Origin of the sequence: Caulobacter sp. 17J80-11, from assembly GCF_014349105.1 — a bacterium.
Lineage (GTDB): Bacteria > Pseudomonadota > Alphaproteobacteria > Caulobacterales > Caulobacteraceae > 17J80-11.
Genome location: NZ_JACSJI010000014.1, coordinates 1 through 102,905 on the forward strand (window position 1 = coordinate 1; position 102,905 = coordinate 102,905).

Below are 102,905 nucleotides of genomic sequence, written 5' to 3' on the forward strand. Positions count from 1 at the left end.
GCCCCAGCCCGCGCCCGTGTCCGCGCCGACCCCCGCGCCCGTGGTGGTTTCGCCGGCGGTCGGCCCCGCCGCGCCGCCGCAGGCGGACCTGTCGCGCACCGGCGCCATGATCTTCGACAACTCTGCGCCGCCCGCGCCGAGCGCGCCGGCGTCGGCGGGGCAGGGAACGGCCGCCTCGGGCCTGAGCGCCGACGAACAGTTCGCCCTGCGGACGGGCGGCGACGGCGTGCCGGTCGCCCGCGCCTCGGTCCTGCCGCGCCCGGACTGGACCGTGGTGCAGGGCGCGGTCATTCCGGCCGTGCTGGAGACGGCGCTGAATTCCGACACCTCGGGCTACGCCCGGGCCATCGTCAGCCGCGACGTGCGCAGCTTCGACGGCTCGCGGGTGCTCGTACCGCGCGGCAGCCGCCTGATCGGCCAGTACCGCAGCGGCCTCAGCGCCGGCCAGTCGCGCGCCTTCGTGATCTGGAACCGCCTTGTGCGGCCGGACGGGAGCTCGATCCAGCTGGGTTCGCCGGCCATGGACGCCGAGAGCGCCGGCGGCCTCGCCGGGCAGGTCGACCGGCACTACGCCCAGCGCTACGGCGCGGCGGTCCTGCTGTCGCTGGTCTCCGGCCTGACGTCCGGCCTCGGCCGCTCGGGAGACACGGTGGTGGTCGGCGCGGGCGGGGCCCAGAGCGCCGCCGCCGAAGCGCTGCGCGCCGACGCCGCGATCCCGCCCACCGTGCGGGTGCCGCTGGGCACGCCGATCCAGGTGTTCGTCGCCCGCGACCTCGACTTCTCGCCGCAATGAGCCAGGTCGCGCCGCTGGAGGGCGTCTATCTGCGCAGCTACCTGCGGCCGTTCGCGCCGTGGCTGGAGCGGGACGACGTCACCGAGATCCTGGTCAACGCGCCGGGCGAGATCTGGGTCGAGATCGCCGGCCAGGGCGGCATGCGCCGCGTCGAGGCGCCCGAGGTGGACGACCGCCTGCTGGAGCGGCTGGCGGCCCAGGTCGCGCGCTACACCCACCAGGGCGTCAATCGCGAGAACCCGCTGCTGGCCGCCGTCCTGCCGGGCGGGGAGCGGGTCCAGATGGTCGGGCCGCCCGCCACCCGCGCCGGCTGGGCGCTGGCCATCCGCCGCCACGTGGCCGCCGAGGTGCCGTTGGAGGCGTTCGAACCGCCGGCCGACGCCGCAGGCGGCGACGGGCTCCCGGCGGACGTCGATCCGCGGAGCGCGCCGCTGGCCTGGCTGCGGGCGGCCGTGCGGGCGCGCAAGACCGTGCTGATCTCCGGCGGCACCTCCTCCGGCAAGACCACCTTCCTGAACAGCCTGCTGAGGCTGGTGCCGGCGGAAGAGCGGGTGGTGCTGGTCGAGGACACGCCGGAGATCGCCGTGGGCCAGCCGAACGCGGTGGGGCTGGTCGCGGTCAAGGGCGAGCTGGGCGAGGCGCGCGTCGGAGTCGAGGACCTGCTGCAGGCGGCGCTGCGGCTGCGGCCCGACCGGATCATCGTGGGCGAAATCCGCGGGCGCGAGGCCGCCACCTTCCTGCGCGCCATCAACACCGGCCACTCAGGCTCGTTCACCACCGTCCACGCCAACTCGCCCGAGGGCGCTCTGGAGCAGATCGCGCTGATGGTCATGCAGTCGGGGCTGGCGCTCGGCCGGGCCGACACCATCGCCTACGTCACCTCGCTGGTGGACGTGATCGTCCAGCTCCGCCGCGACGGCGGCCGCCGTTACGTCAGCGACCTGCGCGTCCTGCGGGGGTGAGGGTCAGACGGCCAGGCCCGGATCGCCTTCGAGGATTTCCTGCCTGAGTTGGGGGCGCTCGCCCGCCTTCCACAGCGATACGCGATGCGCCACGCGATAGCGCAGGGGGCCGCCGTCGTCCGTTGCGCTGCGTTCGAGCGGGATAGGGATGCAGACGAACTCGGTCTCGAGCTCATCTGGCGACGCCCGCACCGTCGTATAGCCGTGACCGGCGTGATCCACGAACTTGAGGTGCGGCGCCAGTTCCGGGTTACGCGCCGCGCGCGCCTGGTCGGCGTTCCCGGTTTCCTGGAGCAAGAGCGCGGACTTCACGCCGTGCATCAGGGTCATGCCCAGGCTGCACTCCATCGAGCCGTCCGGCTTGTCGTGGATGTAGAGGGCCCGCAGCGGCCGATCCTTAGGCATGGTGAGCTGCTGCACCTCGGCCGCGCCCTGGGCCGAGATCGAGCCGGTGATGAACTCGACGCCGACAGGATCGAAGGCGCGGGGAGGCAGGGTCTTGCTGGGGTAGCCGGCCCAGAAGGAATGCTTGTCGCCGGCCACGACGGTGAAGCCCGTGATCCCTTCCTGCCGGATCATGTCGAAGATCTCGGCGTGCTCGACGCCATAGGCGCCGCTCAGCACGCCGTATCCCGCGCCGGCCGGCCACTGGTCAGCGAACGCCGCCGGCAGGTTCTGGGGGTCGGTGCGCTGGGTGAGCGTGCCGAACGAATGGCCCCAGATCTTCCAGGGGGCCTTCGCGGCGCGCAGACGCTCCTTGAACCAGGCCATCTGCTCGAGGCCGAGATAGGCCTCGGGCGGCGCCTTCACATGCGGATTGGGGAACTCGAGCTCGCCGACGCGGATGGTGGCGGGGGGAGAGCCGCCCGCGTAGGCGCTGGCCTGATCCAGGATCTCCAGCATCGCCTCGGGCATGGCCCCGAACTTGATCTGCGGAAGCCCGCTGTAGTCGCCGCCGGGCGACATGAACGAGCGGTTGTCGGTCAGGATCATGTCGACGTTCCGGCCGTACCGGAACGCCCGCTTGATCTGCAGCGCGTTGATGGCGGCCAGGTTGTCCGGGTCCTGCCCGAGGCCGCGCGCGTCCAGCGTCCCGAGCGGCTTGTTGGCCACGCTCGGCGCCTCGAAGGCGTCGCCGCTGCCGGGCTTGCGGACCCGGGCCGGCTGATACTCGTACCAGGCCTGACTGGCCGCGACCTTGAGCTTCTGGGCCGAGCGGACCTCGGCGCCCACAGGTTGCTGGGTCTGGAAGGCGCGCCAGCTGAATTCGTGGTTGTCCCAGACGGGCACGAACGGCCACTGGGCGCGGGCCTCCTGCAGGTCCGGGTCGAGCAGATAGCCGCGATAGGCGGTGCGGTAGTCGTCCAGGTCGGTCGGGATGTGGAAGGCGCCGACCTTCTCGCCGTTCGGATAGCGCACGATGTCGCGCAGGCGCCGGCCCCGCTCCATGCCGCCCGGCCGCTCCTCGGGATACCAGACCAGCTCGTAGATGAAGTCGCCCAGGTGCAGGACGAAGCCCAGCTGCTCCTCGCGCGGCCGGCGGGCGTCCTCGTGCAGCATGCGCCGGTAGGCGTTCATGGCGCCCTGGGTGACGTCCTGGCAGCTGACGAAGGCGAAGCGGACCGGCCGGTCGTCGCCGTCGGCCGGCGCCGTCAGGGTGCGGCCGACCCGGCTGGTGTTCCCCGCCTCGTCGACGAAGCGATACCAGTATTCCCGCGCGGGCTTCAGCCCGGCCGCCAGAAAGCGGCAGGTCCAGTCCGTCGCCGCGGTGACCGCGACCTGGCCGCGCGCGACCGGTTTGCGGAACTGCGGATCGCTCGCGACCTCGACCGTCAGCCGGTGCGCGGCGACGCCGTCGTCCGGGGCGCGCCGCGTCCACAGGATCACGCTGTCCGGACGCGGATCGCCCGAGGCGACGCCCTGCGGATAGAGGTCGCGACGCTCGGCGCGCGCCACGACCTTCGCCTGGGCGGAGGTCCCCCCGAACGCCAGCGCCGCGCCCAGCGCCGCGGCCTGGGCGGCGAAGGCTCGCCGCGACAGTCCACTCTTATCCATGGTCGCCCCCGCCCGGACACACCGCTTCCTGTCGAGCGGTCGCTCCATCGTTCCCGACTTTCGCCCCCGGGCCGCAAGTTAACTTTCGTTCAGGCGGGCGGCGGGCTGCGAACCATCCGGGTTCGGATCGAAGGGAGGCGATGGGGGTGTGGAGCACTCGCCGGAATCCTGAGTGGCTTCAGCTCTCTGGTCCACGCAGTGCGGGGCTGGCCTTGGGGCGGTCCGACACGATCGCCTACGTCACCTCGCTCGTGGAGGTGATCGTCCAGTTCCGCCCCGACCGTGGCCGCCGCCAGCTCAGCAAGTTGCGGGTGCGGGGTGAGCGTGGGGGGCGCTTCCGCGGGGCCTTTAGGGATTGCGCTTCTCGCTCTGGGCGATCAATTGGTCGAACTCCTTGATGTGCCGTTTGAGCATGACGATTGCGCCTGCGCTGACGTTCTCGCCGTCCGAGTGCATTTGCATGCTCCCGGCTTCGAAGCGGTCGAGCTGGGTGATCAGCAGGTCCCGCAAATAGCGCCAGCGTTCGCGGATTTCGGCCGGAGTTTCCATGCCTCGATGATATGGGCTCGCGCGCTTAGGCGCCATGCTTGTCGACGGCCGCGTACTTCAAACTGAAACCCTACCCACCTGTACATTGCGTAATCGGCGGCCGTCGCGCCTTGCGTTTGCCCCGTGTGCGCGCGCATCGCAGCCGCTAAAGGGGCGCACTTTCAACGTTGAATTGTGCGTATTTCAGGCTTGCAAAAGATTTTCCTCGCGCTCGCCGGCCCGTTATGAGATTATCCTGTTATCGAATGTCGTTTTTGGTTCGGTTGCTCTTCACGCTTGTTCTTCGGATCGAGCCCGGGCCTACCTATCCCTCTCCGAAAATTTGATCTCTCGCGCCGTATATGGCGCGCGAAAACTCACACCTAAAAGGTATTCCTATGACGACCGGTACTGTGAAGTGGTTCAACTCCACCAAGGGCTTCGGCTTCATTCAACCTGACCAGGGCGGCGCGGACGTGTTCGTGCACATCAGCGCCGTGGAACGCGCGGGCCTCGGCTCGCTGCATGACGGTCAGAAGATCGGCTACGAAGTCGAACGTGATCAGCGCAGCGGCAAGATGTCCGCTGGCCAGCTGCAAGCGGCATAAGGGTTTAGGGCGCCGGGGAAGGGGAGCTCCCTTCCCTGGCTCCCCCCCACCATGACCCTTTCGACCATCGAACGTGCTTTTGAGCTGGCGCGCTCTGGCCAGGTCGCAAACCTGCCCAGCCTGAAGCGCCGGTTGAAGTTTGACGGCTATCGCGCCGTGGACGCCTTGCTTGCGCCACGCGCGCTCAGCGGCCACCTGGAAGCCATTTGCTCAGCCACGTTCAAGGCTCGCTAGTCTCCATTTCTCGTCAAGTCGACCAACTAAGAGCGCTAAGCAGCGCTCGGTTAGGCTGGAGCAAAATGTCGTTCACCACTGTCATTCGACCCCGCCGGCGCACCTTCGCCAACGCGCCCAGCAAACCTTCTGTCGAACCCAGCGGCAGAGCCGTGGTGCGTCCGATCCTGCATCTCAAGCCGGTGTCTGGCGCGTAGCACTCGCAACGAGTCACGCTGACCCAGGGGGCGCCAGCCATTGCGCATCGAATGGCTCGCGCTGGTGCAGCAGTAGGCGACTCCTAGGCTGAACCCGCGCCAGCGCCCCGGCGATGAGCGCGATCTCGGTCCAGCTGCGTTGCGGGTCAGGACCGCGGTAGCGGACCTGATCCGGGACGCCCTGAGGCGGCCGGGCCGGCAGTTGGGCGCACGGCAGAGCCTTCGCCGTCGCCCCGCTCAGGCCGCCGGTCCGAGCAATCCGGCGACCGCCGCCAGCAGAACGTCCATCGAGGGCGTTGTCAGGGGAATTCCGTTCTGCTGCCCGCAGGTGGCAGCGGCGCCACTCGAGACCCGTTACGGGTCTGAGTGGCGGTGAGAGAGTCCGTCGAACTAGCGTCCGTGGTGATCCGCAGGGGTCAATAAGTCGCTTGTAAACAAGGCCATTGCGCCGAACTGTCCATATCTGTCCGCATCGATCTGCGGCAAGCGCCCTAAATCTCTTAGGGCAAATTTTAGGGCGTTCGGGCTTGAGTGGGTGTTCCGGACGGGCGTAAAGCTTGGCCATGCGCGCCATCAATCGCCTTACTGCTCGGACAGTAGCCACGATCACGAAGAAGGGGCTGCACGCTGACGGTCTCGGCCTCTACCTGCGGGTCGATTCCGGGAAGCGCTGGGTCTTCATCTTCCAGTGGGAGGGGGCGCGGAAGGAGATGGGGCTAGGCTCCGCAGCGACCGTTTCCCTCGCAGAAGCCCGACAGTTGGCGCGGGACGCGCACGAACTGCGGAAGGCGGGAAAGAATCCCATCGAGGAGCGGCGCAAGGAGAAGGTTGCCCCGAAGACGTTCGGGGAGGTGGCGGAAGCGTTGCTGGACGACATTGAAGGCGGGTGGCGGAATGCGAAGCACCGCCAGCAGTGGCGCAATACCCTTCGCACCTACGCCACGACGTTCTGGAACGTGCCTGTGGACGCAGTCACCACCGATCAAGTGCTAAGGGCGTTGAAGCCTCTCTGGACTGAAAAGGCGGAAACGGCTCAGCGGTTTCGAGGCCGGGTGGAGCGGGTGCTGGATGCTGCCAAAGCTCAAGGGCTGCGCAGCGGGGAGAACCCGGCCCGATGGCGCGGCCACTTGTCGTTGCTTCTGCCCAAGCCTTCGCGGGTGAGCAGGCCCCACCACGCGGCCCTTCCGTTCGAAGAGATTCAGAGCTTCTTGGGGCGGCTTGGCGCTTTGAGTGCTGTCTCCGCGCGTGCGCTGGAATTCACGATCCTAACCGCAGCGCGTTCGGGCGAAACGCTTGGGGCGAAGTGGTCCGAAATCGATCTAGAGAAGCGGGTCTGGACCGTTCCCGCGGAACGCATGAAGGCTGGTGTTCAGCATCGTGTGCCCCTGACCGACAAGGCTGTGGCGCTGTTGGAAAGCGTTGCTGGGTTGGGCGAGGTGTATGTTTTTCCGGGCTCTAGGCCGGGGAAGCCGCTCTCCAATATGGCGATGGAGATGCTGCTTCGGCGCATGAAGGTAGCCGTGACGGTGCACGGCTTCCGCTCCACGTTCCGCGATTGGGCGGGCGAAACTACTGACTTTCCGAGAGAGACCGCGGAAGCCGCCTTGGCTCACAAGGTGGGTGACGAAGTCGAGCGCGCTTATCGGCGGGGTGACGCCCTAGAGAAGCGTCGCAAGCTAATGGATGCGTGGGCGTCGTATTGCTATGGCGCACAGGAGGCTCCCCTATTGGCTGCCCAGTAGGGCTTCGAGGTCTTCACAGGGAATGAGAGCGCGGCCTGCGACCTTCACGATCCGGAGTTTTCCCTCGTTCCGAAGCTCGTAGAGGGTGGAGCGGCTTAGGCCGATAGCCTTGGCCGCGTCGTTCACCCGATATGCGAGGGGGCGGGGCGACCCGCTCATGTGATGCAGCTTCTCCATCGAGCGCCCCTTACTTCTTCAGCTCGAAGCGGAAAGCCATGACGGTGCCGTCCTCGTAGAATGCCGCCTCGTCAGGGCGGCTGTTCCAGCCTCGGGCTTCGAACTCCATGCTGGTTTTGATCGCGCCTTGGATGGTCTCGATGTAGGCGCGCTTTTGAAGGTGCTTGTCATTGTAGGCGCGGGCGAACGCTTCGGTTTGCTTCCGCACTTCCGAGGGTTTCTTTCCCTCGCCGGTTAGGCGTCGAACCATGATGGCCACGACGTATTGCGCCGTCCATGACGCGCATTCGGCGGGGATCAGGCACAGCGGCTCCAGAGTGGCCGGGTCAAAGTAGCACTCGGCCCAGCCTAGCTTTCGCTCGACGGTCGGGTGGTAGGGGTAGGGGTTCGCTCTGGTTCGTTTGGTGTTTTTCGGCGGCATTGCCTTGCTCCTGAAATGCAAAAAGCCAAGGGAGTTATCCCTCGGCCCGCGGTCGTTAGTAGTTTTGTCCAGTTTCTGATTAGTAGTTTTCTTTGATCTTTTACGTCATCACTTGTATTCCGTCGCGCTCCCGGCCCGTGTCGGCCGCGTCGGTGAATTGGCGCATGACGGGCCTGCTGTCAACTCGGCCGCGACTGCTTTGCGCAGATAAGTTTTATTAGTCGTTTGTATTCTTCGGGCCGCGTTTGGGGTGGCGCAGCATCTGCGGCTCTGGCGGGTGGTTTTGCTGGTCATTTGCGCTAAGCTCGGCGTGTCGGAGGGGGCTCATGCAGCGCACTTGGCTATTTCAGGGAAACCCGGAGCGGTTCGATCTGACGGGCTTCTTTGCGTCTAAGCCCGCTGAAACCGACTGGTCGGTGAGCCGCTACAAGGACGAGATTGCAGTCGGGGATCGCGTGTTCATTTGGCGCTCGGGGAACAGCAAAGCCGAGCCCGGTGGCGTGATCGCGGAGGCGGTCGTGTTGGAGGGGCCGCGGTTGAAGGCGGACTCCGGTCCTGCGCAATGGTGGCGCAGCCCGACAGAGGGCGACGACGTCAAGTTGCGCGCGCGCCTTGGCATTCGGCGGATCGTCGGAAAGAAGACGATGATCAAGCGCGACTGGCTGAAGGGCGATCCGGCTTTCCATGATCACCTGATCATGCAGATGCCGAACCACACGACGTTCAAGGTCGAGGGGGCGCATCTAGAGCGGTTGGATCGGCTCTGGGCGAATGTCGGAAGTGATTGGACCTATGCCGAATGCGTCGCGGGGCTCTGGGCCTACGTCGAGACGCATGGTGGTCCTATCTCCGAGCTTCCGGGCTCCACCGTTGCAAACGTTGCAATGCTCATCGGGCGTCCGGTGTCGGGGGTCTACAACAGGGTGATGAACTACCGCTCCCTTGATCCCCGTGATGCGCGCAAGGGGTTCGACGGTGGAGGCGATCAAGCTGAATTCGTCTGGGACGAGTTCTATGACGTTGCCGGGGCCGAGCTACGCGCCGCCGCCGTGAGGGCCGAGTTCGCCCGTCTGTGGGGTTCTGCCGATCCTGTCCCGGTGGACGAGGGCCTGCTTCGGAAGCGGGTCGAGGAAGAGGCGGAGGAGCTGGCCGTCAGTCTTTCGCTTGAGGACCTTTTGAACCGCTACGGTGCTTCTAAGGGTAAGCGCGGCAGGAAGCCCGCTAGTCGAACTGCGAAGACGCGCTCTTATGAGCGAGACCCCCTAGTCGGTGCGATTGCGCGGCGTCGGTCCGGCTTCACCTGCGAGGTTTCGGGTTGCTCAATCCCGCTATTTATCGGAACCGATGGCGTGCCCTACGTTGAGGTGCACCACATTCGGACCTTGGCCGATGGAGGCGAGGACACGCCTGAAAACGTCGCCTGCCTCTGTCCTGCGCACCACCGGGAAATCCATTTTGGGAAGGCTGCTGCGGTTCTGACGGCGGCTTTGAGAAAGCTGCGTGGCTTGCCGGACGAGTGCCCTGAAATGGCGGCCTGACCTGCCCCTATTGCAAACGTTGCATCCTGCGGGGATGCGAGGGGAATGGTGGGGTAAAGTTGGCCTGAGCGAGATTACCTTTGCCCCTCTCGGGGGAGGGCTCAACCCCTTTATCCGTAAGGGTTTGTTCTGGATTATGGGTGTCTCTTTCCAGTGATATTTCGTTCGCCAGTCTGTCGAAGATTTCTCGACTATGCGCTGACTATGCGGGGCGGCTGAGCTTCGGTTTTCTGGAAATGCGTAGCCATCACGGCTCAAGAATGAGCCGCGACGGTATGTGCGTTCGTAATGCAATGGTCTCGGGATCGGTCCGTTTCGGGATTCTACAGTGCGGTCGAGTGCCGAGGCCGGTTCTCGCGCTAGCGCGAGGTTGGCTCGATTGAGCGGAGCGGGATGAATTCGTGGCTCCAGACGACGTTCTCACCGCTCGTCAGGTCCGTTTCCTTTGAGCAGTAGCGGACCCAGCCTTCAGCGTCGTGAAGGGGATCGATCCTCAGGGAGCCGTTCTCAATCAGCCTCCCAAATTCGGCCTGATACTCCCGCACAACCCCATCGAAGCCCCACCGGGCGATGTCGTCTTCTGGGAGGCGGATGAGGCCATGATAGTGCGGGTGCCCGTCTCGAAACTTCTCAGGGGCGACCTGAAGGTGAAGGCGGCTCTCTGGGGGCTTTTGATAAAACCGACCGCCTAGTCGGCGTTGATCGATGCGGCGGGCGAGTTCTCGAATTGTGTCGCGGGACGCTTGGGGGCTGATGTAATTTCTATTGAATACGATAGATATTGCTGCGGGATTGGGTGTGAACCACTCCACGAAGCCCGAAGTGAGGCTCTGTTTATTCAGTGTTGTAACTCATAATGTATCTTTGACTCGCGGTTTACGCGCGAGGTTTACTGGTCAATTTTTCGCATTTGACCACGTATTCGCGAAAATGTCAATATCTCCGCCGCGGTTTGCTAGAATTCGCGGTGCAAATACTGCAAGATTTTTGATCGCGTTTAGACCTTCCCCAGAAAAGGGGGGTGGGGCCGAGATTGCTGGGGTTCGGCTGTCGCGCAGCGCGGTGAAGGGCTGGTTGCCGCCGTACACGGCGAAGGGCATCAAGGCTCTCGCAAGGATTGAGAGGCGACATGCCCAAGCCAACGAAGGCCGTCCAGTCGGCGACGCTTCCGCAGTACCAAATGTCGCCTGCATTCATGGAGCGCTTCATTGATGCTGCCCATTCGGAAAACGCCGAAATCGAGCGCTCGCAAAACGCAAAAGGCATAAAGTTGGTTGATGGGTCGGAGATTTCCGCCGACTCTCTTGACTATTTCTTGGATAAAAAGGCCGAAATGGAGGCCGAGTTTTTATCTGATCTAACAGATGAGATTGGCTCTACCAAGGCTGTGTGGTTTTGCGACGTTATCGCGAAGGACTGGTACGACGGAAAAGGGTTGCGAAATGGACCCAGAGTTCTTGATGTAAAGCTCAGTGTCCGCGAATGGCTTGTTAGCCGTTTGCGGAGCGGTGCGTCTCTCGGTGACGTTGTCGTACATCCAGAGATAAACTGTAGCGCCAATCCAACATTATCTTCTGATGAGGTGGATAAAATCCTTTATGTGAATCACCGCATGTTGATCAAGCATGTGGAGGCATGGAAAGATGTTCATGAGAATGCCCAGTTTATCAGCGACGACGATATATTCTTGCGTCGCGGTCTTTGCCTCACAGGTCCGATTGACACCAGCCTCCCGTATAAGGAGTGGGACTACGTCAATTCGTACTCAATCGCCTTTAGCGCGCCAGAGAAATTCGCGCAGATGACCCGGGGCGGTACTCCTGCAATCGTGAACGGTGATCTTCACCTTTTCGACCACCGGGTGCTCTTCTTCTCCCCATTCGTTCCGGGCATGGCTGTGGGGCAGTTGGAGTTCGGTGTGATCCCGGGGCGGTCGCCGGAGCCAATCAAGCACCAAGGCGAACACGGGGGAATTCAGGAGTACGTCATTGGTGAGCGGCCCGACTGACCCCGCGCTCGAAGGTGGGGTGAAGGTGGTGGGGGCTCGTGGCCGCGCGTTCCCTTGAGTTGAAGTGGGGCCGGTCCTACCGTCACGGTTGGGCGTGAGTCGCCTGCTACCTCTTCCTCTCAACGCGAGAGCGGCACATGTCCGGCAAGCGCATTGGCGTCACGTTCGCTGATCAGTTTGGGATTCCAGAAGACTGGCTGAAACAGAAGGGCGTTTTCAATCCGACCTTGGATTTTGACGCTCCCCTCTACATTGACCCCTTTTTGCTCCCGGACAGCAGGCAGAAAGAGTTTTCATCCTGCGCTTTTGAGGCATACGAGGCCCACTTCGCCGAAATCCACCGGCTTCTGATGCTCTCGGTTCAGCCCGGCGATAAGGCGTGGGCTGCCGCGCTGAAGCGATTTCGCTTTCGGGAATCCGCGGGGATGGGCGGCACCTGCCTCGGATATACGAAGCACGGCACGAAGGGGCGCGGGTGGGGGCCTGTGCTTTCGGGGCGGGCGCTCCATTGGGCGAAGGGCGTAATCGACCTAGGCGTCAAAGACCCGGAAATGTTCTCGTCAATGTCGCTGTTTGAGGACGGGGTTGGCCCTGACTTGATCAGCGATATGGTCACGAATATCGCGCTCGAATGCATTTTGAAATTCAATGACCGCATATATCGCGAGCTTGAGGCTGAGCTTGGGATTTCAATTGGCAGGGATGCCTATCAGCTAAATTCGTTCTCTGCCGAACTTCCAAAGAACCCATTCTCCAATACGGGTGATCCTGTCATCCTAGTCGCGGATGATGTGCTCAAGTTCCTTCCACTAATGGAAGACCCTCGCCAACTCCCAAAGTTGATCCAGCACAACGAACAACTTCGCGATAGGGTCAACAATCATATCGGCGAAATATTCAAAATTCGCACCAAGAGGGAGCGTGATGCGATCCGGCGGAGGGCAATGGTCGACGCAAATGCGTTTCAGACCTTGCTTGATCTGCTGAAAATCTTGGAAAAAGCCCCTTACGACATATACAAGGACCCGCAGGGCCTTGTGCAGTGGAGTTCGATTGCAAAGGACTATGCCTCGGTCTTCGACTTGAAGATCGACGACGATCAGGCGTTGCCGCGAATTGAGCGCATTGATCGCGTGTGCGGAGCCATCATCCAGCAATTTACCGAGTTGGTTGAGGATCGACGGCTGTGGCGCGTGTTCTATGTTGATGGCAAGCCGCGCCACGAGCGGTTTGCCCAGCTTCTGTTCCTCGCAATTGCTGTTTCTTATTGCGATGCGAATGGGCTGGACATTTCTCCAGAGTCCGATGCCGGTGCGGGGCCGGTGGATTTCAAATTCTCGGTCGGTTCAGAGAGGGTGTTGGTTGAGATAAAGCTCTCAACAAATAGCAGCGTTGTGTCGGGATATACAAAACAACTTGACGCATACAACAAAGCGGAGCGTGCGAAGCGCGGTCACTACGTGCTTATCGATGTTGGTGAGATTGGGGAAAAATGGGATCGGCTCCGGGAAATAGCGGCTGCAAATCCCGATTTTGCGAAGTACCGAAAGCTGCATCTTGTTGATGGAACGGTCCGGGAGTCCGCAAGTAAGCTAAAGTAACGTTGCCTTACCGATAGATGGTTGGAGCCGGTTATGCCTCGGGAGGTGCATTGGGTCGCCCGGCACGACGGTGATGCCGTCGTCTGGGTGGACATGGCGAAATTCGAGCAGGCTTGGAGCGGGGTGGCGGCGCAGTACGTTGGCAAAGGTGGGCGTGGCCCCACATCCGACAGCTTTTCGAAGTATCGAAAGTTCGGGCAATGGTTCGCCGCTACCGCCCGCCCTGTCGAAATGGCGGAAGTGTTCCTGAATGGCGGGTTTCCGGAGTTTTCAAATGGCCGCCATCGGGTCGCGTGGCTAAGGGATCACGGCCTCCGTGCTTTCCCGCTGGCGACCAATCCTGACCTAGCGGCGGAGTTCACCGAACGCTTTGGCACGGCTATCCGCTCTTCGGTTCTGCTGTAAGAGCAGGGTTCGATTAGGTGGTCCTAGACGGGGATGGTGCGTGGACGAGACGGCGGAGCGGGTGCGGACCCAAGGCCATCGCTCGCTTGAAGAGCGACTTGCTCGTATCGAGGCGCAGACGAAGGAATTCCTCCAATCGGCAAAGGTGCTGATGGAGGAGAGTCCGTCAATTTACAGCACTGACTTCTTTGTGCTTGGTGCGCTTAGGCGGTTGCTTGCTGTTTCGGCGGGATTTCAGTCGCTTATCCGATCGCGCAATTTTCTCTGCGCGGCACCGCTTCTCAGGATGCAGATCGATACGGGCATGCGTGTTTATGCGTTGTCGCTCGTTGAGCGCCCGGACCGCGTTTGCGACGCGATATTCGATGGTAAGCCGCTGAATAAGGTAAAGGACCGGGAGGGCGTCTTCCTCAGTGACGCCTATCTCGTTAGGCGTCTGGGTAAGCAATATCCTTGGATTGTTGAGGTGTACAAACAGGCGTCTGGATTTGTACACTTATCTGAGCGCCATTTTTACGCTGCAATACACTCGACTAACGATGTCGAGCGCGAGGTTCGATTCCGTATTTCGGAAACTGATGGTGATAGACATGAGTCGGAGTACTATGATGTCGTGGACGCATTCTTCGCGGCCACGAAAGTCTCCGGGATGGTGATCTGCACCTATCTTGCTTCTAAGGCGCGCCCTGCCGAGGTCTCGGCTCCGTAGCGAACCAATTTTCTAGGCGAGCGTACCTCTGTCATCTCGGCTTCGCGTGTGACCTTGCCATCATCTCGCAAAGGTAGTGATGTGCAGCTTCCGGTTTCGCTTGCTCGGGGAGGGCGCGCATGTGGAAGCTTGGAGTTCTCGTCGGTGTCCTGCTGCTAGGCGTACCGGCTGCACCAGCCGTAGCGCATCCGGGTGGCCTCAACAGCGAGGGCTGCCACAACAACAGGAAGACCGGTGACTACCATTGTCACCGTAAGCCTGCGGCGCAGCCTGCTTCGTCGTCCTCGCAATCGTCCTCTAGCCGCTCTGGGGGTGGAAGCCGCCCTTACGCGAACTGTGCGGCTGCTAGGGCTGCTGGCGCTGCTCCTGTCTATCGCGGCGATCCGGGCTACGGGCCGCACCTTGATCGGGACAATGACGGCATCGGGTGCGAGTGAGGGGAGGTAGGCTATGCGTGTGGTGGCTCTTGTGTTGAGCGTGCTGGCTTTGGGATGCGCTTCGGTGCCTTCAGCAGCGCAGGTCGGGAACGTCCCGACAGACGAGCAGCTACTTGCCGCGTGGGACTCCGCCAACTCCAAGTGTCGGGGCTCGTCTGACCCGAAGGTGTATGAACGCGCTTGCGAGCAACGCGAGGATTTGTCCGCCAAGCTGGCTAAGCGGGGGTTCTGCTACGGCAAGAAGACGGACAAAGGGGGCTATGAGGCCAACTGGCACCGCTGCACGCCTGAATCCTGTGGGATCGTCGATTGTTGAGGCGGGTCGCTAGCCTAACGGCGCTCCTGAGCCTCGCCGTCTGCGGCGCGGCGTCTGCTGATCCATGCGCGGCAAAGTTGCCGCCTGCGGGAACCACCGCTCATGGCGAGGTTCGCTATGTCGGCGATGGGGACAGTCTTTGCATCGGGCGCACGTCCAATCCCGCGGAATGGGTCGAGATTCGCTTGGCGGACTTCAACGCCCCGGAGCTAAGCGAGTCGGGGGGCTCGGAGGCCAAGGCTACGCTGGTGCGGCTCGTGATGGGCCGTGATGCGGTCTGTCGAGTCGTGGGCCGTAGCTATGATCGTGCTGTTGCTCAATGCAGCGTAAATGGGCAGCCGGTGGGGGCTCTCATGCGGAGCGCCGGGGTTGCCGAAGGCGGGCGCTGAGCTACGGCGGAGCCGCCGAATGGGGATCACAGAGCGGGGGCGAAAGTGCAATTCACCACTATCGAGCTAATTGAGATTGGTTTGGTCACCACGATGATCGTGGGCGTTGCGGGGCTCGTGCTGAACCGTGTCCTTACCGGTAAGGGTATCGGGGTCCGGAATATTCAATTCGTGGCGGTCGCCACGATAGTGCCGGGCCTCATTTTGCTGACGATGATGGGTAAAATCGGCGGCGAGACCACGGCAGCGATTTTCAGCGCCACAGTCGGCTATCTCTTTGCGCAGATAGCGAAGTTTGATGAGCGCGAGTAGGTGTTCCGGCCTAGCGCAGGCAGCGAGGGTTTGGTGTGGAGCATCTGATCCAGAAGCTTAGGCAGTTTCGCGACGAGCGTAACTGGCAGCAGTTCCATACGTCGAAGGACTTGGCCGTTTCGGTGAGTATCGAAGCGGCGGAGCTGTTGGAGCTGTTTCAGTGGCGCTCCGAAGCCGAGCCTGACACGCCTGATCTGATTGAACGCGCTCGCGGGGAGGCGGCTGACGTTTTCCTGTACCTCCTCCTGCTTTGCGACGGGCTCGGGATCGACCTTGAGGCTGCCGCTGTGGCGAAGATCGCGAAGAACGAGGAGCGGTTCCCAGTCAGCAAGTCGTTTGGTGTCGCGAAGCCGGGAAACGAGCTGTGATGATCGCCGCCGAAGACTTCGCCGTGCTCGTGAAGTGGAAGAACGCGCCATCATATGCCTTTGGGCGGGTGGGCGAAGTTGGCGTCGTTTCAGACGACGAGAAAGAAGCGTTCTGGCGGGTCTATAGCGCGCTTATGGCCGCTGCGGAGCATGCCAAAGATATTCACGGCGATGCCGCGCGCCTTTCCGTGAAGCGGATGAATTACTCGCGCGTGCGCGGGTCTCGGGGGCATCGTCCTAAGGACCTCTGGGCGTCGATTTGCGCCGAAGGTGCAGAGGTCTTCGAGGGCAAGCCTCAAGTCTATGCGATCGCGTCGCACCGGGGGCTTGAGGTCGGATTTGCGGCCTCGATTAGCGAAGACGACTACTTTGATGACGCCTCCAAGGAGCGAAATAGGGCTGTAATCCCCTTCATCAACGCGAAGCTCCCGTCGCCCACCGAGTCGTTGACCGCAGCTCTTGATGCGCGGCTGACGGCTGATGGTGACTGGCACTTCAACAGCAAGACCCGGTTGGTTCCGGGGCAAGCTGGCTTTGGCGAGTTCTCTTCCGCCGCACAGCTATTCGCGCATTTGAAGGCGAAGGGTGATGAGGCTGGCGGAGGCGTGATTTGCCGCTTCTATCCGGCCACCGATCTCCATGACCTTGACCTCAAGGCTCAGTTCGCTGCAGCTCTGGATGTGTTCGCCCCATTGCTGGCCCGTTGCGCCCCCACTCCGTGGGACATTCAGGTGCGGCAAGAGCAGGCAGGCGTCAGCGCCGCAGGCGACGCCATCATTGTCGAGCCGGATAGCGAAGAGGACGGGCGAAAGAGGGTGCTCGCGGAGATCGCTCGTCGGCAGGGGCAAAAGGCGTTCCGAAACGGCTTGATTGACGCTTATGGGGGAGCGTGCGCGATCTCAGGGACGGCTGTGCTTGATGTCCTTCAGGCCGCCCATATCAGCCCGTATAACGGGCCGAAGACCAACCATGTCAGCAACGGGCTTCTTCTCCGGGCTGACTTGCACACGCTCTTCGACCTGAAGCTGCTCACGATCAATCCCAACACCATGCGGGTCTCAGTTTCGCCGCTACTGCACGGAACGCCTTACGGGGAGTTCCACGACTTGGCGCTCCGGACCCCTGACAACGCTGGTCAAAAGCCCAGCACCGCTGCGCTGACCAAGCACTTTGCAACGGCTGTTGGTGGCAAGTGACCTATCGTTGAGCGGCAGTTGCCTTTGAGCGCGGAAAGCGAAATTTGAACCCGCGGCCATGTGCTTCTTCGTGGCAATCGAAGCATAGCGTTACGCCGTTGTTGAGGTCGTAGCGAAGTTCAGGGTGCTCTTTCCAACGCTTGATGTGATGTGCATGCAGGTGGGTCTGCGAGCCGCATTTCACACAACGCCAACCGTCTCGGCTTTTTACCGCGCGGACCCATGCTTTTGCGCGATAGCGATTCCGATCTGGATCAACCGTAGGCTGGCCACCCTTCCAGTTCGGATTGTCCGCTCCAAGAAAGCGGTCCTTTTTCGCTGTCGACATTTTTTGGCGGGCGTCGTCCGTCGCTCGGGTGTGGCCTTTTTCCGAGCCGCGTGACCGGCGCTCGATGCCGTGGCGTTCAAGCCAAGTGCACACAATGCGAGGAGAGCATCCGATCAGTGCTGCGATCTCAGGCGTGCTCTTGCGTTCGGTGATGTAGCGAGCCTTCAGCCACTCAACGTCATCGAGCAATGGGTTGTGCGGTTCCCCCGTGCCGCGCAGTGTGACGCCAGCGTTGTGCAGATACCGGAGCAGCGTGCGGTAGGGCACGTTGAGCCGCTGTCCAATTTGGCGCGAGGTCAGTCCCTCCACCGTGTAGAGGCGGACGAGTTCGGCGATATCGACGTTGTGGCGCATCGGTAGCGGTTGTGGCTCAGGGGGCCTATTCAACCTGCACAACGCGAATGGGTTTCGAGTCGCCTAGAGCGGATTGAGAAGGGGCTTCCCGAGAGGGCTCGCGCCACCGCTTTGGATCGCTCTTTCGAGCGCGAATGCGGAACTTGGTGAAGGGCAGGCGGCCCATCTAAAGCCAAGCTCCTCCCGGACGTAGTTTCGGGTCTCTCGATCTAGCGACAGTTTGCCTTCAGCGACTTCCCCCAGTCGGTTTCCTAGGCGAGGCAGCACCAGTCGGTCACAGACATAGATGCAGAATTGGTCGCCCGAACGTGCGCCCGAGGCGTGGGACTCCAATCGTCCGTAAGGCCCCTTGGAGGCAGGCGAGGGCGAGAGGCTTCGTCCTGCCATGCCGACGTATAGGAACGCTCCATCCCGACGCCAGACAGTATAGACGAGCGACCCGGTCCTAGGGACGGTCGGGTGTGGCCAATCCGAAAACCAATGGATCGGGCCTTCAAAGAGGTCGCCAAAGGCGGCTTCCCGACTGTTTGGCAAGGAGGGCGGCGCGGCGTCCATACCGCTACGCTAACGGGCTTTCCCTCGAAAGAGGAGGTCGGTCAGGAAATGTCGATCGCGCGCATGCTTTAGGGCGAAATTTAGGGCGCTAGCGCGACCGTTCGCCGTTTTCCCCGCTAAAACAATCGGTTCAGCTCGGGGAATGGCGGTGAGAGAGGGATTCGAACCCTCGATAGAGTTTCCCCTATACACGCGTTCCAGGCGTGCGCCTTCAACCACTCGGCCACCTCACCCCACGTCGCGGCGGAGCTGAGCCCGGCGGCGCGAAGGTCGCGCAATATACTCATGGCGAGGCCGGGGACAAGCCGTGCTTTAGACGAACTTCGCCCACTGGCGCCGGACGGCGCAGGGCCTATGTTCTGCGGCGAATTTCGTCCGTTCCGGAGACCCCGCCATGGCCGCCGACAAGCTGCTCGACATGCCGACCCGCGAGAGCGCCCTGCCGGGCCGCGCCGAGCCGATCCGCACCGACGAGGTGCACTACGTCAACGGCCGGCCGCTGAAAGGCCCGTATCCGGAAGGCTTCGAGACGGCGCTGTTCGGCATGGGCTGCTTCTGGGGCGTGGAGCGGGTGTTCTGGAAGCTGCCCGGGGTGTGGGTGACGGCCGTCGGCTACGCCGGCGGCTTCACGCCCAACCCGACCTACGAGGAGGTCTGCACCGGCCGCACCGGCCACAACGAGGTGGTCGAGGTGGTCTTCAATCCGCACGAGATCACCTACCAGGACCTGCTGAAGGTGTTCTGGGAGAACCACGACCCGACCCAGGGCATGCGCCAGGGCGGCGACGTCGGCACCCAGTACCGCTCGGGAATCTACTACGCGGATGAAGCCCAGAAGGCGGCGGCCGAGGCGTCGAAGGCGGCCTACGAAGAGGCGCTGCAGGCCAAGGGCCTGGGCCCGATCACCACCGAGGTCTTGCCGGCGCCCGAGTTCTACTACGCCGAGGACTACCACCAGGGCTACCTGGCCAAGAACCCGGGCGGCTACTGCGGCATCGGCGGCACCGGCGTGACCTGCCCGATCGGGGTGGGCGTGGAGGCTTAAGTGCGGGTCAGCGCGGTGCGCAGCAGGTCCACCGCCACCGCGCCCTGCTCGCCGTAGACCTTGTCCGGCCAGTCCGGGTCGAGGCGGTCGAGCGTCAGGAACAGGCCCAGGCCCATTTCCTGGGACCACCATTTGCGCCCGCCGCGCATCAGGTCCATCGCCGCCTCGCGTGACATGCTCGCGCCCTTCGGGTCGGACAGCCAGGCGTAGCCGGCCCAGTTGCCGGCGCCCTCGAAGGTCAGGAATACGTCCTCGACCTCGGCGAAGTCGGCGCTCTCGCCGGTGAAGCTGCGGGCGCGGCGGGCGTCGATGGAGGCCAGGGCCTCGGCCGCCAGCCGGCGGGTTTCGGCGAGGTCCCGCGCGGCGGCGGCGCGGTAGAACAGGTCGGTCTCGCGCGCGACGGCGGCGCTGAAGGCCGGATCGCCTCCGAAGCGCTTCTGCACGATGTCGTCGTCGGCGTCCGGCGGCAGCACGCCCTGGGCGGTCAGGGCGTCGAGCCGGCGGCCCAGCGCCGCGACCTGCCGGACGTGGCTGATCTCGTGCACGAAGACGGCATTCAGCAGGGCCGGCGGTCGGCCCCGCAGGGTCTGGGCCCAGACCTGCGGCAGGCCCATGACGAAGAACACCCGCCCGGTGGTGTTCTGGGCCGCGAAGGCCAGCGGCCTGGCGCGCACGGTCTTGCCGTCGGGCAGGCCGACCTCGCCGGAATGCGGCGCGCTCCAGACCTTCAGCTCGCCCTCGCTGGTGCGCACCACGGCGTCCAGCGGCCGGTAGCCGTCAGGCGCGGCCGAGCCCGCCGCCGACAGCCGGTAGGCGCAGGCCGCGTCGAACAGCACGATCTCGGGCGGCGCGGCCGGGGGCAGGTTCAGCCGGGTGTCGCGCACGAGGTCCCAGGCGGCGAGCGCGCCGCGGGTCCAGGCGGCGGTCTCGCCCTCGAACGGGCAGGCGGGCTGGGCCTCGGTCCCGCAGGCGGCCAGCAGGGCGGCGAAGCCGGCCGCGGCGAAGATCAGGGGGCGCGATCGGTCCATCTCCCCTCAACGGTTTCGGACCGCGAACGTGCGAGCTACAAGCACGAGACCCTAGGGGAGGGGATCACAGTGACCTTCGACGAGTTCGACGCCGCCGCCAAAGCCCTGCCTGGCGTCACCTTCGACATCAAGTGGGGAAAGGACCGGGTCTATTCGGTCGGCGACAAGATGTTCGCCGTGGCCGGGCAGCTGGGCGAAGAGGCCCCGCGCTGGTGCATGAAGGTCTCCGACGCCTCGTTCGAGCAGCTGTGCGAGGAAGGCGTGGCCGAGCCGGCGCCCTACCTGGCCCGCAACAAGTGGGTGCTGTTCAGATCTGCGGACGCGATCCCGGCCGATCAGCTGAAAGCCTACCTGGTGAACGCCCACGCCCTGATCGCGGCCAAGCTGTCGAAGAAAGCTCGGCGCGAGCTGGGGATGCTCTGACGAGACCTCCCTTCTCCCCTTGCGGGAGAAGGTGTCCGGCGGAGCCGGACGGATGAGGGGTGTCTGCGCCGAGACTTCAGGACTATGGCGCTTGGTATCGGTCAACGTCAGACGTCGCGCCGGCACCCCTCATCCGACGCGCTCCGCGCGCCACCTTCTCCCGCAAGGGGAGAAGGGGCGTTAAGCCCGCACGGCCTTGGCCGCGTAACACCCGCGCTTGGCGTAGTGCAGGTGGACGTAGGCCGTGTCCGGCCGGGCCAGCATCGGCTCCAGCACCCGCTCCAGCTCCGCGCCGTCGACCAGGTCGGCGTCGACCATCAGGTGCCCGGCGTCGAAGGCGCGCACCGACAGCGGGCGGCGGCGAAGCGCGGCGGGCACGACCCCGACCGCGTCGAAGGCCGCTCCGGTCCCCTCACGCACGAAGATGGCGTGGCGCGAACGGTAGGGCGTGTCGGCCGGCTGGTGCTCGTAGTTCAGCAGCAGGACCGTTTCGCCGGGAGCGGCGTCGTCCAGGGTGATCCGGCACGGGGCGGCGTTCGGCGCGACGACGGCCACGCGGCTGACGCCGAGCGCGGCCAGTTCGGCGTCCGGGCGGCCGATCAGGTGGGCGAAGTCTGCGGCCGGCAGGCCGGTGATGCGGAAGGTCATGGGGAGGCTCCTTTTCGAGGAGCCTCGCGCCAAGCGGGCCGCGCCGCGACCCGGATCTTGTGATCAGCTCAGAGTGACGGAGCGGGTCTTGCCGCCGCGGGCCTCGACCCGCTGCATGATCACCCGGCCCTCGGCCTCGCCGGCGACCGGCTTGACCGGGGCGATCACGAACCAGGCGCCGTCGGGCAGGCCCTGGAAGGCGAAGCCGCCCTTGGCGTCGCAGCGGACCGAGCGGACATAGCGGCTGTAGTCGGCGCCGGCCTCGCCCACCTGGCGGCTGCGCACCTCGCTGACCGTGCGCACGGCCTTGTCCGGCGAGCCGTAGAGGCGCGCCATGCGGGCGCGCGAGTAGGGGGTGTCCGGCGTCAGGCCGACGGCGGCGCCGGCGCAGGTCCAGGCCTTGCCGTCCAGCTGGTAGGCCACCTTGCCCAGGATCACGTTCGAGCCGGCCCCGACCGACCAGGCGAAGTCGTCCGCCTTGAAGGTGTTGGCCGCGGTCGGCGGCGGCGGCGGCGCGGGCGTCACGGTGGCGCAGGCCGACAGGGTCGCGGCGGAGACGGCGAGGAGCAGGAGGCGTTTCATAGCTTAGCCTTAGCAAGTCCCCTCGCGGCTGAAAACGCCTGCGCCGCCGGCCGGTTGCCGCAGGCGGGCGCTTTGGTGAAGGCTGGTCCGCGCTGCGGATATCTGTCACGAGTAGCCCCAAAGCCAAGCTCGCATTCGCAGGCGCAACGTGACCCAGCACAGCTCAGCTCCGCCCCGTACGGAACTCACCCTCCGAGGCCTGATCCTCGGCGCCCTCATCACCGTGGTGTTCACCGCGGCCAACGTCTTCCTCGGCCTGAAGGTCGGCCTGACCTTCGCCTCGTCGATCCCGGCGGCCGTGATCTCCATGGCCATCCTGCGCGGGTTCAAGAACTCGACCATCCAGGAAAACAACATCGTCCAGACCGTCGCTTCGGCGGCGGGCACCCTCTCGTCGGTGATCTTCGTCCTGCCGGGCCTGGTCATCGTCGGCTGGTGGTCGGGCTTCCCGTTCTGGCAGGCCTTCGGGGTCTGCGCGCTGGGCGGCATCCTGGGCGTGATGTACTCGATCCCGCTGCGCCGGGCGCTGGTGACCAATTCCGACCTGCCCTATCCGGAAGGCGTCGCCGCCGCCGAAGTTCTGCAGGTGGGCGCCGGTGAAAAGGCGACCGATCCGGCGTCCGTGGCCGAAAGCAAGGCCGGGGTGAAGGTGATCACCGCCGGCGCGATCGCCGCCGCCGGCGTCGCCCTGACCAAGGCCATGCGCCTGCTGGTCGACGAACCGGCCCGCTTCTTCACCGCGCCGTGGGGCGGGGTGACGGGGGTGCGTCCGGGCTTCTCGCTGGCCCTGATGGGCGTCGGCCACCTGGTCGGCGTGTCGGTCGGCTTCGCCATGCTGGTCGGCCTGGGAGTCGCCTGGCTCTGGGGCGTGCCGCACTACTCCTCGCTCGGCCCGATCACCGACATGGCGGCGGCCGGCGGCGCGGCCTTCCGGGAACACGTGCGCTACGTCGGCGCCGGCGTGATCGGCACGGCCGCGGTGTGGACCCTGCTCAAGCTGGTGAAGCCGGTGGCCGGCGGCCTGGCCTCGGCCATCACCGCCCAGAAGCGCCGCGGCTCCGGCGAGACCCTGGAGCGCACCGAGCAGGACATCCCGATCGGCATCGTCGGCCTGATCAGCCTGCTCAGCCTGATCCCGATCAGCGTGCTGCTGACCGGTTTCGTCCAGGGCGGCGCGCTGGCCTCGATGACCGTGCCGCTGGTGGCCGCCGCCCTGGCCTACATCGTGGTCATCGGCCTGCTGGTCGCCGCCGTGGTCGGCTACATGGCCGGCCTGATCGGTTCGTCCAACAGCCCCCTGTCGGGCATCGGCATCCTGGCCGTGGTCGGCGCCGCCGGCCTGCTGGCCGTCTTCGTCAAGCCGCTGGTCGGCGAGGCCGCCAGCCTGACCCTGATCGCCTTCGCCCTGTTCACCACCGCGGTGGTGTTCACCGTCGGCACCATCGCCAACGACAACCTGCAGGACCTGAAGACCGGCCAGCTGGTCGACGCCACGCCGTGGAAGCAGCAGGTCGCCCTGATCTTCGGCGTGCTGGCCGGCGCGGTGGTGATCCCGCCGGTGCTGGTCGTGCTGGGCCAGGCCTACGGCTACGCCGGGGTGGCGGGGGCGGGCGCCCACGCCCTGCCGGCCCCGCAGGCCAACCTGATCGCCGACCTGGCGCGCGGCATCCTGCGCGGCGACCTGCCGGAGGTGGAGATGCTGACCGGCGTCGCCATCGGCGCCTTCATCATCCTGGTCGACGAGCTGCTGGGTAAGGCCAAGCTGATGCGCCTGCCGCCGCTGGCCGTGGGCCTGGGCGTCTACCTGCCGATGTCCTCGACCCTGTTCGTGGTGATCGGCGCGGTGATCGGCCGGGTGTTCGAAGGCCTGGTCGGCAATAAGCCGTCCGGCGAGATCTCCAAGCGGCTGGGCGTGCTGCTGGCCTCGGGCCTGATCGTCGGCGAGAGCCTGTTCGGCGTGTTCAACGCCGGCATCGTCGCCGCCGCCCAGACCGGCCTGCTGGCGGGCCTGGGCCTGGCCAAGGACGACCCGCGCGCCGAGGCCCCGCTGGCCCCGGCCTTCACCGCGTCGTGGGTGGAGAGCGACCAGGCCATGTACCTGACCACCGGCCTGTTCATCCTGCTGGTGTTCGGCCTCTACGCCTGGACCGCCGCCCAGGGACGCAAGGCGGCCAAGGCCGCCTGACGCCGGTCGGAGCGTAAACGAAGAAGGCCGGGCGGCTCGCGTCGCCCGGCCTTTTTCTTTGCCGTCACGGTCCGAACGGCGCGCCGCGCACGGCGTCATAGGCGGCGTCGAAGGCCGAGAGCGTCTTCCGATCGGGCAGGTCGCAGGGCGCCGGCCGGTCCTCGAAGCACAGGCTGGCGGCGCCGTCGAAGGGCGCCCAGGCCGGCAGGCCCGGGCCGTTGGGATCGCCGGTGCGGGCGAAGTTCACCCAGTAGCCGGCCATGGCGTCGGCTAAGGCCCGGTCGGCCGGGCTCCAGGCCCACGGCTCCTGGTCCAGGTGATCGAACATGTACCAGAGCTCGGCGAAGTGGCTCGCGCCCCAGTCCGCGCGCACCGAGCCGGCCGGGAAGGGCGGGCGGCGGTCGAAGCGGTAGAGCCAGACCGGCGCGCGGCCCTGCTGCAGCCGCGCCCAGGCCCACATGTCCCAGCCGAAGCGCAGGTCGCGCTCCAGATCGACGCGGGCGCGCCGCGCCTCCTCGTCGGTCGTGAACGGATAGGCCTGCGTGATCTGGGGCGGCAGCGGGCCCCAGGCGCGGGTCAGCTTGTCGCCGAAATTGGCGGCGGTGATCTGCGTCACGTCGGTGAGCGCGCGCGCCTCCTCGGCGTTGTAGCCGACCAGCACCGGCACCCGGGCCTGCCGGCCGGCGACGTAGGCGTCGTAGGGCGACAGCGGCAGCACCCGGGGCTCCACCACCGGATGGCTGATCTGGCGCGCCTTTCCCTGCAGCAGCCGCGCGGCGGGCAGGGCGCGCAATTCGGCGAGCGAACCGGCCCCGACCGAGGCGGCGTAGGCTTCTCCTTCCTTCTCGGCCTGGGCCAGCATGTACTGCGGCGCCAGGTTCAGCGGCTCGAACAGGCCGCCGCTCTGGCCGATGGCGCGATGGAACAGGCCCCGGGCGGCGGGCGAGGCGGTCAGCACGGACACCGACATGGCCCCGGCCGATTGGCCGAAGATGGTCACCTGACCCGGGTCGCCGCCGAACGCGGCGATGTTCCTGCGCACCCACTGCAGGGCGGCGACCTGGTCCATCAGGCCATAATTGCCCGAGGCGCCCACGCCGGACTCGCGGCTGAGCTCCGGGTGGGCCAGGAAGCCCAACGGTCCCAGCCGGTAGTTGACGCTGACCACCACCACGCCGCGCGCCGCCAGCCGGTCGCCCCAGTAGAGCGGCAGCGCCGTGGCGCCGTTCGTCCAGCCCCCGCCGTGGATGAACACCATCACCGGCGCGCGCCGGGCGCCGTGCGCCGGCGCCCAGACGTTCAGGTAGAGGCAGTCCTCGTCGACCTTGGGGGCCGGCTCGCCGGGCATGGAGACGCCCTCCTGCAGGCAGGCCGGCGCGAAGGCTCGAGCGTTCCGCACGCTGGTCCAGCGCCGCGCCGGCTGCGGCGGGCGCCAGCGCAGTTCGCCCAGCGGCGGCGCGGCGTAGGGCACGCCAAGCCACGAGGCGATCCCGTCGGCTTCGACGCCGCGCACGCGCCCGGACTCGGTGCGCACGGTCGTCGCCGCCAGCGCCGGGGCAGCGGCCAGCAGCAGGGTCGCGACGACCCCCCAAATCCAATTTCTCATCGAACACGCCTCCCGGACCAAGGCGCCGAGGGTGCCCGGGGCCGGCGCCGCCCGGGAGTGCGCTCCGTCCCAGCCCGGCCGCAGTTCGTCACATACCGGCCGCCACCGTGGACACGCTCGTGCGCGGACGCATACTTGCCGGCCATGAGCGCGTCCGCCGCCGCCCTTCCTCCGCCTGTCCGCCGGTCGCCGTCCGACCGGCGCTGGATCGCGCTCGCCTTCCTCTACTGGCTGGTGGCGGTGACCATGCTGGAGCCCGGCAACGTCGCCGCCGCGCTCGCGGCCGGGCAGCCGCCGGACTGGACGCGCGAAGCGCTGCGCATCGTCTGCGCCGGCCTGCTGGGCGCGTCCGCCACCCCTGTGCTGCTGGTCCTGACCCGCCGGTTCGAGGCCGCGGGGACGGCGCTGAGCGTCGCGCTTCAGGCGGCGGCCGTGCTGGCCCTCGCCTTCGGCCTGGTGGTCGTCTCCTGCCTGCTGGAGGCCTGGGTGCTGGAAGGCCGGGCCCTGCCCTCGATGGCGGGGATCGGGCGCGAGCTGTCGGCCAACTGGCTGCTGGTGACGGTGCTGCTGGGCGGCTTCCTCGGCCTGATCCAGGCGGCCCGCCGCCGGGCGCCCGCGCCGCAGGCCGAAGCCCCGGACTGGCCCACCCACCTGCGGATCAAGGACCGCGCGCGGCTGATCCTGGTGGACCTGGCCGAGGTCGACTGGATCGAGACCCAGGGCAACTACCAGGCGCTGCACGCGGGCGAGGCCGTCCACCTCCTGCGCGACACCTCCGCCGGCCTGCAGGCGCGGCTCGACCCGGCCCGCTTCGTGCGCATCCACCGCCGGGCCGTCGTCGCGATCGACCGCGTGGCCGAGGTGCGCGCAGGGGCCGACGGCGACGCCCTGGTGCGCCTCACCACCGGCGCCGAACTGCGCCTGGCCCGCAGCCGGCGCGAGGAACTGCGCGCGCGGCTGGAGGCGCGGGCGTTCCAATCATGACGTCACCCTCGGGCTTGTCCCGAGGGCCCAGGGTGCAGTTGCCCCAGCCGCTTCAGAGTGTGCGCGACCGCCGACGCTTCGGGGTTCCGGAAGGCTGGGCCCTCGGGACAAGCCCGAGGGTGACGAACCTTGGGGATCAGGGCTTGGCCGGGGCCGCCGCCGGGGCCGTCGACACGAAGGCGCCGGCGTCGCCCGGGAACACCACCGGGCTCTCGTAGCCGTCGGCCGAGACCGCCGAGACGCCGAAGAACCAGTCGTCGATGTTGACGCCCGGCAGGGTCAGGGTGGTCGCGGTCCCGGCCTCGCGGCTGTAGCGCCACTGCGGCTCGGTGGTGCCGCGCCACCAGACCTTGTAGCCGGCCGCGCCGGGCACGGCGGCCCAGCTGACCTTGGTGTCGGGCGTGACCGCGCCCTCGATCTTGACCTGCGACGGCGGGGTCGGGGCCTTGGCCAGCGAGGCCAGGGTCACCGCGTTCAGGCGCGTGACCTGGGCCAGGTAGGGGAAGTCCACGCCGTCGACCGTGTCGCCGTAGGCGATGCCGTTCTCGGTGCGCAGGTTCTGGTGCTGGCGGGTGTAGTTCTCCTGGGCCTCCGTGACCCGCACGGCCGGGAAGCCGGCCTTGAGGAACTCCACCTGGTCGCCGCCGCGGCCGAACCGGTCGGTGCGGTAGACCATCACCACGTCGAAGTTGGTCAGGTACTGGTCGGCCAGGCCGTCCATGTAGCGGGCGATGTTGCGCGAGGGGCTGTCGACCTCGCCGCCGTTGTAGCGGCGCTTGTTCGCCTGCTCGGCCGTCTCCACCGCCTTGGTGCCTTCCGAGAACACCCGCACGTGGGTGTTGTCGGTCACCCCGCTCTGGCCGTGGCTGTTGCCGACGATGTCGTTGTTGAGGTTGGCCTGGACCTGCCAGCCCTGCGCCCTGGCGTAGTCGGCCAGCACCTTGCCGCCCAGCAGGCCCTGCTCCTCGCCGGACAGGGCGGCGTAGACGATGGTGGCCGGGAACTTGTGCTTGGACAGCACGCGGGCGGTCTCGATCACCGCCGCCACGCCCGAGGCGTCGTCGTTGGCGCCGGGCGCGTCGCTCTTGAAATCCATCACGTCGGTGACGCGCGAATCGAGGTGGCCGGTGATGACGATCACCCGCTCCGGATCGGTGGTCCCGCGCTGGATGGCGACGATGTCCATCACCTCGGTCGGGTTCGGCACCCGGTTGTTGGTGAACACCTGCGAGGGCGTGACCACCTCCAGGCAGCCGCCGCACTCGGCCGAGATCGCGCCGAACTCCTTCTGCACCCAGCGCCGCGCCGCGCCGATCCCGCGCTTGTCCGACTTGGTGTCCGACAGGGTGTGGCGGGTGCCGAACGAGACCATCTTCTCGATGTCGGCCTTCAGGCGCTCGGCCCGCACCTGGGCGGCGATGTCGCGCAGCTCGGCCTGTTCGGAGACCGGCGAGACCGGTTCGGCGGCGAGGGCGGGCGCGGCCAGCAGGGCGGCGGCGAGGACGGCGAGCGAGACGCGGCGCATGGGGCGAACCTGTTCGTGCTTATGCGGCCGGCACTTTGTCGTCCCAGGTCAAGGTGGGCAAGCCGGCCACGCTTCGCGCGCGTCACGAAAAGGTCGCGGGGCGCGCACTGGCGGAAATCGGCGTTAGCGGGTATAGGCCGCGCGACTTTCCTCCCCACCTTGTCGCCCGATCCGTGCGGCTCCGTCCGGAAGCCCTTTCGTTCGCATGAACCTCCGCAACATCGCCATCATCGCCCACGTCGACCATGGCAAGACCACCCTGGTCGACCAGCTTCTGGCCCAGTCGGGCGTGTTCCGCGCCAACGAGGCGACGGTCGAGCGCGCCATGGACTCCAACGACCAGGAGCGTGAGCGCGGCATCACCATTCTCGCCAAGTGCACCTCCGTTCTGTGGAACGGCAAGGCCGGCGAGACCCGCGTCAACATCATCGACACCCCCGGCCACGCCGACTTCGGCGGCGAGGTCGAGCGCATCCTCGGCATGGTGGACGGCTGCGTCCTGCTGGTGGACGCCGAAGAAGGCGTCATGCCCCAGACCAAGTTCGTGCTGGGCAAGGCGCTGAAGATGGGCCTGCGCCCGATCCTGTGCCTGAACAAGGTCGACCGCGCCCACGCCGATCCGGACCGCGTGCTGAACGACGCCTTCGACCTGTTCGCCTCGATGGGCGCGACGGACGAGCAGCTCGACTTCCCGCACATCTACGCCTCGGGCAAGAACGGCTGGGCGACGCTCGACATGAGCAAGCCCAACGACAACCTGGCCCCGCTGTTCGACCTGATCGTCGACCACGTGCCGGCGCCGTCCGCCCAGGCCCGCACCGAAGAGCCGTTCCAGATGCTGTCGGTGCTGATCGAAAGCGACCCGTTCCTGGGCCGTCTGCTGACCGGCCGGATCCACGCGGGCAAGGCCATCCCCGGCATGCCCATCCACGCCCTGGACCGCGACGGCAAGATCATCGAGCGCGGCCGCATCACCAAGGTGCTGGCCTTCCGCGGCCTGAAGCGCCAGCCGATCGACGAGGGCTCGGAAGCGGGCGACATCGTCGCCATCGCCGGCCTGTCGAAGGCCACCGTGGCCGACACCCTGGCCTCGCCGGAAGTGCTGACCGCCCTGCCGTCGCAGCCGATCGACCCGCCGACCATCTCCATGACCGTGTCGGTCAACGACAGCCCGCTGGCCGGCCGCGAGGGCGACAAGGTCCAGTCGCGCGTCATCCGCGACCGCCTGCTCAAGGAAGCCGAGTCGAACGTCGCCATCCGCGTGACCGAGACGCAAGGCTCGGACGCCTACGAGGTGGCCGGCCGCGGCGAACTGCAGCTGGGCGTGCTGATCGAGAACATGCGCCGCGAAGGCTTCGAGCTGTCGATCAGCCGTCCGCGCGTGGTCTACCGCACGGACGAAGCCACCGGTCAGCGCCTGGAGCCGATCGAGGACGTGATGATCGACGTGGACGACGAGTTCACCGGCATCGTCATCGAGAAGCTGTCGGCCCGTAAGGCCGAGCTGAAGGACATGGGCGCCTCGGGCGCGGGCAAGACCCGCATCATGCTGAGCTGCCCGTCGCGCTCGCTGATCGGCTACCAGGGCGAGTTCCTGACCGACACCCGCGGCTCGGGCGTGCTGAACCGCGTGTTCAGCCACTACGAGCCCTACAAGGGCGCGATCGAGCAGCAGCGCAAGGGCGTGCTGGTGTCCAACTCCGACGGCGAGACCGCGGCCTACGCGCTGTGGAACCTGGAGGAGCGCGGCTTCATGTTCGTCGGCGCCGGCGAGAAGACCTACCAGGGCATGATCATCGGCGAGAACTCGCGGTCGGACGACCTCGACGTCAACCCGATGAAGGCCAAGCAGCTGACCAACGTCCGCGCCTCGGGCAAGGACGAAGCCATCCGCCTGACCCCGCCGCGCCGCCCGACCCTCGAGCAGGCCATCGCCTACATCGAGGAGGACGAGCTGGTCGAGGTGACCCCGAAGTCGATCCGCCTGCGCAAGCAGGTGCTGAACCCGTCCTTCCGCAAGAAGCGGGTCAAGGAAGACTAAGCTCCGGCCTGCCGGACTGAAAAACGAGAGCCGCCCCGCCGAAACCGGCGCGGGCGGCTTTTCGTTATGGCCTACGGCGGCGCTGGGCCGCCCGGAGGCTTTTGTCATGCGCGTGTCGTCGCTGTGCCTGTCGGTCCTGGCCGCGTCGGGCCTGTGCGCCTGCTCCAGCCTGCCCGACCCGTTCACGCCCTATCACTCGCGCCAGTCGGCCGCGCAGCAACCGCACGTGCTGAGCTTCGATCCCAACGTCCGCATGAAGACCGAGGAGGAGTCCTGGCCGGTGGCCTACGCGCAGATGCAGCCGCGCCGGGTGATCAAGCCGTGACGGCCGCGGCGCGGGGGGCCGCGGCGCTGCTCGCGACCCTGGGTCTGGCCGCGTGCGGCGGGCAGGGGCGGGCGGCGCGCGAGACCCACGACGACCAGCTCGAGCGCGGCCGCTACCTGGTGGCGATCATGGACTGCGGCGGCTGCCATACGCCCGGCGCCCTGCTCGGCGCGCCGAAGAACGAGCTGGGCCTGTCCGGATCGGATGTCGGCTTCGAAACGCCGGCGGGCGTGGTCTATCCGCCGAACCTGACCCCGCACCCGAGCGGCCTGGGCGACTGGTCCGAGGCCCAGATCATCGCGGCGGTGCGCACCGGCGTGCGCCCGGACGGACGCCAGCTGGTTTTCATGCCCTGGCCGGCCTATGCGTCGCTGACCGACGAGGACGCTGCGGCCATGGCCGCCTACCTGAAGTCCCTGCCGCCGATCGACCACAAGGTTCCGGGGCCGAGCGCGGCCGGGGCGGCGCCGTCGCCCTATTACTCGCTGGTCGATCCGTCCAAGCGCGCCCGCTGAGGCGGCTGGAACCGAGGCTTTCGCCGCCCTGTTCCGCCTCGTCGCAACCTTTGTGCGAGGCGCGCCGCCATGACCGTCCCGATCGCCACGTCCGGCCAGATTCTCGTCGGCGGGCCGGGCGCCGACACGCTTTCGGGCGGCGCCGGCGAGGACGTCCTCTACGGCCGCGATCCGGGCGCGCCGGACGGCGGCGAGCTCCTGCGCCTGGCCGCGACGCGGGTCGCCACCGGCTTCGTGGATCCGGTCTTCGTCGAGGCGGTCCCGGTCTCGGCGGGCGGGGCCGGGCGGCTGTTGATCGGCGAGGCGTCCGGCAGGGTGCTGGAGTTCGACGTCGGCTCCGGCGAGGTCGAGGCCCAGCCCTTCCTCGACCTGCGCTTCGATCCGCCGAACGGCGGCGGGCCGGACAACCGGCTGCGCCTCCTGGACCTGGCGCTCGCGCCGGACTTCGAAACCTCGGGCCGGTTCTACGTCAGCGTCACCACGCCCCTGCTGGACGCCCAGGTGCTGACCTTCACGCGCGAGAGCGCGGCCGCGCCCTTCAACATCGACGGGCCCGAGGGCGCGGACGCGATCGTCATCGGCATCGACCAGCCGGAGACCACGGTCCAGCACCGCGGCGGCGCGATCGCCTTCGGACCCGACGGCATGCTCTACTGGAGCCTCGGTGACGGCGCGTCCGGCCCGGGCGGCGAGCCCTCCGGTTTCGGCGGTGCGCAGAACCTGCAGGGCTTTCTCGGCAAGATCCTGCGGATCGATCCGCGCGGCGACGACTTCCCCGATGCGCCGGCCCGCAACTACGCGATCCCCGCGGGCAATCCGTTCGAGCATGGGGGCGGACGGGCGGAGATCTGGGCCTGGGGCCTGCGCGATCCCGGCCAGATCAGCTTCGACCCGCAGACCGGACGGCTGGTCATCGCCGACGGCGGCGCCGGACGCCAGGAGGTCGATCTGGGGGCCGTGGGAGCGAATTTCGGCTGGCAGGCGGCCGACGCCGCCGGGACCACGGCTCCGGTTTACGCCTACGACGGGCCGGAAATCGTCGGCGGCGTGGTCTATCGCGGTCCGCACGCGGGCCTACAGGGCAGCTACGTGTTCGGCGACGCGAACGGCGGGCTGTTCGCCCTCGACCTCGACCCGGACGGCGCGGCGACGGTGACCGACCTGAAGGGCCTGATCGCCCCCGACGCAGGGGCCCTGGACCGGCCGGCCGCCTTCGGTGTCGACGCGGCGGGGGAGCTGTACGTCCTGGACGGCGCCGACGGCGACCTGTTCCGGCTTACGCCGCAGGGCGCGGCGCCCGATCTGGGCGACGTGCTGGACGGCGGCTCCGGAGACGACCGGCTGCTCGGCTTCGCGGGCGACGACCGGCTGTGCGGCGGGTCGGGCGCCGACTGGCTGGAGGGCGGCGCGGGGGCGGACCGCCTGGAAGGCGGATCCGGCGCGGACGTCTTCCGGTTCGAGGCGGGCTTCGGCGTCGACCTCGTGGTCGACTTCCGGCCGGGGTTGGACCGGCTGTCCTTCGGGCCGGGGGTCGTCGCCGACTTCGCCGCCCTGGCCGCGGCCTGGGAGCAGCGCGGCGTCGACGGGGTGATCGCGCTGGGCGGCGGCGACGTCCTGGTCCTGGCCGGAACGCGGCTGACCGACCTCGCCCCGGCCGACGTGCTGTTCGGGTGAGCGCAGGGCCTATTCGGCCGGCTCGTCCGCCTGGCCCGGCGCGTCCAGGCCGCGATGCTTGCGCGGCTTGGGCAGGCGGTCGCTGATGGCCCGGCAGACCACGTAGAACACCGGCGTGAACAGAAGGCCGAACACGGTCACCCCGGCCATGCCGAAGAACACCGCCGTGCCCAGCGCCTGGCGCATCTCGGCGCCCGGGCCCTTGGCGATCACCAGCGGCAGCACGCCGAAGATGAAGGCGAAGGAGGTCATCAGGATCGGCCGCAGGCGGGTGTGGGCGGCGTGGGTGGCCGCCTCCCAGCGGCTCATGCCGTGCTCCTCGTTCTGACGGGCGAACTCGACGATCAGGATGGCGTTCTTGGCCGCCAGGCCGATCAGCACCACCAGGCCGATCTGGGTCAGGATGTTGTTGTCCTGGCCGCGCAGACCGACGCCCAGGATCGCGGCCAGCAGGCACATCGGCACGATCAGGATGATGGCCAGCGGCAGGGTCACGCTCTCGTACTGGGCGGCCAGCAGCAGGAAGACGAACACGACCGCCAGGCCGAAGGCGATCATGCCGGTGTTGCCGGCCGCCTTCTGCTGGTAGGCCAGCTCGGTCCATTCGAAGTCGAAGCCGGCCGGCAGGTGCTCGCGCGCCAGGCGCTCGGCCGCGTCCAGGGCCTGGCCGGAAGAATAGCCCGGGGCGGTGTCGCCCTGCAGTTCGGCGGCCGGATACAGGTTGTAGCGCACCACCCGGTACGGCCCCGACGAGTCGAGGATGTTGGCCACCGTGCCGATCGGCACCATCTGGCCGGAGTCGGATCGGGTCTGCAGCCGGGCGATGTCGGCCGCGTCGTCGCGGAACGGCGCGTCGGCCTGGGCGGTGACCTGGTAGGTCCTCCCTAAGAAGTTGAAGTCGTTGATGAAGGTCGAGCCGAGATAGATCGACAGGGTCTCGAACACCCGCTCCGGCGGCACCCCGACCAGCTCGGCCTTGCTGCGGTCGATGTCGGCGTAGATGCGCGGTGTGGAGGTGTTGAACAGGGTGAAGACGCTGGCCAGGCCCGGCGTCTGGTTGCCCTGCATCATCAGGCCGGTGGCCGCCTGCTCCAGGCCGCGATAGCCGACGCCGCGGCGGTCCTCGATCATCATTTTCCAGCCGCCGCCGGTGCCGATGCCGCGCACGGGCGGGGGCGGGATGACAAGCACGTTGGCCGCGCCGAGGCCGGAGAGCTTCTGGCGCAGCGTGTCCAGCAGCGCCTGGGTCCGGATGTTCTGCTCCTCGCGCGTCTTGAACGGCGCCAGGGTGAAGAAGACCGTGCCGGCGTTGGGCGCGTTGGTGAAGGTCGCGCCGTCCAGGCCGGTGAAGGCGGCGGCGTGGGCCACGCCCTTTTCGGCGAGCGCGATCTTGGTCACGTCCCGGACCACCCGGTCGGTGCGGGCCAGCGACGAGCCCGGCGGCAGCTGGACCACGCAGATCAGGTAGCCCTGGTCCTGCGCCGGGATGAAGCCGGTCGGCGTGGCCTGGAAGCGCCAGGCGGTCAGGCCCAGCAGCACCACGTAAATCGCCAGCATGACGCCGGCGCGCCGGACCGTGCGGGCGGTCAGCCGGCCGTAGCGCTCGCCCAGCCAGGCGAAGCCGCGGTTGAACCCGTCGGCGGCCACGACGAAGGGCTTGCGCCAGCCGCGCCCTCGCTGGGCCTTGGCCTCGTGCGAGGGCGCGCGCAGGATCAGGGCGGCCAGGGCCGGCGACAGGGTCAGGGAGACGATCAGCGATATCGCCGTGGCGCTGGCGATGGTCAGGGCGAACTGGCGGTAGAACTGGCCCGAAATGCCGGCGATGAAGGCGGTCGGCACGAACACAGAGATCAGCACCAGCGCGATGGCGATCAGCGCCCCGCCGACCTCGTCCATGGTCTTGTACGCCGCGTCGTGCGGCGTCATCCCTTCCTCGAGCAGGCGCTCGACGTTCTCGACCACCACGATCGCGTCGTCGACCACGATGCCGATGGCCAGCACCAGGCCGAACAGCGACAGGTTGTTCAGCGAGGCCCCGAAGGCGCTCATCACCGCGAAGGCGCCGACCAGCGAGATCGGGATGGCCAGCACCGGAATGATCGCCGCCCGCCAGGTCTGCAGGAAGACGATCACCACCAGGGCGACCAGCAGGACCGCCTCCAGCAGGGTCTTGCGCACCTCGGCGATCGACTCCGCCACGTATTCGGTGGGGTTGTAGATGACGGTGTACTTGAGCCCCGTGGGGAAGTCGTGGCTGGCCTCCTCGACCGCCTTCAGGACCCGGTCGGCGGTGGCCAGGGCGTTGGAACCGGGGCGCTGGAAGATGCCGATGGCCACCGCCCTCTGGCCGTTATCCAGGTAGGCGTTCAGCGTGTAGTCCTGGGCCCCCAGCTCCACCCGCGCCACGTCGCGCAGGCGCACCAGCCGGCCGGCCTCGTCGGCCTTGAGGATCACGTCCTCGAACTGGGACGGGTCGGTCAGCCGGCCTTGCGTCGAAATGCTGAGCTCGAAGGCGGGGCTGCTGTCGTCGAAGGGCGGCTGGCCGACCGAGCCGGCGGCGACCTGGGTGTTCTGGGCCCGCAAGGCGGCGACGATCTCGCCGGCGGTCAGGTTGTGGGCGGCGGCCTTGTCCGGATCCAGCCACACCCGCATCGAGTAGTCGCGGGCGCCGAACACGCGCGCGTCACCCACGCCGTCCAGCCGCGCCAGGCGGTCTCTCAGCTGCAGGGTGGCGTAGTTGGAGATGTACTCCGGCGAGCGCGTCCCGTCCGGCGAGAACAGGTGAATGACCAGCATCAGGTCGGGCGAGGCCTTGCGCACGACCACGCCCAGCCGGTTGACTTCCTCGGGCAGGCGCGGCTGGGCCGAGGCGATGCGGTTCTGCACCAGCACCTGGGCGTTGTTCAGGTCTGCGCCCAGCTTGAAGGTGATGGTGATGGTCAGCCGCCCGTCGGAGGTCGACGAGGAGGACATGTAGAGCATGTCCTCCACCCCGTTGATCTGCTCCTCCAGCGGCGTGGCCACGGTGTCGGCGATCACCTCGGCCGAGGCGCCCGGATACAGCGCGGTGACCGTGATCGTCGGCGGCGCGATCTCCGGGTACTGGGCCACCGGCAGGTTCGGATAGGCGAAGGCGCCGATCAGGGTGATGATCACCGAGATCACCACCGCGAACACCGGCCGGTCGATGAAGAAGTGCGAGAACTTCACCGGTAACCCCTCGCCCCGGCGCCGGCGACGGTGCCGGCCGAGGCGGGCTGGGTCAGCACCGGCGGCGGCCCGGCGGCCGGCGGCAGCGGCTTGATCACGCCGGCCGTCGTCTTGGCCGTCTGGCCGGGCCGCACCCGCTGGGCCCCGTCGACGATCACCCGGTCGGTCTCGCTCAGGCCCGAACGCACCACCCGCAGGCCGTCGATCACCGGTCCCAGCTCGAGCTTGCGCGGGGCGACCTTGCCGTCAGGCTCGACGACCAGGGCGATCTTGTCGGCCTGATCGGTCTGGATGGCGGTGTCGGGGATCATCAGGGCCGGATACGCGCCCGAGCCCAGCAGGCGCAGGCTGCCGTACATGCCCGGCGTCAGGAACAGGTCGGGATTGTTCACGACCGCGCGCCCGCGGATCGTCCCCGACCCTAAGTCGATGGCGTTGTCGACGAAGTCCATGTGGCCGCGCCATCGGTATGCCGTCTCGTCCTGCAGCCGGATCTCGACCGGGTTAGCGATGGAGCGGGAGCTGATGCGCGTGCCGGCTTCGTTGGCGCGCTGGTACTTCAGATAGACGCTCTCCGAGCCGGTGAAGCCGAAGCGGATCGGATCCAGCGACACCACGGTGGTCAGCAGGGTCGGGCTGGGGGCGGCGCTGACCAGGTTGCCGGCCGACACCCGCCGGTCCGAGACGCGGCCGGTGATCGGCGAGATCACCCGCGTGAAGCCGAGGTCCAGCGCGCGCGCCTGTTCGGTCGCCTTGGCCGCGGCCACCGCCGCGTCGGCCGACTGCGCCGTGGCGACCCGGGCGTCGTAGACCGAGCGGCTGACCCAGCCGTCGCGCGACAGGCGCTGGGCGCGCTCCAGCTCCACCCTGGCGTTGGCGGCCTGGGCCTGGGCCTGGGCCACGTCGGCCCTGGCCTGGGCGAGGGCGGCCTGGAACGGGCGCGGGTCGATGACGAACAGCAGCTGGCCCTTCTTGACCACCTGGCCGTCGCGGAAATTCACCGACTGGATGTAGCCCCCCACCTGCGGGCGGACGTCGACCTCGTCGACCGCCTCGAACCGGCCGACGAATTCGTCCCAGTCGACGATCTCCTTCACCAACGGATGGGCGACGGCGACCGAGGGCTGGGGCGGGGCCGGCGGCGCGGGCTTGCGGCAGCCGGGCAGCATGGCGGCGGCGAACAGGGCGAGGAGCGCCAGGCCCAGCGGCCACAGCCGTCGCGGCCAGTACAGGAGCTCGCCCCAGCGGCTGTCGCGTCGCGCGGTGTCGTCCGCTTGGGCCGCCATGCACGTCTCCCGTCCAGCCGCCGAGGCTAGGTCGGGGCGGCGGGCGCGGCCTATCCGGAGAAGGCAGGAGCCCCCGAGGGAAGAACCCTGAGGGCGCGTCGGCGGCGACCCGGCCGGCGGCTCGCGGGTTATGCGCGCGTATCCCTGCGAGGCGCTCATGGCCCACACGACGATCGCCGACCTGCTCGCCCGCACCCTGGCCCAGGCCGGGGTGCGGCGGATCTGGGGCGTGAGCGGCGACAGCCTGAACGGCCTGACCGACAGCCTGCAGCGGCTGAGCATGATCGACTGGATGGCCGTCCGTCACGAGGAGGTCGCCGCCTTCGCCGCCGGGGCCGAGGCGGCCGTGACCGGCTCGCTGGCGGTCTGCGCCGGCAGCTGCGGGCCGGGCAACCTGCACCTGATCAACGGCCTTTACGACTGTCACCGCAGCCGCGTGCCGGTGCTGGCGATCGCCGCCCAGATCCCCTCCAGCGAGATCGGTCTAGGCTATTTCCAGGAAACCCATCCGACGGCCCTGTTCCAGGAGTGCAGCAGCTATGTCGAGCTGATCTCCACGCCCGAGCAGGCCCCGCGCGTGCTGCAGACGGCCATGCGGGCGGCGGTCCAGAAACGCGGGGTGGCGGTGGTGGTGCTGCCCGGCGACGTCGCCGTGAAGCCCGCGCCGGAGGGGGCCGACAGCGGCTGGGCCCCGGCGGCGACGCCGCTGGTCGTGCCCTGCGAGGAGGAGCTCGATCGGCTCGCCGCCCTGCTGGACGGCGCGGGGGCGGTGACCCTGATGTGCGGCGCGGGCTGCGCGGGCGCCCACGACGAGGTGGTGGCCCTGGCCGACCGGCTGGCCGCGCCGGTGGTGCACGCCTTGCGTGGCAAGGAGCACGTGGAATGGGACAACCCGTTCGACGTGGGCATGACCGGGCTGATCGGCTTCAGCTCCGGCTACTACGCCATGGAGTCCTGCGACGCCCTGCTGATGCTGGGCACGGACTTTCCCTACCGCCAGTTCTATCCGACCAAGGCTACGGTGGCGCAGATCGACCTGCGGCCCGAGGTGCTGGGCCGGCGCACGCGGCTGGACCTGGCCCTGGTGGGCGACATCGGCCCGACCCTGCGGGCGCTGACGCCGCGCCTGCGCCGGGGGCGCGACCGCCGGTTCCTGGCCTCGGCGCTGAAGCACTACGCCGAGGCGCGCGCCGACCTCGACGACCTGGCGCGGCACACGCCCGGCGACCCGCACATCCATCCGCAGCACCTGACCCGGCGGATCAGCGCCCTGGCGGCCGAGGACGCGGTCTTCACCGCCGACGTCGGCACGCCCACGGTCTGGGCGGCGCGCTATCTGCAGATGAACGGGCGCCGGCGCCTGATCGGCTCCTTCACCCACGGCTCGATGGCCAACGCCATGGCCCAGGCCATCGGCGTGCAGGCGGCGTCGCCCGGCCGGCAGGTGGTGTCCCTCAGCGGCGACGGCGGCTTTTCCATGCTGATGGGCGACTTCCTCAGCCTCACCCAGCTGAACCTGCCGGTGAAGGTCGTGATCTACGACAACGGCTCGCTGGCCTTCGTCGCCATGGAGATGAAGGCGGCCGGCTACATCGACGCCGGCACCGACCTGAAGAACCCCGACTTCGCCGCCATGGCCCGCGCGGTCGGGGTGAAGGGGATCCGGGTCGAGACGCCCGAGGCGATCGACGACGCCTTGCGCGAGGCCTTCGCCCACGACGGCCCGGCCCTGGTCGACGTCACGACCGCCAAGCAGGAGCTGGTCATCCCGCCGAAGATCCGCCTGGAGCAGGCGCGCGGCTTCAGCCTGTTCCTGCTGAAGGCGGTGATCAGCGGCCGCGGCGACGAGGTGGTGCAGCTGGCCCGCACCAACCTGCGGCTCTGAGCGGGGGAACTTCCTAAGGGCGCCGCGGGCTGTTCGCGCGCGACCGCCCCCGGTCGTGGATCACGGGAGCCTTCTCATGACGCGCATGTTCATTGCCGCGACCTTGTCCCTGGCGCTGGCCGCGGGCGGCGCGGCGGCCCAAATCGCCGACCCGGCCGCTCCGGCCGCCAAGCCGGCCGCCAAGGCCGCGGCGCCGGCGGCCAAGCTGAACGACGCCCAGATCGCCCACATCGTCTACACCGCCGACACCATCGACATCGACGCGGCCAACCACGCCCTGCAGGTGTCGGCGAATCCGAAGGTCCGCGCCTTCGCCGAGGAGATGGTGCGCGACCACACGGCGGTGAACGAAAAGGCCCTGGCCCTGGCCAAGTCGCTGAACCTTAAGCCCGAGGACAATCCGACCTCGAAGAAGCTGATGGCCCAGGCCCAGACCAAGACCAAGGACATGGCCCAGCTCAGCGGCATGGCCTTCGACCAGGCCTACGCCGCCAACGAGCTGGCCTACCACAAGGCGGTCAACGCGGCCCTGGCCCAGAACCTGATCCCGGCCGCTCAGAACGCCGAGCTGAAGGCCCTGCTGCTCACAGGCCAGAAGCTGTTCAAGGAGCACGAAGCGCACGCGCAGACCCTCGTGCAGTCCCTGAAGTAGGCCGCGCTCACCCGCCCGCCGGGGCGGGGACCACCTTGTAGTAGACGCCGTTCGCCCCATAGGCCGGAGCCAGCCAGTAGTTGCCCGCGCTACAGAAATAGGCCGGATAGCTCCCGCGCTGGACCAGGGTGCAGCCGGCCGGCAGGGCCGCGTAGGTGCCGCCGACCGCCGTCGCCTCGCCGGCGGCGACCCCGGCCTCGTAGGACGATGTGCCGGCCACGGTGGCCACCGCAGCCCCGGTGGCCGCCCCGACCGCGACGTCCGTCGCCACGGCCGCGCCGCCCCAGCAGTCCCAGCAGCCGCCCGCGCCGTAGTAGCCGACCGGGGCGGCGTAATAGCCGCCGTAATAACCGGCGCCGCCGTAGTAACGGTCGCCGTACCCGGCGGTCTCGCCGCTGCCGTGCCAGTAGCCGCCGGAGTCGCTGACGTGGCCGGCGCTGTAGGGGCCGACCGCCGAGCCGTGGGCGTAGCCGCCGCCGGTGCCGGCGTGCGCCACGCCCTCCGGCCCGACCGCGGTGCCGTGCTCGAAGCCCCCGGCGTCGCCGGTGTGATAGACGCCGCCGCCCGCGGTGCGGCCCCAGCTGCCGTTGCCGTGGAAGTCATTGAAGCCGTGGAAACCGCCGCCGCCGCCGAAACCGTGGAAGCCGCCACCGCCGAAGCCGCCGTGGAACCCGCCGCCCCCGAATCCGCGGAAGGCCGCCGCCGGCTGGGCGGCGCAGGCCAGGGCGAGCGCCGCACCGGCCGCCAGGATCATCGTCCGCTTCATGGCTTGCCTCCTTGGTTCGCGCCAGGCTTGGCCGACGCGCCTGCGCTGGGCGGCAGGAAGGCGATCTTCCGCGCCGCCTGCGCCTTGGGCGAGGTGAAGGTCGCGGCGCTCACCGGCGCGTTGACGCGCCAGTTCGAGTATTCCGTCTGATAGCCCGCGGCCCCCGGTTCGCTCGGATAGTTGGTGCGGATCATCCGCGGCAGCCGGTCTTGGGCGCCGATCCACATCTGCCCCTGGGCGTGGCCGGTGGTCAGGGCGATGACGTCCGTCGTCACGTCGCCCACCACCTTCGACTGGCCGACGTAGAAGGCCGACTTCAGGTTCTGGTCGAAGATTTCGCACGGGTCGGCGACGATGACGTCGGCGAACGGATAATGGATCTCGGCGTAGTCCCAGGCCGAGGCCAGCATGTCGTCGATGGTCGGCGGGGCGTCAGCGACCGCCGCCACCTCCAGAGACGGCACGTAGGCCGTGACGGTCTTGCCGTCGTAATAGAACTCGTCGGGGACGCCGTCCCCGACCTTGACCACCTTCAGCTTGTTCGGGCGCTCGACGGTCACGTCGCTCTTGACCGTGTAGTAGAGCGGCTGACCGTTGCGGGCGGCGCGCTCGTAGGTGTCGACGGCCGTGAACGACAGGGTCTTGGCGTTTTTCAGCGCCGCACAGCTGGCCTTGAGCACGGCCATGGCCTTGGGGTCGATCTTGGCGGGTGCGGTTTGAGCGGGCGCTGCTGCAGGCGCCTTCGGGGCGGGTCGGGTCTGCGCCCCGGCGGCGCCTGCGTACAGGGTTACCAGCGCCGCCAAGGCGAGCGCGGCTGACGAGTTCTGCGGCCTGGCCATCCCTCGGATCCTCCGACGTCAGGCCCGTGCGGGAGCTCGCCCCCTTCCTCCCGCCGGGCGGACGTCGCGAGGGGCGGCGTAAACGCCTGCGGAACATGGAGCGCCCGGCGCGTGGGAGCAACCGGAGCCGGATCGCCTAGGGGGGAGACCTGATCGAGAAGGGGATTTTGGAGCGGGTGAGGGGAATCGAACCCCTGACATTCAGCTTGGGAAGCTGACGTTCTACCTCTGAACTACACCCGCATTGGCTTGGAAAATCAGCTTCTTAGCTTCCGCCTGTGTGACCACCCTAGGGGTGGTTTACAGAGCGGTTTACAGAAGCCGTTCCGCGCCCGTTCCACTTAGCCTGCCTTGGCGTCGCTCTCAAGCAGGGAGACCACCGCTTCTGCAATCCGGGTCGCATCGACGTATCGCTTCCGGATGCTGGCTACTCGGCTCAATTCCCAACCGACTATGTCGGCCACCTGCTCATTTGTGAGCTTCCTAGCGGCAAAGCGTGTCACCGCCGTTCCACGTAGGTCATGAAGGTGCTTATCGTTGATGCCCGCCTTGTCTCGCGCTCGGATAAACGCCTGCGTGAGAGAGTCCTTGGCCCAGGGTAGGCCGCGGTCGGAGGTCAGCAGAAACGCGCTCGGAACCGCCCCTGACGCCCTTAGCTTGTCTCGCTTGGCGCGAAGCTCTGCGACAATGGCTCGGGCTTCGGTGGTGAGAGGTATGGCTACGTGGCGGGTGCTGTTGCTCTTGCCGGTCGCGAATTGGATCATCGTATCGGTCACGTGATCCCACTTCAGGTTCACGAGGTCGCCTCGACGCATCCCTGTCTCTGCCGCTAGCCGGATAGCCAGCGCCGCCTCGGGCGTAACGTGACTGAGAATTGCGGTGAGTTCGGCTTCTTCAACGATCTTGTCAGCGCGATTGGCCCGATAGAGTGCGCCGATACCTTCTGCCGGGTTCGCCTCGACAAGCTCGCGATCCAGTCCGAACGACAGGACGCGCTTGAGCACCTGGATGCCGTAATCGGCGGTGCGGGGTTTATCGGCCCTGCGGTCGCGCCATTTCAGAAACTCGTCTCGGATGCCTTTCGCCTTAAGCGCCCTTGTCGGAAGGTCGCCAAACTCCTGAATGATTTCATCAAGCCAGCGCGACCATTGGAGGCGGGTCGAATCCCGCAGCTTGAGAAATTCCGGTGCCGCTTTGTAACGAGTGACAACGTCCCGGATCGTGGTTGCCGCCGGAGTCGGTGCAACATGCGGCGCTGAATAGGCCGCGGCTAGAGCGGTTGCCCCTTCGGCTTCTGCCTTGAAGGCAGCAGCAAGCGTTTCGCCCCTGAACGCCATCAGCAGCGGTCCGCCACGAAATCGATACCAGTAGATAGCTACACGCCCGCCAGCGAGGCGTTTTTCCACCCGATGTGCGCCGGGAAGTCTGATTGCCTTACGCTTCACGGCGTTGCCTCCACCCGTCGAACGCAGACTGAGCGTCGTCGTCGGTGACGCTGATAGTTCCTTCAGGCATTGCGCTCGTCCCAATCGAACCGCCGATAACGGTAACGAAAATCACGGTTCCGTCCGGGTAAACTTTGATTTCGTTAGGCGACAGTCCGTTGGACTGCAAAACTTTTATGGTTTTATCTAGATTAGTTTTTGGAACAAAGCGATGTGCACGCCTTTCCTTGTGTTCTTTCATTGTAATGGCTCAAAAATAAAAATGCCAAAGGGCATCAACGGCCTTTGGCGATTAATTGTCAGATATGTATTCAAGGCTTTGGTGGTATTTGGATCGCCTTGGTCCGTATGTCATCCGTGTGCGGGTTTACGGCGCGACACTCAGGTCGCTCTAGGCTCACCACACCTCAGGTAATTCCGGGGTGTTATCAATAAGTTGCATGAACTCTTCGTATTCTTCCTGGCTTCGGTAGGGCCCGCTGTCCAATTCCTGCTGCGATAGCTGTCTGTAGCGGCCTGAGGGTATCTCTCGATCGGGAGCCGTTGCGGCTTCAGGTGCCGTCACGCGATCTTCTGTGGGCGGGCTAGGCGCTCTCCGGTAGGGCGTTCCGCCTCCTGATCCGTAGGATGGCTTATCCAGCGCTCTCCTGATGTGTTTGATGACGTATTGGTCCTCGTAGGGCACGAAACGGCCAGATCGCCTTCTCAGGTTTTCCTCAAGCATGGCGATACCTTGCTCAGCGAGGTCGGCATCAAACGTCACTTGGTCGCCGTGGACCCGAGCGCTTTCTTCAAGCTCGTCTGCGAGCGGGAGGTAGCCGTCATTCTTTAGATAGCCGCCTGTGAGCCGTAGCTTCGCTACGAAGCGCTCGAACAGGGAGGTGGTTGTAGTAATTGGCATATATTGTTTCTCATAAGGCAAAAAAATAGCCGCCAATCGGCGGCATTGATGGGTCATTTTTCTAATTCTTTCTGTCTTTCGTTATAAAAAACAAAAGAAAGAATTTATTTCGTTCTTATCGAACATCAGAAACAACGAAAGAATCTTACATGAAAATCGTCCTTTTGTCAATACTTCCGGCTGTTCGCTCCTGCTTTTAATTGATGGCTGAGGCGCGCGCCGCAGTATCACCTCCGCCCCGGATGGGGCGCGGCTACCGCATGTTGGTGGGGTTCCTTGGCAGCCGCCGTTTGTCTGGCGCGCCCATCGCGAAGGATGGGTCTCTCTATACCTGCCGCGGGTGGAAGTCAATAGGTATTCGCGGGAGGATGGGCGGTTTCACCCTCCGAATACATGCAATATGAAAACGCACTACAATTTCCAGAGATTTTGTAGCAAGCTTAATCCGCTATGGAAAAGCCGGGCCCTTTCAAGATTGCAGGGTTTCGGCCTTTCGAATGCGTAACCGGCGGTTGGTTATTTAAGAGTTGTTCTTCCGGGCGAGTTAGCGGTGGATAAAGGTCGCGCTCGCGGCGGCATTAGGCTCACGCTGCCCGCTTCTCAATGCGCTGGATAGCGGCCCGGGAAGCGCCGTACTCCTTGGCGAGTGCCCCTAGCGATACGCCTTTGGCCCGGCGCTGACAGATGGTCGCCTGCTGCTCAGGGCTGACGGCTTGGGCCCGTCACGCGAGTGGAAATTTCGTGCCGCGTTCAAGCCTCATGGGGAAGTGACGCCCGGGGCAAGATTGCCCGATCTCAGCGTTCAGGGACTCGTCAAGGCTTGGTCTTGGCTCGGTCGGGGAACCGCTCGTCAAAATGCCGCGCGAACCCATCGATCAGGCGCGACTTGCGCGGCTTCTCCAGCGGCGGAACGGGACAGTTTGGATCGCGATTGGGGGCGTCTGTCGTGATGCTGGTCACATCCTTGGTTTGGAAGTCCGCAACAATAACCACCTCACGGCACGCCATTGCGCTCCCGCTCTCGTTGATGGTGAGTTTGGTTTCCGACCATCTTACGTCGTGAAGATGCCGAGATTCTACACCCATAACATTTCTATATACTGTAGCAGTTGCTTCGGTGCATTCGCCGCTTCGCTCAAAGCAGGCGTAATCCACTAACTCCAGAAGGGCGTTCTTTTCGGGGCCGTCAATCTCCCAAACGCCCTTGAAAAAGGCGTAGCGATCACCCGGTTGCCCAGAGACGGAGAAGCTTCCGGCCGATGGGATGATCCTGCCCTGAAGGTTGTCGTCGGCCTGTCCGATTTTGACGCCCAGCCAGCCTGCGCTCAGAGCGCCAAGCACGGCCGCAGCCGCTCCCGCAGCGATAGCTCGTTTGTTCACGGTTCCCCCGAACCTCTGCCGTAACGCAGTTCTTACCACGTCGGTGGCATGGAAGACGTGCCTAGCCGTCCGCTTCTTGGCCTAGCGCTCGGTACACCGAGGCTCGCCCGATCTTGAGTCGCCGCGCAATTTCCGCGGGGCGAACGCCTTCGCTGTGCAGTTTGCGGACTTCATCTGTCGGCACCGAGGGTTTGCGGCCTTTGTAGCGACCTTCCGCTTTGGCCTTGGATATTCCTTCGGCCTGACGGTCCTTCCGCAGATCAGTTTCGAACTCAGCAAAAGCCGCAAGCATACTGAGCATCAGCCGTCCATGCGGGCTGGTCGTATCAATCGCGCCCTGTTGTAGGACCCGGAACTCGACGCGCTTAGCGGTAAGCTGATCCACGATGGTCCGCAGATCGATGATGGAGCGGGCTAGGCGATCCAATCGGCAGACAATGAACGTGTCGCCTTCGCGAACCCACTCTAGGGCCTGCTGAAGCTGGTCGCGGCCGTCCGTGGTGGTTCCCGACCGCTTCTCTTCGAAAACCTTCTCGCACCCAGCCGCTAGAAGCTGCTCGCGCTGCACTTCCAGCGTCTGCCCGCTGGATGACACCCGCGCATAACCGACCAAGCTCATATGTGCCTCATATGGGTCTAAGACCCTGAAGCTATACCGTCTCAGAATCCGTCGCGCAACTCATATGAGACACCGGGGCTGTCTCAGTCGAATGACTCAAACGGGTATACCCTTCTGAGGCTGGCGCTTTGTGCGTGCCTTGGCTCGGCGTCCCGAGCGCGCCTCTGGAGTTGCCGGCGCGTCGCTACTCGCTGCACCGCCCTTGAGGTCGAGGTACTGCTTCTTCGGTTCTGTGGCGATGGACACCGCGTAGGTTTTGACCAGCCTCTGGTGGGGTTCGTCGAAGCTTATGCCGCCCATCAGGCACGCTTCCGCTACGTTTGGCGTAGCTCGTCTGAGCTGCAAGTAGTTCTTTTCGGTCCAGTTGATTATTCCCCTGTGCAGGGCGTGGTATTCCCGTCCAAAACCGGTCCGGCTTCCAACTTGCGGTCCAAGTACATTGAGAATGTATCCGAGATAGCGTGCTGACTTGTAGTTCGGAAAACGATCCAGTTCACGAACTTCGTCATAAAGTTTCCGGTGGAGTCGTTGCCAGAAATGTCGCCATGCAGCGCCTTTGTTTATGTCGTGCAGGCGTCCCCAAATGGAGTTGTAGTGCAACTCCCAGACTCGGTCGGAGGGCTCCCTAATCGTGGTTGCATCGAGGATCGCTCTGCACGCGAGTTCCGCGAGGTCATCGTACAAATCGGGAGTGCGCCAACGGCGTTTGTCGCGTTGACGAATGGGGTTCCGCGGCATCCGATTCTGCTTTTGAAGGAGATCGATAGCATCACGGATAAACTCGATTTCTGCTTCTAGACGGCGATACTCGTCCGACTCGTAAACGCTGCCTGATGCCGACTTCAGACGGTAAAGGTCGCCCGACGCCTGCTTAATGACTTCAAAGGCTCTATAGAGCGAAACGGAGGGCTGGGCGGACCTGGACTCCAAGTATGATTTTAGGACGACGAGCGTAACGGCGCAAAATGCTTCGTATTGTCGGCTTGTAAATTGACGCTGAATTCGAAAGTCGATGTCTATCGGGCAGGAGTTTATATCGACCAACTCTTCGACAAGCTGATGCTCGCCAAACACGGCTGTCGTGAATGGCCTCACTCGACCGATGTAGTCAGCGGCAAACTCATCCGCCTCGTGATAAACCACCGAGTCTGTGTTCGTAAGTGCTGCGGCAACGGTCCCTTTGATGAGGGTTCCTGCCCAAATTCGCCGCTTGTTCTGCTTCTTAATTTCATCGCAAAGGGTGATGAGAAGTCCCGGAGACTCTCGGGCGACCTGCTGGCAGAACGCTTTGCTTCCTAGTAGCGCAAAAATACTGTGTGCGTCTTTGGCGATTTCCGGAAGTTCGTCCGTTGCACCTTCTTCGTCATGAAGTCGGTGAACGGGCTCCGCGCTGTATCTGACCAAATTTGGCACGGACCGGATCAATTCCTCGGCAAGAATGCCAAGTTCTGAGCCGGAGCCTTTTAGAATAGTTCTATATACCGCGCCCGCCAGGTGTCTTGAGGTACGCTTGTTGAATAGTGGCGGGCTTACAAATGCAAAAACGAACCAGGTAAGAGCTACGCCCAAGAACCAGATACCCAGAATCGCTTGCAATCCGGATTGGCCAACTGGTCCGCTTAGGGTCGGCCAGCCTTCCGCGTACCAAACGTCTACGAGAAGAGAACTGACGCCGATTGCTACAATCGACCAGAACGTGAGGCCGTAAATCGGTAAGGGCGCCGTCGCAATGCGAAACCTGTATCGGAAGTCCGATGCGGTGTAGACGAGCGCGAGAAGTGCAAGCGCTGTCAGGAACTCCGGGAACCCAAATATACCGCCTGCCTCTGGCATGATGCCTCGCTGATCATCCAGCCGCGGTTAAGAAGGTGGTGCCGCAACGGCCTCTTGGGATCACGAGTCCGGGCGCTCCGTCCACGCTCATCTTCGGGACGACGACTGTAGTGGGCTTAATAGCTGCGTGCCGGTTTATGGCTGCGCCGCTGAAAGCGCTGAGCGTCCGTTCGATTGGAAAGCTGACGTGCTACGGCGTCAGAAGGTCGCGAGGATCAGCTTTCAAGGACTCGGCTATCCGAACGAGGACGAGGAGGCTTGGATTGCGCCTGCCTCGCTCGATTCCGCCTAGATAGGTCAGGTCTATCTGAGCCTCGAACGCTAGCTGCTCCTGAGTAAGCTCGCGCTCCTGACGCAAACGTCTGACGTTCCTACCGACTACCGCTTTCCAGTCCATTGCAGGACAGGGATGGATCGGGCTTATAGGCTCTAGGGATTATAGTCCCTATTCGTGAGGGAGGGCGCGAGTGTCGGAGCCGGTGGAAGCCAGCGAGGAAAAGCCCGCTGAAGAAGTCACGGTGTGGGGAGTGGTCGTCGGGCTTTTCGGGTTGTCCGTGATCGGGGTGATTGGCTACGGCCTCTTTTCGGTGGGCTCGTGCACTTGGAACGGCGTCCGCAACTTCGGCAAAGAACTCGATGAGGCGGATGCCTATTACAATGCTCGCGTGAAGGCTCGCGCTGAGGCGCAGCAGCCGGTGCGGTCTGATGGCGTGTCAGACGCGGCCGTGGTCGTCGGCGCGCAAAAGGCGGTGAAGGAAAAGCTGACCGATCCCGACTCGGCGAAGTTCCGAAGCTTGTCGGTTTATCGGCAGTCCAGCGGGGTTAAGGTCGTTTGCGGTGAGGTCAACGCCAAGAACCGCGCTGGTGGATACAACGGCTTTGAGCGTTTCATCTCAGCCGGGACGACCAAGTACACCTGGCTTGAGCAGGAGGCGGATGACATGAATTCGCTCTGGCGCGAGGTCTGTCGCTAACGGGGCCTGGAACCGAACGCCGGGGCTGTGCCATGTCTCCTTGCTGCACTTGTTTGAAGGTAGTGAGGTGCGGCTTCCAGTTTCGCTTGCTCGGGGAGGGCGTTCGATGAGCCGTTTCGTCGCCGTGGCCGCAGTGTGCTTCGCAGCGGTGCTGGCCGGGTGTCAGCAATCGTCCACCCGGTTTGATCTTGAGTGCGATCTAACGAGGGTCGCTACAGGTGATGGGCAGGGTGATCCGGCCGCCACCCTCCTTCGCTACACGATCAATCTCGATGACGGCTGGTGGTGTATTCATGGTTCATGCGAGGCGGGCGTTCGTGATCGGATGGTCCGCCACACGGACACGGAGTTGGTGCTCGTAGAGGGCGAGCGGAAGCTACTGACGATCAACCGGGTAACGGGCCGGTATTTCGAGGATATTCGAAGCTTCGATCCTTCCCTCCCTGTCACGGGTCTCACCACCTTCGGGAAGTGTCGCCCTGCGCCTTACACTGCACCCGCAAAGCCGAAGTTCTAGGTTCGTTACTGCTGCGAGATCGGGCGTTTCCGTCCTTATGGTCATTCCACGCCCGCGGGTGCAGCCTTGCCAACCTCCCGCAAAGGTAGTGTGGTGAAGCTTCCGAGTTCGGTTGCTCAGGAGAGAGCGGCATGTGGAGGCTTGGAGTTCTCGCTAGTGTCCTGCTGCTGGGTGTCCCGGCTGCGCCAGCCGTAGCCCATCCTGGCGGGCTTAATAGCGAAGGCTGTCACCACAACAGGAAAACAGGTGACTACCATTGTCATCGCAAGCCTTCGGCACGGCCTGCTGCCCCATCGCAATCCTCGTCTGGCCGATCAGGTGGCGGAACTCCCTCTTATCCAAACTGTGCGGCTGCTCGTGCCGCTGGTGCTGCTCCTGTCTATCGCGGGCAGCCGGGCTATGGCCCGCACCTAGACCGGGACAACGATGGGATCGGGTGTGAGTAGGGCTATGCACCACGCTTCCGCTGTCGGCCTGGCGGCTCTCCTGAGCCTTGTCGCATGTGGCGTAGCGTCTGCCGATCCCTGCACCGCCAAGCTCCCTTCTGCCGGGGCCATCGTTCAGGGTGAAGTTCGCTACATCGGTGACGGGGATAGTCTGTGCATCGGCCGGACCGCCGATCCTGGTGAATGGGTTGAGATACGACTGGCCGACTTCAACGCCCCGGAATTGAACGAGTCTGGCGGTCGAGAGGCAAAAGCCGCACTAGCCAGCCTGGTGATGGGCCGTCAGGCGATTTGCCGGGTTGAGCATCACAGCTATGACCGTGCCGTAGCGATGTGCAGCGTGGACGGTCGCTCGATTGGCGATCAAATGCGGCGCTACGGGGTCGCGGAGGGCGGGCGTTGAGATTGGTCGTGGCTGCGGTATTGGCGTTGTCCACCGCTAGCTGCGGTCACTTGGAAGCTGACACCTACACTCTCTACAGGTCCGGGGCAGTCGCTCCCGAAATGCCAGAATCTATGCGTGCTGAACTCGCCGTGATGCGAATACACGTCGCCACGTTCGATGCGGCGGAGGGAGAGGCATACAACAGGATCAACTGCGAAAAGGCGGCGAACCTGTTCCTAGGCCAGGAAGGTGTCACGACACGCTACTGGTGTGAGAAGGGGACCTTCAAGCGGTAGCTGCTTGGGGCAGGGGAACTCAATGCTTCATGGAATTGCGTTAGCTCTCGCTATTGCGAGTGTAGACGTTCCGAGTGCCGCCGAGGTGGCAGACGCCCTTTGGAACGAATGGGCCGCGACAATTGAAGAGCAGGGATGGACTCATATCGGCGATAGCAACCGCAGCATCGTCTTTGTTCGCGCCGCCCCTCAATACGGCCAGCACAAACGGACGTGGGTTCGATACGAGATTTGGGGCGATAATGACGAAAGCGACGCGGACGACGGCTCGTCAATGGTCGCGCTGAGTGAAGTGGATTGCTCTCAGGGGCGAACTAGGACGTTGCAGTTAGTCGGTTACTCAGAAAACAACCTTCGAGGCGGTGATCGTAGCATCAATTACGATCAACCTACTTGGAGTTTTGCTGTTCCCGGTTCGATGGAGGCAGCAGTTGTTGAGCGGACTTGCGGCCTTCAGGGGAAGTAGCATCTTCGGAGTGGCCCCGGATCACCGGCTCTATTCAGCCGCCACAGCGGCAGCCTGAAGCTTCGCCAACGTAGTGATTGCAACCATGTTCTTATTGTCGCGCTTTGAGTGGCGAGAGGCGCTCTGCACCGGCTCAAACGGGCCGTAATAGAGTTCCTGCCAATCGCCAGAGGAATCGACCTTCAGGCATAGGAGCAGGTCGGCTTTGCCTCGGAACCCAATCTGGGAGGCGGCGAAGTTGGTCTTCACCTGCACGGTCTTTCCGTCAGGTCGGATGGCGTCGTAGCCGTCTGCGCCCCGAGGGGCTTGGGTGAGCCCGTAGACCTCTACGGCAATGAATTCGCCGTAGTCCCCAAGCAGGTTCCCTAGGCCAGCCCATTTGAACTCAGGCGCAAGTGCCTTGAGCGTGCGTTGGCTGGCGAACAGGGATGCAAGGACGCCCTTTAGGGCTTCGATGCGTTGGGCGTTTGAGACGGTCAGTGCGGACTGCATAACGCCAAGCTAGCGAGCGAAGTCTCGCTCATCAAAGGCTGTTGGCGTGCGGCTGCACCGCTCTGCGATCACCTGATCCGCTTCTCGTCCGTCACTTAGACGAGGGTAGGACCGAATTCCGTAAAAGTAGGACCTGCCTTTAGTTTCGCAGAGGAGGCGCTCAGCGCGAGCCCTTTGACCGCGCTCATGCAGCCCTTGAGCAGCGAACCCAATGCCGACGACGACCGCGCAGAGGCCCGCTCCGACTAGAATTCTCATCCCGACCGTCCACGGCAAACCGATAACGCCGCTACGCTATCCGGTTTCGGGCGGCATGGCAGCGGTTTACGCGCTGAGCGTAACCCATTGATCCATTGTGGTCGGATTTTGGGGTGGTTTACGGCTAAGTCGCTGAAAACGCTAATCTTCCGCTAGCTTGGGAAGCTGACGTTCTACCTCTGAACTACACCCGCGTCCGGAGAGGCGCGAACTTAGCGGATCGGGCGGCGGCTGCAAGCGGGCCGGCGCGGGAAAAGCCGCGCCGGCCGCGCTTTCGGGTCAGAGGCGCGTGGCCTTGACGCCGCGCTTCTTCAGCTGGGCCTGGACGCTGTCGGGGCCGGCCAGGTGGCCGCCGCCGACCGCGATCAGCTGGGTGCCCGAGCCCTTCAGGATGGTCTGGATCTGGTCGGCCCAGCGGATGTTGCGCTGGGTCAGCAGGCGGTCGTAGAGCTCCGGCGCGTCGGCCTTCATCTCGGCGTTCATCACCTTGGCGATGGTGTCGACGTCGCCGGCTTCCCAGGCCTTGGCCAGCTTGTCGAGGATCTCGACGCCCTCCGACGCGTCGTCCAGCGACTGGACCAGGAAGTCGATCTGGTCGGCTTCCGGCAGGTCGGCGAACAGGCGGATCTGCTGCTCCATGGTCTCGAAGCCCTTGACCGTGTCGCCTTCCTTGTCGGCCTGCGCCTTGATCAGCTTGTCGACGCCGTTGTTCGGATCGAAGCCGGCGGCCTGCAGCGGGATGACGTTGAACAGCAGGCCCGCGTACCAGGGGCGCAGCGTCTCGAGCGCGGCGGGGTTCACGCCGTACTTGGCCGCCACGGTGGCCAGCTTGGCGTTCTGCTCGGGCGTCAGCTTGGCGGACAGCGGCTTGGCCGGGTCGATGCCATACTTCTGGACCAGCGGGCCCATGGCGGCCGGATTGTCGACGTCCACCATCTCCAGCCACAGTTCGTGAGAGTCGGCGATGGCCTTTTCGATCTTGGGCGTGCGCCAGACGGTGTCGGACTTCAGCAGGTGGACGGTGCCGACCAGGTAGATGGTGGAGTCCTTGTCCTTCACGACCCAGACGGCGGGTTCGGCCTGGGCGGCGCCGGCCAGCAGGGAGGCGGAGGCGAAGACGCCCAGCGCCAGGCCGGCGGTGCGGTTGGCGATCGGGGCCGCGGCGGCGCGGACTTTGGAGAGCAGGGCGTGCATGGCCGTGTCAGCTTTCTCGACGATGGGGACGGAATTCAGGCGTTGGGGGAGGATCCGGCGGCCTCGTCCTCGAACACGGCTTCGACGGCCAGTCCGAACACGCGGGCGATCTTGAAGGCGAGCGGCAGGCTGGGATCATACTTGCCGGTCTCGATGGCGTTGACGGTCTGGCGCGAGACCCCGAGCCGCCCGGCGAGGTCCGCCTGGCTCCAGTCGCGTTCGGCGCGCAGCACCCTGAGGCGGTTCTTCATCGGCTCACCGGCGCGCCAGCCACCAGCCGGCCCAGGCCACGCCGTAGCCGACCGTCTGGCAGACGATGCAGGCCAGCACGCCGGTGGCGAACAGGCCGGCGTCGCCGGACAAAGGCGCCAGGTCGCGGAGGGGGATGGCCGGGGTGCGCTGCAGGACGATGGCGACGCCGCCGGCGAGGCCCAGGCCGATCGATCCGCCCCAGTACCAGGCGAACTTGTGGGCCTCGCGGGCGGCTTCGTCGACCGTGCGCCACCACTGCACGCAGTACTTCAGCGAGAGGCCGGCGATCCCGGCGGCGACCAGGGCCAGGCCCAGGTCGACGAAGCCGGTCGCGGCGCGCGCGTGCTGCACGGCCATGATCACGCCGGCGATCGTCGCGAGCGCCAGCGACGCGGTCAGGGCGAGGTTCGCCTTGCGGTTCACGGGCGGGCTCCGGGGAAAGTCATGTCAAGGCTCCTTGGCGTCGTGACAAGGAGGCTTTACAGCTTGGCGCGCGAGCGTGTCAAGCGAGCTTGTCACAATGACCAGGGTGCTTGTCTTCAGCCGGCCTCGACGCGCACGACCGGCTCGACCCGGACCGGCGCGGTCAGCGAATTGGCGATGAAGCACTTCTCGTGCGCCTGCGCGTGCAGGGCCTGCGCCACGGCCGGATCGCCGGCGCGGATCGTCACCTCGGGACGCAGCACGAAGGCTTCGAAGCGGCCGCCGCCGTCGGCGTCCTCGACCATCTCGCCCTCGGCGCGGTCGACATAGGCGCTCACCGTCACCCCGTTCACGGCGCACAGGTGCAGGTACCAGAGCTTGTGGCAGGCGCTGACCGCGCCGACCAGCAGCTCCTCCGGGTTCCAGCGGCCCGGGTCGCCCCGGAAGGCCGGGTCGGCGGAGCCCGGGATGGGCGGCTTGCCGGCGGCGGCGATCTGATGGTCGCGGTCGTAGGCGTCGTAGCGGGACGTGCCGGCGCCGCGGTCGCCGGTCCATTCCACGGTCACGGCGTAGCGGTGGGTGCGGGGCATGTCGCGCTCCTGGCGGGTCGGAATGTCCCCCTGTCGCGACATAGGCCGCCGGTGTCGAGACCTTTGCGATGGACCCGGCTCCGCGGGAGCCGAGCCCACGCGACCTATCGCCAGCCCCGGAAGTGCTTGGACAGCTTCAGGCCCTGGCGCTGGTAGTGCGAGCCGTCCTGGCCGTAGAGGCGGGTGGGCCGGTCGGTCAGCGGTTCGTAGACCAGCCGCGCCACCGTCTGGCCGTCCTCCAGGATGAACGGGGTCTCGCGTCCGCGCACCTCCAGCACCCCCCGCGAGCCCTGGCCGGCCGCCTCCTCGGTGCCGAAGCCCGGGTCGAAGAAGCCGGCGTAGTGGACGCGGAATTCGCCCACGGCCGGGTCGATCGGGATCATTTCGGCCGCTTCCATGACCGGGATCTCGACCGTGTCCTTGGAGGCGAGGATGTAGAACTCGCCCGGATCCAGCAGCAGCTCGCCCCGGCGCGCCTCAAGCGGCTGCCAGTAGTCGCTGGGGTCGTGGCCGTCCTCGTGGTCCAGGTCGACGACCGGCGCGTGTCGGCGGGCGCGGAAGCCGACCAGCTCGCCGGTCAGGTCGACGCCGACGTCGCGCACCGACAGGCGCGGCGGATTGCCCGCCTTCAGGCGCAGCTGGTTCATGCGCGTGCCGGTGCGGGCCAGCACCGAGAAGGTCTGGGGCGCGATCTCCATGTAGAGCGGGCCCTCGTAGCCGGCCTCGACGTCGTCGAAGGCGCGGCCGCGGTCGGTCAGCAGGCGCACGAAGACGTCGACCCGGCCCGTGGAGCTCTTCGGGTTGGCGCGGGCGCACACGCCCGGCGGCAGAGCCACGCGCTCCTGCAGTTCGGCGATGTAGACGCAGCCGCGCTCGAACACCGCGCCCTTGGTCAGGTCCAGCTCGTGCATGGCCACGTCGGGCACGCGCTCCAGCACGCGCCGGGCGCCCGGCAGGAAGGAGGCGCGCACGCGCCAGGCGCGCGCGCCGAGCCTCAGGTCGAGGCTGGCCGGCTGCACCTGGTCGGAATCGAACGGCGTCTGGGAGGTGATCGCGCCCTGGGCGATCAGGTCCTCGATGGATTGGCAGGGGAGAATCCCCGCCGAGTGGGCGTGAACGGTCATCGGGGGGACCCTCGCCGAGGCGAGGCGTTCGGGCAAGCCCCGCACGCGGCGAAAGGCGCAGGCCGCTTGACCGCCGCCGCGGGTCTCTCGATCTAACGGGGGATGAGTCACGTTTACGAAGCGCAGACCCGGGGCCTGGTGGTCCGGGTCTCCCCCGAGTACCTGCCCGAACATTCCGACCCCGAGGCCGGGCGCTGGTTCTGGGCCTACACCATCGAGCTCGAGAACCGCGGCGAGGACGTCGTGCAGCTGATCTCCCGACACTGGGTGATCACCGACGCGCGCGGCAAGGTCGAGGAGGTCGAGGGCCTGGGCGTGGTCGGCGAGCAGCCGATCCTGAACCCGGGCGAAGCCTACCGCTACACCTCCGGCTGCGCGCTGGAGACCACCTCGGGCGTGATGGTCGGGACCTACCGCATGGAGGTGGACGGCGGCTGGTTCGACGCCGCTATACCGGCCTTTTCGCTGGACCTGCCGGGCCTGCGCCGCACGGTGAACTGAGGCCCCTAGGCCCCGTGGTTCTATGCCCTTAGGTCCGGAAGAACAGGGAACGGCGGGGTAGGCGCCGCGTTCGCTTCTGTGGGGCGGACGCATCGCAGAGCCCGTTGGGCTCAGGAGGCGCCAAATGCGACGGAAGGCCCTTTTGGGCGTCGTCGTCGCCGCGGTTCTCCCGCTGGCCATACCTGCGACCAGCTACAGCCAGACGCCGGCTCCCGCGCCGGCGCCCGTAAGGAAGCCTCAGGCGACAAACATCCAGCCGCAGTGGAAGGTTCAGCCGACGCCCGCGCCGGCGCCGGCGGTCGAGCCCGCGGCCCCGCAGGTCACCGCGCCGGCCACGCGCGGCTACACCACCAGCGAGTTCGAGGAGCTGCTGAAGCCGACCGAGTGGCCGCGGGTGGATCCGATCCGGGGCAATCCGAACACCAATCCGCAGCGCCAGGACAACGACTACGGCCTGGACTCGGCGCCGGCCTATGAATCGACCCGCCCGGAAAACCCGCTGGGACCCTACTGAGGCGCGCCGGCCGCCGGCAGGGCGGCTTGGGCCCGCAGCCGGCCGACCAGCTCGGCGGTGAGGTAGCCGTCGGCGACCAGGCCGTTGGACTTCTGCCAGGCGCGCAGCGCCGTGCGGGTGCCGGCCCCGATCACCCCGTCAACGCCGCCCGGGTCGAAGCCGAGCTGGGCGAGGGCCTGCTGGGCGGCGTAGCGGTCGTCCTTCGACAGCGGCTGCTCGACCGGCCAGGCGCGGCTCAGCCCCGGCTTGCCCTGCATGCGGTCGGCCAGTTGGCCGATGGCGAGCGCGTAGGCGACCGAGTTGTTGTACTTGCGGATCACGAAGTGGTTCGGGAACAGCAGGAAGGCTGGGCCCTGCGCGCCGGCCGGCAGCAGCAGGCTGGCCTGGGCGGCCTGGTCCTTGGCGGTCCAGTAGCTGCCGTCGGCGCGCTTCACGCCGCGCGCGCCCCACTCGGACGGGGTCAGCTTGTCGCTCTCGGCGACCGAATAGTCGAAGCCCGCCGGCAGGGTGACTTCCACCGCCCAGCTTTCGCCCGGACGCCAGCCGGCGGTGGCCAGCAGGTTGGCGGCCGAGGCCAGCGCGTCGGCGTCGGAGGTCCAGATGTTCGGCCGGCCGTCGCCGTCGAAGTCCTGGGCCAGCTTCAGATAGTTTTCGGGGATGAACTGGGTCTGGCCCATCGCCCCCGCCCACGAGCCGGTCAGGCGCGAGCGCGGGATGCCGTGGTCGCGGATGATGGTCAGCGCGTCCAGCAGCTGGCCCTCGGCCCAGTCGCGGCGGCGGCCGTCCCAGGCCAGGGTCGCGAAGGCGCGCACCACGTCGAAGTCGCCCTGCACCTTTCCGAAGGCGCTCTCCTGGGCCCAGATGCCGATCAGGATCTCGATCGGCACGCCGTAGCGCTGCTCGATCGGCCCGGCCCAGCCGGAGGTGTCGCGGCGGCGCACGCCTTCGGCGACCCGGTCGGCGCTGACCGCGGTCTGGACGTAGCTGCCGATCGGCTTGGAGAATTCGGGTTGCTTGCGGTCCAGCGCGACGATGCGGTCGTTGGGCGTCAGGCCGCCCAGCTCGCGTTCCAAGAAGGCGCGGTCGAAGCCCTTGGCCGTCGCACGGCTGATGAAGTCGTCCTTCCAGGCCAGGAAGGAGGCGGGCGCGGCGGCGGGCGCGGCCGGGACCGGGGCTTCGGCGGCCGGGGGAATCGGGGCGGCCGGAGTCGGCGGCGGAACCGGGGTCGTGGAGGTGACCGCGGGGGCGCAGGCGCTGAGCAGCAGCGGCAGAAGAAGGCGGCGACGCATGGTTAAGACCCTAACCGCGGATGCGGCGGCGCTTCAATCACAAGGCCGCGAACGGTTGCGGCATAAAGGCGGGGTTGCAGCAACGGCGCCACGGCCCCGCCGGCGTTGACTCTCGCGCCGCCCGCCCCTATACCCGCGCGCTCATCCCGCTCGGCGCTGCAAAGGCGACGGCGGGTTCCTGTTTTTTGAGGCGCGAGAACGATGAAGGTCCGCAGCTCCCTGAAGTCGCTGAAAACCCGTCACCGGGACTGCAAGGTCGTGCGCCGTAAAGGCCGCGTCTACGTGATCAACAAGACCGACCCGCGCTTCAAGGCCAAGCAGGGCTGAGATCGCTCGCGCGCTACGGCGCGCGTGACCGGGATCGAACAGGCCGCGGGCTGACGCTCGCGGCCTTTTCGCGTTTCCAATCCGTCGCTCAGCGGCAGGGCCGCACCCGGCCGTCGCGATCGACCCAGGTGTCGGTGCGCGGGTCGTAGTCCCGGTACTGGGAATAGCAGTAGTCGACATGCCGCGGGTCGGGGCGGGGGCCGACGCCGTCGCCCACGCCCTTCCAGCGGTTGGCGCCCGAGCCTGTGTCGTAGCCGTCGCCCCAGCCGTCCGAATAGCCGTCGCGATAGCCGTGCCGGTAGGCGCGGCGGTCATAGCCGTAGCCGCGGCCGTATCGCCCGTCGCCGACATAGTCGTACGCGCCGCCGCGGTCGTCGTAGGTGTAGCCGCGCGCCTTGCAGTGCCCGCGCGTCGACCAGTAGTCGCACGTCGATCTGTGGCCGTAGTCGTCCGCTTCGATCTGATCGACGTAGCCGCCGGCGATCGCCGGGAACGCGCTCAGGCTGGCGCTCAGGCCCAGGGCCGCCGCGGCGGCGGCCAGCGTCATGCGCATGGGAAAGCTCCTCCGGTCCGTCCCGAAGAAGAATAACGCCGGTACGCGGAGTTTGGGTCCCGCTTCGACAGCAAAGCTTCGTGATCGCCGTCTTCCCTTCTCCCGCGAGGGGAGAAGGGAAGCCTTAGCCGCGGCGTGAAGCGCGTTCGGCCGGGCGCAGGGCCTCGGTGTCGGCGGCGGCGGTCTTCAGGGTCTCGCCGCCCTCGTCGACGTGGTTGCGCTTCTTGGCGATCAGGGCGTCGATGCGCGCCTTCTGCATCTTGAACGCCGCCAGGTCGCGGCCGCCCAGGATGGTGCCCTGGGGCACCTTGGCGCCCTTCGGGTTGACGCGCTTGCCCTGGAACCAGACCTCGTGGTGCAGGTGCGGGCCGGTCGAGCGGCCGGTGGTGCCGACATAGCCGATCAGCTGGCCCTGGCGGACCCGGGTACCGGCCTTGATGCCCGCGCCGAAGCGCGACATGTGGGCATAGCCGGTCTCCCACCCGCCGGAGTGGCGGATGCGCACCCAGTTGCCGTAGCCGCCCCAGCGGCGCGCCTCGACCACGACGCCGTCGCCGGCGGCCAGGATCGGGGTGCCGGTGCCGGCCGCGAAGTCGATGCCCTGGTGCATCTTGGCGTAGCCCAGGATCGGGTGGCGGCGCATGCCGAAGCCCGAGCTCATGCGCGCGCCGTCGACCGGGGTGCGCAGCAGGAAGCCGCGAATGTTCTTGCCGGTCTCGTCGAAGTACTGGGGCGTCGAGCTGCCCGACGGGGTGAAGCGGTAGAAGCGGGCCGGGCCGCCCTTGGCGTCGATCTCGGCGAACAGCAGATCGCCTGTCTCGATGGTGCGGCCGCTCTCGGTGACCTTGCGGTCGAACACCATGGTGAAGCCGTCGCCGGCCTTGATGTCGCGGCTGAAGTCCAGCTTGTGGGAGAACAGCTTGACCGTCTGGCCGACAACCTTGGAGTTGGCCCCCAGCGCCGCGGCCGAGGCGGACAGCGAGCCATGGATTTCGCCGTCGGCGACCGTGGTCTCGTCGGAAATCTTCTCTTCCAGCTCGCGCAGCTTCATCGCGCCGTCGAAGCTGCGCGACAGGGTCAGCGACTTGGCCGGGCCGGTGCGCATGGTCAGGCCGATCAGGCGCGCGGAGCCGCCGCGGCCTTCGCGCGGCTTGGCGATGGCGGCCTCGAAGGCGAGGCCCGCCTTGACGTTGACGGTGTCGACGGCGCTGGCCAGGGCCTGAACGGCCGCGCTGGCGTCTTCGGCCGGCACGCCGGTGCGGCGCACGGCGTCCTCGAGCGTTTCGCCGCGACGCACCTTCACCGGCACGCTTTCCGGCCGGTCCAGGCCGGGGCGCGTCTCCGCCGAGGCGAAGGCCTGGGCTTCCAGCGCCGACAGCGCGGCGGCGGTCAGCGGCGGCTTCGGCTCTTCGACGTCGAAGGGCTGGAACACGCGCCACGTCAGGGCGGCCACCGCGATCGCGGCCGCGGCCGTGAGCACGTGGGGCGCGAAGCGCAGCGGTCGGCGGCGTGGATCGAACTGAGCCATCGGTCCCCGTCGGCTAACGGCCCCGCGTTCGGCGGCGGCCTTCACTGAAAATCGGACTACGGTATCCCGTCCAGGTTACCGTCGGATGGAAGCATGGCGTTTAGAAACCGTTAACCGCAAGGCTTTTTTGAAGTTAACGGTGGTGTTTGCTGCCTTTTCGCGTGAAGGGCGAGCCACCCGCTTCCACGTACATTGATGGACCAAACCGCTCGACGGCGCGCGGGACACGCCGTCGCAGGGGCTATATGGTGCCGCTTGAACGGTTCGTGCGTTACCATTCCGCCCGAATTGAGGACCTCCCGCGGCCTTGAGCGACAACGGCGCTTCCAGACCCTCCACCTCGCCCGCCGCGCGTCAGCGCGCGGCGCGAGGTCGCGACTGGGGCCGGACCAGCCTGCAGGTGCTGGCGGTGGCGGCGTTCGGATTCGCGGCCGTGGCGGGCGCGGCCTGGCTGGGACGCCGGGAGATCGCGCGCGACGCCCTGGTCGGCTGGCTGGACCAGCGCGGCATCGAGGCCGAGGTCGGGATCGAGCGGCTCGACTTCGACGGCTTCACCGGGACCGTGCGGGCCGGCTCGGCGAGTGATCCTGACTTCATGGCCCAGCGGGTCGAGGTCGACATGACCGTGGCCATGCCTTGGGACAAGGGCGGCCTGGGCGTGAAGCCGCGGCGGGTGCGCCTGGTGAAGCCGGTGATCAAGGCCGAGCTGCAGGACGGCGAGCTGAAGTTCGGCTCGCTGGATCCCCTGGTGAAGGAGTTCCTGGCCAAGCCGCCCAAGCCCGAGGAGCACGGGCCGCTGGTGCTGGTCGAGGACGGCCAGCTGCGGCTGACCACGCCCTATGGGCGCCTGCGGGCCCGCGGCGACGCCACCATCGACGACGGCCAGCTGCTGCGGCTGGACGCGCGGCTGCCGGCCGCCAGGCTGACCGGCAAGGCGCTGGCGGGGGACCTGCAGGGCGGCGAGCTGCACGCCACCAAGACCGGCGACCGCCTGCACGTGCGGGCCGACGCGGCGGTGGGCGAGTGGGTGTCCGAGGCGCTCGACCTGGAGGACGCGCGGGTCGAGTTCGAGGGCGACTTCCCCTATCCGGACCTGAAGAAGCGCCGCGGCGACGGCACGGTGCGGATGAACCTGGCGGTGAAGGCCGACGCGGCCGGCGCCGGCGACACCCAGACGACCGGCGACGAGCTGAACCTGCGCTTTGACGGGCGGGTCAGCGGCTGGCTGGAGAACTTCCGTCTGATCGGCCAGGCGGCCGCCGTCGGCCGGGTCGAGAGCTATTCGGCCGGATCGTTCGACGGGCGCGGCGGGCGCTTCGAGGCGACCGCCAGGGCGCTGGAGTTGACGCGGACCAAGGACGGCCTCGACTGGCGGGCTCAAGGGGGCGTGACCCTGGCGACCGCTCAGGCGCGCCGGGACTCCACCTTCCTGGAGGGCGCGCGGTTGGACCTGACCGACGCCCGGTTCGCCGGCCGCGGCGCCAAGGGCCTCGAGGGCGTCTTCCGGGTGGGGCTGAACGCCAAGCGGGTCGCGGACGGCGATCTGTCGCTGGGCGGGGTGACCGGCGCCCTGCGCGGCGACCTGCGCGCGGGCGAGGCTTTCCTGCTGACCCTGGACGGCGGCGTTTCGGCCGCGCACGGGGCCTGGACCGGTCTCGGCCCGGCGAAGACCGGCGACGTGGCCGAGCTCGGCGCGCTGAAGCAGGCGCTGGGCGATTTCAAGCTCTCCGCGCCGGGCCTGTCGATCGAGGCCGGCAGCCCGGGCACAAGCGTGGCCCTGACCGCGCCGGTGCGCCTGGCCGCGGCCTCCGGCGGGCAGGCGGTGCTGACCACGCGACGCCAGCCGCTCTACGCCGCCCCGGCCGAGGGCGAGGGCCGCGGGGCCTTCGACCTGGCCCTGTCGGGCGGAGCCCTGCCCAACGCCGACATCGCCGTGTCGGATTACCGGCTGCGCTTCGACGACGCCGGCCTGAACCTCTACGCGACGACCTCCACCAGGGCCGGCTTCGATTTCGGCCCGGTCCAGGGCGGCGTGCTGCAGACGGCCGGCCGGCTGGCCATGGCCCGCGGCGTCCTGACCTACACGCCCGACGGCTGCGCCAGCCTGTCGGCGGCGCGGCTGGAACTGGGCGAGAACGATATGGTCGACGCCTACGGCAGCCTGTGTCCCGCCGGCGGGCCCTTGCTGCGCGTGGCCGGCGGCATCTGGTCGCTGACCGGCCGGGTCCAGCAGGCCGGCGTCACCGGCCCGTTCCTGGAAATGCGCTACGAGAACGCCGCCGGCACGATCGAAGCGACCGGCGCGGGCGAGGACGTGCGCGCCGAGATCCGGCTGGACACCGTGGGCGTGGTGGACATCGCCGCCACCCGTCGCTTCCACCCGGAGCGCGCGACCGGCCTGGTCACCCTGTCCGACGACGTCTGGCGCGGCCGGCTGGACGTGACTACGCCGCTCGGCCTGAAGCTGGGCGAGCTGTCGCTGGTCCACGACGCGGGCGCCGGGCGCGGCGAGATGCTGATCGACGTGAAGGACCTGACCTTCACCCCCGACGGCCTGCAGCCGAGCGACGTCACCCCGCTGGTCGATCCGCTCAACAAGGCGACCGGCTCGGTCGACTTCTTCGGGGCCTTCCGCTGGACCCCGCAGACCACCACCAGCGAGGGCCGGTTCACGACGCGGGGCCTCAGCTTCGAAAGCCCGGCGGGCACGGTCACCGAGCTGGAGGGCGACATCCGCTTGACCAGCCTCACTCCGCTGACCAGCGCGCCGGACCAGAAGATCACCATCCGACGGATCGACTCCCTGGTCGCGCTCGACAACGCCACGGTCGACTTCCAGCTGCTCGGCGACATGCTGCAGATCGAGCGCGGCGACGTGGCGGCGGCCGGCGGCAAGGTGGTGCTGGAGAGCTTCAAGGTGCCCTTCGATCCGAACGCCGCCTGGGAAGGCGCGGTGGTGGTCGAGGGCGTGCGCCTGGGCGACATCGTCGAGCGCTCGGCCCTGGCCGAAGACGTCGACCTGGAGGCCCGGGTCAGCGGGCGGCTGCCGTTCGTGGTCGGCCCCGGGGGGCTGAAGTTCATCCAGGGCGAGCTGCACGCCATCGAGCCCGGGCGGCTGTCGATCCGGCGCGAGGCCCTGACCGGGGTCAACGCGGCCGGGGGCGAGACGCCCGGCGCGCCGCCGAACGTGGCCCAGGACTTCGCCTACCAGGCGCTGGAGCACCTGAAGTTCGAGCAGCTGGACGCGCAGGTGAACAGCCTGCCGGGCGGCCGGCTGGGAATCCTGTTCCACATCAAGGGCGAGCACGCCCCCCCCGAGCGCAAGGAAATCACCCTGTCGCTCATGGACGTGCTGAAGAAGCGGTTCTTCGAGCGCGAGCTGCCGCTGCCGTCGGGGACCAAGATCGACTTGACCCTCGACACCACCTTCAACTTCGACCAACTTCTCGAAGACTTCCGTGAGTTCAACCGGGCGAAGAGCGGCATGGACGGGGCGAAAACGCCGCGTTCAGGGCCGGTTCAGCCTTGACCGTGTCAGATCGGGCCGTGACAACGCGCTCGGGTCCCTCAGGAGGGCGGCAATGAACAAGAGACGAGTCCTGGCCCTGATGGCCGCCGGCGCCGGCGCCGTTCTGGTTTCGGCGTGCGCGCCGACGATCCACGTCAAGGTCGATCCCATCACCATCTACGCCAAGCTCGACGCCGACGTCCGCATTCGCCTGGACGACGAAGTGAAGGCGTTGATCAAGCAGAACCCCGACCTGTTCTGATCCGAGGAGGAAAGGACATGAGCATGCGTACGTTCTTCGCGGGCCTGAGCGCCGCCCTGATCGGCCTGTTCGCCCTGGCCGGCGCCGCCACCGCGCAGGTGCCCAACGCCAAGGCCCTGGTCGACGCGGCCAAGGCCCAGGGCGTCGTCGGCGAGCAGTCGGACGGCTATCTGGGCTTCGTGTCCGACGGCGGCGACCCGGCCTTGAAGGCGGCGGTGGCCCAGATCAACGCCGGCCGCGGCCAGGTCTATCGCGACGCCGCGGCCAAGACCGGCGTGAGCGCCGAGGCGGCCGGCGCGTCGTCCTTCGCCCAGCGCTTCCCCTCCATGCCCGCGGGCCAGTACTATCGGGCCGCCGACGGATCGTGGAAGCAGAAGTAAGGCGCACGATGCGCAAGCCTGACGAGAAGCCCCGCGGCCCCGGCCCGGGGCTTTTTGTTCTCCTGGCCGGCTTTGCGGCCATTGTCGGCATATTCGCCTGGGGCCTGTGGCTGTCGCGCCGGATGGAAGGCTTCGCCGGCATGACCATCCACGGCTGGATCGCGCTGGGCCTGGCGCTGGTGCTGGGCGGGGCGCTGACCGGCGGCCTGATGTGGCTGGCCTTCTATTCGGCCCGCAAGGGCTATGACGACCAGGCGGGCGACGGGCGCGAGGACGAGTAGCCCCTCCCGCGAGGGGCTGACGTTCCGGTCGCTCTCCGGTCGCTTCGTCGCTCGGCCGCAGGCCCCGGTCGCAGGGCGGATGCGCGCGCGCACGCTCCCGCTAAGGCGGGCTCCCGAACCCGGAGCCTCCCCCGATGCGCATCTTCAAGCTCAAGTCCGCCCGCCGCGGCCTGCTGGCCGGCGCGGCCGCCGCCGTGATGGCCGCCGTCGCGGGCGTGCCGACCCCGGCCCTGGCCTGGAAGCCCAAGACCCACGTCTACCTGGCCGAGGAGGCTCTGCGCGACGCCACCGACGACGGCAAGGTGACGATTTACGAGACCGACTACCGCACCGGCAGGATCATCGGCGTGCTGGGGACCTTCGAGGTCGACGCCAGGATCCTGGCCGCCCTGCGCGCCGCGCCGGCCCAGTTCCGCGCCGGCGTGCTGGGGCCCGACGCCTATCCCGACATCCTGACCGGCCAGCAGATCATCCATCCGGACGAGGCGGACTCGCTGGACGGCGGGGCCGGCGGCAGCAACGGCTGGCTGGCCCACCTGTGGGACCGCGGCTTCGTGAACAGCTCGAGCCCGCAGGTGCAGGCCTTCACGGTGGGCTACCTGACCCACGCGGCCGGCGACGTGTTCGCCCACACCTACGTCAACTACTACGCGGGCGGCGAGTTCATGCTGACCCCGGACCCGACCAACGCGGTCAAGCACCTGATCCTGGAAGGCTATATCGGCAAGCGCACGCCGCAGACCATCAACTCGACCACCACCCGCGTGCGCACCGGCGGGCCGCTCAACCCCCGCAAGCGCGACGACCTGGGGCTCGATCCGGTCGTCGGCAAGGACGAGGTCAAGTACCAGGACGTCAACAAGCCGGTCACCCAGGAGGACACCAGCATCGCCGGGGTGGAGCGCTTCATCTACGACGAGCTGACCTACGCCAGGCCGGGCAGCGTGCTGGAGACCAAGCTGCTGAAGGGCGACGGCACGTCGCGCTCGATCCCCTACATCTTCTCGCGTCTGCGCAACGGCCTGCAGCAGCAGGTCGACACCTATGACCGCGAGCGCATGGCCAGAAGCGGCCCCGAGCGGGTGGCCTACGCCGCGCTGAACGGCCCGGCGGCGGAATACAAGCGAGCCTGGATCAAGGACATCGACGAGGGCCTGGCGGCCTTCCCGGCGGTCAGCCACGAGGTGGCCAAGGCCATCGTCTACAACGAGAGCGGCGGCGACATGGGCCGCGCCAAGGCGGTGATCGGCCAGTACGTCGAGGACCACCTGGCCTCCATGGCCGGCGTCCCGGACGCGGCCGTCTCGGTGGCGTCCGTCATCAACGGTATCCTGCCCCCGTTCCTTGCCGACGCCCTGAACGAGCTGATGAAGGCGCCCGTGGACGTCCTGGTGAGGGGCGCGACCGGCAAGAGCGCCGACGAATGGGAGGGCTATCTGACCCACCCCGAGACCAACTTCGACAAGGTGCTGAACCGGGGCGGCGGCGGCCACGACGGCGAGGTCGAGCACCGGACCGACCTGGCCAGCTTCAACCGCGACCAGCTGAAGATCGCCGACAGCGGGTTCAGCAATCCCAGCCTGAAGTGGAAGATCGAAGACCTGCCGCCGGCCTTCAACACGGTGCAGATGACCAAGCTGCTGATGCTCAGCGACGCGGGCCGCCAGCAGCTGGATGCGGCGCTCAAGGCCAAGGGCGGTTCGCTGGGCGCGGCGCCCGGCCGTAACCCGAACCTGATGCTGGGCTGGGTGCGCTCGCTGGACGCTGGCAACCAGTGGCAGGGCCTGCCCGGCAAGCGCGCGGGCGCCTCGCCCAGGCCGGCCTTCAGCGCCGGCGACGCCATCGCCTTCCAGAAGCTGTTTCTGATCCAGCTGGGGGCCAAGGACATCCCCGGCGCCAAGGCGCCCGAGCACGCCTCTTCGCCTGTGCCCGCCCCGCCGCCGGGCGTCCCGACGGGACCGAGCGCGCCGGCCCAGGACCTGAAGCCCTACGCCGGCGACTGGGTCACCACCTGGGGCCGGGTCACCCTGGTCCCCGGCGACGACGGCGTGCTGCGCGGGCGCGTGATGCAGCCGACCGACATCCCGGGCCGTGAGCGGGAAGGCGAGCGGCTGGAGCTGCGCGGCGGCGACAGGCCTGGCGAGCTGGTCGGAACGGCGTCCTATTCGACCAGCACCGCGCGGGTGGTGCTGACCATGTCGGCCGACGGGCGCAAGTTCACCGCCACCTCGCAGCTGCCGACCCAGCAGCCCCCTTCGACCTGGAGCGGCGAGCGGGTGGGGGCGCCGCCGGCTGCGGGCACGCCGGCCGCCACGCCCGCGACCGATCCGACTGCGACGCCAGCCACGCCGACGCCCGCCGCCGAGCCGGCCAAGCCCGCCTACGAAGGGGTGAAGACGCTGGGCAAGTACGCCGTGAAGGTGCAGGCGGTGAACCCGCGCGCTGACGGCCGCATCGAGGTGGTGACCCAGCTGACCAACACCAGCCAGGGGCCGGTGTACCTGACCTCGGGCGCGCTGATGGTCAGCGTCGAGGACGCTGACGGCCTGTCCCAGCGGACCGGCCAGTTCGTGCGCGCCACCGGCGAGCCGCCGCTGCTGTTCGACTCCACGCCGGTCGTCGCGCCGCAGTCGACGGCGCGCGTGCGCTACCTGTTCCGCTGGCCCAAGGACGCGCCCCCGCCGGCCAAGGTGACCTTCAGCGACGGCGCCCACACGGTGCAGTTCACGGGGCCCTGAGAGTGAGCGAGGCGCCGATAACATTCGCCATCCCGGATAGCCGCTTTTCGCGGCTTCCGGGATGACGGGCTTTAAGCTCAGGCCCGCAGCTTGGCCCCGGCCTTTTCGGCCGCCTGCACGATCTTGGCCGACAGGGCCTCGATCTCGGCGTCGGTCAGGGTCTTGTCGCGCGGCTGGATGGTCACTTCGACGGCCAGCGACTTGAAGCCTTCGGGCACGCCCTGGCCCTGGTACAGGTCGAACACCCGCGCTTCGGTGATCAGGGTCTTGTCGACGCCGGCCACCGCCTTGACCAGATCGCCCGCGGCCTTGTCGGCCGGGACCAGGAAGGCGAAGTCCCGCGACAGCGGCATCAGCGGCGACAGCGACAGGGCCGGCTTGGTTTTGGTCGCCTTGCGCTTGGGCGCGGGCACCGCATCCAGCACCAGCTCGAAGCCGTAGACGGGACCTGCCACGTCCAGCTGCTTCAGCACCGCCGGGTGCAGCTCGCCGAACTCGGCCATGACCTGCTTGGGGCCCAGCTGCACGCGGGCCGAGCGGCCCGGGTGCCACCAGGCCGAGGCCGCGCCTTGCGCGATCTGCAGCGAGGCGACCGGCGCGCCCAGTTCCTCGAGCAGGGCGAACAGGTCGCCCTTCAGCTCGAACAGGGCGTCCTGGTCGCGGCCGTCCCAGCGGCGCGGGGGGCGCGGCGCGACGATGGCGGCGACCACGGTGCGCTGGTCGTTCGGACCGTCGCCCAGGTAGATCGGGCCGACCTCGAACAGGGCGGCGTCGGGGAAGCCGCGCGCGGCGTTGCGGCCCGCGGCTTCGATCAGGTTCGGCAGCACGCTGGGGCGCATGCAGTCCAGGTCGGCGGCGATCGGGTTGGCCAGCACAAGGGCGTCGGCCCCGCCGCCGAACAGTTGGGCGGTCTCGCGCTTCAGGAACGACCAGGTCACCGCTTCCGCATAGCCGTTCGCGGCCATGGCGCGGCGGGACATGCGGGCGCGCGCCTGCAGCGGGGTGAGCACGCCCTGCGGCTTGATCGGGGCCTCGGGCAGCGGCGTCGACGGCAACTGGCCGTAACCGGCGATGCGGGCGACTTCCTCGACCAGGTCGGCCGGGCCTTCGACGTCGCGGCGCCAGGACGGGGCCTGCACACGCACGACGGCGCCGGCGCCCGAAATCTCGAAGCCGAGCTTGGTCAGGATCTCCAGCACGCCCTCGCGCGCCAGCGACAGGCCGGTCAGCCGGTGGACGTAGTCCGGGTCGAAGTCGAAAGCGGCCGGCCGGGCCGGCGCCTGGCCGGTGACCGCCACTTCGGACGGCTCGCCGCCGCAGAGCTCCAGGATCAGGCGGGTGGCCATCTCCAGGCCGGGGACCACGAACTCCGGATCGACGCCGCGGGCGAAGCGGTACTGGGCGTCGGAGTGGATGCCGGTGTCGCGGCCGGTCTGGGCGGTGCGCACCGGGTCGAACCAGGCGCTCTCGACGAAGACGTCGGTGGTCTCGTCCGAGACCCCCGTGCTCTCGCCGCCCATGACGCCGCCCAGGCCGATGGCGCCCGACGCGTCGGCGATCACGCACATCTCCGGGCCGACCTTGTAGGTCTTGCCGTCCAGCGCCAGGAATTCCTCGCCCTCGCGGCCCAGGCGCGCCTCGACGAAGCCGCCCGACAGCTTGGCCGCGTCATAGACGTGCAGCGGGCGGGCGCGGTCGTAGGACATCAGGTTGGTGACGTCGACCAGCGCGTTGATCGGGCGCAGGCCGATGGCCTTCAGCCGGTCCTGCAGCCACTGCGGCGAGGGGCCGTTCTTCACGCCGCGGATCAGCCGGCCGGCGAACACCGGGCAGGCCTCCGGGGCGGAGATGCGGATCTCCACGGGGGAGGGGAAGGCGCCCGGCACGGGCGCGATCGGCTGCTCGATCAGCCGCCCGACGCCGGTGGCGGCCAGGTCGCGGGCGATGCCGGCGACGCCCAGCCAGTCGGGGCGGTTCGGGGTGACCTCGAAGTCGATCACCGGCTCGGCGGCGAACACCTCGGCCGCAGGCGTGCCGACGGCCAGGTCGTCCGGCAGCTCCATGATGCCGTCGGACTCCGAGGCGACCTCCAGCTCGGCGGCCGAGCACAGCATGCCGTTGGAGACCACGCCGCGCACCGGCTTCTCGACCAGGGTCACGCCCAGGCCCGGCACGTAGGCGCCGATGGGGGCGTACATGGTGGTCAGGCCCGGCCGCGCGTTGGGCGCGCCGCAGACGATCTCCTTGCGGCCGTCCTTGGTGTCGACCTGGCAGACCTGCAGGCGGTCGGCGTTCGGGTGGCGGGCCGTCTCGACGATCTTGGCCACGCTGAAGGGGCTGAGCTTCTGCGACGGGTCGGAGACGTCCTCGACCTCCAGCCCGGCCATGGTCATGGCTTCGGCCACCTCGTGGATCGAGGCGGAGGTCTCCAGGTGGCTCTTCAGCCAGGAGAGGGTGAATTTCATGATCTAGGTCTCAGAGCTCGTCGGAGTCGTCGTTGGCCGCGTCGCGTTTCTGCCACTCGATCTCGTCCTCGACCGGGTCGGGCAGGACGGCTTGGAGCTGGCGCGCGCATTCGGCCGGCGGATAGTCGGGGCCGACGTCGATGGCCCAGGAGAGGCTGGTCTTCGGCCCGCCGATGGTGGTCGGCGCGATCGGCGTGAGGATGGTCGGCCAGTCCTCTTCGCGGGCCAGGAAGTTCAGCACGTGGCTGAGCTGCTGGACCACCTGCCAGGCCAGCGGGTGGTCGACGTCGATGTCGAGGCTGACCCACCAGCCGGCGTCGACCGAGCCGCCGGCGCCGAGGTAGGCGACGCCGGGGATGCGCTCCAGCAGGGCCTGCATCGGCGTGAAATCGGCTTCCGTGGTGACCATCAGTCCAGCCCGGTGGCGGCGTTCGGGACGGCGTAGGCGCTGAAGCCGTAGTGCTGCAGCCACCGGGTGTCCGACGCGAACATGTCGCGCAGGTCCGGCATGCCGTACTTCAGCATGGCCAGGCGGTCGACGCCGAGGCCGAAGGCGAAGCCCTGGAACTCGTTCGGGTCGATGCCGACCTGGCGCAGCACGTTGGGGTGCACCATGCCGCAGCCCAGGATCTCCAGCCAGCTGTCGCCCTGACCGACCTTCACCTCGCCGCCGGAGCGGTCGCAGCGCACGTCCATCTCCGCCGACGGCTCGGTGAAGGGGAAGTGGTGCGGGCGGAAGCGGGTGGCCACCGTGTCGGTCTCGAAATAGCGGCCGAGGAAGGTCTCCAGCGTCCACTTCAGGTGACCCATGTTGATGTCGCGGTCGATCACCAGGCCTTCGATCTGGTGGAACATCGGCGTGTGGGTCTGGTCGCTGTCGCAGCGGAACACGCGGCCCGGCGCGACGATGCGGATCGGCGGCTTCTGGCTGACCATGGTGCGCACCTGCACCGGCGACGTGTGCGTGCGCAGCAGCTTGCGCTCGCCCTTCTCATCGGGATTGAAGAAGAAGGTGTCGTGCATCTCCCGCGCCGGGTGCTTGGGCGGGAAGTTCAGCGCCGTGAAGTTGTGCCAGTCGTCCTCGATGTCGGGCCCTTCGGCGACTTCGAAGCCCATCTGGGCGAAGATCTCCACCAGCTCGTCCATCACCTGCATGGTCGGGTGCACCGAGCCCTTGCGGCGCGGCGGGGCGGGCAGGGTCAGGTCGACGCGCTCGGCGGCCAGCTTTGCGGAAAGCGCGGCTTCCTCCAGAGCGGCCTTGCGCTCGGCGATGGCGGTCTGCACGCGGTCGCGCAGGCCGTTGATCAGCGGGCCCTTTTCCTTGCGCTCGTCCGGGCTCATCGCGCCCATGCCCTTCAGCAGGGCCGAGATCGAGCCGTGCTTGCCGAGGGCTGAGACGCGCACCTCCTCCAGGGCGGCGAGGTCGGACGCAGCCGCGACGGCGCCGAGCAGGTCGGATTCGAGAACGGAAAGATCGGTCATGGCGGTCGTCTCAAGCGGTCGCGGGCGGTCTTGGCAAGCGATTTCCGGGGGCGGCCGCGCCGCCTGACGCCGGAAACGAAAACGCCCTTCCCGCCGGGGCGGAAAGGGCGCTCTCTGGGTTCGGTTCAGGCCGAAGCTTAGGCCGCGAGCGCCGCGCGGACCTTGTCGGCGATCGCCTTGAAGCCGGCCGGATCGGCGCCGGCCACGTCGGCCAGGACCTTGCGGTCGATGTCGATGCCGGCGACGTCCAGGCCGTGGATGAACTGGCTGTAGGTGAAGCCTTCCAGGCGGGCCGCGGCGTTGATGCGCTGGATCCACAGGCTGCGGAAGTTGCGCTTCTTGTTGCGACGGTCGCGGTAGGCGTACTGGCCGGCCTTGTCCACCGCGGCCTTGGCCGTGCGGATGGTGTTCTTGCGGCGGCCGTAGAAGCCCTTCGCCTGCTTCAGGACTTTTTTGTGCTTGGCGTGAGAGGTCACGCCCCGTTTAACGCGGGCCATAATTCGTGCTCCTCGCTGACCTGATTACTTGGCGTACGGCATGTAGGACTTGACGATCCGAGCGTCCGCCTCGCTCAGCACCGCGGTGCCGCGCTGTTGGCGGATGTACTTGGAATTGTGGCTGATCAAGCGGTGACGCTTGCCCGCCACGCCGGCCTTGATCTTGCCCGTCGCGGTCAGCTTGAAGCGCTTCTTGGCGCCCGATTTGGTCTTCAGTTTGTACTTAGACATTTCGCTGCGGACCGAAATCCGCCCTTCTTAGTAGCGTGACGGACCGCCAAGGCATGTCTAGGGCCTGGCGATCCCGGAAAGGGCGGCTTCCTATATGGAAACCGCCCCAAGGGCAAGGCCGCCGGCTCAGTTCGGCGGGTTGTTCTTCTCGATGAAGGCGATGGCCGCCTGCAGCATCTTGGTCCGGCTGGAGCCGGTGGAGATCCAGTGGTCCTCGCCCTGCAGGGTGACGAACTCGTAGGGCTTGCCGGCCTTCTTCAGCGCGTCGGCCATCATCTGGCTCTGCTCGATCGGCACCACGGTGTCGTCGGTGCCGTGGATCAGCAGCATCGGCACGCTCACCTGGTCGACGTGCAGGGCCGGCGAGACGGCGTCGAGGTTGCGGTCGTCGACCTTGGCGGCGCCCATGTTGCGCTTCCAGTAGCGGGTCCCCGGGGTGTCCTTGGCGCCGAAGCCCTTCACCCACAGCAGCATCTTGCGGATGTCGGCGACGCCCGCTCCGGCCACCGCGCAGCGGTAGACGCCCGGGTCCAGGGTCGGGCCGGCCATGGCCGCGTAGCCGCCGTAGCTCCAGCCCATGATGCAGACCCGCTTGGGATCGGCGATGCCTTCTGCGGCCAGGTAGCGCACGCCGTCCGACAGGTCGGTCTGCATCTCCTTGCCCCACTTGCCGTAGCCGGCTTCCAGGAAGGCGCGGCCGAAGCCGTCGGAGCCGCGGAACTGCGGCTGCAGCACGGCGTAGCCGCGCGAGGCGATCGCCTGCGACCACCAGTCGAAGCCGGCGTTGTCGCGGGCCGCCGGGCCGCCGTGCGGCAGCACGATCAGAGGCAGGTTCTTCGGGTCACGCCCTCGCGGCAGGGTCAGGTAGGCCGGGATCTCCAGGCCGTCCTTGGCCTTGTACTTGACCCAGCGCACCTCGTTGACCGCCTCGGCCGGTACGCCCGGATAGGCCGAACCGACCTTCATCGCCTTGCGGGCGGCGCGGTCGATCAGCAGGTAGGTGCCGGAATCGTCCTTGCCCTCGGTCTTGATCAGGATCTTGGAGAAGTCCGGCGTCCAGCCCTCACGGGTGACCAGCTTGCCCGGGAAGCCGGCCTCGATCGAGGCCCAGGCCTCCGCCAGGGTCGGGTCGGTGAACAGGTACTCGCCGCGCTCCGCGCCGGCGACCTCGAAGCCGAGCAGGCGGCCGGTCTCGCGGTGATAGATCGGCGAGATGTCGCCGGACCCCGGAATGCCCAGCTTTTTCTTCGTGCCGTCCTTCAGCGAGAATTCGTAGAGGGAGTCGCGCTCGCCGCCTTCCGGAATGGAGACCAGCACGGTGTCCGGCGTGCGGCCGAAGCCCAGCAGGCTGGGCCAGTCGACCGTCTTCTCGCCGCCGTTCCAGACGAACAGCTCGCGGTCCTTCACCCCGTCGTCGGCCAGCAGCCGCCAGCGGCCCAGCTCGAAGCGGGCTTCCTCCTTCGCCGTCACCTTGCCCGCGGCGTCGAGGATGCCGTCGAAGTCTTTGATGAAGGGCGTGGCCTTGCCGGTGTCGGGATCGATCTTGAACAGGGTGCTGTCGCCGCTCTTGGCGGCGGTGACCAGCATCAGCCGATGCCCGTCGACCTCGCGCACCCAGTAACGGCTGAACAGGTTGTAGACGACCTCGTCGCCGGTGCGGCTGGAGCCCACGCCGCTGGCGCTGTCCAGCACGGTGGCGAACTTGCGGGTCGTGACGTTGTAGATCTGACCGTTGTAGGCCTCGAGCTTGTCGCCGAAGTCCGAGAACTTGTCGGTGGTCACCGACTGGACGATCACCACGTGGGTGTCGTCGAGCCAGCTGATGCTGCGGATCTTCACCTCGCCCAAGTCGACCACGCCCAGCGCCTGGCCGGCGACGGTCTGCACGCCCAGGCGGCGCTTTTCGCCGACCTGAGCCACGTAGGCGATGTTCTGCCCGCTAGGCGAGATCGCGACCTGGTCCAGGCCCGGCAGCTGGCCGTAGGCCTCGATCGGCGGCGGCGCGGCCAGGGCCGGCGCGGCACACGCGAATTGCAGCACGGCGGCCGCGGCGGCGGTCGCGAAAGTTCTTCCGAACATGATGTGGGCCCCCAAGCAATAACCCCGATCGCGCACTCTGGCGCGACCGGGGTCCGGAAGCAATCGACGGTCGAGCTTTCGCTGAATCAGTTCGGCGGATTGTGCTTCTCGAGGAAGGCGATCTGCGCCTGCAGCATCGCCACGCGGGTTTCGCCACGCGACAGCCAGTGGTCCTCGCCTCCGAGCTCGGTGAATTCGACCGTCTTGCCGGCGGCCTTCATGGCGTCGCGGAAACGATAGCTGTGCTGGATCGGAACGACGACGTCGTCCTTGCCGTGGATCAGCTGGACGGGAATGGTCACCCGGTCCACGTGCTTGATCGGGCTGATCGAAGCCCAGCTCTCGCGGGGGCCCATGTAGCGGGTCCAGAAGCGGTTCGACTGGGTGTCGCCCTGGCCTTCCTTCTCCTTCAGGTCGGCCATCTTCCAGTCGATGTCGGCCACGCCCGCCACCGCCGAGGCGCAGCGATAGACGCCGGTGTCCAGGGTCGCGCCGCCCAAGGCCGCCGAGCCGCCATAGCTGGCCCCGGCGATGCAGACGCGCTTGGGATCGATCACGCCGTCCTTGGCCAGCCAGCGCACCCCGTCCGACAGGTCGGTCTGCATCTTGCGGCCGTACTCGCCGTAGCCGGCGGCCAGGAACTCCGGACCGAAGCCGTCCGAGCCGCGGTACTGCGGCTGCAGCACGGCGTAGCCGCGCGAGGCCAGCGCCTGGGCCCACCAGTCGAAGCCGGGGTAGTCGCGCGTCGCCGGCCCGCCGTGCGGCAGGACGATCAGCGCCAGGTTCTTGGCTTCGCGGCCGCGCGGCAGGGTCAGATAGGCCGGGATGTCGAGGCCGTCGGCGGCCTTGTAGTGAACCAGACGGACCTCGTTCACCGCGTCGCCGGGCACGGCCGGATACGCGCCGCCGAGCTTTGAGGCCTTGCCGGCGACCAGGTCGACCAGCAGCACGCTGCCGGCGTCGTTCGGGCCTTCGGTCTCGATCACCCACTTCTTGAAGTCGGGCGTCCAGGACTGGATGGAGACGCGGCTGTTCTTGAAGCCGGCCCGGATCGAGGCCCAGGACTTGGCCAGCGCATCGTCCAGGAACACCACCTCGGTGTCGGTCTCGCCCGTGAACGTGAAGCCCAGCAGCCGGCCGGTCCGCCCGTCGTGGAACGGCACGCCTTCGCCGAGGTCGCCGAACGACAGCTTGGTGCGCGCGCCGGTCGCCAGCGTGACTTCATAGATGACGTTGGCGGTCTTCTCCGGCACCGCCATCAGCACGGTGCCGGGCTTACGGCCCGCGCCGAGCAGGGACGGCGTGTCGATCCGCGCGTCCTCGTCGACGTAGAGCTCTTTCCAGTTGGTCCCCTCGCGGGCCATCAGCCGCCAGCGGCCCTCGTCCTCGTAGTACTCTTCCTTGGCGACCACCTGGCCGGCCTCGTCCAGCACCCCGAAGTTCTCGTTGAACAGGCGGCCCTGACCGGTCTTCAGGTCGATCTTGAACCAGACCCCGTTGTATTCCTTGTCGTAGCCGCCGACGAGCACGGTCGGCTGACCGTCGACCATGCGGATCTCGGGGGCGCCGAGCACCATGTTGGAGTTGGTGACGTTGCCCTTGATGCGGGTGATGTTGCTGGTCGTCGAGGCGCCGTGGTCGAGCAGGGTGACGAAGCTGCGTTTGGCGATGTCGTAGGACTGGGCGGTGTAGTGCTCGCCCTTGTCGAAGTAGTAGCCGCCGGCCGCGAACGCGACGTTGGTGGTCATGGAGGTGGTGATGAGCACGTGCCCGTCGTCGCCCCAGCGGATGTCGCGCACCTTCTGATCGCCGAGCCTCACCCCGCCCAGGTCCTGGCCGGCCAGGCTGCGCACGCCCAGCGCGCGCGTGCCTCCCACGGTGGCGATGAAGGCGATCTTCTGGCCGTCGGGCGAGATCTCCACCTGCTCCAGCGCCGGCAGCGCGCCGTAGGCCTCGATCGGCGGCGGGGCGGCCAGCGCCGGCGCGGCGAGGGTGAACTGCAGCGCGGCGGCCGTGGCGGCCGTCGCCAGAAGACGTCTGATCATGGAGCTACCCCCTGCGCCGTCACAAAAAACCGGCGTTTGGGGATAGATGCCGCGAGCTTTGCTGGAAGGCAATCCTTCCGCAACTTTGCCGATAGGTCAGGCCGCGGCCCGGGCCTCCTGCTCGCGGCGGAAGGCGCCGCCGGCGTTCAGCGCCATGATCATGGCCGGCACGGTCAGGGCCGCGCCCAGCATGAACGGGGCGTGGGAGCCGAACCCGGAGAACAGCGCCCCGGCCACGATGGGGCCGCTCATCCGCGCGGCCGAGCCGGCGGCCATGTTCAGGCCCAGCATGGCGCCTTGCCGGTCCGGCGGCGACGAGCGCGAGATCAGGGCCGAGATCGAGGGCATGGCGAGGGCCTGGCCGAACACGCCGAACCCGGTCAGCACCGGCACCATCCACGGCGTGTGGTGCTGGGTCTGCAGGAACAGGGTCAGGCCGAAGAGGCCCATGCCGAAGGCCAGCACCCGCGCCTCGCCGAACCGGCGGGCCAGGCGGCCGGTGAGCAGGGCCTGGGTGATGGCGGAGACCACGCCGACCACGCCGAAGATCATGCCGACCTCGCGCGGGCCCCAGCTGAACCCGGCCTGCGCCCACAGGCCGAAGGTCGACTCCATGCCGGCGAAGGCGGCCATGTAGGTGAACGTGACCAGCAGCACGCGCGAGATCACCGGATTGGCGCGCGCCTCGTGCAGGCCGGCCAGGAAGCGCTGGCGCGGGGCGGCCGGATCGGCCTTGGCGCGGCTCTCGCGCACGAACAGCAGCACGCCGACGGCGGCCGCCGCCGACAGGGCCGCGGCCGCGAACAGCGGCAGGCGGAAGCCGAGGTGGCCGGCCTCGGGGTCCGCCAGCAGGCCGCCCACCGTCGGGCCGATCACGAAGCCCAGGCCGAAGGCCGCGCCCAAGAGGCCCATGCGGCCGGCCCGCTCGGCCGGCGGGGTGACGTCGGCGACATAGCCCTGGATGGTGGAGATGTTGCCGGCGCCCAGGCCGGTGAACAGCCGGATGACGATCGCGGCCCAAATGTTCGGCGCGAAGGCGAGCGCCACGTAGCCCAGCACGTTGGCGAAGGTGGTGACCATCAGGACCGGCTTGCGCCCGATCCGGTCCGACAACCGGCCCCAGAACGGCTCGGCGAAGAACTGACCGACCGAATAGGCCGAGAACATCAGCGTCACCTGCCAGGCCGGCGCGTGCAGGCTCTCGGCGAAGAACGGCAGCAGCGGGACCGCTAGGCCGAACCCGATCAGGTTCAGGCAGACGACGGCGTAGAGGACGATCAGGGCCGGTCCGAGCGGGGTGCGGACGGCGGGGGAGTCGGCGCGCGGGTTCATCGCGCGCCGCTATAGGCCATTTCCGATGCTGCGGCGACGGTCCCGCCGCCGCAGCATCGGAAATGGGTCAGAGCGACCGATTTCAGAGCGCTTGGGCCGCCTCGTCCAGCCGACGGAATTCCTCATCGGTCAGCTTCACCGATGCGCCCGCGACGTTCTCCTCCAGGTGCTTCACCTTGCCCGTGCCGGGGATGGGCAGCATGACCGGGCTGCGCTCCAGCACCCAGGCGAGCGCGATCTGGCTGGCGGTCGCGCCGTGGTCGGCGGCCACCGCGGCGGCCACGCCGCCCGGCTTGGCGAGGTCGCCGGCGGCCAGCGGGAACCACGGGATGAAGCCGATGTCCTGCGCCTCGCAGTAGTCCAGGACGTCCTCGGAGCCGCGGTCGACCAGATTGTAGCGGTTCTGCACGGTGGCGACCGGGAACACCTTGCGGGCGGCTTCGATCTCCTCGACCGAAACCTCGCTGAGCCCGGCGTGGCGGATCAGGCCTTCCTTGATCATGTCGGCGATGACGCCGAACTGCTCCTCGCGCGGCACCTTCGGGTCGATGCGGTGCAGCTGCCACAGGTCGATGCGCTCGACCTTCAGCCGGCGCAGGCTGCCGTGCACGCACTCGCGCAGATACTCCGGGCGTCCGTCAGGATTCCACACGTCCGGTCCCGGGCGCAGCAGGCCGCCCTTGGTGGCGATCAGGAGGCCGTCGTAGGGATGCAGCGCCTCGGCGATCAGCTCTTCGCTGACGTGCGGGCCGTAGCTGTCGGCCGTGTCGATGAAGTTCACGCCCAGTTCCGGCACGCGCTTGAGCACCCGGATGGCTTCGGCGCGGTCCTGCGGCGGCCCCCAGATGCCCGGGCCGGTGATCCGCATCGCCCCGAAGCCCAGCCGCACGACCTCGATGTCGCCGCCGATCTTGAAGCGGCCGGAAAGGGTGGCGTCGGGCTGGCTCATGGCGGTCTCCTGCCTGGTCGCGCTCTAGTGCGCGGACCCTAACCCCGCGAGCGGCGGCGAGGCATCAGCGGGGCGGAAAATTCCGTCCGCTTCGGCTGAGCGGATCATCTCGTCGTAGGCGTCGGCCAGGGCCGCGAGCGCGGCCCCTCCGTCGCCGGCGAAGGACGAGCCGTGCATCAGGGCCAGGGTGGTCGGCTTCAGCTGGGCCAGCCGGCGCATGGTCGGGACCGTCGCTACCCCCAGGCTGGTGGCCTTGAACAGCGCCTCGGCCGCCATGGCCGGCTCGATTATGTCGCTCTCGGTCAGGGCGGGCCCTCGGCCGACGTGGGTGAAGAGGTCGCCGCACAGCAGGGTCTGCGTGGACTCCTCGAACAGCAGGCCCGCTTCCCAGCCGTGCGGCACGTGCGGGGTGTCCATGTAGCGGACGCGCTTGCCGCCCAGGTCGATCGCCTCGCCGTCGGCCAGCTGGCGCGGCGGCCGGTCGGCCAGGTCGTTCAGCGACACCATGCAGGCGGTGGCCCCGTGCGCCACCTCGGCCGAGGGCGCCGCCGCCAGCCACTGGTTCATCGAGCCGCACTCGTCGGCCTCGACGTGGCCGAAGGTGATCCAGCGCAACCGCTCCACCGGAACCACCTTGGCCACAGCGTCCGACACCGCCGGGAACAGGCCGCGGTGGCCGCAGTGGAACAGCAGGGGCTCGTCGGCCTGGATCAGGAACTGGTTGAAGGTGAAGCCGGCCGGGCCGCCGACCTCGGGCATGAAGGTCGAGATCCGGTAGATTCCGTCGGCGATCTCGGCGAGGTCGGCAGCCATGGCGCTTCTCCGTCGGGTTCGGCGTCCCGACGCTTGGGAGCGGCGGCCGGTTCCCGCCGCTATGCGGTCCCGAACGCCTCGAAGGCCGCGCGGGCGGCGTCTTCGACAGCCTTCATGGCCAGCCGGTAGGGGCCGGGGCCGAAGCTCACGCGGGCCACGCCCAGCCCGGCCAGGGCGGGGTCTGGGGAGGCGGCCATGACGTTGACCGGCAGGGGCGAGGCCGCGACCACCCGGGCGATCAGCGCCGCCTCGCTCAGTCCGGGGACGAACAGGCCGTCCGCCCCGGCGTCGGCGTAGGCGCGGGCGCGTTCCAGCAGGGTCGCGACCAGGCTCTCGTCGGCCTTGTCGGCCCCCGGCTGGAAGAACACGTCGCAACGGGCGTTCAGGAAGGCGTGCACTCCGGTCCGGTCGGCCGCGGCCCGCGCCGCCGCGATCCGCTGCGCCTGCTCGCCGGCCGGGCGCAGGGACCCGTCGGCCGGGAGGCTGTCCTCGAGGTTGCAGCCGATCGCCCCGGCCCCGATCGCTCGCGCGAGGGTCTCGCCGACCGCTTCCGGCGTCGCGCCGTAGCCCGTCTCAAGGTCGACCGTCAGGGGCAGGTCTGTCGCGCCGGCGATCCGCGCGACGTTGGCGATCACGAAATCCAGCGGGACCCGTTCGCCGTCCGGATAGCCGTTGGCGGCCGCCACCGACCAGCTGCCGGTGGCCAGGGCCTTCGCGCCGGCGGCCGCCACCGCCTTGGCGGTTCCGGCGTCCCAGACGTTGTAGAGCACCACCGGCCGTCCGGGGACGTGCAGGGAGCGGAACAGGGCGGCGCGGTCCGACGGCGAGGGCATGGGCGTCTCCAAGGCGAGGGCTCCTGACGCAACGACGTTATCCGGCCGTCGCCGAAAGCGGGCGCCGATTCTGCGACTCCGAGTCCGTTGACTCCGTCGCGCCGACGTAGAACAAAATAAGAACATCAAGCGTTATGAAAAGGCCATGACCTCCGCCCCCCGTCTGGCGGCCCTGCGCGCGCGCGTGGCCGCCCTGGAAAGCTCCGGACCCGCTTTGGGCGTGCTGCCGTTCGGTGACGCGCGGGTGGACGGCCGCCTTGCGGGCGGCGGCCTGCCGCTGGGCCGCTGGCACGAGCTGGGCGGCGAGGGGATGGAGGCGGAGACCGCCGCCGCTCCGGCCGCCTTCGCCGCCCGGCTGGCGGCGCGGGCGGGCGCCGGCGCGGTGGTCTGGGCCGCGCGCCGGCCCGACCTGCACGCGCCGGGCCTCGAGCAGCTGGGGCTGTCGCCCGACCGCTTGCTGTTCGTCGCCGCCCGCACCGAGGCCGAGATCCTGGCGGCCATGGAGGATGCGCTCCGCGCCGGCGGGGTCGACGCGGTGGTCGGCGAGGTCGAGGACGTCGACCTGGTGGCCGGCCGGCGGCTGCAGCTGGCCTGCGAGCAGGGCCGCTCGACCGGCTTCGTGCTGCGGCGGCGCCCGTTCGGCGTGCGCGCCGGCCGCGCGGCCGAGGACGGCCCCTCGGCGGCGACCACCCGCTGGAGAATAGCCTGCGCGCCCAGCGAGCCCGCAGCCGGCGAGCCCGGCCTGGGGCGCGAGCGCTGGAAGGTGAGCCTGGAGCGCTGCCGCGGCGGCCGGCCCGGGGCCTGGATCATGGAGGCGGACGATGGCGCGGATCCTGTCCGTGTGGTCGCCGAACTGGCCGATCGCCAGCTTCCGGCGGCGCACGAGGACCGCCGGCGCGCGGCCGGCTGACCCCTTCGCCCTGGTCGAGAGCGTCAAGGGCGCGCGCCGGCTGTCGGCCCTCGACGAGGCGGCCGCGGCCGAGGGGCTGTTCGTGGGCCAGGCCCTGGCCGACGCCCTGGCCCTGGTCCCGGCGCTCGTCACCGCCGACGCCGATCCGGAAGCCGACCGCGAGGGCCTCGAGAAGCTCTGCGACTGGTGCGTGCGCTTCAGCCCGGCCGTGGCGGTCGACGCGCCGGACGGCCTGCTGATGGACGTCACGGGCCTGGCGCACCTGTGGGGCGGCGAGGCGGCGCTGGTCGCCGACCTGCTGGCGCGGCTGGCGGGGAACGGCGTGCCGGTCCGCGGCGCGATCGCCGACACCGCCGGGGCTGCGTGGGCGTTGGCGCGGTTTCCTCTCGATCCGTCATCCCGGCCGGACGCCCGCGAGAGCGGGCGGGAGAGCCGGGACCCAGCAAGCGCGACGCCGGTTGCAGCCCGGGTTCGCAGCGTCGGGGCCGAGCTTGCCGGGTCCCGGCTCGCGCTGACGCGCGTCCGGGATGACGAGCTTTTAGTGGGCCCCGACTGGACCATCTCTCCTCCCGGCGCGCACCGCGCCTGGCTCAAGCCGCTCCCCGTCGACGCGCTGCGCCCCGAACCCGAGGCGGCCGCCCAGCTGCGCCGCCTGGGCGTGCGCACGGTGGAGCAGCTGACCGCCCTGCCGCGCGCCCAGCTGGCCAAGCGGTTCGGCATGGGCCTGCTCACCCGGCTCGATCAGGCGATGGGCGAGGCGGAGGAGGCGCTCGTCTTCCGCCGGCCCGTGCCGCCGTGGTTCGAGCGGCTGGCCTTCGTCGAGCCGATCAGCGCGCCCGACGACCTGGCCCGCGTGGCCGCCGACGCCTGCGCCAAGATCTGCGCCCGGCTGGAGGCGAGCGGGCGGGCGGCGCGCAGGTTCGAGCTGGTCTTCCACCGCCTGAACGGGACCTCGCACGCGCTCACGGCCGGCACGGCGCTGGCCGCCCGCGATCCCGCGCGCCTGGCCAGGCTGTTCGCGCCCAAGCTGGAGGCGGTCGACCCCGGCTTCGGCATCGAGGCGGTCACCATCGAGGCCGGGCGGGTCGAGGGGACCCCGGCCAGGCAAGGCGGCCTGACCGGCGAGACCGACACCGCCGAGGACTTCGCCGGGTTCGTCGACCGGCTGTCCAATCGCCTGGGCGAAGACCGGGTCTGGCGCGCCGCCCCCGTGCAGACCTGGGTGCCGGAGAAGGCGGTGGCGCACGCCGCCCCGATGTCGGCCCCGGCCGGCGGCTGGGACCCGGAGCGGCCGCGCCCGGTGCGCCTGTTCCGCCGGCCCGAGGCGATCGAGGCGACCGCGCCGGTGCCCGACGACCCGCCGTTGTTCTTCCGCTGGCGCGGGCGGCTGCACCGGGTGCGCCGGGCCGAGGGCCCCGAGCGCATCGCCCAGGAGTGGTGGAAGAAGCCGCTGGCCGACGCCTCGCCGGAGCGGGTGCGCGACTACTACCGGGTGGAGGACACTGACGGCGCGCGGTTCTGGATCTTCCGCACCGGCCTGTATGGCGGCGAGCGGCCGTCGCAATGGTTCGTGCACGGACTGTTCGGATGAGCGTCAAAGAAACCGGCCGCTACGCCGAGCTGCAGGTCACCACCAACTTCTCCTTCCTGCGCGGCGGCTCGCACGCCCAGGAGCTGGCCTTCACGGCCGCGGCGCTGGGCCTGTCCGGCCTGGCGGTGACCGACCGCAACACGCTCGCCGGCGTGGTGCGGGCCTGGGGCGCGGCCAAGGAGGTCGGCCTGCCCTTCCGGGTCGGATGCCGGCTGGACTTCGCCGACGGCAAGCCGTCGGTGCTCTGCTATCCGACCGACCGCGAGGCCTACGGGCGGCTCTCGCGGCTGCTGACGCTGGGCAAGGTGCGGGCCGAGAGCGGCGGCTGCGAGCTGACCTGGGCCGACCTCTACGACCACGCCGAGGGCCAGGTGCTCATGGTCGTGCCGCCCCAGGCGCTGGACGAGGCGTTCGAGCGGGACCTGACAGCGCTGTCGGGGGATTTCCGGCGCAACGTCTACCTGGCTGCGGCCCGGCCTTATGGCGCGCGCGACCTGAAGCGTCTGCACCGGCTGGCTGGTCTGGCCCGGGACGCCCGCGCGCCGATGGTCGCCACCAACGACGTGCTCTACCACGACCCGCTGCGCCGGCCGCTGCAGGACGTGCTGACCTGCATCCGCGAGAAGACCACCATCCACGCGGCCGGCCTGAAGCTGGAGGCCAACGCCGAGCGCCACTTGAAGCGGCCCGAAGAGATGGCCCGGCTGTTCTCGGCCTATCCCGACGCGCTTCACCGCACGCTCGAGATCCTGGACCGGCTGGACTTCGACCTCGGCCAGCTGAGGTACGAGTACCCGCACGAGCCCACGCCGGCGGGGCGCACCCACGACGACTGGCTGGCCGAGCTCTCCTGGAGGGGCGCGCAGTGGCGCTACCCGCAGGGGATTCCGCCCAAGGTCGCGGTCCTGCTCACTAAGGAGCTGGCCTTCGTCGCGAAAAAGGAGCTGCCGCAGTACTTCCTGACCGTGCACGACGTGGTGCGCTTCGCCCGCGACCGCGGGATCCTGTGCCAGGGCCGCGGCTCGGCCGCCAACAGCGTGATCTGCTACTGCCTGGGCATCACCGCGGTCGACCCGACCTTCGTGAACCTGCTGTTCGAGCGCTTCCTGTCCGACGAGCGCAACGAGCCGCCCGACATCGACGTCGACTTCGAGCACGAGCGGCGCGAGGAAGTGATCCAGTACGTCTACGGACGATACGGCCGCGACCGCGCCGCCATCTGCGCCACCGTCATCCACTACCGGCCCAGGAGCGCCATCCGCGAGGTCGGCAAGGCGCTGGGCCTGACCGAAGACGTGACCGCGCGGCTGGCCGACACGGTCTGGGGCAGCTGGGGCGACGGCATGCCGGACGAACACGTCGCGCAAGCCGGCTTCGCCCCGGACAATCCGGAGATTTCGCGCGCCGTCGACCTGGCCACCGAGCTGCTGGGCTTTCCGCGCCACCTGTCCCAGCACGTCGGCGGCTTCATCCTGACCGAGCGGCCGCTCAGCGAGACCGTGCCGATCGGCAACGCGGCCATGGAGGAGCGCACCTTCATCGAGTGGGACAAGGACGATGTCGAGACCCTGGGCCTGATGAAGGTCGACGTGCTGGCCCTGGGCATGCTGACCGCGCTCAAGCGCGGCTTCGACATGCTGAGCGCCGACAAGGGCGTCTACCTGCCCGACATCGCCTCGGTGCCGAAGGAGGACCCGGCCGTCTACGACATGCTGTGCAAGGCGGACTCGGTGGGCGTGTTCCAGGTCGAGAGCCGCGCGCAGATGTCCATGCTGCCCCGGCTGAAGCCCCGCCAGTTTTACGACCTGGTCATCGAGGTGGCGATCGTGCGCCCCGGCCCGATCCAGGGCGACATGGTCCATCCCTACCTGCGCCGGCGCGACGGCGTCGATCCGGTGGAGTTTCCCTCGCCCTCGCCCGAGCACGGCGAGCCGGACGAGCTGCGCGAGGTGCTGGGCAAGACGCTCGGCGTGCCGCTGTTCCAGGAGCAGGCCATGCGCATGGCCATCGAGGCGGCCCGGTTCAGCCCGGCCGAGGCCAACGGCCTCAGACGCTGCATGGCCACCTTCAAGAGCCTGGGCGACCTCGGCGTCTATCGGGACAAGTTCGTCGAGGGGATGGTCCGGCGCGGCTACGAGCGCGACTTCGCCGAGCGCTGCTTCAAGCAGATCGAGGGCTTCGGCTCCTACGGCTTCCCCGAGAGCCACGCGGCCAGCTTCGCCAACCTGGTCTACGCCTCCTCCTGGGTGAAGCGCTGGCACCCGGACGTGTTCTGCGCCGCCCTTTTGAACAGCCAGCCCATGGGCTTCTACGCGCCGGCCCAACTGGTCCGCGACGCCCGCGAGCACGGGGTCGAGGTGCGGGGCCCGGACGTGATGGCGAGCGGGTGGGACTCGGCGCTTGAACGATCCTCCCCCGAGCGAAGCGGTGGAAACGAGATCTCCCCCCCCTGGGGGGAGCAGCCGCCCGTGAGGGCGGCGTGGGGGGCTCCAGCGGAGTGCTCGGGCTCAGCGGCGCAAACGCCCTCGGCGCGGGCCGCCGCCGTCGCGCCAGGCTGGAGCCCCCCACGCCGCTTCGCGGCGGCTCCCCCCAAGGGGGGGAGATCTTTGGAGGCGCTCCTCCCCGTCCGCCTCGGCTTCCGCCAGATCCGCGGCTTCCGGCGCGAGGACGCCGAGCGGCTGGTCGCCGCCCGCGAGGCCGGGGCCGCCTCGCCCGACGCCTTCGCCGCCGCAGGCGTGCCGAGGAAGGCGCTGGAGCTGCTGGCCGAGGCCGACGCCTTCCGCTCGCTGGGCCTCGACCGGCGCCAGGCGCTGTGGGCGGTGAAGGGGCTGGACGCGCCCGGCGCGCCGCTGGCCCGGTTGGGGGCGAAGGCCGAGGTCCAGCCCATGCTGCCGCTGATGGCCCTGCCCGAACACGTGGTCGAGGACTATCGGACCACCGAGCTGTCGCTGAAGGCCCATCCGGTCGGCTTCTTCCGCGAGGCGCTGCGGGCGAAGGGCGTGGTCCCGGCCCAGGCCCTGCGGACCCAGAAGAACGGCCGCAAGGCGGCGGTGGCGGGCCTGGTGCTGGTGCGTCAGCGGCCGGGCACGGCCAAGGGCGTCACCTTCCTGACCCTGGAGGACGAGACCGGCGCGGCCAACGTGGTGGTCTGGCGCGACCGCTTCGAGGCCAACCGCAAGACGGTGATGACCGCGGCCTTCCTGCTGGTGCGCGGCAAGCTGCAGGTCGAGGGCGACGTCGTCCACCTGGTGGCCGAGGAATTCGTCGACCTCAGCCCGCGCCTGCGCCGCCTGCGCCAGGACGCCGTCGGCGACCCCGCGGCGGGGATGAGGAGCCGCGATTTCCATTGAAATCTCCTCCCCCGCTGCGCTTCGCTTGCAGGGGAGGGGAGAAGCGCCGCCTCGGGGAAACGCCCGAGTGACGCCCCCGCGCGGGCCGCCCATGCTCTCGCCCATGCACAAGACCAAGCTCGAGCGGGGCCTGGAACGCGGCCTGTTCGCCGCCCGCTGGCTGATGGCGCCCTTCTATCTCGGCCTGGTGCTGGCCCTGTTCGTGCTGCTGGTCGTGTTCGTGGAGGAGCTGATCTACGAGATCCCCCGCGTGGTGGACTGGAACTCGCGGGTGGAGGACGTGATCGTCCTGTGCCTGTCGCTGATCGACCTGTGCCTGGTGGCCGGCCTGCTGCTGATCGTGGCCTTCGCCGGCTACGAGACCTTCATCGCCCGCATGGATCAGGTGCCGCTCGAGGACCGGCCGGCCTGGCTGGGCCAGGTCGATTTCGCGGAGATGAAGGTCAAGCTGATCGGCTCGGTGGTGGCGATCTCCAGCGTCACCCTGCTGAAGGCCTTCATGAAGCTGGCCGACCCGGACGAGCCGCCCGGCGTCGACCACGCCAAGCTGGGCTGGCTGGTCGGCCTGCACCTGATGTTCCTGATCACCGCCGTGGTGCTGGTGCTCACCGACCGGCTGAAGCCGAAGCCCTGATCGATCTCGCCTGCTCGGGGGGAGATTGAAAAAACCCGCGCCGGTCTCCCGGCGCGGGCTCTCGGTTCTGCGGACCTGGGAGGTCGATCAGAACGGCAGGATGTTGCGTTTGCGGCTGTAGGCCAGGTAGCCGACGCTGGCCCCCAGGCGCACGCCGACGCCGGCGCGGATCGGGGCCAGGATGATGCCGTCGGCGTTCTGGTAATTCACGCCCAGGCCGCCGACCAGGTAGGCCGAGCCTTCCACGCCCGGGAAGCGGCGGTAGATGGCTTCCGGGTGGTACAGGCCGTAGCACAGGGTGAAGACCCGCGCGGCGTTGCCGCCGACGTCCCAGCCGATCGACGGGCCCTGCCAGTAGGTCTTCTGCGGCTGGGCGCCGCCGGCCATGTAGAGCAGGCCTTCGCCGTAGCGCAGGCCGACGGTCAGCGCGGCCGAGCCTTCCTCGCCGGCGATGTAGCCGGTCGGGCGGTCGCCGTAGTCGGAGAAGACCCGCTCGATCACGCCGCCCAGGGCCTCGGCGGTGACGCCCAGGAAGTTGGAGCCGGCGCGGACGATCTCGGCCTCGGAATAGACCGGCGCGCTTTCGTTGCCGGTCTGGTAGTCGGCGCTGCCGTCGGCTTGCTGCATGGCGCCCGTCGAGGCGCAGCCGGGCGTGGCGAAGCCGGCGCTGGCGGCCAGGCCGGTGAGGAGCAGGGTGCGGCGGTCCATCAGATCGCTCCGGTCAGGTCGAATCAGAAGCTCAACCTTGCCACGGAAATGGGCGTCTTTGCGGCGCCCGAGTCAGTTCGCCGCAGGTAAATCCCCGTAAGGGCGTTCAGCGCCCGGCCGGCGCGGCGCTGTCCTTCAGCGCGCCGCTGAGCGCCGCTTCGGTGCGCGACAGCCGCTCCAGCGTCTCCTGCAGGCGGCCCAGCTGGTCGGGCGACAGGCCGGTCAGGGATTCACTCTGGGCCTTCAGCCCGCGCAGCTGGGTGTCGATGTCGGTCAGCGCCGCGTCCAGCCGCTCCAGCCGCTGGTCCGGGGTCGGCTGCGGCACGATCGGCAGCTTGGCCGAAACGCGCCCGGCCGGCGCGGGGACCGGCGGCGCGGTCTGGGCCTGGGCGGCCCCGGCCAGGGCGAAGCTCAGTACGGCGGTGGTCAGCAGCAGGCGCATGTCGTCCTCCCCCTCGTTCGGTCGGCGGCGAATTCCCTTCTCCCCTTGCGGGAGAAGGTGGCGCGCGGAGCGCGCCGGATGAGGGGTGGCGGCGCGTCGTCGAACGTCCTGGGCGATAGAACCTCTCGTCCTGCCGCCTCGGCGCCGACACCCCTCATCCGACCGGCTTCGCCGGCCACCTTCTCCCGCAAGGGGAGAAGGAAAAAAGCTCGCTCGACCCGCCCACCATGCTCCCGCACGGCGAACGCTTCGTAAAGCGGCCGCCGCAGACGTCCCGTCGCCTTGGCGGGGCGGGGGCGCCGTGGTAGGCCCCGCGCCCATGACGACCCCGCTCGAGCGTATTCGCAACTTCTCCATCGTGGCCCACATCGACCACGGCAAGTCGACCCTGTCGGACCGGCTGATCCAGCACACCGGCGGGCTGTCCAGCCGCGAGATGAAGGAGCAGGTGCTCGACTCCATGGAGATCGAGCGCGAGCGCGGCATCACCATCAAGGCCCAGACCGTGCGCCTGCACTACAAGGCCAAGGACGGCAACGAGTACGTCCTGAACCTGATGGACACGCCCGGCCACGTCGACTTCGCCTACGAGGTCAGCCGCAGCCTCGCCGCCTGCGAGGGCTCCATCCTGGTGGTCGACGCCTCCCAGGGGGTCGAGGCCCAGACGCTCGCCAACGTCTACCAGGCGATCGACAACAACCACGAGATCGTGCCGGTCCTGAACAAGATCGACCTGCCGGCGGCCGAGCCCGAGCGGGTGCGCCAGCAGATCGAGGACGTGATCGGCATCGACGCCTCGGACGCCGTGCTGGCCTCCGCCAAGTCGGGCCTGGGCATCGAGGACGTGCTGGAGGCGGTGGTCCAGCGCCTGCCCGCGCCCAAGGGCGACGAGAACGCGCCGCTGAAGGCGCTGCTGGTCGACGCCTGGTACGACGCCTACCTGGGCGTCGTGGTGCTGGTGCGCGTGTTCGACGGCCGGCTGAAGGTCGGTCAGCAGGTCAAGATGATGCAGACCGGCGGCCAGTACCGGGTCGACAAGGTCGGCGTGTTCCGCCCCAAGGCCACCGACGTCGACAGCCTGGGCCCGGGCGAGGTCGGCTTCATCACCGCCTCCATCAAGGAAGTGGCCCACGCCGCGGTCGGCGACACCCTGACCGACGAGAAGAAGCCCACCGCCCAGGCCCTGACCGGGTTCAAGGAAGTGCAGCCGGTGGTGTTCTGCGGCCTGTTCCCGGTCGACGCCGCCGACTTCGAGGACCTGCGCGCGGCCATGGGCCGGCTGCGCCTGAACGACGCCTCGTTCAGCTACGAGATGGAGACCTCCGCGGCGCTGGGCTTCGGCTTCCGCTGCGGGTTCCTCGGTCTGCTGCACCTGGAGATCATCCAGGAGCGCCTGAGCCGCGAGTTCAACCTCGACCTGATCGCGACCGCCCCGTCGGTGGTCTACAAGATCAAGATGACCAACGGCGAGGTCGTCGAGCTGCACAACCCGGCCGACATGCCGGACCCGGTGAAGATCGACTCCATCTCCGAACCGTGGATCAAGGCCACCATCTTCACCCCCGACGAATACCTCGGCGCGGTGATCAAGCTGTGCCAGGACCGCCGCGGCGAGCAGAAGGAGCTGTCCTACGTCGGCAGCCGCGCCATGGTGGTCTACGAGCTGCCGCTGAACGAGGTGGTGTTCGACTTCTACGACCGGCTGAAGTCGATCTCCAAGGGCTACGCCTCCTTCGACTACGAGATCATCGACTACCGCGACGGCGACCTGGTGAAGATGCAGATCCTGGTCAACGCCGAACCGGTGGACGCGCTCTCCATGCTGGTCCACCGCAACCGCGCCGAAGGCCGCGGCCGGGCCATGTGCGAGAAGATGAAGGAACTCATCCCCCAGCACATGTTCGTCATCCCGATCCAGGCGGCGATCGGCGGGCGCATCATCGCCCGCGAGACCGTGCGCGCGCTGCGCAAGGACGTGACCGCCAAGTGCTACGGCGGCGACGCCACCCGCAAGCGCAAGCTCCTCGACAAGCAGAAAGAGGGCAAGAAGCGCATGCGCCAGTTCGGCAAGGTCGACATCCCGCAGGAAGCCTTCATCGCGGCGCTGAAGATGGACGCGGATTGAGGCGGTCCGCACGGTGAAACAAATCGGGCCCGAGAGTTCGCCGCTCTCGGGCCCGCTTTCTTTGTGGCGGGAGGGCGCGCCCAGCGCCTTCTCCGGCTGCGATCTCCCAGCTGAACGCGCGCCGGCTGGCGCTGCGCGCCACCGCGGAGCGGCGGGCCGAAGGCCCGGCCTCGGGTTCGATCGGCCGTCCGGCAGGTTCGCAGCTGGAGATCTCGCCGGGACCGGGACGGCCCTCCCTCGAGCTCACCGTCAATCAACCTTGCGCCACGCCCTTTTCCGCTCGCGCTCTGGGGGGGCCGCCTTTGTGGGAATGCGCGGCAGGAATGGCCCGGGACCTTCCCCGCGCCGCGCCGGTTGCTTCCGTGAAAGCTGTGGGAGACCGGCATGCGGCGGGTGCGGACCTTGGGCCTGGCGCGCGGGCTGGAGCGGCTGGAGGCGTTCACCGACGCGGTGTTCGCCATCGCCATCACCCTGCTGATCCTGGAGCTGCAGGCCCCGCACGCGGCCCACGGCCAATCCCACTTCGACCTGTGGGCGGCGCTGCGGGCGCTGTGGCCGCAGTACATGGCCTTCGGGTTCAGCGCCCTGGCGATCGGGGTCTACTGGCTGCACCACCACTACATGGGCGGCATCTACGTGAAGGCCGACCACGTGTTCAGCCTGCTCAACCTGGCCTTCATGCTGACCATCGCGATCATCCCGTTCCCCGTGCGGGTCTACATGGAGAACATGGGCGACCCGACCGCGCGCGGGCCGGCCGCGACCTTCCTGACCTTCACCCTGGTGGCCCCTTCGGTGGCCTGGCTGGGCAAGTGGTTCTACGGCGCGGCCCAGGGCCGTCTGCTCGACCCGCGCCTGGATCCGCGTTTCCTGCGCCGTCTGTCGCTGCGGTTCAGCGTCACGACCGGAGCCTACGTCGCGGCCGCGTTGATCAGCCTATGGTGGCCGCTGACCGGCCTGGGCGTGGCGGCGCTGCTGACCGCGCTTTTTCTGCTGCCGCCGCCGGTCCCGGAGATGCTGCCTCACTCCGAGGGCGAGCACGGCCCAGGGCGCGAGCACGGTCACGAGCATTACGCGCATGAACGCCCGCCCGGTCCGCCATCGGCGCGATGACGCTCACTACCCTGAGGGGGGCGGCGTCCGTGGGAAGGCGGGACACGCACCGCTTTCGGCCCCACCGGTGCGTGTCCCCATTTTCGAACAGCGCCTACGACCGCGATCGCGACGCCGCGGGCCGCTGAAGCGTGAGCGCCCGAGACTGATGCGGCCTTCATGCGTTAGACACGGTCGAGCCTGATCGTGGAGCGTCGCATGCGCCTGTCCCTGTCCGTTCTCGCCGCCACGGCGCTGCTGGCCGCCTGCGGGCCGCGCGACGCGAGCGAACCCGCGGCCGAGCCGGCCTCGGCCCCGGGCGAAGCGGCCGCCACCACGGCCCAGACCCACAGCTGGACGGTGCAGGTGAGCGGGACCGGCGTGGCCCTGACCGCGGTCGACCCGGCCGGGGCGGCGCTGGTGACCCTGGCCTGCGCGAGGAAGCCGGCCGAGCTGATCGTCACGGTCGAGGGTTTCGCGCCGGTGGGCAGCGAAGAGCAACTGTCAGTGGGCGTGGACGACGAGCCGTTCCTGCTGGTGGCCGATCCGACCAAACGCCCGGCCGGCGTGGAGGCGCGCGGGCCGATCCCCGAAGACTTCCTCAAGCGGCTGGAGACGGCGCGCGAGGTGCGCGCGGTCTACGGCGCCCAGACGCTCGGCCCGCTGGCCCCGCCGGACGCCGAGACGGCCAAGCGGTTCGCGGGCGCGTGCCGGGAGGCGAGGAAGGGCTGAGGGCGAGGCGCCCGCGCGAGTCGTCCGCTAGGTCTCGGCCCGCGCCGCCGTGCGGAACAGCCAGGCCGAGAGCAGCCACAGGCCGACGAAGCCCCCGGTCAGCACCCAGGTGAAGTGCCCAGCCAGCTGGACGATAACGGCGGCCGCGACCTGGGCGAGGGCGGTCGCGACCAGGGCGAGGACCAGGCCGCGGGGCCGCAGGCGGGCCAGGACGGCGCCGGCGGCGGCCACGGCCAGCACGCCGAAGTACGTCCGGTTCAGCGGGTTCTCCTCATTGCCGACGATGCCGACGGCGAGGTTCATCCAGGCGAGCGCCAGGCCCGCCGCCACCGCCACTCCGATCCCGGCCACATACGCGCCGCGCCCGGGCTTCGCCCCCTGTCTCGTCATCGCCCCGCCTTTCGTCCTGCGAACGAGCTCGCGTGTCGCTCGGGCCGGCCGCCGGCGTCATGAGCGAAAAGTGAGGATTTGCTGATCTGTCATGAGCTGGCGCCGCGGCCTGTCGACGCGACGCTCAATGCTCCTGCGGCGGGGTGCGCATCGGGTCGGGCAGGACCTCGATGACCTTGCCGCGGGTGGTCTCGACGCGGACGCGGGCGGGCTGGCCGCTCTCCTCCAGCTCGCGGGCCAGGCGCACGGCTTCGTGCACGGCGCGTTCGGCGTGGCTGAACTCGTGCAGCCGCTTGCCGTCGCGGGTCAGCACCCAGAACGAGCCGTGCAGGGTGACGTCGAGGGCGATCTGCTGCATGGCCCGGAAATCGGGCGGGACGCCCGAGGGTTCCGCCGGCGCGGTTCGGCCTTAGGGGCGGGGCGGCGGCCCGCCCTCGTCCTTCGACAAGCTCAGGATGAGGGCTCCGGCGGCGTCAGTAGAAATCCTCATCCTGAGCCTGTCGAAGGACGGGGATTTCGGATCTGCTAGATCGCCCCGAAGCACCAGGCCAGCACCGCCTTCTGGGCGTGCAGGCGATTTTCGGCTTCGTCCCACACCGCCGACTTCGGGCCGTCGAGCACGGCGTCGGTGACCTCCTCGCCGCGGTGGGCGGGGAGGCAGTGCAGGAAGATCGCGTCGGGATCGGCCAGGGCCATCAGGGCGTCGTCGACCTGGTAGGTCTCGAAGGCGTCCATGCGGGCCTCGTAGTCGAGGTCGCCCATCGACACCCAGGTGTCGGTGATCACCGCGTGCGCGCCGGCTGCGGCCTGGCGCGGGTCGTCCATCAGCTCGACCTGGCCGCCCTGCTCGTTGGCGCGGGCCAGATCGTAGAGGTCGGGATGGTAGGCGGCCGGGCAGGCGATCTTCAGCTTGAAGCCGAACTTCGGCGCGGCGTGGATGAAGCTGGCGCAGACGTTGTTGCCGTCGCCGACCCAGGCCAGGGTCTTGCCCTCGACCGAACCCAGCCGTTCCTCGATGGTCAGCAGGTCGGCCAGGATCTGGCAGGGGTGGCTCTTGTCGGTCAGGCCGTTGATCACCGGCACGGACGAGGCGCGGGCGAAACGCTCGACGTCGTCGTGGCGGTTGGCGCGGATCATCACCGCGTCGACCATGCGCGACAGCACCCGCGCGGTGTCCTCCACCGTCTCGCCGCGGCCCAGCTGCATGTCGGCGGCGGTGGCGATGATGCTGTCGCCGCCCAGCTGCCGCATGGCCCCGTCGAAGGAGTAGCGCGTGCGGGTCGAGTTCTTCTCGAAGATCATGGCCAGCACCCGGCCGTCGGCCGGGGCGTCGGCGTCCGTCCTGCCCTTCGGCCAGCCGGCGCGCGCGGCCTTGCGGCGGGCGGCGTCGTCGAGGATGGCGCGCAGGTCCGCCGGCGACAGCCGCCAGAGGTCGAGGAAGTGACGGGGCTCGGTCATGATCTAAAACCAAGAACCCTCTCCCAGAGGAAGAGGGCAGGGTGAGGGGTTACGGGGCTTTCCGAGAGGGCTTCGACCCTCATCCCCCGCGCGGACCTTCGGGCTGCGCCTCCGGTGCGCGGGGCCCCCTTCTCCCGGCCGGGAGAAGGAAGGGCGGGTCCTACGCCGCCGCCTTGGCGCGGGCGGTTTCGCAGGTCTGCTCGAACTTCTCGATGGCCTCGCGGGCCTCGTCGAGGGTGAGGTTCAGCGGGGGCAGCAGGCGCACGCAGTTGTCGCCGCCGCCGGCCACCAGCAGGTTGTGCTCGCGGGCCAGGGCCATGAAGTCCCGGTTGTTCGGGATCAGCTTCACGCCGATGAGCATGCCCTTGCCGCGCACGTCGACGATCACGTCGGGGAAGCGGTCCTTCAGGCCCTGCAGCTGCTGGCCCAGATAGCCGGCCACGTCGATCACGTTGGCCAGGGTCTCCGGCTTGGCGATCTCGTCGAAGGCGGCGATGCCGACAGCCATGGCCAGCGGGTTGCCGCCGAAGGTCGAGCCGTGCGCGCCCACGGTCATGCCGTCGGCCGCCTTGGCGGTGGCCAGGCACGCGCCGATCGGGAAGCCGCCGCCCAGCGCCTTGGCGATGGCCATGATGTCCGGGGTCACGCCCGACCACTCGTGCGCCCACAGCTTGCCGGTGCGGCCCATGCCGGACTGCACTTCGTCGAAGATCAGCAGGGCGCCGTGCTCGTCGCACAGGGCGCGCATCTGGCGCAGCATCTCGTCCGAGGCGGCGCGCGCGCCGCCTTCGCCTTGCACCGGCTCGATGATGATCGCCGCGGTGGTCGGGCCCATGGCCGCCTTCAGGGCTTCCATGTCGCCGAACTTCAGCTGGATGTAGCCCGGCAGCTTCGGACCGAAGCCCTCGACATAGGCCGGGTTGCCGGCCGCGTTGACCGCCGCGTAGGTGCGGCCGTGGAACGAGCCGTCGAAGCCGATGATGTCGATCTTCTCGGGGTTTCCGTTGTGGCTGTGGTGCTTGCGCGCGGTCTTCAGGGCGCACTCGACCGCCTCGGTGCCCGAGTTGGTGAAGAACACCACGTCGGCGAACGACTGGGCGGTCAGCTTGTCGGCCAGTTCGTCCTGGCCGGGGATGCGATAGATGTTGGAGACGTGCCAGAGCTTGTCGGCCTGGGCCTTCAGCGCGTTGACCAGCACCGGGTTGCAGTGGCCCAGCGCCGTGGTGGCGATGCCGGCGACGCAGTCCAGGTAGGCCGTGCCGTCCGCGGTGAACAGGCGGGCGCCCTCGCCCCGCTCGAAAGCCAGCGGCGCACGGTTGTAGACACCCATCAGATGGCCGGTCACGACGACGTCTCCCTTCAAAATGCGAGCGTCCCCGACGCGGGTCGCGCCGGGGACTTCGAAGGGGTTTTCGACCCGCGCAGTGTTTAAGTCAACGCGAGGCTGGATCTCAGCCGAAGGCGTAGTCGCCCGCGCCCAGCCGGGCGGTCCCGTCGGCCATGTGGACGGTGAACTGATAGACCTGGGTCCCGTCGGTGACGGTGTAGACCTGCTCGCGCGGGTCGCCGCCGGCGTAGCCCGCGAAGGCGAGGCTGGCGCCCTGGCCGAAGCCCTGCAGTTCGATCACGTCGCCGCCGCGACGGCCCGCGCCCTGGAAGTCGCCGATGCGGTCGCCGCCGGTCAGATCCTCGGGCCGGAAGCCGAAGGTGTCCGCGCCGCCGCCGCCGATCATCAGGTCCGCGCCGGCGCCGCCCCAGATGGTGTCGTTCCCGGCCCCGCCGTCCAGCCGGTCGTCGCCCTGGCCGCCGTCGAGGAAGTCGTTCCCCTTCTCGCCGAACAGCTGGTCGTTTCCGCCGCCGTAATCGAAGAAGTCGCCGAACAGCCGGTCGTCGCCCGCCCCGCCGTTCAGGATGTCGGCGCCGTCCAGCCCGCGGGCCTCGTCGTTGCCGCGCCCGGTCGAGATCTCGTTGAGCGTCGCGCCGCCCCAGACCACGTCGTCGCCGGAGCCGGTCGTCACGACCAGCTTGTCGATCTGGCTGAAGGCGGTGTCGGAGACGACGTCGCCGTAGTCGACCCGGTCGCCGTCGGCCGAAGCGATCCAGGCGGGCCCGCGGCTGTGCGGCCCCCAGGCCGGGTCGGACGAGACGTCCGACTTCGCATGCGACCAGTCCACCACCAGGGTGTCGAAGCCGTCGCCTGCGGCGACGACCGTGGCGCCCGAGCCGCTCTTGAGCACGAAGGTTTCGGCGGCGACGCCGCCCTGAATGCGTCCGCTCATGGGATGGATTCCCCTGCCTCGTCCCACGCCCGCCGCGGAACCGAGTTCACAGAACGGGGCAAAACGCCGCAAGTTTCTGATGTATCGGCGGTTTTTAAAATCGCCGGTATTTGAACCGGGGTGTGTGGCTTGAAAACTTCTCGGTTCAGATCATTGTTAAGCTAGGCCCAGAAAAAACAGTCGGGCGGGGAGAACTATGAAGCTCAGGAACACCGTGTGCGCGGCCGCGCTGGTCGCCGCTGGCGTGCTGGCGGCCGGATCGGCCGCGTCGGCGCAGGACTACGGCCGCATGGTCGTGTTCGGCGACAGCCTGTCGGACACCAACAACGCCTTCACCGGCTCGGGCAACACCACGCCGCCGGCGCCCTACTACAGCGGTCGCTTCTCGAACGGCCCGGTGTGGGTCGAGCAGATGGGCTTCGGGACCTTCGCCAACTTCTTCAGCGCGCCCTCGGCGCTGACGGGCAACGTCGACTACGCCTTCGGCGGCGCGCGCGCCGACACCGCGGCCTCGCCGGTGCCGGGCGTGCCGACCCAGGTGGGAGCCTACATGGCCGCCGGCGGCCAGTTCCACGCCACCGACCTGGTCTCGGTGTGGGCCGGGGCCAACGACCTGTTCCAGGCCATGCCGACCGCGGCCGCCCAGCCCAGCCCGACCAACTACATGTTCGCGGCCTCCAACACCGCCGCCGGGGCGGTGGGCTCGTCGGTCAACACCATCGCCAACGCGGGCGCCGGCACCATCATGGTGTCGAACCTGCCGGACCTGGGCGCCACGCCGCAGTTCCGCGCCACCACCGCCGAGCCGCTGGCCACCCTGTCGAGCGGCTTCTTCAACGACGCCCTGCTGGCGCAGATGAACGCCCAGGCCGCCGCCCACGCCAACACCAACATCATCTACGTGGACGTGGCGCGCGCCTACCGCGCGGTGCTGGCCGATCCGGGCAAGTTCGGCTTCACCAACGCCACCCAGAAGTGCTTCACCGGCCTGAGCGTCTGCGCGACCCCGAACACCTACGTGTTCTGGGACGGCGTGCACCCGACCCAGGCCGGCCACGCCCTGCTGGCGGCCGTCGCCACCGACTACGTCACCTACGGCGACAGCGGCGCGGCCAGCGCGGCCCAGGCCGAGGCCGGCGTGTCGGCCCGCCGCGCCGCCTTCGACGCGGCGCGCGAGCAGGTGGCCGAGCGTGAATTCGAAACCGGCTCGCGCACCTTCGCGCGGTTCGAGGCCTCGAGCGGCAGCGTCGACGCCCGCGGCGTGATCGCCGAGGGCGACGTCGACACCATCGGCATGCGCCTGGGCTTCGATCACGCCTTCTCCTCGCAGATGCGCGTGGGCGTGATCGCCGGCGCCACCCAGTCGGACGTGAAGAACGGCCCGTCGTCGTTCGACATGAACAGCGCCAGCGCCGACCTCTACATGGGCTGGCGTTCGGGCCAGCTGTTTGTCGACGCCACCGCCGGCGCCAGCTTCGACAGCTACGACATCAGCCGCCAGACCGCTCTGGCCGGCGCCGTGCACCACGCCGACGCTGACGGCTCCAGCTTCGGCTCGGACCTGCGCGTGGGGTGGTGGGGCAACGCCGGCGGCTGGACCATGTCGCCGCGGGTCGGCCTGTCGGCCATCCACGCCACGGTCGACGGCTACAGCGAAGAGGGCGCCGTCGCCCGCCACGAGATTGGCGAGCGCGAGGTCAGCGCCGTGTCGGCCGAGGCTTCCGTGCTGTTCGCCGGCGACCTGGGCGAGCGCTTCGGCGCGACCTTCGAGGTCGGCTACCGCGACTGGGTGAAGTACTCGGGCGACGACGTGTCCGTGGGCCTGGTCGACAACCCGGCCCACACCCTGTTCCGCTCGGTCGAAGAGCCGGACGGCGGCGTGGTCATGCTGGACGCCGGCATCGACGGCACGGTGGGTGAGAACATCGGCGTGCGCGTCGGCTACCGCGGCCGCTTCGGCGACGGGTTCGACTCGCACACCGGCGGCGTGAACATCACCTTCAAGTACTGATCGTCCGGGTCACCGGATAAAGGAAAGGCGGCGGACCCCGGTCCGCCGCCTTTTTCGTTTTCGCGCTGCCGGCGCCCTTACGTCTTCAGTCGCCAGCCGCGGCGGAACAGCTCCCAGCAGGTGAAGCCGAGGATCAGCACCAGCGCCCCGGTCAGGGCCATGCCGATCCCGATGTTCCCGTCGGCCTGGCCGATGAAGCCGTAGCGGAAGCCGTCGATCAGATAGAAGAACGGGTTGTAGTGGCTGATGGTGCGGAACGGCTCGGGCAGCCGGTCGACCAGATAGAAGGTGCCCGACAGGAAGGTCATGGGCATGACGATGAAGTTGGTCACCGCCGCCAGGTGGTCGAACTTCTCCGACCACAGGCCGGCGATCACGCCGACCAGGCCCATCAAGAGCGACGCGCCGATCCCGAAGTAGAGGATCGCCCACAGGTGGTCGAAGCCGAAGTGGGCGAACGGCCAGACCGCGATGGCGGTGACCGTGCCCACCGCCACGCCGCGTGTGGCCGCGCCCAGCGCGAAGGCGGCCAGGAGCTCGAACGGGGTCAGCGGCGGGGTGAGGAAGTCGGGCGCGGTGCCCATGATCTTCGCCTGGATCAGCGACGACGAGGCGTTGGCGAAGGCGTTGTTGAGGATCGCCATCATCACCAGGCCCGGGGCCACGAACAGGCCGAACGGCACGCCGTGCACCGGCGGGCGGGCGTCCTGCATGGCGACCACGAAGATCATCATATAGAGCAGGGTGGTGACGACCGGCGCCGCCACGGTCTGCATGCCGACCTTCCAGAACCGCCGGACCTCCTTGAGATACAAGGTCTTCAGGCCGGTCCAGTTGACCCCGCCGTAGACCCTGGGCTGCGGCGGCAGGGCGGCGGCGATCGGGTCGCGCGACATCACGTTCATTGAAAAAGGCTCCTCGGCGGGCCTCAGATGCGCCCGCTTCGCTGCCGGCGCAAGCGGTCGAGCCGGGCTCTCTAGGATGAGTCGGGCGCCGCTAGATATAGATCTCTGTGGATAGCCTCTCCCCACATATTGCGTTCGTTAAAGCCCAGTATACGATCCCTAGCAGGGACGCGGTTGGGTTGGCCGCGACCAATACTAGATTTAGGGGTCGGCTCGGCGGTCGATCCCGGTCAAGAGGCGGGGGAGACCGGCTATGGGCTGGACGGACGAACGGGTCGCCACTCTGAAGAAGCTCTGGCTGGACGGTCTGTCCGCCAGCCAGATCGCCAAGCAATTGGGCGGGGTCACCCGCAACGCCGTGATCGGCAAGGTGCACCGCCTGGGCCTGTCGGGCCGCGCGGCGCCGTCGCAGCCCTCGCGTCCGGTCTACCGGCCGCAACGCCCGCGTCCGGCCGCGCCGGCCGTGGCCGCCGCTCCGGCGATCGCCCCGCGCCGGGCCGAGCCCGCGCCGCGCCCGGCGGTTCCGGCTCCGGCCCCGTTCGTGGAGCTGTCCGGCACGGCCACCGTGCTGACGCTGGGCGCCCACATGTGCAAGTGGCCGATCGGCGATCCGAGCTCCAACGAGTTCAGCTTCTGCGGCCGCCGCGCCGGCGAGAGCCCGTACTGCGTCGAGCACGCCCGGGTGGCCTACCAGCCGGCCCAGAAGGGCAAGAAGGGCGGCGCCAACGAACTGGCCCGCGCGCTGCGCCGCTACATCTGATCCCAGCGATCAGGCGAGATAGACAGAAGGGCGGGCCGAAAGGTCCGCCCTTTCTCGTTGGGCGCTAAGGCTTGGCCTGCGGTTCGTCGACGCCCGGCGCCATGCTGGCCGGGCGCTGGCCGGCGGTGGCCAGGGCCTTCACGGCGAAGGCGGCGGCGGCCAGGGCCAGCAGGATGGCGGCGTTCAGCAGGTAGGGGCTGGGGGCGCGCCACTCGTACAGCGCCACGCCCACGACCGGGGCGACCAGCCAGCAGGCCCCGTTGACCGCGGCCACCGCGCCGGCGACCGCGCCCTGCTCGGCCGGGCCGACCGCCAGCGAGGCGCCGGCGGTGAAGCCAGGACGGGTGAAGCCGTAGCCCAGGCTCAGCAGGGCGAAGCCCATCACCACCCCGTAGTAGTCGTGGGCGAAGCCGGCGGCCAGGTTGCCGAGCAGGGCGAGCGCCGCCCCCCAGCGCAGCAGGGCGCGCGGCGACAGGTGCAGCAGGCGGATCAGGCCCCACTGGGCGGCCAGCGTCGCCGCCGCGCCGCCGAACATGGCCAGGCCGATGAAGGACTGGGCCTCGGCCGGGCTCATGTGCAGCCGGTCGATGACGTGGAAGCCCAGCACCTGGCCGTTGACCGCCTGGGCGCTGCCGGCCGCCAGGCCCCACATCAGGAAGGGCGCGACGCGCGGGTCGCGCCAGAGACCGAGACGCGGCGCGGTGGCGTGGGTCGGCCGCTCGCCCTGGGGCGTGGCGATATAGTCGCCGGCCGGCAGCCAGCGCCAGGCGGCCCACAGCACGCAGACCCCGATCACCGCAAAGCAGAACATCGGCCCTGCCAGGCCGACGCCGGGCAGCACGAAGAAGGGCGCCAGCGCCGGGCCGGTGATGGTGCCCAGCCCGAAGGCCGAGGCGACCAGGGCGAGCGCGTCGGTACGCTCCTCCGGCGCGGTGCGGTCGGCGACATAGGCCTGGGCCGAGGTGCTGGCGGCGGAGCCCAGCAGGCCGTAAAGGGCGCGGGCCGTGGCCATGCCGGCGAACACCGCCACGGGTGCGGCCAGCTTGTGCAGACCGGCCATCACCACCAGGCCGAACAGCAGCATCGACAGGGCGTAGCCGCCCAGGCCCAGCATGATCATCGGCCGGCGACCGACCCGGTCGGACTTTCGCGCCCACAGCGGCGCGGAGAAGGTCCAGAACAGGGCGGAGAGCGAAAACACCGCCGCGATCAGGGTGTCGGAGACGCCGATCTCGCGGCCGATGGCCGGCAGCACCGAAACCAGGGCGTTGCCGCCGGCGGCGGTGGACATCAGCGCCGCGAACACGACGGCGAAGGCGCGGCGGCGGGCGGGATCAGGCGCGGACACGAGCTGAGCCTTACGCTCTTTCCCGGTCCGACGTAAGCGCGGCCCAGGTCGTCACTTCAGGAAGTCGGGACGCACCCCCGCGCGCCGCCAGTAGTCGGCCAGACCCATGTCGGTCACTAACGGCAGGAACCGCTTGTCGGCGCGAACGGGGGCGGCGACCGGCGTGAACAGCATGTGCGACTTGCGCCGCCGCTGATCGTTGACCGAGGCGTCGCCGGGCCGCCAGCGGACGCCGGCGATCAGCGGCCCGCGCTCCAGCAGGTAGGCTTCCGCGACGTCGAGGGCGCGCCCGACCTCGCCCAGGCCCGCCAGCACCAGGAAGGCGTTCACGGCGTGGCTGGGCCCGCGGGAGACGAGGGCGACCATGCCCTCGGCGGCCGCGGCGACGTCGACCGGACGCCGGGTCGTCATGGCCAGCATGGCGGCGCGCAGCGGGGACAGCATCCAGGGCGGCAAGTCGGGGGCGCCGGCGCGGTCGTCGACCAGGGCCAGGGCCCGCTCCGGCCGGCCGGTGAAGGCGAGAGTCCAAAGCCGGGCGAACCAGACCGCCGGGTGTCGGGGCCAGAGCGACAACGCCCGCTCCGCCGCCCGGTCCGCGTCGCCGATCCGGCCCAGGAACCAGTAGGCGTAGATCAGCCGGTACTGGTGGATCACGTGCAGCGGCTCGCGGGCCGAGAAGCGCACCCGATCCAGGGACGACTCCGTCACCCGGCCGACCGAGATCCGCAGGAAGGCGCGCGCGTCCAGCGTCGGCAGGTGGTCCGGCCGGATCGCGAGCACGCTCTGCAGCCGCCGCTCCGCCGCGAGCCAGTCGCCGTAATAGGGGGGCAGGAGGGCCAGCGCGGCCAGCGCGTCCGCCTGGCGCGCGTCGACGGCCAGCGCCCGGCGCGCGGCGTCCTGAACCGTTGCGACCGCCGCCGTGGCCTGATCGGGCGGCGCGTACTCGGCCATCGTGCACCGCGCCAGGGCGAGGCGGCCCCACAGCTCGGCGTCCCCGGGCCGAAGGCGCACGGCCTCTTCGAGGAAGCCCGCCCCCTGCGCCTCGCTGTCGGGCAGGCCGCTGCGCAGGGCCTGATCGCTCTGCGCCAGCAGGGCGGCGGCGCGCCTGGCCTCCGGCGACGGGCGGGTCAGGCCGTAGGCGGCGGCCGCCAGGCCGACGGCCGCGACGCCGGCGCCGATCGCCAGCTGGCGGCGGGACAGGCTGAAGGGCGGCCGTTCGGGGGCCAGGGGCTCCAGCGCCGAAGCGTCATGACCGGCGGCCACGACGAAACGGTAGCCGGTCCGCGGAATGGTCTCGATGGCGAACTGCCCGTCGGCTGCCTCGCGGGCCGCGCGCCGGACCAGGGCGACCGCATGGTTGAGGCTGTCCTCGCCGACGACGGCGCGCCCCCAGCACAGGCGGAAAAGCGTCTCGCGGGTGACGACGTCGCCGGCCGCGTCGGCCAGGACGACGAGCACCTGCATGGCGCGCGGCTCCAGCGAGGTCTCGCCGCCGGGGCCCCGCACCAGCCGCCTGGACGGACTGATCTGCACCGATCCGACCGTGAAGTCGGACCGGGCCGCCAGCCCCGCCGCGCTCAGCGCGGCGTCGTCTGAAGCGTTCACTGCGGCGCCCACCCCGAGCCTCCTCAGCATTCGATCAGGAAATCCTCGGCTGTTCATCATGGCGTGGCAAGGGCCGCCACGCCGAAGCTTCCCCGCGTCGGACGCCTCAGAGCCGACGAGGGGGACACGAAATGAGAAAGACGCCCTGGGTTTTCTTGCTGGCGCTGGTCGTGCTCGGCCTAGCCTCGGCTTCAGCCTTCGCCGCCCAGCCCTACGGGAGGATCGGCGAGAAGTACGCCGCGCTCGGCGCCGCCGCGGGCCCGCTCGGGGCGCCGATCGGCGACGAAGCCGAGGCCGCATACGGGGGACGCCGCCACCTGTTCAAGGAAGGCGTGATCTACTGGCACCCCCGGATCGGCGAGGCCTATGCGGTCTGGGGCGCCATCGGACGCAAGCACTGGGAGCTCGGGGGCGTCGCGTACGGCTATCCGATCACCGACGAACGGGCGACGCCGGACGGCCGCGGCCGGTACAACCACTTCCGCGCCGTGCAGGCGGCCGGAGCGCCGGAGTCGTCGATCTACTGGACGCCGCAGACCGGCGCGCACGCCGTCTACGGCCTGATCCGCGACGCCTGGGCCCGCGGCGGCTGGGAGCGCGGCGCGCTCGGCTATCCCACCAGCGACGAGTTTCAGGACGGCAAGTACCGGCGCAGCAACTTCGAGCGCGGCTACATCCTGTGGGCGCCGGACACGGGCGTGAAGGTGGTCGCGTGGGGCTATGACACGCCGACTCCGCGCGCCGACCCGGGCGCGCCCCGGCCCACGCCGCCGGTGGAAAACCCCGCGGCGCTGAACCCGCAACCTCTGCCGCCGGTCGACAGCCCCAATCCTGCGGCGCTGAACCCGCAGCCGCTGCCGCCGGTGGACAATCCCGCGGCGCTGAACCCGCAGCCGCTGCCGCCGGTGGAC

96 protein-coding genes, 2 tRNA genes and 2 pseudogenes are annotated in these 102,905 nt (G+C 68.4%); 47 read left to right on the forward strand and 53 right to left on the reverse strand.

Annotation, left to right across the window (positions count from 1 at the left end; translation table 11 throughout):
• Both H8B08_RS14000 and virB11 read left to right on the forward strand, forming a co-directional pair.
• Positions 1–793 (forward strand): TrbI/VirB10 family protein (locus tag H8B08_RS14000; protein WP_222934490.1); only part of this gene is annotated, 793 nt, incomplete at its 5' end.
• On the forward strand, positions 790–1,755 hold the full coding sequence (virB11, locus tag H8B08_RS14005) for a P-type DNA transfer ATPase VirB11 (RefSeq protein WP_187450816.1): 966 nt from the start codon (positions 790–792) through the stop codon (positions 1,753–1,755). The genes H8B08_RS14000 and virB11, both read left to right, overlap by 4 nt.
• A gap of 3 nt (positions 1,756–1,758) precedes the next feature.
• Here virB11 and H8B08_RS14010 read toward each other — a convergent pair whose 3' ends face one another.
• Both H8B08_RS14010 and H8B08_RS14015 read right to left on the reverse strand, forming a co-directional pair.
• Entirely contained in the window at positions 1,759–3,810 is a 2,052-nt protein-coding gene (locus tag H8B08_RS14010; RefSeq protein WP_187450817.1) for an alkaline phosphatase, read from the reverse strand.
• 348 nt (positions 3,811–4,158) lie between these two features.
• On the reverse strand, positions 4,159–4,359 hold the full coding sequence (locus H8B08_RS14015; protein ID WP_187450818.1) for a hypothetical protein: 201 nt from the start codon (positions 4,357–4,359) through the stop codon (positions 4,159–4,161).
• A gap of 377 nt (positions 4,360–4,736) precedes the next feature.
• Between H8B08_RS14015 and H8B08_RS14020 the strand changes: the two genes are divergently transcribed.
• The 3 genes from H8B08_RS14020 to H8B08_RS14030 all read left to right on the forward strand — a co-directional run bounded on the left by H8B08_RS14020 (position 4,737) and on the right by H8B08_RS14030 (position 7,119).
• Positions 4,737–4,946, forward strand: coding sequence for a cold-shock protein (locus tag H8B08_RS14020; RefSeq protein ID WP_187450819.1), 210 nt, complete (start codon positions 4,737–4,739; stop codon positions 4,944–4,946).
• 51 nt (positions 4,947–4,997) lie between these two features.
• Positions 4,998–5,180, forward strand: a complete 183-nt coding sequence (locus tag H8B08_RS14025; protein ID WP_187450820.1) for a hypothetical protein — start codon at positions 4,998–5,000, stop codon at positions 5,178–5,180.
• 760 nt (positions 5,181–5,940) lie between these two features.
• The gene (locus tag H8B08_RS14030; RefSeq protein WP_187450821.1) at positions 5,941–7,119 is read left to right on the forward strand and encodes a site-specific integrase; all 1,179 of its coding nucleotides are present in this window, start codon (positions 5,941–5,943) and stop codon (positions 7,117–7,119) included.
• On the opposite strand, the gene H8B08_RS19595 is transcribed toward H8B08_RS14030, so the two are convergent.
• A complete protein-coding gene (locus H8B08_RS19595; protein ID WP_187450822.1) occupies positions 7,102–7,296 on the reverse strand; it encodes a helix-turn-helix domain-containing protein in 195 nt (64 codons plus the stop codon). The genes H8B08_RS14030 and H8B08_RS19595 overlap by 18 nt on opposite strands.
• Positions 7,297–7,306: 10 nt before the next feature.
• On the reverse strand, positions 7,307–7,717 hold the full coding sequence (locus tag H8B08_RS14040) for a hypothetical protein (RefSeq protein WP_187450823.1): 411 nt from the start codon (positions 7,715–7,717) through the stop codon (positions 7,307–7,309).
• A gap of 326 nt (positions 7,718–8,043) precedes the next feature.
• Here H8B08_RS14040 and H8B08_RS14045 point away from each other — a divergent pair, with 326 nt between their 5' ends.
• The 9 genes from H8B08_RS14045 (at position 8,044) to H8B08_RS14085 (ending at position 16,996) form a co-directional block, all read left to right on the forward strand.
• Positions 8,044–9,255: an EVE domain-containing protein gene (locus tag H8B08_RS14045; protein ID WP_187450824.1), complete on the forward strand. Its 1,212-nt coding sequence runs from the start codon at positions 8,044–8,046 to the stop codon at positions 9,253–9,255.
• A 1,129-nt stretch (positions 9,256–10,384) separates the two neighbouring features.
• A complete protein-coding gene (locus H8B08_RS14050; RefSeq protein ID WP_187450825.1) occupies positions 10,385–11,263 on the forward strand; it encodes a hypothetical protein in 879 nt (292 codons plus the stop codon).
• A 137-nt stretch (positions 11,264–11,400) separates the two neighbouring features.
• Positions 11,401–12,864, forward strand: coding sequence for a hypothetical protein (locus H8B08_RS14055; protein ID WP_187450826.1), 1,464 nt, complete (start codon positions 11,401–11,403; stop codon positions 12,862–12,864).
• 33 nt (positions 12,865–12,897) lie between these two features.
• Complete coding sequence (locus H8B08_RS14060; RefSeq protein WP_187450827.1) at positions 12,898–13,269, forward strand: hypothetical protein; 372 nt, start codon at positions 12,898–12,900, stop codon at positions 13,267–13,269.
• Between the two features lie 40 nt (positions 13,270–13,309).
• Complete coding sequence (locus tag H8B08_RS14065) at positions 13,310–13,978, forward strand: hypothetical protein (RefSeq protein ID WP_187450828.1); 669 nt, start codon at positions 13,310–13,312, stop codon at positions 13,976–13,978.
• 119 nt (positions 13,979–14,097) lie between these two features.
• Entirely contained in the window at positions 14,098–14,415 is a 318-nt protein-coding gene (locus tag H8B08_RS19475) for an excalibur calcium-binding domain-containing protein (protein ID WP_187450829.1), read from the forward strand.
• 750 nt (positions 14,416–15,165) lie between these two features.
• The gene (locus H8B08_RS14075; protein WP_187450830.1) at positions 15,166–15,432 is read left to right on the forward strand and encodes a hypothetical protein; all 267 of its coding nucleotides are present in this window, start codon (positions 15,166–15,168) and stop codon (positions 15,430–15,432) included.
• Between the two features lie 35 nt (positions 15,433–15,467).
• Positions 15,468–15,800, forward strand: a complete 333-nt coding sequence (locus tag H8B08_RS14080) for a nucleotide pyrophosphohydrolase (protein ID WP_187450831.1) — start codon at positions 15,468–15,470, stop codon at positions 15,798–15,800.
• Positions 15,800–16,996: an HNH endonuclease gene (locus H8B08_RS14085; RefSeq protein WP_222934491.1), complete on the forward strand. Its 1,197-nt coding sequence runs from the start codon at positions 15,800–15,802 to the stop codon at positions 16,994–16,996. Before H8B08_RS14080 ends, H8B08_RS14085 begins: the two co-directional genes overlap by 1 nt.
• 1 nt (position 16,997) lies before the next feature.
• Here H8B08_RS14085 and H8B08_RS14090 read toward each other — a convergent pair whose 3' ends face one another.
• Both H8B08_RS14090 and H8B08_RS14095 read right to left on the reverse strand, forming a co-directional pair.
• Positions 16,998–17,678 carry an HNH endonuclease gene (locus H8B08_RS14090; RefSeq protein WP_187450832.1) on the reverse strand — a complete coding sequence of 227 codons (681 nt, stop codon included), beginning with the start codon at positions 17,676–17,678 and terminating at the stop codon, positions 16,998–17,000.
• A gap of 698 nt (positions 17,679–18,376) precedes the next feature.
• Positions 18,377–18,466 (reverse strand) — tRNA-Ser (locus H8B08_RS14095).
• Positions 18,467–18,627: 161 nt separating this feature from the next.
• Here H8B08_RS14095 and msrA point away from each other — a divergent pair.
• Positions 18,628–19,278 carry a peptide-methionine (S)-S-oxide reductase MsrA gene (gene msrA, locus H8B08_RS14100; protein ID WP_187450833.1) on the forward strand — a complete coding sequence of 217 codons (651 nt, stop codon included), beginning with the start codon at positions 18,628–18,630 and terminating at the stop codon, positions 19,276–19,278.
• Here msrA and H8B08_RS14105 read toward each other — a convergent pair.
• Positions 19,275–20,306, reverse strand: coding sequence for a hypothetical protein (locus H8B08_RS14105; RefSeq protein ID WP_187450834.1), 1,032 nt, complete (start codon positions 20,304–20,306; stop codon positions 19,275–19,277). The genes msrA and H8B08_RS14105 overlap by 4 nt on opposite strands.
• 69 nt (positions 20,307–20,375) lie before the next feature.
• Here H8B08_RS14105 and H8B08_RS19300 point away from each other — a divergent pair, with 69 nt between their 5' ends.
• Positions 20,376–20,729, forward strand: a complete 354-nt coding sequence (locus H8B08_RS19300; protein ID WP_187450835.1) for an MmcQ/YjbR family DNA-binding protein — start codon at positions 20,376–20,378, stop codon at positions 20,727–20,729.
• Positions 20,730–20,909: 180 nt separating this feature from the next.
• On the opposite strand, the gene H8B08_RS14115 is transcribed toward H8B08_RS19300, so the two are convergent.
• Both H8B08_RS14115 and H8B08_RS14120 read right to left on the reverse strand, forming a co-directional pair.
• On the reverse strand, positions 20,910–21,377 hold the full coding sequence (locus H8B08_RS14115) for a DUF1203 domain-containing protein (protein ID WP_187450836.1): 468 nt from the start codon (positions 21,375–21,377) through the stop codon (positions 20,910–20,912).
• A 63-nt stretch (positions 21,378–21,440) separates the two neighbouring features.
• Positions 21,441–21,959, reverse strand: a complete 519-nt coding sequence (locus tag H8B08_RS14120; RefSeq protein ID WP_187450837.1) for a hypothetical protein — start codon at positions 21,957–21,959, stop codon at positions 21,441–21,443.
• Positions 21,960–22,107: 148 nt separating this feature from the next.
• Here H8B08_RS14120 and H8B08_RS14125 point away from each other — a divergent pair, with 148 nt between their 5' ends.
• Entirely contained in the window at positions 22,108–24,144 is a 2,037-nt protein-coding gene (locus tag H8B08_RS14125; RefSeq protein ID WP_187450838.1) for an OPT family oligopeptide transporter, read from the forward strand.
• A gap of 64 nt (positions 24,145–24,208) precedes the next feature.
• On the opposite strand, the gene H8B08_RS14130 is transcribed toward H8B08_RS14125, so the two are convergent.
• Positions 24,209–25,750: a carboxylesterase/lipase family protein gene (locus H8B08_RS14130; RefSeq protein ID WP_187450839.1), complete on the reverse strand. Its 1,542-nt coding sequence runs from the start codon at positions 25,748–25,750 to the stop codon at positions 24,209–24,211.
• A 144-nt stretch (positions 25,751–25,894) separates the two neighbouring features.
• On the opposite strand from H8B08_RS14130, the gene H8B08_RS14135 reads away from it, so the two are divergent.
• Positions 25,895–26,734, forward strand: coding sequence for a LytTR family DNA-binding domain-containing protein (locus tag H8B08_RS14135; RefSeq protein ID WP_187450840.1), 840 nt, complete (start codon positions 25,895–25,897; stop codon positions 26,732–26,734).
• Positions 26,735–26,870: 136 nt separating this feature from the next.
• Here the strand turns inward: H8B08_RS14135 and H8B08_RS14140 are convergent, their stop codons facing one another.
• Positions 26,871–28,259: a M28 family metallopeptidase gene (locus H8B08_RS14140; protein ID WP_187450841.1), complete on the reverse strand. Its 1,389-nt coding sequence runs from the start codon at positions 28,257–28,259 to the stop codon at positions 26,871–26,873.
• A gap of 205 nt (positions 28,260–28,464) precedes the next feature.
• Here H8B08_RS14140 and typA point away from each other — a divergent pair, with 205 nt between their 5' ends.
• The 4 genes from typA to H8B08_RS14155 all read left to right on the forward strand — a co-directional run bounded on the left by typA (position 28,465) and on the right by H8B08_RS14155 (position 32,814).
• Positions 28,465–30,300, forward strand: a complete 1,836-nt coding sequence (typA, locus tag H8B08_RS14145; protein WP_187450842.1) for a translational GTPase TypA — start codon at positions 28,465–28,467, stop codon at positions 30,298–30,300.
• A gap of 106 nt (positions 30,301–30,406) precedes the next feature.
• The gene (locus H8B08_RS18945; protein ID WP_222934494.1) at positions 30,407–30,625 is read left to right on the forward strand and encodes a hypothetical protein; all 219 of its coding nucleotides are present in this window, start codon (positions 30,407–30,409) and stop codon (positions 30,623–30,625) included.
• A complete protein-coding gene (locus H8B08_RS14150) occupies positions 30,622–31,140 on the forward strand; it encodes a cytochrome c (RefSeq protein ID WP_222934495.1) in 519 nt (172 codons plus the stop codon). The genes H8B08_RS18945 and H8B08_RS14150 overlap by 4 nt, the downstream gene beginning before the upstream one ends.
• 69 nt (positions 31,141–31,209) lie before the next feature.
• The gene (locus H8B08_RS14155; protein ID WP_187450844.1) at positions 31,210–32,814 is read left to right on the forward strand and encodes a PQQ-dependent sugar dehydrogenase; all 1,605 of its coding nucleotides are present in this window, start codon (positions 31,210–31,212) and stop codon (positions 32,812–32,814) included.
• Positions 32,815–32,823: 9 nt separating this feature from the next.
• Here H8B08_RS14155 and H8B08_RS14160 read toward each other — a convergent pair whose 3' ends face one another.
• Together H8B08_RS14160 and H8B08_RS14165 are read right to left on the reverse strand one after the other, a co-directional pair.
• A complete protein-coding gene (locus H8B08_RS14160; protein ID WP_187450845.1) occupies positions 32,824–36,024 on the reverse strand; it encodes an efflux RND transporter permease subunit in 3,201 nt (1,066 codons plus the stop codon).
• Positions 36,021–37,310: an efflux RND transporter periplasmic adaptor subunit gene (locus tag H8B08_RS14165; protein WP_255500849.1), complete on the reverse strand. Its 1,290-nt coding sequence runs from the start codon at positions 37,308–37,310 to the stop codon at positions 36,021–36,023. The genes H8B08_RS14160 and H8B08_RS14165 overlap by 4 nt, the downstream gene beginning before the upstream one ends.
• A gap of 157 nt (positions 37,311–37,467) precedes the next feature.
• Between H8B08_RS14165 and poxB the strand changes: the two genes are divergently transcribed.
• Positions 37,468–39,195 carry a ubiquinone-dependent pyruvate dehydrogenase gene (gene poxB / locus H8B08_RS14170; RefSeq protein WP_187450846.1) on the forward strand — a complete coding sequence of 576 codons (1,728 nt, stop codon included), beginning with the start codon at positions 37,468–37,470 and terminating at the stop codon, positions 39,193–39,195.
• Positions 39,196–39,271: 76 nt separating this feature from the next.
• The gene (locus H8B08_RS14175) at positions 39,272–39,847 is read left to right on the forward strand and encodes a DUF4142 domain-containing protein (RefSeq protein WP_222934497.1); all 576 of its coding nucleotides are present in this window, start codon (positions 39,272–39,274) and stop codon (positions 39,845–39,847) included.
• Positions 39,848–39,854: 7 nt separating this feature from the next.
• Here H8B08_RS14175 and H8B08_RS14180 read toward each other — a convergent pair whose 3' ends face one another.
• The 10 genes and pseudogenes from H8B08_RS14180 to H8B08_RS14225 form a co-directional block, all read right to left on the reverse strand.
• Positions 39,855–40,613: a hypothetical protein gene (locus H8B08_RS14180; RefSeq protein ID WP_187450847.1), complete on the reverse strand. Its 759-nt coding sequence runs from the start codon at positions 40,611–40,613 to the stop codon at positions 39,855–39,857.
• Positions 40,610–41,452, reverse strand: a complete 843-nt coding sequence (locus H8B08_RS14185) for a DUF2092 domain-containing protein (protein WP_187450848.1) — start codon at positions 41,450–41,452, stop codon at positions 40,610–40,612. The genes H8B08_RS14180 and H8B08_RS14185 overlap by 4 nt, the downstream gene beginning before the upstream one ends.
• A gap of 168 nt (positions 41,453–41,620) precedes the next feature.
• Positions 41,621–41,695 (reverse strand) — tRNA-Gly (locus H8B08_RS14190).
• Between the two features lie 98 nt (positions 41,696–41,793).
• On the reverse strand, positions 41,794–42,897 hold the full coding sequence (locus H8B08_RS14195; RefSeq protein ID WP_187450849.1) for a site-specific integrase: 1,104 nt from the start codon (positions 42,895–42,897) through the stop codon (positions 41,794–41,796).
• A 397-nt stretch (positions 42,898–43,294) separates the two neighbouring features.
• On the reverse strand, positions 43,295–43,855 hold the full coding sequence (locus tag H8B08_RS14200) for a hypothetical protein (protein ID WP_187450850.1): 561 nt from the start codon (positions 43,853–43,855) through the stop codon (positions 43,295–43,297).
• Between the two features lie 527 nt (positions 43,856–44,382).
• Positions 44,383–44,496 (reverse strand): annotated as a pseudogene (locus tag H8B08_RS19600) (hypothetical protein); the annotation flags it as partial.
• Between the two features lie 115 nt (positions 44,497–44,611).
• Positions 44,612–45,178 (reverse strand): hypothetical protein, encoded by a 567-nt coding sequence (locus H8B08_RS14210; RefSeq protein WP_187450851.1) that lies wholly within the window; start codon positions 45,176–45,178, stop codon positions 44,612–44,614.
• Between the two features lie 61 nt (positions 45,179–45,239).
• Positions 45,240–45,797: a recombinase family protein gene (locus tag H8B08_RS14215; RefSeq protein WP_187450852.1), complete on the reverse strand. Its 558-nt coding sequence runs from the start codon at positions 45,795–45,797 to the stop codon at positions 45,240–45,242.
• 96 nt (positions 45,798–45,893) lie between these two features.
• On the reverse strand, positions 45,894–47,630 hold the full coding sequence (locus tag H8B08_RS14220) for a hypothetical protein (RefSeq protein ID WP_187450853.1): 1,737 nt from the start codon (positions 47,628–47,630) through the stop codon (positions 45,894–45,896).
• 190 nt (positions 47,631–47,820) lie between these two features.
• Positions 47,821–48,027: a helix-turn-helix domain-containing protein gene (locus H8B08_RS14225; RefSeq protein WP_187450854.1), complete on the reverse strand. Its 207-nt coding sequence runs from the start codon at positions 48,025–48,027 to the stop codon at positions 47,821–47,823.
• A 70-nt stretch (positions 48,028–48,097) separates the two neighbouring features.
• Between H8B08_RS14225 and H8B08_RS14230 the strand changes: the two genes are divergently transcribed.
• From H8B08_RS14230 to H8B08_RS19605, 5 genes are all read left to right on the forward strand, one after another.
• Positions 48,098–48,604: a hypothetical protein gene (locus H8B08_RS14230; RefSeq protein WP_187450855.1), complete on the forward strand. Its 507-nt coding sequence runs from the start codon at positions 48,098–48,100 to the stop codon at positions 48,602–48,604.
• A 106-nt stretch (positions 48,605–48,710) separates the two neighbouring features.
• Positions 48,711–49,121: a hypothetical protein gene (locus H8B08_RS14235; RefSeq protein ID WP_187450856.1), complete on the forward strand. Its 411-nt coding sequence runs from the start codon at positions 48,711–48,713 to the stop codon at positions 49,119–49,121.
• A 131-nt stretch (positions 49,122–49,252) separates the two neighbouring features.
• Positions 49,253–49,567: an excalibur calcium-binding domain-containing protein gene (locus H8B08_RS19480; RefSeq protein ID WP_187450857.1), complete on the forward strand. Its 315-nt coding sequence runs from the start codon at positions 49,253–49,255 to the stop codon at positions 49,565–49,567.
• Between the two features lie 4 nt (positions 49,568–49,571).
• Complete coding sequence (locus H8B08_RS14245; protein WP_187450858.1) at positions 49,572–49,970, forward strand: thermonuclease family protein; 399 nt, start codon at positions 49,572–49,574, stop codon at positions 49,968–49,970.
• Between the two features lie 300 nt (positions 49,971–50,270).
• Positions 50,271–50,714 (forward strand): surface-adhesin E family protein, encoded by a 444-nt coding sequence (locus H8B08_RS19605; RefSeq protein WP_370545485.1) that lies wholly within the window; start codon positions 50,271–50,273, stop codon positions 50,712–50,714.
• A 30-nt stretch (positions 50,715–50,744) separates the two neighbouring features.
• Here H8B08_RS19605 and H8B08_RS14250 read toward each other — a convergent pair whose 3' ends face one another.
• The 6 genes from H8B08_RS14250 to H8B08_RS14275 all read right to left on the reverse strand — a co-directional run bounded on the left by H8B08_RS14250 (position 50,745) and on the right by H8B08_RS14275 (position 55,047).
• Complete coding sequence (locus H8B08_RS14250; protein WP_187450905.1) at positions 50,745–51,206, reverse strand: hypothetical protein; 462 nt, start codon at positions 51,204–51,206, stop codon at positions 50,745–50,747.
• A 537-nt stretch (positions 51,207–51,743) separates the two neighbouring features.
• Positions 51,744–52,658 carry a TraB/GumN family protein gene (locus H8B08_RS14255; RefSeq protein WP_187450859.1) on the reverse strand — a complete coding sequence of 305 codons (915 nt, stop codon included), beginning with the start codon at positions 52,656–52,658 and terminating at the stop codon, positions 51,744–51,746.
• A gap of 35 nt (positions 52,659–52,693) precedes the next feature.
• Positions 52,694–52,909, reverse strand: coding sequence for a helix-turn-helix transcriptional regulator (locus H8B08_RS14260; protein WP_187450860.1), 216 nt, complete (start codon positions 52,907–52,909; stop codon positions 52,694–52,696).
• Positions 52,910–52,913: 4 nt separating this feature from the next.
• Positions 52,914–53,333: a hypothetical protein gene (locus H8B08_RS14265; RefSeq protein ID WP_187450861.1), complete on the reverse strand. Its 420-nt coding sequence runs from the start codon at positions 53,331–53,333 to the stop codon at positions 52,914–52,916.
• 116 nt (positions 53,334–53,449) lie between these two features.
• Complete coding sequence (locus tag H8B08_RS14270; protein ID WP_187450862.1) at positions 53,450–53,923, reverse strand: OsmC family protein; 474 nt, start codon at positions 53,921–53,923, stop codon at positions 53,450–53,452.
• 104 nt (positions 53,924–54,027) lie between these two features.
• Positions 54,028–55,047 (reverse strand): 2'-deoxycytidine 5'-triphosphate deaminase, encoded by a 1,020-nt coding sequence (locus H8B08_RS14275; RefSeq protein ID WP_187450863.1) that lies wholly within the window; start codon positions 55,045–55,047, stop codon positions 54,028–54,030.
• 102 nt (positions 55,048–55,149) lie between these two features.
• Between H8B08_RS14275 and apaG the strand changes: the two genes are divergently transcribed.
• Both apaG and H8B08_RS14285 read left to right on the forward strand, forming a co-directional pair.
• Positions 55,150–55,548 carry a Co2+/Mg2+ efflux protein ApaG gene (apaG, locus tag H8B08_RS14280; protein WP_187450864.1) on the forward strand — a complete coding sequence of 133 codons (399 nt, stop codon included), beginning with the start codon at positions 55,150–55,152 and terminating at the stop codon, positions 55,546–55,548.
• Between the two features lie 124 nt (positions 55,549–55,672).
• Entirely contained in the window at positions 55,673–56,062 is a 390-nt protein-coding gene (locus H8B08_RS14285) for a hypothetical protein (RefSeq protein ID WP_187450865.1), read from the forward strand.
• Here the strand turns inward: H8B08_RS14285 and H8B08_RS14290 are convergent.
• Positions 56,056–57,351, reverse strand: coding sequence for a lytic murein transglycosylase (locus tag H8B08_RS14290; RefSeq protein ID WP_187450866.1), 1,296 nt, complete (start codon positions 57,349–57,351; stop codon positions 56,056–56,058). The genes H8B08_RS14285 and H8B08_RS14290 overlap by 7 nt on opposite strands.
• Positions 57,352–57,552: 201 nt before the next feature.
• Between H8B08_RS14290 and ykgO the strand changes: the two genes are divergently transcribed.
• Positions 57,553–57,678: a type B 50S ribosomal protein L36 gene (ykgO, locus tag H8B08_RS14295; RefSeq protein WP_031448545.1), complete on the forward strand. Its 126-nt coding sequence runs from the start codon at positions 57,553–57,555 to the stop codon at positions 57,676–57,678.
• 88 nt (positions 57,679–57,766) lie between these two features.
• Here ykgO and H8B08_RS14300 read toward each other — a convergent pair whose 3' ends face one another.
• Positions 57,767–58,231 carry a BA14K family protein gene (locus H8B08_RS14300; RefSeq protein ID WP_187450867.1) on the reverse strand — a complete coding sequence of 155 codons (465 nt, stop codon included), beginning with the start codon at positions 58,229–58,231 and terminating at the stop codon, positions 57,767–57,769.
• Positions 58,232–58,355: 124 nt separating this feature from the next.
• On the reverse strand, positions 58,356–59,759 hold the full coding sequence (locus H8B08_RS14305; RefSeq protein ID WP_187450868.1) for a M23 family metallopeptidase: 1,404 nt from the start codon (positions 59,757–59,759) through the stop codon (positions 58,356–58,358).
• Between the two features lie 307 nt (positions 59,760–60,066).
• On the opposite strand from H8B08_RS14305, the gene H8B08_RS14310 reads away from it, so the two are divergent.
• The 5 genes from H8B08_RS14310 to H8B08_RS14330 all read left to right on the forward strand — a co-directional run bounded on the left by H8B08_RS14310 (position 60,067) and on the right by H8B08_RS14330 (position 66,928).
• Complete coding sequence (locus tag H8B08_RS14310) at positions 60,067–63,288, forward strand: YdbH domain-containing protein (protein ID WP_187450869.1); 3,222 nt, start codon at positions 60,067–60,069, stop codon at positions 63,286–63,288.
• Between the two features lie 79 nt (positions 63,289–63,367).
• Positions 63,368–63,529, forward strand: a complete 162-nt coding sequence (locus H8B08_RS14315) for a YnbE family lipoprotein (protein ID WP_370545486.1) — start codon at positions 63,368–63,370, stop codon at positions 63,527–63,529.
• Positions 63,530–63,546: 17 nt separating this feature from the next.
• Entirely contained in the window at positions 63,547–63,909 is a 363-nt protein-coding gene (locus tag H8B08_RS14320; RefSeq protein WP_187450870.1) for a YdbL family protein, read from the forward strand.
• 8 nt (positions 63,910–63,917) lie between these two features.
• Positions 63,918–64,190, forward strand: coding sequence for a hypothetical protein (locus tag H8B08_RS14325; RefSeq protein ID WP_187450871.1), 273 nt, complete (start codon positions 63,918–63,920; stop codon positions 64,188–64,190).
• Between the two features lie 134 nt (positions 64,191–64,324).
• Positions 64,325–66,928, forward strand: a complete 2,604-nt coding sequence (locus H8B08_RS14330) for a hypothetical protein (protein WP_187450872.1) — start codon at positions 64,325–64,327, stop codon at positions 66,926–66,928.
• Between the two features lie 77 nt (positions 66,929–67,005).
• On the opposite strand, the gene pheT is transcribed toward H8B08_RS14330, so the two are convergent.
• The 11 genes from pheT to H8B08_RS14385 form a co-directional block, all read right to left on the reverse strand.
• The gene (gene pheT, locus H8B08_RS14335; protein WP_187450873.1) at positions 67,006–69,393 is read right to left on the reverse strand and encodes a phenylalanine--tRNA ligase subunit beta; all 2,388 of its coding nucleotides are present in this window, start codon (positions 69,391–69,393) and stop codon (positions 67,006–67,008) included.
• 10 nt (positions 69,394–69,403) lie between these two features.
• Positions 69,404–69,802, reverse strand: coding sequence for a hypothetical protein (locus H8B08_RS14340; RefSeq protein ID WP_187450874.1), 399 nt, complete (start codon positions 69,800–69,802; stop codon positions 69,404–69,406).
• A complete protein-coding gene (gene pheS, locus H8B08_RS14345) occupies positions 69,802–70,875 on the reverse strand; it encodes a phenylalanine--tRNA ligase subunit alpha (RefSeq protein ID WP_187450875.1) in 1,074 nt (357 codons plus the stop codon). Before pheS ends, H8B08_RS14340 begins: the two co-directional genes overlap by 1 nt.
• Before the next feature lie 137 nt (positions 70,876–71,012).
• Positions 71,013–71,372: a 50S ribosomal protein L20 gene (gene rplT, locus H8B08_RS14350; RefSeq protein WP_163262036.1), complete on the reverse strand. Its 360-nt coding sequence runs from the start codon at positions 71,370–71,372 to the stop codon at positions 71,013–71,015.
• A gap of 24 nt (positions 71,373–71,396) precedes the next feature.
• A complete protein-coding gene (rpmI, locus tag H8B08_RS14355) occupies positions 71,397–71,603 on the reverse strand; it encodes a 50S ribosomal protein L35 (protein ID WP_187450876.1) in 207 nt (68 codons plus the stop codon).
• Positions 71,604–71,729: 126 nt separating this feature from the next.
• A complete protein-coding gene (locus H8B08_RS14360) occupies positions 71,730–73,682 on the reverse strand; it encodes a S9 family peptidase (RefSeq protein ID WP_187450877.1) in 1,953 nt (650 codons plus the stop codon).
• A gap of 86 nt (positions 73,683–73,768) precedes the next feature.
• Positions 73,769–75,727, reverse strand: coding sequence for a S9 family peptidase (locus H8B08_RS14365; protein ID WP_187450878.1), 1,959 nt, complete (start codon positions 75,725–75,727; stop codon positions 73,769–73,771).
• Positions 75,728–75,823: 96 nt separating this feature from the next.
• A complete protein-coding gene (locus H8B08_RS14370; RefSeq protein ID WP_187450879.1) occupies positions 75,824–77,059 on the reverse strand; it encodes an MFS transporter in 1,236 nt (411 codons plus the stop codon).
• An 82-nt stretch (positions 77,060–77,141) separates the two neighbouring features.
• A complete protein-coding gene (locus H8B08_RS14375) occupies positions 77,142–78,008 on the reverse strand; it encodes an aldo/keto reductase (protein WP_187450880.1) in 867 nt (288 codons plus the stop codon).
• Between the two features lie 24 nt (positions 78,009–78,032).
• A complete protein-coding gene (locus H8B08_RS14380; protein WP_187450881.1) occupies positions 78,033–78,821 on the reverse strand; it encodes an MBL fold metallo-hydrolase in 789 nt (262 codons plus the stop codon).
• Between the two features lie 59 nt (positions 78,822–78,880).
• The gene (locus tag H8B08_RS14385) at positions 78,881–79,654 is read right to left on the reverse strand and encodes an isocitrate lyase/phosphoenolpyruvate mutase family protein (protein ID WP_187450882.1); all 774 of its coding nucleotides are present in this window, start codon (positions 79,652–79,654) and stop codon (positions 78,881–78,883) included.
• Positions 79,655–79,799: 145 nt separating this feature from the next.
• On the opposite strand from H8B08_RS14385, the gene H8B08_RS14390 reads away from it, so the two are divergent.
• The 4 genes from H8B08_RS14390 (at position 79,800) to H8B08_RS14405 (ending at position 86,139) form a co-directional block, all read left to right on the forward strand.
• The gene (locus H8B08_RS14390; protein WP_187450883.1) at positions 79,800–80,564 is read left to right on the forward strand and encodes an ImuA family protein; all 765 of its coding nucleotides are present in this window, start codon (positions 79,800–79,802) and stop codon (positions 80,562–80,564) included.
• On the forward strand, positions 80,476–82,155 hold the full coding sequence (locus tag H8B08_RS19305) for a DNA polymerase Y family protein (RefSeq protein WP_255500850.1): 1,680 nt from the start codon (positions 80,476–80,478) through the stop codon (positions 82,153–82,155). The genes H8B08_RS14390 and H8B08_RS19305 overlap by 89 nt, the downstream gene beginning before the upstream one ends.
• A complete protein-coding gene (locus tag H8B08_RS14400) occupies positions 82,152–85,505 on the forward strand; it encodes an error-prone DNA polymerase (RefSeq protein WP_187450884.1) in 3,354 nt (1,117 codons plus the stop codon). The genes H8B08_RS19305 and H8B08_RS14400 overlap by 4 nt, the downstream gene beginning before the upstream one ends.
• 91 nt (positions 85,506–85,596) lie before the next feature.
• Entirely contained in the window at positions 85,597–86,139 is a 543-nt protein-coding gene (locus H8B08_RS14405) for a TIGR00645 family protein (protein ID WP_255500851.1), read from the forward strand.
• An 87-nt stretch (positions 86,140–86,226) separates the two neighbouring features.
• Here the strand turns inward: H8B08_RS14405 and H8B08_RS14410 are convergent, their stop codons facing one another.
• Entirely contained in the window at positions 86,227–86,847 is a 621-nt protein-coding gene (locus H8B08_RS14410; RefSeq protein WP_187450885.1) for a DUF1134 domain-containing protein, read from the reverse strand.
• 106 nt (positions 86,848–86,953) lie between these two features.
• Entirely contained in the window at positions 86,954–87,289 is a 336-nt protein-coding gene (locus H8B08_RS14415; protein ID WP_187450886.1) for a hypothetical protein, read from the reverse strand.
• Between the two features lie 319 nt (positions 87,290–87,608).
• Between H8B08_RS14415 and lepA the strand changes: the two genes are divergently transcribed.
• From lepA to H8B08_RS14430, 3 genes are all read left to right on the forward strand, one after another.
• Entirely contained in the window at positions 87,609–89,414 is a 1,806-nt protein-coding gene (gene lepA / locus H8B08_RS14420; RefSeq protein WP_187450887.1) for a translation elongation factor 4, read from the forward strand.
• A 384-nt stretch (positions 89,415–89,798) separates the two neighbouring features.
• Positions 89,799–90,527 (forward strand): TMEM175 family protein, encoded by a 729-nt coding sequence (locus H8B08_RS14425; protein WP_187450888.1) that lies wholly within the window; start codon positions 89,799–89,801, stop codon positions 90,525–90,527.
• 198 nt (positions 90,528–90,725) lie between these two features.
• Positions 90,726–91,238 (forward strand): hypothetical protein, encoded by a 513-nt coding sequence (locus tag H8B08_RS14430; RefSeq protein WP_187450889.1) that lies wholly within the window; start codon positions 90,726–90,728, stop codon positions 91,236–91,238.
• 27 nt (positions 91,239–91,265) lie between these two features.
• Here the strand turns inward: H8B08_RS14430 and H8B08_RS14435 are convergent, their stop codons facing one another.
• The 5 genes from H8B08_RS14435 to H8B08_RS14455 all read right to left on the reverse strand — a co-directional run bounded on the left by H8B08_RS14435 (position 91,266) and on the right by H8B08_RS14455 (position 95,365).
• Positions 91,266–91,589: a hypothetical protein gene (locus tag H8B08_RS14435; RefSeq protein WP_187450890.1), complete on the reverse strand. Its 324-nt coding sequence runs from the start codon at positions 91,587–91,589 to the stop codon at positions 91,266–91,268.
• 163 nt (positions 91,590–91,752) lie between these two features.
• Positions 91,753–91,986: a hypothetical protein gene (locus tag H8B08_RS14440; protein WP_187450891.1), complete on the reverse strand. Its 234-nt coding sequence runs from the start codon at positions 91,984–91,986 to the stop codon at positions 91,753–91,755.
• Between the two features lie 167 nt (positions 91,987–92,153).
• Positions 92,154–93,086 (reverse strand): ornithine carbamoyltransferase, encoded by a 933-nt coding sequence (gene argF / locus H8B08_RS14445; protein ID WP_187450892.1) that lies wholly within the window; start codon positions 93,084–93,086, stop codon positions 92,154–92,156.
• A gap of 160 nt (positions 93,087–93,246) precedes the next feature.
• The gene (locus tag H8B08_RS14450) at positions 93,247–94,416 is read right to left on the reverse strand and encodes an aspartate aminotransferase family protein (RefSeq protein WP_187450903.1); all 1,170 of its coding nucleotides are present in this window, start codon (positions 94,414–94,416) and stop codon (positions 93,247–93,249) included.
• 121 nt (positions 94,417–94,537) lie between these two features.
• Positions 94,538–95,365, reverse strand: a complete 828-nt coding sequence (locus H8B08_RS14455; protein WP_187450893.1) for a calcium-binding protein — start codon at positions 95,363–95,365, stop codon at positions 94,538–94,540.
• Positions 95,366–95,561: 196 nt separating this feature from the next.
• Between H8B08_RS14455 and H8B08_RS14460 the strand changes: the two genes are divergently transcribed.
• Entirely contained in the window at positions 95,562–97,376 is a 1,815-nt protein-coding gene (locus H8B08_RS14460; RefSeq protein WP_187450894.1) for an autotransporter domain-containing protein, read from the forward strand.
• Between the two features lie 77 nt (positions 97,377–97,453).
• Here H8B08_RS14460 and H8B08_RS14465 read toward each other — a convergent pair whose 3' ends face one another.
• Positions 97,454–98,281 (reverse strand): ABC transporter permease, encoded by an 828-nt coding sequence (locus H8B08_RS14465; RefSeq protein ID WP_255500852.1) that lies wholly within the window; start codon positions 98,279–98,281, stop codon positions 97,454–97,456.
• Between the two features lie 253 nt (positions 98,282–98,534).
• On the opposite strand from H8B08_RS14465, the gene H8B08_RS14470 reads away from it, so the two are divergent.
• Complete coding sequence (locus H8B08_RS14470) at positions 98,535–99,041, forward strand: GcrA family cell cycle regulator (RefSeq protein WP_187450895.1); 507 nt, start codon at positions 98,535–98,537, stop codon at positions 99,039–99,041.
• A gap of 64 nt (positions 99,042–99,105) precedes the next feature.
• Here the strand turns inward: H8B08_RS14470 and H8B08_RS14475 are convergent, their stop codons facing one another.
• Together H8B08_RS14475 and H8B08_RS14480 are read right to left on the reverse strand one after the other, a co-directional pair.
• Positions 99,106–100,389 (reverse strand): MFS transporter, encoded by a 1,284-nt coding sequence (locus H8B08_RS14475; protein ID WP_187450896.1) that lies wholly within the window; start codon positions 100,387–100,389, stop codon positions 99,106–99,108.
• A gap of 51 nt (positions 100,390–100,440) precedes the next feature.
• Positions 100,441–102,006, reverse strand: a complete 1,566-nt coding sequence (locus tag H8B08_RS14480; RefSeq protein WP_187450897.1) for a winged helix-turn-helix domain-containing protein — start codon at positions 102,004–102,006, stop codon at positions 100,441–100,443.
• A 119-nt stretch (positions 102,007–102,125) separates the two neighbouring features.
• Here H8B08_RS14480 and H8B08_RS14485 point away from each other — a divergent pair.
• A pseudogene (locus H8B08_RS14485) lies at positions 102,126–102,905 on the forward strand (hypothetical protein); the annotation flags it as partial.

Excerpts from the sequence above, each read along its gene's own strand:
- virB11 (WP_187450816.1), top strand. The coding sequence starts at position 790 with ATGAGCCAGGTCGCGCCGCTGGAGGGCGTCTATCTGCGCAGCTACCTG.
- H8B08_RS14010 (WP_187450817.1), bottom strand. The coding sequence starts at position 3,810 with ATGGATAAGAGTGGACTGTCGCGGCGAGCCTTCGCCGCCCAGGCCGCG.
- H8B08_RS14015 (WP_187450818.1), bottom strand. The coding sequence starts at position 4,359 with ATGGAAACTCCGGCCGAAATCCGCGAACGCTGGCGCTATTTGCGGGAC.
- H8B08_RS14020 (WP_187450819.1), top strand. The coding sequence starts at position 4,737 with ATGACGACCGGTACTGTGAAGTGGTTCAACTCCACCAAGGGCTTCGGC.
- H8B08_RS14025 (WP_187450820.1), top strand. The coding sequence starts at position 4,998 with ATGACCCTTTCGACCATCGAACGTGCTTTTGAGCTGGCGCGCTCTGGC.
- H8B08_RS14030 (WP_187450821.1), top strand. The coding sequence starts at position 5,941 with ATGCGCGCCATCAATCGCCTTACTGCTCGGACAGTAGCCACGATCACG.
- H8B08_RS19595 (WP_187450822.1), bottom strand. The coding sequence starts at position 7,296 with ATGGAGAAGCTGCATCACATGAGCGGGTCGCCCCGCCCCCTCGCATAT.
- H8B08_RS14040 (WP_187450823.1), bottom strand. The coding sequence starts at position 7,717 with ATGCCGCCGAAAAACACCAAACGAACCAGAGCGAACCCCTACCCCTAC.
- H8B08_RS14045 (WP_187450824.1), top strand. The coding sequence starts at position 8,044 with ATGCAGCGCACTTGGCTATTTCAGGGAAACCCGGAGCGGTTCGATCTG.
- H8B08_RS14050 (WP_187450825.1), top strand. The coding sequence starts at position 10,385 with ATGCCCAAGCCAACGAAGGCCGTCCAGTCGGCGACGCTTCCGCAGTAC.
- H8B08_RS14055 (WP_187450826.1), top strand. The coding sequence starts at position 11,401 with ATGTCCGGCAAGCGCATTGGCGTCACGTTCGCTGATCAGTTTGGGATT.
- H8B08_RS14060 (WP_187450827.1), top strand. The coding sequence starts at position 12,898 with ATGCCTCGGGAGGTGCATTGGGTCGCCCGGCACGACGGTGATGCCGTC.
- H8B08_RS19475 (WP_187450829.1), top strand. The coding sequence starts at position 14,098 with ATGTGGAAGCTTGGAGTTCTCGTCGGTGTCCTGCTGCTAGGCGTACCG.
- H8B08_RS14085 (WP_222934491.1), top strand. The coding sequence starts at position 15,800 with ATGATCGCCGCCGAAGACTTCGCCGTGCTCGTGAAGTGGAAGAACGCG.
- H8B08_RS14090 (WP_187450832.1), bottom strand. The coding sequence starts at position 17,678 with ATGCGCCACAACGTCGATATCGCCGAACTCGTCCGCCTCTACACGGTG.
- msrA (WP_187450833.1), top strand. The coding sequence starts at position 18,628 with ATGGCCGCCGACAAGCTGCTCGACATGCCGACCCGCGAGAGCGCCCTG.
- H8B08_RS14105 (WP_187450834.1), bottom strand. The coding sequence starts at position 20,306 with ATGGACCGATCGCGCCCCCTGATCTTCGCCGCGGCCGGCTTCGCCGCC.
- H8B08_RS14115 (WP_187450836.1), bottom strand. The coding sequence starts at position 21,377 with ATGACCTTCCGCATCACCGGCCTGCCGGCCGCAGACTTCGCCCACCTG.
- H8B08_RS14120 (WP_187450837.1), bottom strand. The coding sequence starts at position 21,959 with ATGAAACGCCTCCTGCTCCTCGCCGTCTCCGCCGCGACCCTGTCGGCC.
- H8B08_RS14130 (WP_187450839.1), bottom strand. The coding sequence starts at position 25,750 with ATGAGAAATTGGATTTGGGGGGTCGTCGCGACCCTGCTGCTGGCCGCT.
- H8B08_RS14135 (WP_187450840.1), top strand. The coding sequence starts at position 25,895 with ATGAGCGCGTCCGCCGCCGCCCTTCCTCCGCCTGTCCGCCGGTCGCCG.
- H8B08_RS14140 (WP_187450841.1), bottom strand. The coding sequence starts at position 28,259 with ATGCGCCGCGTCTCGCTCGCCGTCCTCGCCGCCGCCCTGCTGGCCGCG.
- typA (WP_187450842.1), top strand. The coding sequence starts at position 28,465 with ATGAACCTCCGCAACATCGCCATCATCGCCCACGTCGACCATGGCAAG.
- H8B08_RS18945 (WP_222934494.1), top strand. The coding sequence starts at position 30,407 with ATGCGCGTGTCGTCGCTGTGCCTGTCGGTCCTGGCCGCGTCGGGCCTG.
- H8B08_RS14155 (WP_187450844.1), top strand. The coding sequence starts at position 31,210 with ATGACCGTCCCGATCGCCACGTCCGGCCAGATTCTCGTCGGCGGGCCG.
- H8B08_RS14165 (WP_255500849.1), bottom strand. The coding sequence starts at position 37,310 with ATGGCGGCCCAAGCGGACGACACCGCGCGACGCGACAGCCGCTGGGGC.
- poxB (WP_187450846.1), top strand. The coding sequence starts at position 37,468 with ATGGCCCACACGACGATCGCCGACCTGCTCGCCCGCACCCTGGCCCAG.
- H8B08_RS14175 (WP_222934497.1), top strand. The coding sequence starts at position 39,272 with ATGACGCGCATGTTCATTGCCGCGACCTTGTCCCTGGCGCTGGCCGCG.
- H8B08_RS14180 (WP_187450847.1), bottom strand. The coding sequence starts at position 40,613 with ATGAAGCGGACGATGATCCTGGCGGCCGGTGCGGCGCTCGCCCTGGCC.
- H8B08_RS14185 (WP_187450848.1), bottom strand. The coding sequence starts at position 41,452 with ATGGCCAGGCCGCAGAACTCGTCAGCCGCGCTCGCCTTGGCGGCGCTG.
- H8B08_RS14200 (WP_187450850.1), bottom strand. The coding sequence starts at position 43,855 with ATGACCCATCAATGCCGCCGATTGGCGGCTATTTTTTTGCCTTATGAG.
- H8B08_RS14215 (WP_187450852.1), bottom strand. The coding sequence starts at position 45,797 with ATGAGCTTGGTCGGTTATGCGCGGGTGTCATCCAGCGGGCAGACGCTG.
- H8B08_RS14220 (WP_187450853.1), bottom strand. The coding sequence starts at position 47,630 with ATGCCAGAGGCAGGCGGTATATTTGGGTTCCCGGAGTTCCTGACAGCG.
- H8B08_RS14225 (WP_187450854.1), bottom strand. The coding sequence starts at position 48,027 with ATGGACTGGAAAGCGGTAGTCGGTAGGAACGTCAGACGTTTGCGTCAG.
- H8B08_RS14235 (WP_187450856.1), top strand. The coding sequence starts at position 48,711 with ATGAGCCGTTTCGTCGCCGTGGCCGCAGTGTGCTTCGCAGCGGTGCTG.
- H8B08_RS19480 (WP_187450857.1), top strand. The coding sequence starts at position 49,253 with ATGTGGAGGCTTGGAGTTCTCGCTAGTGTCCTGCTGCTGGGTGTCCCG.
- H8B08_RS14245 (WP_187450858.1), top strand. The coding sequence starts at position 49,572 with ATGCACCACGCTTCCGCTGTCGGCCTGGCGGCTCTCCTGAGCCTTGTC.
- H8B08_RS19605 (WP_370545485.1), top strand. The coding sequence starts at position 50,271 with ATGCTTCATGGAATTGCGTTAGCTCTCGCTATTGCGAGTGTAGACGTT.
- H8B08_RS14250 (WP_187450905.1), bottom strand. The coding sequence starts at position 51,206 with ATGCAGTCCGCACTGACCGTCTCAAACGCCCAACGCATCGAAGCCCTA.
- H8B08_RS14255 (WP_187450859.1), bottom strand. The coding sequence starts at position 52,658 with ATGCACGCCCTGCTCTCCAAAGTCCGCGCCGCCGCGGCCCCGATCGCC.
- H8B08_RS14260 (WP_187450860.1), bottom strand. The coding sequence starts at position 52,909 with ATGAAGAACCGCCTCAGGGTGCTGCGCGCCGAACGCGACTGGAGCCAG.
- H8B08_RS14270 (WP_187450862.1), bottom strand. The coding sequence starts at position 53,923 with ATGCCCCGCACCCACCGCTACGCCGTGACCGTGGAATGGACCGGCGAC.
- H8B08_RS14275 (WP_187450863.1), bottom strand. The coding sequence starts at position 55,047 with ATGACCGTTCACGCCCACTCGGCGGGGATTCTCCCCTGCCAATCCATC.
- apaG (WP_187450864.1), top strand. The coding sequence starts at position 55,150 with ATGAGTCACGTTTACGAAGCGCAGACCCGGGGCCTGGTGGTCCGGGTC.
- H8B08_RS14285 (WP_187450865.1), top strand. The coding sequence starts at position 55,673 with ATGCGACGGAAGGCCCTTTTGGGCGTCGTCGTCGCCGCGGTTCTCCCG.
- H8B08_RS14290 (WP_187450866.1), bottom strand. The coding sequence starts at position 57,351 with ATGCGTCGCCGCCTTCTTCTGCCGCTGCTGCTCAGCGCCTGCGCCCCC.
- ykgO (WP_031448545.1), top strand. The coding sequence starts at position 57,553 with ATGAAGGTCCGCAGCTCCCTGAAGTCGCTGAAAACCCGTCACCGGGAC.
- H8B08_RS14300 (WP_187450867.1), bottom strand. The coding sequence starts at position 58,231 with ATGCGCATGACGCTGGCCGCCGCCGCGGCGGCCCTGGGCCTGAGCGCC.
- H8B08_RS14305 (WP_187450868.1), bottom strand. The coding sequence starts at position 59,759 with ATGGCTCAGTTCGATCCACGCCGCCGACCGCTGCGCTTCGCGCCCCAC.
- H8B08_RS14315 (WP_370545486.1), top strand. The coding sequence starts at position 63,368 with ATGGCCGCCGGCGCCGGCGCCGTTCTGGTTTCGGCGTGCGCGCCGACG.
- H8B08_RS14320 (WP_187450870.1), top strand. The coding sequence starts at position 63,547 with ATGAGCATGCGTACGTTCTTCGCGGGCCTGAGCGCCGCCCTGATCGGC.
- H8B08_RS14325 (WP_187450871.1), top strand. The coding sequence starts at position 63,918 with ATGCGCAAGCCTGACGAGAAGCCCCGCGGCCCCGGCCCGGGGCTTTTT.
- H8B08_RS14330 (WP_187450872.1), top strand. The coding sequence starts at position 64,325 with ATGCGCATCTTCAAGCTCAAGTCCGCCCGCCGCGGCCTGCTGGCCGGC.
- pheT (WP_187450873.1), bottom strand. The coding sequence starts at position 69,393 with ATGAAATTCACCCTCTCCTGGCTGAAGAGCCACCTGGAGACCTCCGCC.
- H8B08_RS14340 (WP_187450874.1), bottom strand. The coding sequence starts at position 69,802 with ATGGTCACCACGGAAGCCGATTTCACGCCGATGCAGGCCCTGCTGGAG.
- pheS (WP_187450875.1), bottom strand. The coding sequence starts at position 70,875 with ATGACCGATCTTTCCGTTCTCGAATCCGACCTGCTCGGCGCCGTCGCG.
- rplT (WP_163262036.1), bottom strand. The coding sequence starts at position 71,372 with ATGGCCCGCGTTAAACGGGGCGTGACCTCTCACGCCAAGCACAAAAAA.
- rpmI (WP_187450876.1), bottom strand. The coding sequence starts at position 71,603 with ATGTCTAAGTACAAACTGAAGACCAAATCGGGCGCCAAGAAGCGCTTC.
- H8B08_RS14360 (WP_187450877.1), bottom strand. The coding sequence starts at position 73,682 with ATGTTCGGAAGAACTTTCGCGACCGCCGCCGCGGCCGCCGTGCTGCAA.
- H8B08_RS14365 (WP_187450878.1), bottom strand. The coding sequence starts at position 75,727 with ATGATCAGACGTCTTCTGGCGACGGCCGCCACGGCCGCCGCGCTGCAG.
- H8B08_RS14370 (WP_187450879.1), bottom strand. The coding sequence starts at position 77,059 with ATGAACCCGCGCGCCGACTCCCCCGCCGTCCGCACCCCGCTCGGACCG.
- H8B08_RS14375 (WP_187450880.1), bottom strand. The coding sequence starts at position 78,008 with ATGAGCCAGCCCGACGCCACCCTTTCCGGCCGCTTCAAGATCGGCGGC.
- H8B08_RS14380 (WP_187450881.1), bottom strand. The coding sequence starts at position 78,821 with ATGGCTGCCGACCTCGCCGAGATCGCCGACGGAATCTACCGGATCTCG.
- H8B08_RS14385 (WP_187450882.1), bottom strand. The coding sequence starts at position 79,654 with ATGCCCTCGCCGTCGGACCGCGCCGCCCTGTTCCGCTCCCTGCACGTC.
- H8B08_RS14390 (WP_187450883.1), top strand. The coding sequence starts at position 79,800 with ATGACCTCCGCCCCCCGTCTGGCGGCCCTGCGCGCGCGCGTGGCCGCC.
- H8B08_RS19305 (WP_255500850.1), top strand. The coding sequence starts at position 80,476 with ATGGCGCGGATCCTGTCCGTGTGGTCGCCGAACTGGCCGATCGCCAGC.
- H8B08_RS14400 (WP_187450884.1), top strand. The coding sequence starts at position 82,152 with ATGAGCGTCAAAGAAACCGGCCGCTACGCCGAGCTGCAGGTCACCACC.
- H8B08_RS14405 (WP_255500851.1), top strand. The coding sequence starts at position 85,597 with ATGCTCTCGCCCATGCACAAGACCAAGCTCGAGCGGGGCCTGGAACGC.
- H8B08_RS14410 (WP_187450885.1), bottom strand. The coding sequence starts at position 86,847 with ATGGACCGCCGCACCCTGCTCCTCACCGGCCTGGCCGCCAGCGCCGGC.
- H8B08_RS14415 (WP_187450886.1), bottom strand. The coding sequence starts at position 87,289 with ATGCGCCTGCTGCTGACCACCGCCGTACTGAGCTTCGCCCTGGCCGGG.
- lepA (WP_187450887.1), top strand. The coding sequence starts at position 87,609 with ATGACGACCCCGCTCGAGCGTATTCGCAACTTCTCCATCGTGGCCCAC.
- H8B08_RS14425 (WP_187450888.1), top strand. The coding sequence starts at position 89,799 with ATGCGGCGGGTGCGGACCTTGGGCCTGGCGCGCGGGCTGGAGCGGCTG.
- H8B08_RS14430 (WP_187450889.1), top strand. The coding sequence starts at position 90,726 with ATGCGCCTGTCCCTGTCCGTTCTCGCCGCCACGGCGCTGCTGGCCGCC.
- H8B08_RS14440 (WP_187450891.1), bottom strand. The coding sequence starts at position 91,986 with ATGCAGCAGATCGCCCTCGACGTCACCCTGCACGGCTCGTTCTGGGTG.
- argF (WP_187450892.1), bottom strand. The coding sequence starts at position 93,086 with ATGACCGAGCCCCGTCACTTCCTCGACCTCTGGCGGCTGTCGCCGGCG.
- H8B08_RS14450 (WP_187450903.1), bottom strand. The coding sequence starts at position 94,416 with ATGGGTGTCTACAACCGTGCGCCGCTGGCTTTCGAGCGGGGCGAGGGC.
- H8B08_RS14455 (WP_187450893.1), bottom strand. The coding sequence starts at position 95,365 with ATGAGCGGACGCATTCAGGGCGGCGTCGCCGCCGAAACCTTCGTGCTC.
- H8B08_RS14460 (WP_187450894.1), top strand. The coding sequence starts at position 95,562 with ATGAAGCTCAGGAACACCGTGTGCGCGGCCGCGCTGGTCGCCGCTGGC.
- H8B08_RS14465 (WP_255500852.1), bottom strand. The coding sequence starts at position 98,281 with ATGAACGTGATGTCGCGCGACCCGATCGCCGCCGCCCTGCCGCCGCAG.
- H8B08_RS14470 (WP_187450895.1), top strand. The coding sequence starts at position 98,535 with ATGGGCTGGACGGACGAACGGGTCGCCACTCTGAAGAAGCTCTGGCTG.